Raw genomic sequence first — 87,414 nt, 5'->3', positions numbered from 1 at the left:
CATCAACACCGACCAGCTCAGCGACGCCCTCACCCGCCTCGACCGGGCCCGGAACCTCCGCGACGCCCTCGCCCCCCTCGCCCGCCTCATCACCGAGGCCGACGAGGAGGCCCGCGCCGCCGCCATCGCCGCCGCCCAAGCCGGCCTGTCCGAGCGGGCCATCGCCGCGAAGTTCGGCATCGCGCAGCCCACCGCGCACTCCTGGCTGGACGGCCGCACCGCCGCGCCGATGCCCGCCCCCACCATCGGCGAGCGGGCGTGGCTCCTCCACCAGACCGTCCGCGCGGTGGAGACGATCGTCCACCGGCTCGACGGCGAGGATCTGCCCTCACCGCCCTACGGTGGGGTTGTCTCCGCCCGTTCCCGCCTGACAGAGGCGCGCAAGGCGCTCAACACGGGCGCGTGGGCGCTCGGTGAGGCCGGCAGCATCCTGGAGCAAGCCGGGAAGTAGACCGTACGACGGAAGGGCCCGCAGGGACGTCCCTGCGGGCCCTTCCGTCGTACGCGCTACAGGCCGGGCTGGCCCTGCGCCTCCAGGCCCGGGAACGCGGCCGCAATGGCCGTCCAGAACGCCGTAGCCGCCTCGCTGGCGTCTGCGGGCAGCTCCCCCGGCCGGAGGGGTGCACTGCGGCGAGAAGCCGCCCGTCAGGGCTGCTGACCCGCAGCGAGGGTCCGCCCGGCACCGCGAGCTCCAGCAGCGGGCCCGGCGGGTCTGGACCGCATCGTCGGGCAGGCTCACGGGGTCTCCTTGGGGGGTCGCTGGTGCAGGTGGATGAACGGGCCGCGCACCCCTGCGCTGAAGTGCGCGGCGGCTTCGAGGGCGGCCTTCACCCGCCGGGCCGGGGGCTGCCCGACGGTGGCGTGGAGAGCGCCGAGGGCGATGTCCTGGCCGCAGCCGACGGCGGCGTACCCGTCGGCGGGCTCGCCGACCTGGAAGTCGCCGTACACCTGGAACAGGCGGCCAGCGGTGCCGACGAGGAACGTGCCGCCGAGTTCCCGGCCGGAGTCGAGGGTGAGCCAGCCGCCGTCGACGAGGGTCTTCCGTACGGCGTCGATGAACGTGGTGGCCATGTGCCGGTCCAGCGCGGCCGGGGCGGTGGGGAGCTTCGGTGGGGTGAGGGCGTAGCGGAGCAGCTGCCCCATGCGGAAGCTGTCGGTGAAGCCCATCAGGTACGGGCCGTTGCGGAACACCTTCGCGTCGGCGCGGACGCTGCTGGACCAGCCGGGGCCGACTCCGGCGGAGTCCCCGCCGATGTGGACGGCGCCGCGGTGGACGAGGCCGACGATCGCGGTCACGCGAGCATCCGGCCGGTGCGCGGGTCGTACGGGACGGGCACGATCACCGGCGGGGGCGGCGCCGGGTGGATGTGCAGTTGCATTGCCGGCTGGGTGAGGTTGGCGAGGGGGCCGCGGAGCCGGTCGATCGCGGTCAGCGCGGCCTGCACGGTATCGGCCGGGTCGCCGCTGTCGGGAACGGTGATGCCCCGGTCGGCGAGACCCACGCGGAGGCGCTCCAGCGCGCTGGTGGCGGTCATCGGACGTCCGGCCCGGTGCTGTCGGCGGCGGCCTGGGAAGCCGGGGCCGGATCGGGCTCGGTGGGCTCCAAGTCGGCCTGTTCGGGGCCGCGGCCGGCACCGTACGGGCGGAGCAGCAGGCCGCCCTTGACGACGTGCTCGTACGCCTCGGGGTCGCGGCGGCGCAGCCGGGACAGCTGCCGCTCGCCGGGCCGGTACCACTCCCAGGCGGGCTGGGTGGTGACTCCGGCGGGCCACGCCTCGGGGATCGGGTAGCCGAGGGAGAAGGCGGTGCCTTCGCAGCTGTCGGTGGCGCGGCAGGCCAGGGTGGACGGGGTGACTCCGGCGTCCACGTCGATGGTGACGGTGCAGCTCTGGCAGGCGGGGCACCGGTAGGCGTTGAGGCGGCCCTTGTAGAGGGCTGTCACACCGGCGGGCCGGGTGTCGAGCCGGTTGGCGCGGTGGTCGGTGAGGGCCTGCTGGAAGCGGGCCATGCGGCGGCGCAGGGCGCGGGAGTTAGACACGGCTGGTCTCCTGGTCGGCTGCAAGGTGGGCGGCGAGGTCGACGGGGTGGACGGTGCCGCCGGCGGCGAACACCGCGGCGGTGAGGGCCGGGGCCTGCACCCACCGGACGGGAGGCTCGGCCGGGGTGGGCCGGTCGAGCGGGTGAGGCCAGGTGACGGCGAGGTAGAGGCGTTTGCGGGCCAGGTCGGTGCAGGCCAGGCGGGCGAGGCCGGTGCGGCCGTGCGGGTCGGTGACGGTGAGGACGTCGCCGGGTAGCGGGATCGGCCCGGTGGGTAGGTCGGTGACGAGGTGCTGGCCGCTGGTGCGGGCGGGGTCGACCGGGATTTTCGGTGCGGGCATCGGATTACCCCTTCCCCTCGTGGTGAATGTCTGCTACACTTTGGGGTGTAAGCAGGTGAGGGCGAACGAAGGAGCCAGAGATGAAGATCAAGGTCGAGGGAAACCTCAAGCGGATCGCCCGGTTCACCCCGTCGGCCTTCGCCGAGTGCCGCGCCACGGCGAACCCCGACGAGCAGGTCGCCCTGGACCTCCTCCGCGCCAACCCCGACATGAGCGCCGGCCGCGCGCTGGCCGAGGCCACCCGGCGGCGCAACGCGGAGGCCAACGCCGACTGGCAGGCCACCGCCTGAGACAACCCCCGGGCCCGGGCAACCGGGCCCCAGGCGTGCCCGCCAGCCGCAAGGCTGAGCAGGCACGCCTTTCGCGTGTCCGCCCGAAGCACGATCACCGCTGACACCAGCACCAGCCGAGCTGCTCCGCGGTCGGCGAGTGGACGCCGAGGAGACGCCCGAGCCACCCAGCCCGCCAGGACCGCTTCACTGGCCGGCCGCCGAGGTGCGGGTGATGGCGCCGCCGAGAAGCCGGTACCGATCCGGGTAGGCACGGGCGGCCGCCTGGGCGAGGATCGCGTGCTGGAGGGCGTTGATCGGCGCGGCCAGCTCGGCGAGATCCTGCCCGGCCGACGCCGCGGTGCCGACGACGTGGCACAGCGTCTCCCACAGCTCAGCGGTGAGCCCCATCGCCTTGTGCTCCAGCTCGGTGAGCAGCTCCCCGCGCTGATAGGGGGTGCCGGGCAGCGCACCCGGGTAGGGCGGGGTGCAGTGCGCCGACTCGCCGCAGTAGACGCCGGCGGTGTGGTACTCGTCCGTCAAGGGCGCATCCCGAAGGACGGTGGGCTGCGCGTGGCCGCGCTCGCGGAGCAGCCGCTCGATCAGGTTCGCTGCGCCCTTCTGCAGGGTCGGGTGGGCGGCGCCGGTGCGCAGGCCGGCGATGACCTCACGCTCGCCCCAGGTTGCGCTGTCCGGGGAAGCGGTCGACTCGTCTCCGGCGTGGCTCATCGGGTCTCCAGGGGCTCGTACGGAACAGGACGGGCGGTGCGGGGCAGGTAGAGCGGGTGGCCGGGGTGGCCGCCCTTGGTGATGGCCAGCGCGGCCATCTGCACGCCCCGCTGCGCGGTGAGCGCGGCGACCTGCCGGTGGCGGTCGAGGTGGACGCCGTGGGCGCCCCACGCGGCGATCAGCGGCCCACCGTTGGCTGCGATCCGGGTGAGGCGCTGGCCGATCACCCGGTCGTTGTCCGGGCCGATCGGGTCCGCGTGGCCGTAGAGGGCGCGCGGGTCTGTGGACCGGAGAGCGAACGTGTTGATGACGACCAGGCCGCCGCAGGCCCAGGTGCGGGCGTAGCCGATGCAGCGGCGGATGGTGGGGTCGTCGGTGAGCGCGTCGGCCGTGCTGGGGTTGAGCATCAGGAACGTGGCCGGTGGGCGGCGACGGTCCCAGGTGCGGGTCAGCTCGTACCGGTAGGGGTGGCAGCCGGCGCACACCGTCGTTGGCCGGCCGGGGTGACGGCGGCACGGCTGGGCGGGCCCGAACACGGCGGTGGCCGTCTCCCCCAGGGCGGGAGTCTCCGCGTCGGTGACCAGCGCGCTCATGCTGCCGCCTCGAACGGCTGGCGCATGCCGCGCGCCCGGTAGCCGGTCCAGCCGCCGCAGCGGGGGCAGCGGACCTGCACGTCGCTCGGCTTGGCGTAGAGCTGCCCGCCGCACGGCTCCCCGTCGGGCTCCAGATCGTTGTCGCAGACGCCGACGTGCAGGGCGTACTCCCGCCACCGGTTGGTGTAGCGGTCCCAGTCGCCGACCACCACGGCGCCCGGGCCCTGCACGGTCACGTAGCGGGCACCGTTGCAGCAGGCGAGACGAAGCGCGAGGGACCGCGCGGACGGCCAGTCGAGGAGCGGCTCCCGCGTCTCGACCGCAGCGACAGTGCTGCTTCCCTGCCAGGACACGAACACGGTGAAGGAGCCCGCCGTCATGCCGTCACCTCGGCGGGCGCGTCAACCGCGGTGAGCCGGAATGTCAGCCGGGTACCGACGGCGCGGGCGTACCGCTGAGCCGGGGCGACCATCACCCCGTCGGCGCCTTGCTCCCACAGCTGCACGGCCTTGTCGCTGACACCCATCACCGCGGCGACATCTTCCTGCCGCAAACCGGCGTCGATACGGATCCGAACCAGGTCACGGACCAGCACCGCGCGGGTGAGTTCGTCGGCCGCGGCCGGGCTGGCCGGGCGCATCGCCGCGTACACCGCAGCGAGGGGGTCACCGTCGTCGGGCAGCGGAGCGGCGATCTCAACAGCCAGCCGCCGCCCGTACAGGCGCGCCAGGGCTTGGAGGGTCCGCAGCTGCCAGTTGTCGGCCCGCTCAACCCGCCACAGGGCGCCGTGAGGGCTCTTCCAGCCCATCCGGGCGGCGACGTCCCGGCCGGTCAGGCCGGCCTCCTCCCGCAGCCCGCGGATCCCGGCGATCAGGTCCCGGCGTGCCAGGGCATCGTCGGGGTGCAGGTCCCAGAACCGGGCCGCGTACGGGGCGCTCACCGGACACCGGCCAGCGGCTCGATGCGGGGCTCCAGCCAGCCGCCGCAGCCCCGCAGGTGCCGCTGCGCCGCGGCCAGGTCGAGGTTGTCCTCGATCCGCTCGGCCCGGTTGATCGTGTCCAGGCTGACACCGAGACGCTGCCCCAGCTGCTTCTGGGTGAGCCCGGCCGCTTCCCGGGCGCGCCGCATGTCGTTGACCAGACCGGCGCGGGCGTAAGCGTCGACCGTCTCCGGCGCGCCGATCGTCTTCGCCGCGTACATGACGGCCAGGGCGTCCGGCTCCAGCTCGAACGGCAGATGCAGCGTCCACGTGAACCGGTGGTCGAGCCACCGCGCCCACCGCTGAAGCGTTCCGACGGTCCAGTAGCCGCGCAGCTCCATCGACTGGATCGACGCCTTCGACCGGCCGCCCCGGGCCGCAGCCGCCTGCCGCGACAGGCCCAGGCTCGTACGGACGGCGAGCAGCTGCTCACCGACGCGCAGCCGCGCCGTGGTGTCGTCGGGATGCACGTCGGCCACGCGGCTGCCGCCGTAGCGGCGCACCGGCGCCGGGGCGGTCACGGCCGCGTCTCCGGGCCGCCGCTCACCGCAGGCGTGGACCACGGGTCGTCCGGGTCGAACCCGCCCGCCGGCCGCTGCTGCGCCGTCGGGGTACCCGAACCGCGGCCCATCTTCTGCACCTTCGCTGTGGCGTACCGCAGCGACGGCCCGATCTCGTCTACCTCCAGCTCGATGACGGTCCGCTTCCCGGACCCGTCCCGGGCTTCGTAGGACCGCTGCCGCAACCGGCCGGTCACGATCACCCGGGCGCCGCGCTGCAACGACTCGGCCAGGTGCTCCGCCGGCTGGTTCCACAGCACGCAGGCCATGAACAGCGGCTCGCCGTCCTTCCACTGCCCGGACGCCTTGTCCAGGTAGCGGGGCGTCGAGGCGACACGGAACTTCGCCACCGCCGCCCCACCAGGGGTGAACCGAAGCTCCGGGTCGTCCGTGAGGTTCCCGACGATCGTCAGGGTGGTGTCACCGGCCACGGCCGGCCTCCTTCCGAGGGGTCATCTCGATGCGGTACAGGTCGACCCCTGCGGCGGTGCGCACCCACGCCAGGTCCCACCCGGACGCCACGAAGTGCCGCCCATCAGCGACGGCGGCGTGCTCGTTGCGGTACTCGTTGCGGGTGCGGAACTCCAGACCGGCCTTCACCAGCACGAGGCGGTACGGCCGGCGACCGGTGGTCACCACGGGGTCTCCTTCACGCGGGCCGGTCGCTCACCGGCACGCAGGTCGATTCTACCGGCGGGAACCGGCACGAAGGCGACACCGACGGCCGCCAGGTCGGCGCGCCGACGCGGCGAAATCACGTCGCCGAGGACCGCCGCCGCCGGCTCGTCGTACAACGCGACCGCGGCGGCCAGCACACCGAGCGCCAGATGCCGCACCTGCGCCGCGTTGACGGCATCCAGCCGGTACACGGCGGCACCCCGATGCCAGGCCACCAGCGGCCCGCCCACATGCACGGCGAGCGCATCCCACACCGCCAGCTCCCGGGCAGCGGTCTCCTCGGCCTCGTGGAGCAACTGCAACTCGTAGGCGTCCATCAGGCCGCCGCCTCCTCTTCGTCGTCCACGATTTCGGCGTCCACCACGGCGGACGACAGCGCGGCCTGCACCCGGTCGGCGAGGCCGTTGATCCGCTCGGCGGACACCTGGATGGGGCCGCCACCAGCGCCGGTCACTTCGAGGGCCTTGCGGGACGCCCACCGGTCCGGGAACGCCCGGGACAGGAACTCCAGGGCGACCTTGCCGTTGGGGCCGGCGATCGTCTCCTCGGTCTCTGTGTCCCCGTTGCGCAGCACCCGGGTGACCCTCTTCGTCACGTAACCGCCGCTGGCGTCCTTGATCACCGCGCCGACCATCCGCTGCTCGGCCTCCGCACGCGCCCGCGTCAACGCCTCGCAGAACTCGCGCTTGGCCTTCGGTGCTCCGGGTGCTTCGCCGTCTTGGATCCAGCGGTAGACGGTGGCGGGGTGGACGCCTGCGGCCTTGGCGGCGGTGTCGAGGAAGTTGCCGAGGCGGACGGCTTTGATGATGCGGTCGGCGGTTTCGGGGGTGAGTTTGGATCGGCGGCCGACGGTGCGGGCGACGTGCCGGCCGGGCTGGTCGGTGACGGTCACGAGGTCACCTGCCTGTTCCGAGGGCGAGGAAGGCGCCGACGATGCATGTCCAGGTGGCGGCTCCGGCGAGGAGTGCCCAGAAGATGGGGCTGGCGCTGATGGAGACCACGCGGAGGTTGAGGGTGGTCCAGCGGGGGTTGAGGGTGCGCTGGGGGGCGTGGTTGCGGTGTCTGCCCACGCTCTCCTCCTGCTGGTCTGCGGGTGTTGCTGGACGGCCGGACGGTAGGTCGGGGTGGTGGCTTACGTCCCGGGGCGCGGGGTCAGCGGCTGATGGGCCGGCAGTCGTAGCCGTCGAGCTGGAGCTGGGTGTGGACGGCGGCTTGTTCGGCTTCGTCGGCGCAGATGACGAGGACGCCGTACTGGACGCCGGCGGCGGGGGTGGGGGCGTCGGCCTGGTCCTGCTGGTCGTCGTCCCCGTCGGTGGCGTCGTCGCTGTCACCGCTGCTGGCGGGGTCGGGGCCGTCGAGGAGCCGGTCGATTTCCTCGGGGGTCCAGCCGAGGCCGGTGTAGTCGTCCTGGTCGCCGAGGATGTCTACGAGGCCGTCGAGGTCCCAGCCGGCGAGTTCGCCCTGACGGTTGTGGGAGGCGAGGAAGCCTGCTGCCTCCACATCATTCGGGGAGGCCCAGCCGCGCTGTACGGGTGCGAGCCACTCGCCGCGCTCACCGACGACGATGCCCTTCGGTGGGGGCTCACCGGAGTCGCGGAGGCCGCGGAGGGTGTCACGGCGGCCGTGTCCGGCGACGAGGCGGCCGGTGCGCTCATCCAGGATCATCGCGTCGGCGTAGCCGAACCGGGCGATGGAGGCGCGCAGTTCGGGGATGTTGTGGCGGCGGGGGTTCCGGTGGGCGCCGGGCAGCTGGTCGATGTCCATCAGCTCGGTCCAGCGGCGGCCGGTGTCGGTGTGGCTCACCGGCGGCGGTTGCGTCGGCGCTGGCCGCGAATCTTGGCCTTGGCGGTGCGGGCGCGGGCGCGGCCGACGGCGCGGATGCCGGGCTGGGGTTGACCGCAGCGGCAGCCGGTGTGGCTGAGGGGGCCGGTGGTGGGGTCGCCGAGGCGGGCGACGAGGTCGGCCCACACGATCGCGTCGGCCTCATCGAGGAGTGCGTCGGCGGGGACCGGGAGGAGGAGGTCCGGGTCGGAGCGCAGGGTGGCGCCGGGGATCCGCAGCGGCAGCATCCGGGTGGGGCCGAGCAGGGCGTCTGTGGCGTCCGCGTCGGCCGGCGTCGGGGGGAACGTCGTCATGTCGGCGGACGGTAGGAGCCGCGCGGGGTTTACGTCCTGGCCAAGATCGTTGTGGTGCAAGGGGGGTCTCCCGGGGGGCGGGACCGGCCCGGGTCGCTCACCCGGGCCGGTCTGTGTGGATGGGATCAGCGGTGTCGCAGTCGCGCGAGCAGGGTGCCGCCGACCGCGAGGGTGAGGGACACGGCGGTCACGGCCGACTTCGGGCCGATGTCGTGCCACATGTCGGCGATGATCAGCCCGAGCGCGGTGGACCACAGCAGCGCGGGGATCGTGGGCAGGCGGAGCGGGCGCAGGATCGGCAGGAGCGTGGCGCCCACACCGGCTGCGGCGGCCGCCAGGATCGTGATGACGGCCGCCATCTCGTCGGGAGGCCCGAACTGCGGTGCCGGCGGCGGGAACACCACGGCGGCGGTCACGACGGCCGTGGAGACGACGATCAGGACCCACAGCAGCTCCCGCGCCAGGCCCTGCCACGGGAGGGTCGCGAGGTGCTGCAGGAGGGTGACGGGCCGCTCGTGGCCGGGCATCGGCACCGCGTTGATCACCTCGGCGGCGTGCGGGCCCACGACGTCGACCACCGCGTCGTACAGGTTGTCCAGCATCCGGCCCCGGGCTACCGGGTCGCGGGTGGCGGCCATCCGGGTGAGGACCGGCCCGGCGTGCGCTTCCAACCACGTGTCGGTGATGGTGCGGGGGCCGTTGATGGTGGCGGCGTATTCGACGTCGGCGAGCAGGTCCAGCAGCGTCGCGGCGTGCAGGTCCGCCTCGGCCATGTCCCGGCCGCCCTCGTCGGCGATCGGTGACGGGCCGAACGCCTCGGGCCGCAGCCGGCCCATCTGCTCGTGCAGGGCGGCCAGCTGGCTGAGTAGACCGGCGCGGACGAGGCCGGACATCGGGTGGTTCAGTTCGGCGTAGGTGCGGTACGCCTGCCGATCCAGGGCGGCGTGTGCCTGCCGCGGTCCGGCGGTGGTGGGGCGGACGGTCCGCCCCGTGAAGGCTGTCAAGATCCTCATTCGGGGTCTCCTTCCTGACGCCACCGGTGCGGCCCGGTCGCTCACCGGGCCGCACGGGGAAGGGTCAGGCCAGAGTCGGCCGGGGCCGCAGCCACTGCTTGCCGATGTACTTCGCGCCCATCTCCCCGGCCACGGGGGTCGGGTCGTCGCCGGGGGTGAACACCACGTCGGCGAAGTGGATGCCCTTGCGGTAGGTGGCGATCAGCGTCAGGCCGTCGAGGCCGCGGTGCGGGTTCGACTCCACGTCGAACTCCCAGTCGCCTTCGATCAGCGCCCGGGCGTCGGGGATGAACTGGTTGGGTGCGGGCTCACCGATGTAGCGGGCGGTCGGCTCCTCCGGGTCGCGCAGGTACAGGCAGCCGGCCGCGTCCTGGTACAGCTCCACCGTCGCCTTGTCGAGGTTCGACACCTGGTCGATCTCGGTGTAGAGCACCGACCGCATCGGCAGCATCCGGGGCATGCCGCCGGTGGTGGTCTCGATGACGGCGGTCGGGTCGCCGACCTTCGAGCGGGCCTCGATGACCTGCGCCTGGGTGGCGGGGTGCACGCGCAGCACCGCGCCGTCGACGTCGCGCAGGAAGAACGTGATCCGGTTGTCGTACGTGATGCCGAAAGGCATGGGGTCTCCTCGTTCGCGGGGATGCGTCTGGTTGTAGGGACAGGGACTGGTGGTTGTAGGGACAGGGACTGGTCCCGCCAGGGTGGCGGGAGCTGGTCAGCGCGGCTCGATGGCGGGCTGGCCGGTCTCGGCCGCCCAGTGCTCCAGGTGCGCGTCCATCTGCTCGCGGGAGGTCGGCTCGTCCGTGTACGGCGACCCGGCGCCGCACGAGCAGCCCCAGCCGCCGTCCGGGCGGACGGCCGTGTTGTGGCCGGAGCGGCCCGGGTCGCCCTCCGGGTACGCGGGGATCGACTCGACGCGGGCGCGGGCGCCGTCGTGGATGCCGTGGCCGCGCTCGGCGTTGTAGCGGCGGACGAACTCCTCGGCGTCCTGGACGCGGGCGAACACCGCGATCGGCTTGTCGTCCTCGTACTCGCCGGCGCACACGATCGGGAGAGTCAACACGGGGGTCTCCGTTTCCGGCGGGTCGCTCACCCGCACACCCATACTGTAGCAGTCCTTAACCGCCGTGGGAAGGTGCCGCGCTGGACACGTCACTACCGGCAGCGCGTCCTAGGACAGCAGGTCGGCCGCTCCCCCGAGCGGGGACGCTACCCGGGTCGCGGACTCATCATCCGGGCCATGACTGCTCTCTTCGACGCCAGCGGCGCGCGCATCCCCAAGTCGTCCTTCCCGGCCACCAACGTGCCGGACCCGCAGATCCGTGAGGTCACGGCCCCGGTCTACAAGCGAGTGCCGTACGGGCCGACCGACGTGGCCGTGGACGGCACCCAGCTGGTGCTGGCGTACCCGGCCGGCACCCGAATCCCTCAGTCCGAGATCGACGCCCACTACCCGGCGGCCACGGTGACGCAGGTGACCCCGGCGACGGGCCCGGCGGCCGGCGGCACGGTCGTCACCATCACCGGCACGAACCTGTCCGGGGTGTCGGGGGTGACGTTCGGCGGGACTGCCGGCACGAACCTCCAGGTGATCAGCCAGTCGCAGATCAAGGTGACCACTCCGGCGAAGGCGGCCGGGGCGGTGGCGGTCGTGGTGGCCGACGACGCCGGCAACGTGACCGTGGCCAACGGCTACACCTACGTGTAGGGCCAGCGCGGCGGCGGCCACTGACCCACCCCTCAGCACTGGTAGACGGCTCTGGAGAGCCGCCCTTCGCCGGGCGGCTCTCCAGGAGTGGTTGGTCAGGCGGTCTCGGTGTGGACCGGGGCGGTGCGGCGGGGGGCGAAGTAGCGGACCAGCACGCCGGCGGGGATGTCGTACGCCTTACGGGCGGCCCAGCGGGCGGTGCCGAGCGTGTCGCGGCCGTCGAAGACCCGGACCGGCCCGAAGACGGTGCCCTCCGCACCGAACGCGACCTCGCCGTTGTCGAACAGGACGCCCGGGGTGACGGTGATGGTGACGCGGCGGCCGGTGCTGTCGGCCGACCAGGTGACGTCCACGACGGGAGTGGCGGAGGCGATCTCGGCGGCGGCCTCAGGGCCGTGCTGGGCATTGAAGGCGACGGTGGCGTCGATGATGGCCTGGATGCCGGGGGTGATAGTCGTCGCAGTCATCGGGGGTCTCCTCCCGTTGGGGCGGGTCGCTCACCCGCCTACACCCCAAACTGTAGCGGCGATTAACTGGGTGCGCAAGAGGGGCGCGGCCGAATCTGGCCGCGCCCCTCTTGGGCCGATGCGGGCTACAGCCGCACCTGGAGGTAGACGGCGGACCCCTTGGTCACCCGGCGTCCTCGACGGCCTGGGCGAGCGCCGGGCTGAGCAGTTCCCCGAGGGGCACCCGCTCCTCGTCGGCCCGGGCGATCAGGGCGTGCCATGCGTCCGGGTCGTGGTTGTAGGCGCTCACCAGCGCGGCCACGACCGAGGTCATGTCGGTGCCACGGATGAGGACGCCGTACTTCAGCAGCCAGTGGTCTCCGCCCGGCAGGTAGACCTGGAGGGGCTTGGTGCTGTCGACGTAGCCCGGTGGGGGCTGCGGGATGCCCGGCGCCGGCGGAAGCGGCGCGGAGCGGGCGGGAGCGGCTGGCAAGCGGGGTGGGGCCGAAGCACGCCGGCGAGGTGCGGCCGGAGCAGCTGCGGCGGGCGCGGTCGCCTTCGCTTCGGTGGTCTCCGCGGCCGGGGTGGGCGCGGGCTCCGGATCGGGCTGCGGGTCGCGGGCGAACGGCGGCCGGCCGGCGGGGCGGGCCGCGGTCGCGGCGGTCACCTCGTCCAGAATGCTGCCTCCGCCCGGGGCGGAGATGGTGGGGCGCTGGGGCTTCGGCATCAGACTGCCTCCTCTCTCTGGATCAGGCCGCTGGCGAGCGAGGCGAAGTCGCCGGCGCACCGCCCGTTGGGCTCGTACAGGTTGATCGGGATGTGCGCCTCGGTGGCCTCGCGCATCCGCACGCTGTCGGCGATCGGCGCGACGAGGCTGTCCGGGTACTGGGCCCGGAACGAGTCGATGAGCTGCTGGTCGAACGCGGTGTAGCGGCCGGGTCCGATGGCTTTGGCGCGGCCGACGACGATCGCGCTGATCCGCAGGTCCGGGTTGATGCGCCGTCGGACGGTCTTGACCATCTCCAGCAACTCCTCCATGCCCACCACGTCAAGGCCGGACGCCTGCACGGGGACGATGAGGCCCTCGGCGGCGGCGACCGCGGCGACGGCCAGGACGTCGAGGGTGTGCGGGCTGTCGATGATGTCGACGTCGATGGGCGCCTCGCTGGTCGCGAGGGCCGAGCGGAGCACGAGTTCGCTGCCGGGCTCGCGGGTACGTTCGACCTCGCGGAGGGTGGTCCACGACGGGACGATGTAGAGGTTGTCGACGGCGGTTCGTGACGTTACATCGTCTATGGTCGATTTGTCCCTGAAGACGTCTACAAGCCCCTCCCCCACGTTGTCCTTCGGGGGCAGCCAGTAGGTAGCGCTGCCGGCCTGCGGGTCGGCGTCGATGATGCGCACGCGCTTCCCCTCGGCCGCGAGAGCGGCGGCGGTGTTGACCGTGGTGGTCGTCTTGGTGCTGCCGCCCTTCTCGTTGATCACGGCGAGGATCACGCGCTCCCCGCTCCTTCTGTGCGATCCGGCCACAAGATGAGTCCTCCTTGCGATGGGTGTGGGATACCTCCGCGCATTCTGGCAGCGCGACGCCCGAGGGGGCAGTAGGCGCGCGCCCTGACGGTCGGGCCAGTGGCGAAGTCCACCCGCAGAGGGGCAGCTCAGATGGCATAAGCGCCGATGTGCGTGATCACCCGACCCCTCACTGACCCGATAGGTAGACCGGCTACGGGTCTGCCCACCAGGCGGTCGATCCGCCGTCGGCTGAGACGTCGACCGGTTCGCCCGACGGGCGCCCGGGCGTAGGGGGTGGCGGGGGAGCCTCCACATCAGCCCGTCGTCATGAGCGCATGACGGCATGACGACCGTCATGAACGCATGACGGCGCGACGGCGGGGGAGCGGGGTTCACAGGCCGACGTTCACACTGGCTGTCACCCCGCCCGGCGGCCCTACACGTTAGGTGCGCGCATGCGCGCAGGCGCGCGCGATACCTGAGAACATGTGAACATGCAAGAGGGGCCGACCGGTCACACGGTCGGCCCCTCTGCGGGTTCCCTGCTCTACGCGGTGGCCACCGGGACCGGCGACTGCGCGTCCTTCGCAGGCCCTGCCGTCACCTCAACGGCGTCTAGAGCCAGCGCGCCGAGGATGTCGTCACCCGTCGGCTCGGCCACCTTCGGCTCGCGAGCCGGAGTCGGCGCGCTCTGCTCCGGCACGCGCGCCCGCGTCTCCGGGGGCAGCAGCGCGGCGACCTCACCGGGCAGGTTCGCGGGGCGGGCACGCGCGCCGGACGCGATCTCCTGGGCGATCCGCACGCGCCACGGCTCGCGAGCCTTCCGCCCGTTCGCCGCGTTGCGGTAGCCGATCCAACCCGCGACGGTCGACCCGTCCGGCTCGCTTCCGTTCTTCTCCACCCACGCCGTGTACTGCGCATATGCGGCTTCGGCGCGCGCTGAGATCTCCGCCCGGGCGGCACCCGAGCGCGCGCCAGCGGCGGCGGGCTCGGCCGAGTCGGTGGACCCGCCGGCCGTCTTGGCGCGGGCCGGTTTCGGACGCGGCGCGGGCCGCGCCGACGCGCCCGGAACCGGCTCGGTGGGCTCGGCGCGCGTGCCGGTCGTCGGCGCGCTGTCGTCGGCGCGCGTGCCGGTCGTCAGCGCGGGGTCGTCAGCGCGCGTGCCGGGTCCGGCGGGCTCGCTGTCGGCTCGCGCGCCGGGCGCGCTCGGCGCGTGGGCGTTGTCGCCCGCCACCGGAGAGGTGAGGCGTTCGATGTCGTGCACGAGACGGACCCGCCGCGCCACCTCCTCCACCATCGTCGGGGTCGCGACCAGACCGAGGCGACGCAGCCGGGCCGCGCGGAACGGCTTCCACAGCGGCCAGCCGTGGTGCAGCTTGTGGGCGGCGGTCGTCAGCCGGCGGATCTGCCGCTCCTCGTGGACGACGCTCAGGTCGGCGTCGGTGGGGTCGACCAGGCCGGCCCACACCAGGATGCGGCGCGGGGAAAGGCGGAACGCTCCGCTCTTGCGGACCGACTCCCCGGCCGCTGCGGCCCGCTTCACGACGTCCGGGGCGTAGGGGATCCACCAGACGACGGCGACGAGCAGCGGCAGAACGATCCGCAGCGCGAACTCGGCCGTGGTGGCGGCGGTCAGGGCGACGACGAAGCCCATCGGGACGGCCACGATCCACACGAGCCGGCCGGGCCAGCCGAGGTTCCCGTGCTTCTTGTGGTGGTCGTCGGCGTAGGCGGCGAGGGTGATCAGCACGGCGCTGGTGACGCCGGCCAGCACCCACGCCGCTACGCCCTTCGCGCCGCTGATGACGGCGAGGTGGTGGAGACCCTGCGCCTCCCACAGCAGCACGAGCGGGGTGGTGACGGCGCGGCCGACCTTGGCCAGGGAGCGGCGCCGCACCTGCCACCACAGCAGACCGATCAGTACGGCGGCCAGGGCGGCACCGGTTGGCACGATCATCGCGCCCACCTGGTCGAGGGCCGGCGCCCACTGCGCCGGGTCGAACTGGTCCACAGGGGTCTCCTCAGTGTCGGGGCTCGCTCAGCCGCTGATCTTCTGGCGCACGGAGTTGTCGGAGGCGTAGTCGAGGTGGCGGGCCAGCGCGCGCTTCGGCACGCGGTGAACGCGCACCAGGCGGAGCAGACGCGCGCCGAGGGTGCCGCGTAGCTCGGCGACGCGCGCCTCCAGCTGCTCGATCTCGTCCTTCGCGGCGCGTGCCGCGTCGAGGTCGGCGCGCGCGTCGGGGGGCAGGGTCTCCATGTCGGAGCACCGTACCGTCGGGCGCGCACTGGTGTGCGCGGTCGGGGCGGGGTGAGCGTGTCGCAGATGCATCGGCGCGCTCCTAGCGGGCGATGGCGCGCGCCGGGCGCGCGTTGGAGGTGAGGGGGTTCGCGCGCCGGGGCGCGCTGGCGGGGAGTTCCGGCGCGCGGCGGGGCGTGCCAGCGATCTGGGTGAGCGCGGCGGCGAGCTGATCGGCGACCACCTCGGCGCGTAGCGCGGCGCGGTGGTCGCTGGGCAGCGGCGCGGAGAGAGTCACGTCGAGCCGAACCCGCCGGCCGGGGATCTGGGTGAGGGTGGCGACGACGACGCCGAGGTCCGGAACGTGCCGGCGGATCGGCTCGCTGCGGTGCTCGCCGGACAGGCTGAGGGCTTGGCAACGGGGGACGTCGCACCACTCGGGGTGGGTCTTCGGCGGGCGGGTCCAGCGGCGGCCGGTGATGGTCACGCTACCTCCTGAAGCTGCCGGGCGGTACGGGTCGCGAGCGCCCACTCGCCGTCGCGGTCGGTGCGGCGCACGCGGGCGCCGGGTCGGGACACCTCCCGGCCGAGGGAGGTGGAGACGGTGCTGCGGGTCGCGTTGATGGCGGTGGCGATGACGGAGGTGGTGGCCGGGCCGTGCTCGGTGAGGAAGTCGACCGCCTTGTCCACGACCGTGCCGCGCGCCCTGGGCTGCGCCGCCGCGGCAGGCGCAGCGGCCGGGACGGGAGCCGGGGAAGGGGCAGGGGCCGGGTTGGCTGCCTGAACGGTGATGACCTCACGGGCCGGGGCCTCTACGGGCATCGTGGGTTCGGTGGCCCGGTTGTAGCCGGGGCGGACCGCCTTCGGTGCCAGCGGCGACCGCTTCCACTGCTCGTAGTAGTCGCGGCCCGCGCCGCGGGCGGTGATCTCGTCCAGCGCCGGGCGGCGGGCGGCTGCCGCCTCCGCGTGCTCGAAGTCGTCCTCGTCCGCGACCGACGGCGTGCGGGAGAACGTGGCGCGGGCGCTGCCGGGGGCGATGGACTCCAGCACGCAGGTGCCCTTGGTGTGCTCGTACGGCTGGCCCGGGGGGTGCAGCGGGATCTGGTCCGGTGACGGCATGTGCGCCGAGAGGATCATGCCCTTGCCGACGGGCTCGTTGTTCCGGAACGCGACGACGTTGCCCTTGGTGTTCTGCCGGATGGTGTCGTTGTTGCCCAGCTCGGGGATGGACGGCATCTGCACGCCGACGGCCAGGCAGCCGCCGACCTTGCCGTCGAGCTTGACGATCTCGGCGACGAGGGACCGGCTGTCGGGGTCGTAGCGGAACAGGACGGGAATCTCGTCGGCGGCGACCCACAGGATCGGCATGTACTCGCCGAGGCGCATGGGCTGCCCGTCGACCAGCACCATGATGTCCGGGTCGTAGCGGGCGATGCCGTGGCGGATCTTGCCCTTGCTGGTCTGGAACGGCAGCTCACCGAGGACCGCGGACCGGGCGAACAGGGCGTTGCGGAACGCCTCCAGCAGCTCGATGCACTGCTCCGGGTCGCGGGCGATGTAGTCGGCCTGGCCCTCCTTGCCAGCCCAGGCCGGGAAGGACTGGCCGCCCTGCGGGCACGCCGCCCACGGCACGACCAGGCCGGTGTCGGTGACCTGGGTGCAGGCGGTGGAGAAGCCCTTACTCTTCCCGGACCCCGAGTCGCCGGCGAACACCGAGTTGACGGTGCCGGCCTGCGGCACGTAGATCGCGAACCGGCCCCGCGCCCCGTCGGGGTAGGTGGTGAGGGCTACGGAGCCGTGCTCCAGGCCCTTCCAGCTGTCGTCGTAGTCGGTCTTCGCGTACGTCTTGTTGGCGTTGACCTTCATAACGCGGGCGGTGTCGAGACGCTCCGACGCCTCCGGCTCGACCACGAACTCACCGCGCGAGCACCGGTATGCGGAGCCGATGAACTCCTGAGCGGCGACGGCCTGGCCGGTGGTGAACAGGCCCGGCTCCCCGACGATCACGCCTTCCCACTCGATGTTGCCCTTGCCGGGCTTCACGTCGATCAGCTCGGTGCCGGCGAGCCTCCGGTTCGGGGCACCCAGCTTCTCCGCCCAGATGACCTGCTGCGGGGTCAGCGGCTTCGGGCGGCGTACCCGCCGGTCCCAGATCCACGGGCCGGCGGCGGCGATGGTGAGCGCGGCGTGGATGCCGGCGGTCCAGGTCAGCGGCAGGGTCCAGGTGGTGAGGATCAGGGACCAGACGGCGGCGGTGGTGAGGCACGCCCAGGCGTAGACCTGCTTCGCGCGGCGGAGCTTGCGGCTCTGCCTGCTGCGGCGGCGGATCCAGAGGGCGAGGTAGACGGCGGCGATCGCGGTGCCGGCGGTGACGGTCTGCCATGGCTTGTGGGTGCCGTGGAGCAGCACCGCGGCGATGGCCAGCCAGAGGGAGGCGTAGAGCGGGGCGAGCAGCTGCCGGTACCGCCAGCCGTAGCGCAGCGACAGCCGGATGACCCAGGTGATCGCGCGGACGAGGCCGCTGATGAGGGCGCCGAGCGCGCGCAGCGGCCACCACACGCGGCGGCGCGGCGCGGGTTGCTGCTGGGTCTTGCCGAACACGGCTTCCTCCTTCTTCGTGGGGGCGGCCCCGGGCCGGAGTGGTCCGGGGCCGCCGGGTTGATCAGTTGGTGCGGGTGGTGGTGTTCGGTCCGGCGCCGTACGTCTCGCGTTGGGCGAGGCCACCGGCGGCCTGGCCGCGTTCGCGGATGGACAGGTGCTGGTCGATCAGGCCGAGGATCGTGCTGGCGATGCCGCGGCTGGCGTCGGCGTGCTTAGCGCGGTCGGTGGCGGCCTGGGCGCGCTGCTGCGCGCGGTCGCGGAGACGACCGACGGCCGCGACACCGGCCCCGGTCGGGCCGAACAGCCGGATCATGTTGCCGTGGAAGCGGTCGAACCGGGCGAGGTCCTCGTCTGCGAGCTGGCGGGCGGCGCGGGCGTCCTCGACGTCCCGGGAGGCCGTCACCTGGAGGTCTCCGGCGTACCGCTTCGCGTCGGTGAGGTTCATCTGGATGCTCCTGTTCAGATGGCGTAGGCGTCGGTGACGGCCATGCCGCCGGCCTGGTCGACGGCGGCCTTGACCTGCCGGTGCGGGTCGACCTCGGAGAGGGCCTGCCGGGCGTCGGAGAGGGTGCCGTCGGCCGCGGCGATCCGGGCGGCGGCGGCGTTGACGCGGCCGTTCGTGTGGTCGGCGAGGTCGCGGACAGCGCCGATCACGTCATCGGGGAAGTTGTAGCCCTCCACCCAGTGCTTGAGATCGGTGTGCCACTTGGCTTCCTCCATGACCCGCTGGAGGTAGGACTGGGCGTCCTCCCGCTCGGCTTCCTGCTCGCGGATGATGCTGTCCAGCTCGGCGCGGACCTGCTCCAGGTTCCGCACGTCACCGCCGGTCGCGGTCTCGATCGGCACCGTGGTGCCCCCTTCGGTCGTCGTGGTGTTGTCGCTGGCCAGTCGCAGGTGGCGGCGGTTGGTCCGCTCCTGCTCGTCGGCTGTCTTGGCGTGCCGCTTGCACAGGTCGCCGACCTCGGTGGCCTCGTCGGTGCACCGCTCGCCCGGACCCTGACCGCCGATCGGGGGCGACACGTGCCGGCACTGGCTGGTCCGGGCGTTCTCGGCGGCGACCAGCGCGTCGTGGCGGGTGCAGTAGCCGTTGCCGAGCTGCTCGTCGCGCAGGTCGGTGCAGTTCGAGCGGCCGGTGTTGTAGCGGCACAGGCGGTGAGGTTCGTCGCGGGCGACCTTCTTGAGCTCCTCGGTGAGGGTCTGCTGCTTCTCGATGGTGTCGATGCAGGTCTGGCAGTACGGCTCGCCGGGGGCCTTCGGGTTGGTGCACTGCTGGGTGCTCGGCCACGGCAGCGGGAACCTCTGGCACGTGTCGTCCTGCTGCTCGGCCGGGGCGGCCGGCTTCGTTTCCGGTGCGGCTGTGGGCACCGGCTTGGCCTTGCGGTCGGCGGTGGTGTTGCAGTCGACGCACTTGTCTCCGGGCAGGAGGATGGTCTTGCAGTCGGGGCAGCGCTGCCAGCGGGAGTCGGTCTTCCAGTCGTACTGGCACAGCTCCCGCTTGCGGTTCTGGTGCTGCGCGGGCCAGCCCATCTTGGCGAGGTTGGCGCGGCAGTCGGCCTGCGGGCATAGGCCCGGTTCGTCCGTGCCCGCCTCCTTCTTGGTGCGCTGCTCGTACCACTTCCGGGCGGTCGCGGATCCGGTGGGCCAGCCCTCCTTCATGCCCTTGGCGAAGCCGCGCAGGTAGAGGAAACCGCCGACGGCGCCGGTGGCGATCGCGGCGCCCACCTTGACGCCTGCGGGGGCCGGTTCGGGGCTGGAGCCCTTCCACGCCTCGACGCGGCCCCGGTAGAAGCCGGCGACGGCGGCCTTGCCTTTCCCTCCGGCCTTATAGATCACGGTCGCGATGACGGCGATCCAGATCAGGCCGATCCACGTGATCTCCATCGTTACTTCTTTCCGGTGCCGGTGAAGGAGCCGACGATGCTGCCGACGAACTCGGTGATGCCCTTGACCAGCTGCTCCAGGCCGTCACCGAAGTCGCCGGTGGCGGACCGGACAGCGAGGGGGAGCAGCGCGGCGGCGGCGAGGGTGATCCAGTCGACCTGCTTGCGCCACATGTGCACGGCAACCACGAAGAAGGCCGCCAGGGCGATGAGGCCGGAGACCTTCGCGTCGAGCTTGTCCATGGTGAGCTTGTCGATCAGCTTGGTGATGGAACCGACCGCGCCGTCCGCCTGCTCGCCGGCCCAGGTGGTGATGAGGCCGGACACCCCGGTCATGACGAGGACTGTGGTGACGCGCGGCAGCATCCGGTTGCCGACCGTCCAGAGCAGAGTGGCGATGACGAGGCAGGCGAGGCCGGCCCCGGCGGACACCGCGTAGGTGGCCTCGGGCTTCATGGGGGGTCCTTACTGCGAGAGTGTCTGGATGTCGCGGAGCAGGTCGTCGAGACCGACGTGGACCTTCCGCCAGGCGGCGGCGCGCTGCGCCGGCCGGAGACGCATGACGGCCGCGCGCACCTGGTCGTAGCGCACGGCGGCCTGGGCGGCCGGGTCGTCGCCGGCCTCGGCCCACTTGCGTCTCCAGGTCGCGTCTTCGCGCTGTTCCCGGCGGCTCTTGCGGGTCGACTTGACCGGGCGGCCCGGCTTGCGGTTGAGGATGTTCACCGGGTCACCACCGTCGCGCCGGAGCGGGCGACGGTGACGGTGGCGATGACCATGCCGCCGCCGAGCCGGTGCACCCGCAGGGTCCACTTCGTCAGGTCGGTGTTGAGGGTGCCGGTCTTGGCCTTGACCATCGCCTCGAACTGGGCCCGGAGGGCGGCGTTGTCGGCGGGGTCGATGTTGGCCTCCACCTCGGCCCTGACGAAGAGGCCGCGGTGGAGGCGCAACGTGTACCGGTAGGGGCTCACGGGTCAGCGGGTGACCTTCGTGCGCCGGTCGCTGATGATCCCGGCGACGACGGCGATGAGCAGGGCGCCGACGGCGCCGGCGAACGCGCCGTCGGGGTTGCCGCCGGGGGTGTGGCGCTGCACGAGCGCCACGGCGAGCAGGGTCACCATCGCGCCGAAGGCGAGGATCGTGGCGACGCTGAACGGGTTGATGGTGCTGGTGGGGCGCTGGGTGCGCCCGGGCCCCGGCATGGTTGCCGGGGCCCGACCGATCTCGGGCATGGGGTCTCCTTCGCATGAACGCTTACGCATAGTTGCGCATTGGCGTGCGCAGTTAGCGTATGCGGATCCATGCGGGGAGGCAAGGCGCGAACCGGGTGGGTCGGCATGGACGTCGCGCAGATGGCGAAAAGCCCCCGACCTGGTGCAGGTCGGGGGCTTGGCTGCGCGGCCGAGTCAGGGCTTTCGCAGCAGGGTGGGGATGGTCGCGGCGACGGACATGGCGAGGATGACGCCTCCGGCCACCATCGGTGCTCGCAGGCCGGCACTGGCGGCGATGAGTCCACCGAGGACCGCGCCGGCCGGTGACGCGCTGTTGGCGACGGTGCGGAACCCGGCGATGACGCGGCCGAGCATGTCCGCCGGGACGAGCAGCTGCCGCAGTCCCGCGTTGACGGTGGTGATGAGCGTCTGCGACGCGCCGATGGCGGCGAGCAGCGGCGCCGCCACCCACGGGCTGTCGACCACGGCGATGACCGGCCAGGCGGCGGCGTGGGCGACCACGCCGATCAGCAGGGCCGGTTCGGCGCCGACGGCACGGGTGATCCGGTGGGCGAGTGGCCCGATGACCACGCCGCCGGCCGCGAGGGCCGCGACGAGCAGCCCGAACCCGGCGTCGGTGACCCGCAGTCCCTGCTCGGAGGTGGCGTAGAGGACGAACGTCGCCCAGGCCGCGTTGTAGGCGAGGTTCGCGGCGGCGGCGAGGAGCGCGAGCGTACGCAGCCGGCGGTGCCGGGCGAGCCACAGCAGCCCGTCCTTCACGGCCCGGCCGATCGGGGCGGTGTGGTCACCGGCGGCGCGTAGCCCTCGGGGGAGCCTGGTCAGCAGTGCGGCGCTCGCGGCGAAGCTGGCCGCGTCGACCGCGTACGGGACGACTCGGGCCGCGGTGAACGCGGCGGCGCCGACCGGCGGCCCGATCAGGCTCTTCCCGGCGGTGTCGAGAGAGAACATGCGGCCGTTGACGTGGTGCAGGGTGTCCGGGTCGCGGTGGGCCAGCTCGGCGACGGCGGCCTGGAGGGCGATGTCGTGGAACACCTGCCCGGTGACCACGACGGCGGCGATGACGGCCAGGATCCACACGGTGGCCACGTCCAGGGCGACCGCCGCGGCGAGCGCGGCGACGGCGACAGCGCGGGTGATGTCGGCCGTCAGGACGGTCGCCCGGTACGGCCACCGGTCGACCAGCGCGCCGGCGAACGGCGCGACGACCACCCACGGCAGGTAGCCGATGGCGGTGACGGCGGCGACGGCCGTGGGTGAGCGGGTGAGGGCGGCGGCGGTCAGCGGCACGGCGGCGAGGAACATGCCGTCGCCGACGCTGGAGACGCCGACGGAGGCGAGGATGGCCCGTAGACCGCGGCCGCCCGGCCGGGCGGTGTGCTCAGCCGGGCGGGGGTTCGTCACGGTCATCAGTCGTGGTAGCCGGACCGGATCGCGGCCACGAAGGTGTCCCACTCGCGCGGGTTGTAGAACTGGGTGCCGCCGTCGGGGTTCTTGCTGTCGCGGATGGCGCGCCATCCGGTCGGGTGCTTCGCCACGGTGACGCAGCTGCCCTCGTTGCTGCTGGTGTCGAACGGGCCGAACTCGTTCAGCGGCGGCGGGGTCTTGTCCGTGCGGTCCATCGAATCTCCTCTACGGTCGACGCCCCGCAGCGTGGTGCTACGAGGCGGTTGTGGCCATCTGCTCGATGAAGGTCAGGGACTCGGCCGGCGGAAGCGCGGCGGCCGTCATCCGGTCGAACACGGTGGCGAAGTCGCTGGTCTCCGTATCGCCGGCGAAGGTGATCTCGGCGGCGGCGGTCTCCACGATCACCAGCGGGTCGTCGTCGGGGAACGAGTGGAGCGTGAACCCGCTGGTGGGCAGCGCCGTCATCGGCGTGCCGGTGGGGATGACCTGCACGGTGATGGTGTCCACGTCGGCGGTGTCGAGGATGCTTTGCCACACGCCGGGGCGGGGGTCGACGTCGCCGGCGGGCCGCCACCGCAGTGCCGCTTCGGTGAGGACGGCGTGGTAGGTCGGCGCGCCGGGTGCCCGCATGCGGGTGACCCGCTCGACTCGGGCCTGCACGGCGGCGGTCACGTCCCGCTCGCCGTGCAGGTTCGCGGCGGTGATGCAGGCGCGGGCGTAGTCGGCGGTGTGGAACAGCCCGGGGACGACCAGCGGCTGGAAGTGGCGCACGAGGGTCGCCCGGCCGTCGAGATTGGTCAGTTCCAGCTGGCGCACTTCGAGGGAGCCCCGGTGGAGGTCCCGCAGGGTGGTGACGCCGTGCTCGATAGCCTCGGCCAGGGCGAGGGCCCGATCCCGCGTGGGCTGGTCGACGTAGCAGGCGTCCAGCCAAGCGGTGATGTCGGCGATCGGCGGCCACAGCTCGCCGCTCTCGATCCGCGAGACCTTGGACTGGCTGACACCGATCCGCTCGGCCAGCTGCTTGCCGGACAGGCCGCGGGTGCGTCGGGCCACGCGCAGCTGTGCCCCCAGGCGGAGCCGGAGAGCAGAGCGAAGCGGGTCCGACACGGGTTCTCCTCGGGTTGAGCTACCGGCAGGGTATGCGGGTTTATGCGGGACAGCAAGGAGGGCGCCAGCACTTCTGCTGGCGCCCTCCGCGCGTTTCAGCGGCCAGGCACCGGTTCGCTCACCCGGTCCCGTGGCCGTCCTCACGTTGTACGGCATCCGGCCGGCTACCGTCTTGGGGCAAGATCATCGGAGCCTCCGTCGGGCTTGCTGGCTGCTCTGCCGCATCGCCGCGTCGAGGGCGTTGTGGTCGACCATCAGGATCTGGCCGGGCAGACACGCCGGCGACTCGTGCACGTCGAACTGATCGCCCATGTCGTGCTCGGTGAGCAGCTGCCGTACCTCCGTCACCCGGCCGGGCTCGCAGTAGACGGTCCTCCGCTCGTCCTCGATGACCTGCGCCCAGAACCGCACCTCGGCCTCAGCGTCGCCGCCGGTCACCAGTCGAGGCCCGTCAGCTGGCGGCGGTCCGGACCGAGGAACGTGAAGGCGGTGGCCCGGTCCTGGAGCCGGGAGAACAGCCGGTCGCCGAGCATGGTCTCCAGGCCCGCGACCCGGGTGCCGTCGCGGCGCTCAACGTCGCGGGCCCGCAGGTTCGTGGTCACGATCGTGCGGAGCCGCGCGTTGAGCCGGTACTCGATCAGCTCCAGCAGCTCCCGCCGTACGAACTCCCGCGCCTCGATGTCCATCTCCGCGCCGAGGTCATCGAGGATGAGCAGCTCAGCGGTGCGCGCCCGGTCGCGGATCTCCCACACCGGGTGCTTCGAGCCCTCCGGGCGCAGCTCGGCGAGGTAGCCGTGCATCGTCCAGGACCGTACGAGGAGCTGCTTGGTGACGACCTCACCGGACCGCAGCCGAGTCGCGGCGCCGCGCCGGGCGGCTTCGGCGGCCGTCGCGTATGCGGCCTGGGTCTTCCCGGAGCCGGTCTTCCCGGCGAAGATCGCCGTCCGTGCGTCCGGGTCGGCCAGCCACGCGGCGATCGCGTCCGGGTGCTGGTCCGTGTCGAGGGACGCGAGTCCCACGTCGGCGGCCACCCGGTCGTCGGGCAGGCACGCCTGCAACGCCCGTTCCCGCATCGCGGATTGGTGGCGTAGCACCAGCTCGCTGGCCGGAACGTCGTCGTCGGTTCCCGTTACGGGGGCCGGGAGACCCGCCTCGCGGGCCTGCCGCGCGGCCTCGGCACGTTCCGCTGCGAGGGCGCCCACCTGGTCGCGTAGGTGCTCCGGGAGCGCGCCGAGGAGACCCTTCGCGAGCCAGCTGGCCTGCTGGGTGTCGGGGCGGCGCTGCCGGGCGATGGCCTTGCCGACCGAACCCGTCACTTCCTGCGTGGTCACCAGGCACCTCCCGCAGCAGCACCCGCGCCGACCGGGCGGACGTCCTCAGCCCAGGCGTCGTTGACCTGCATGACGCCGGGGGAGGGCCGACCGGCCACACCGGCCGGTGGGCGGGGTGCCCGTCCACGGATCCGAACGAGCGCCCGCTCCATCTGGGCCTTCGACGGGATGCCCTCGCCGAGGCCGTTGAGGGCGCGCTTGATCTCGTCCTCGGTGTAGTCGGCATCGAGGAACGGGCGGATCAGCGAGGCGAGCTGGTGCAGGGGCCGGCCGCCGACGACGGGCACGCCGAGGTTGGCCCGGTGGTCGATCCACTTCCGGGCGATGCCCATAGCGACGTCGTGGTTTGTCGGTTGCCGCTTCGGCTCGGCTGGGGTCCGGGGCGGCGGCACGGCGCCGTCGAGGGTCGGCTGAACGGCAGCAGACCGCTCGTCGCGCCGATCATCCGCAGGATGATCGGAATCTGTGTAACCCCTCTGGTGTAACTCCTCTTGTATAGGCGCCGGGTTTCCGGACTCTGCCGCTCCGGGCCCCGGGTTTCCGGACCCCGGGTTCCCGGAGCCCGGAAACCCGTCCCCGGGGGTGTCGGAATCCTCGGAGCCCGAAAACCCGTCTCCGGGGTCTTCCTCCTCGGCGGTGCTGTCCGCGTCCGGCCGCGGCGGCGGGGGGAACTCGTCGTCTAGCAGCGTGCCGTCGGGGTACTTCACCTTGAACGAGCCGTCCGGCTGCTCCACCAGAGGGACAGCCTTCCCGCCGAAGAACTCGGCCTGCGCCGCCCAGGACGCCACCGGCGTCTCCGACACAGCCGTGCCCATGACGAAGGTGCGGTCGAGCATCCGCCGCTTCTCCAGCCGGTAGTAGCCGGCCAGGGCCAGCTCGCGGAGCGCCGTACGGACGGCCTCCCTGCCCTCGCGGGCGGCTTCACGGCCGCGGAGGGTCTTGCCCTTGCCCTCGTTCGCGATCTGGATGGAGTTGACGTCCCAGCCCTCGGGCTTGTTCAGGAGCCAGGTGAGCACGCCCAGACTGCGGAACGGGACGGTGAAGTCGTCCACCGTGCTCGACGGCACCTGGACGAAGGGGTCGCGGCGACGCTTGCGCAGGCCACCGCGCGGGTTGTCGGAGGTCATGCCACACCGCCAGGGATCCGGGGGGAACTCATGAGCGGGGTGTCTACCGGCACCGCGACGTTAACGTCCTCGCCGATGTGACGAACCGCGGGACGGAGGTGTGTGCGAGTGGGCGACTCGTATGCCAAAATGGGCACACGAGTACGACCCAAGGGGTCACGCATGTGGCTCCTCGGTGATGTTGCGAGGGCCGCTTCTGGGTGTGGGATCCGGGAGGCGGCCTTTGCGGCTTTTTGGGTTGTGCTCTCGTCTCTAGGCCGCTGCCAGCTCCAAGGGGAGCGTCGGCGCGGGCGCTGCTGCCGGGTACGGCTCGGGGAGACCCGAGGCGCGTGCCGCGAGGTTGGCGACGTAATCGGAGAACGCGATGCCGAGTTCCTTGGCCTCGCGCTCGTACCGGTCGAGGTGCTCGTCCGGGAAGCGCACGGGGCGGCGCTTGCCGCCCTTCGGCGCTCGCCCAGGTTTGGTGCCAGCCATGCCACGGTTCTACTCCATTGCTGATTCAGATTCACGCACCCGGTCGGCGTGTCGTGATCCGAGGAGCCGGCGCGTGCCGGCTCACCCGTCACGCCGCCGCTTCGACCTGCATGCCAGCCTCGCGAGCCCGCCGCCGGGCCCGCTGCACTGACCGTTCGCTGACGCCCGCGACCCGCGCGATGCTGGCCGCGCTCGCATCACCGGCGGTCAGCTCCAGCACCTGCCCGTCCAGGCCGGACACCGGGCCCGGCCTGCGCTTCGGTAGCTGCACCTCCACGTTCGTTCCGGGCACCCGGATCGACGTCAGGCGGAACCGCTGCTTCTGGCTGAGCCCGCCCCAGACGCCGATCCGCTCGTCGGTGATCACGGCGTAGCTGAGGCACATCTCCTTGACCGGGCAGCCGTCACACAGCTTCGCTGCGGCCCGCCACGTCTGGCCCTTGCCCTCGGGGAAGAAGGCTTCCGGGTCGGTCTGGGCGCACACCGCTTCCTTGACCCAGCGGCCAGGGAGCCAGCCGGCCATGTTGGCCCACACCAGTACCCCGGCGCTGATCCACGGCCGCAGATCCTTGACCCTCACCGCTGCACCTCCGCTCCACTGTGCGGCAGGACGGTCGACGTGCGGCGATGGCCGGAAGGTCCAGGGCTGATCGGCCGACTGGTGGCTACGATGGCCAGCGAGAGATCCGTCAGGATCGGGTCAGGAACCTGACCCGGGAGAGGTTGAAGTAGAACCACAGGGGTCTCCGTTCGTGCGGCGGGTCGCTCACCCGCTGGTCTGCCCCCGACGTCGAGGGCTGGCCACCCAGTCAAGTAACTGAGTGGTGTGTATGTGTGACAGTACAAACGGTGCAACGTGACTCGCAAGGGGATGCGCGAGCCGGCACAGCCGCATCATGATCGGGTAGCCGGTTGGTACCCAAGCCCCGCGGAAGGCGGGCCCGTGACACATCAGCCCCAGATCAGCGACGGCGCCCGGCCTCGCCTCGTCATGTCGCAGGCGCTCCAGCTGACCGCCGAACTGGCGACCAGCCTCGTCCCGACGTACGCCGACCAGCACGCCGAGTTCGGCGAGCACCTCCAAGCGGCCCGCCGGCTGCGGCTCTGCGCCGAGCGGGTCATCGACGCGGCGATCGCCGTCGAGGCCGAGGCAGGGGCAACCGCTGCGGAGATCGCCGCCTGGCTCGCGCTGCCCGTAGAGCAGGTCGAGATGCGCCTGGCGAACCAACGTGCCCGCGCCGCAGCGATCGACCCGCCCAGCCTCGCCGAGGAGCTGGACGCCTGGTACGCCCGGGTGAGCGGACCAGACGCCCCCTCCAACGCCGTCTCAGCCGGTCTGGCCTAACCGCGCGGCTGCGCCCCGGCCGGCCAGCCAGCCTCGTCGTACGCCGCATCCGGGTTGCCCACCGTCTGGCCGGGCTCGACGTCCGCCTCGCTGTCACCAGCGTGCTCGGTCACCTCGTCCACCGGCGCGTCCGGCGAGTCGTTGTGCCGTACCCCGCCGTCAGCCGCGATGGCCTGCCGAGCGGTCGCCGACAGCGGCAACCACTTGCCCAGCTGCTTCCCGACCGTCTTGTGCGCCATCGCCTCGAAGCCATCACCAGCCACACCGCGGTCATCGAACCAGGGGCCCGACTTGATCCGGACGTAGCGGGCCCGGTGCGCCTTCATCGCATCCCGGTGCACCGGCCGGGTCAGCTGGTAGCCGCCCCCGTTGAGCAGCGCCCGAGCGTAGTAGAGCACCGGCGCACCCGGCTTGTCGTCCAGCAGCCACGGCTCGTGGACCAGCTCGTCACGGTCCTCGTGCCAGCTCAACCGGAAGGACGGCAGCTCCTTCTCGTACACCGTCCGGGCGACGATGCCACGCACCAGGCCCGACTGCATGGCCAGCTTGACCAGGCCCTTGTAGCCGAGCACGAACGTCGCCTCCCGGCGGCCCCGGTCGTTGTTCCAGAACGGCAGCACGTACGCCTGCCCGGTCGCCCCGCCGACTCGCAGGCCCAGCTGCGCGCAGGTCATCACCGCCCCGACGATCGTGCGGGGGTCGCACTCGTCCAGCCCCTTGACCGTCGACAGCGCAGTGACGGTATCGGTGATCAGCTGCACGCCGGTCGGCCCGCCGTCCGGAGCCGCCCGGTTGAACAGCTCCTCCCGCTGCCTCAGCGCCTCGACGGCACTGCCGTACCCGGACACCTGGACCGCGGCACGCTGGTCCGGCTGCGCGGGCATGACGGTGCCCTCGACGGCCGGGCCAGGCTGTCCGGCGGTCTGTCCGGCCCGGGCATCTTTCACTCGGTCTCGCAAGCTCATCTCTTCACCTCTCGCAACTCGACGTACTCGCAGGGGTTGACGGTGTAACCGGCGCGGGAACGGCGGGCGAGCCGGACCGCACGGCGCCCGCCGAGCCGTCCGTACTCGGCGCCCGCCTCCACCAGCTGCGCCTTGATCTCGTTCTCCACCTCGTCCAGCTCGACCTTCAGCGCCTTGCGCCGGGCCTTCAGATCCCGGCGGCGGGCGAGCAGGTCCGCGGTGTGCTCGGCCAGGTCGACTTCCTTGGCCTCGGTGATGCTCGCCAGCGCGGCGACGGCGAGCGCCTCCGACGTGGCCGCCCGCGCGTCGGCGGGCGGAGCGGTGTCCGGCCACAGGTGGTCGCGGCAGAACTGGGCGGCGGCCTCGCGCAGCTCGCCGATCAGGTCGTCGTCGCGGGCGACGTACTCCACGACCGGTTCGTCGCAGCCGTCGACCACGGCCACGACGTACCAGCCGAGCGCCCCGGTCACTCCCATGCACCACTGCGCCTGGGCCTGCGGATAGTCCGGCACGGAGCCACCCAGCCACAGCTTCACGTCCGGGGAATGGTCGTCCACCGTCTTGATCTCGACCCCGGCCGGCTCGCCGACGACGAACCGGTCCGGGTTGCACAGCATGTAACGGGCGAAGCCGTCCACCTCGAACAGCGGAACCGGATGCCGCCAGGTGCCGGTCACCCCGAGCTGCTTGCCGTGCAGCTCGGCGAACCAATCGGCTGCGACCGGCTCCAGCCGGTGCCCCCACGCCAGCCGTCCCTTCGCCGGTGTCGGCGGCAGCCGTCCGGACTTGTCCAGCCACAGCTTGTACGGCGTCGACCAGGGGGACAGGCTCAGCGCCGCGAGAGCATCACTCCCGCCGAGGCCCGTCAAGCGGATGGCGTGCCAGTCCGGCATCGGCGCGCCGTACGGCAGCACCTCCACGGCAGGGCCAGATGCCCACCACGGTCTGGAAGGCGGCGCGGGATCGGCCGGCGGTCCGGCACCCACACCATGATCATGGATGACAGCAGTCATCGTCAGGGGTCTCCTCGTCCGGCCCGTCGCTCACGGGCCAAGCGGAACGCGGCCAGGACCATAACGTCCTGACACCCCAAAGTGTAGCAGACATGGAGCAGGGCCGCGCACCATGTCCGCGGCCCTGCAAAACGGAAGGCCAACCCCGCGAGCTGAGATCGTCATCGCGGGAGCGAACCGCTCAGACCTCGCACGCCGTCACGGTGGAGACCCCGTTGCCCGAAGGGCTCAAAGGTGCCGCAGACGGACGTGTTTCCCACGCCAGTTGGCCTTTCCACCACCCATGCTACGGCACCCCCACCGACACAACTACGCTGATCGGACCTGCGACTTGCCGACGAAAGGACGTGCCCGGGTTGAGCGACCCCAGGCGCCTCGCCGAGATCGCCGCCGCCGACGACCGCGGATTCCTCATGGAGCTGCTGCGGCACCTGGACCGGCCCACCCCCGACACGATCGCCATGTTCCGCGGTGATGTGCTCCGCCGCCGTACCCGCGCCGCCGTCGGCGAGCTGCTGAAGATGGCCGACCAGCACGACCGCAAGGGCGCCCCCGAGCAGACCCGCGCGAAGTGGAGAGCAGTCCGGACCGCCGCCCGCGCCGAGCGAGAAGCCCTCCAGGCCCTCCCACCAGAGGGCGCCGGACCCCGCCGGCGAGCGCTGGAACGCCTCGGCCAGGAACACCCGGACGAGCTGAAGGCACTGCGTGCCGGCCCGGTCGCCAAGAACGCACGCCGCAGCCTCCTCGAACAGATCGCCGCGCGTCACCCCGTCCGCATGATCGAGCTGCTGCGGGAGGAGCGGACGCGCGGCGAGTCCAGCGGCGATCAGGACGCCAGGTCGTAGTCCTGGCGCCGGCTGGTCTTCTCCTCCACCACCGGGGCGACCTTCGAGAAGATGGTCTTGTAGGCGGCGTGCGACGCGACCGCCACGACGGCGACCACCTGGAGCACGGTCTGGCCGTCACTGATCGAACCGTCGGCGAGGCAGCCGACGACGCCCAGCGCGACGGCGACCGCGATGGCCACCGCCTGCCGGGTCGACTTCGACCACTGCGGCTGGTTGACGATCGAGACGAGCAGCGGGTTGATGACGCCGAGCAGCAGCGCCCACGACGGGGTGTCGAGCACCCAAGCGAAGAGAGTGGTGTCCATGCCCGCCACGATCGGCCCCGCGAGGGGTTAGCGTCCCGTGGCAGCTACTCGCCGTCGTGGGCGCACAAGGTCACCTGCCGTGTTCCGCCGGTGGTGAGCACCATCGCCTCCTGCGGGTGGTAGCCGTCCGGGCAGGCCGGACCGTCCTCACCGGCCGGTCCAGACGGGCCCGGCGGGCCGGGCGGCCCCGAGGGGCCCGCCGGGCCTTCCGGACCGCGCGCCCCCGCCGGACCCGACGGTCCGGCAGGCCCCGCCGCGCCGGCGGCACCGACCCGGCCAGCACCATCCGCGCCATCCGCGCCGTCATCCCCGGCCGGGCCAGACGGGCCCGGCTCACCCGGCCACCCACGCGGACCAGGCGGGCCGCTCGGACCGGCCTGCCCGTCGGCGCCCGCCGGCCCTGGATCGCCGCGCAGCTGCTCGGGGTCCTCCACGCACGTCATGCCAGCCTGCCGCACCTGGTCGCACAGCTGCTGCGCCACCGACACCGCCGTAGTGGCACGTCGCTCCGCCGTCTCCGTGCGTACCGTCGCGGCCCGCAGCGCCCAGCCCATCATCACCCCGGTCAGCGCGATCAGAGCTGCCAGGGCGATCGCCCGGCTCCGCGGCCACCGCCGCAGCGTCGTCGCCTGCTCGCCGTGCCTCATGCCGCCGCTCCGTTCAGCCTGGCCACCTCTTGCTCAAGGTGGGTGATCCGGTTGGTCTGCTTGGTGACCTGCTCGGTCAGTGCCTCGACCTTGCGGCCCAGCTCGGCCACCGAGTCCTCCGCCTTGCGCCGCAGATCCCGTTCCCGGTCCAGCTCCGCCTGCGTCTCGGCGTGGTCCCGCACTTCCTGCTTGTACCGCTCGTCGGCGGCCACCAGCTGCCCGCGGTCGTGGCCGATCATCCTGGCGAGGATGATCACAGCGGTGCCGAAGGTGCCGAACGCGCCCAAGCCGGGGATCAGCGTCTCCAGCTGTGACGTGTCCACGATCCCCCCGTTACCCCCGCAACCCGGACCGCGCCACCGTAGGGCCGTTCCGTCCCTTGCGTCCTCACGGACCGTATGGCGGGCCGGCACCCCGCATAATCGCCCGGTGGCAACCAACCCTCCGACCCGGCCCGGGCGGTCCTGGCACGGCGTGACCGCGGCCGTGTTGGCCGCCGGCGCCGTCGCGCTCGTGGCCGTCGCTCCCGAACCGGTGCGGGCGACCGCCCGCCCGACCACCGTCCTGCTGATCGCGCAGCCCACCGTCAGCGCCGCGGCCGCCATCCACCGCGCTGACGGCAGCACCGTCACCCCGGCGCCCATCGGCCGGGAGATCCAGCTGAGCGGCCGTCCAGTCGGGGTGCAGGTGTTCCTCCGAGCGCCCGAGGGTGGAGTCGAGGTGTCCCAGCCGGGTGTGGACCTGCCGCTCCGCGCGACCGCCGCGTACTGCGCGATCGTCATCGACGGCGAGGTGGTCGACCAGTCCGGGCCGTCGTCGGTCGCGTCGTGCCAGTGGGACGGCTAGCCGGCGGCGCGCCGCTCCAGCTCCACCACCCGCTCGGCCAGCTTGGCGAGCTGCCGGTCCTGATCCCGCACCAGCAGCATCAACGCGGCCGTGAACCGGTCGTACTGGACGCCGTCCGGCTCGCCGTGGAGGTAGGTCACCAGCTCCCCCAAGCCCAGCTGGTCAACCTCCTCGGCGACGAACCCCGCGTACCAGCGCGCATCGTCGCCGCGTTCCTCGACCTCACCGCGGTCGCGGAACCGGACCGGCCGCAGCGACCGCAGCGCGTCCAGGCTGAGCTCCAGATCCTCGACGTCGGTCTTGTACCTGATGGATGACGTCGACCGGCTGATCTTGTGGGTTCCGGAGTCGATGAAGCAGTTCGCGGCCGACGTCGTAGTGGCGTTCGTCCGCAGCCGCAGGGAACCGATGAACGCACTGCCGGCGCGCGGACCGAGGATCACCTCGCCGTTGCCGGGAGTGTCCAGCCACCACCGGTTGTTCGACCCGCCCGCGCCGGCGTTGTCCACGTAGATCGAGTAGCCCTCGTTGAACGTGATTGCCTTCGACGCCGCCGAGTGCGGCAGGGACAGCTCCAGCCCTCCGGACGGCGTGAACCGGTAGACCGAGATGGCAGTGATCGGGTCGGTCCAGCAGGAAATCTGCCACGCGAAGTCGGTGTCCTCCGCGACCATGCTGGTGCCGGCGGCGCCGAGGGTGCCGGCCGGGCCTCGGATCGTGAACCGACGGTTGGAGCCGGTGCCGATCTGGTTGGCCTGGATGACCGGCTCGTCCCAGCCCCGGCCGAGCAGGTCCCACTTGATGGAGGCGACCGCGCCGCCCTCGTACGCGGTCTCGCCCATCTCGACCCGGGGCGCGGCCGACCGGGTGAAGAACGTGCCGCCGGTGATGACCTTGCCGGTGATGGCGTTCGCGGACAGCTTGTCCGCGGTGATCGCACCGTCGGCGATGCTGACCGCGCTGATCGCCCCGGCCGGGATGACATCAACCGCTACCAGGTCCACCTCGGCGGTGCCGTTGCCCGCCACGGCGTTGAGGTTCAGCACCGGCCGCAGGTAGCGGGTGCCGGTGACGGCGGCGCCCGGGTTGTTCGGGTCCGGGCGGGCCGTACTCGTGCCGGTGGTGGCGGTGCCGCGCAGGTAACCGGTGAACTCCTGCCACCCGGCCCCGGCCACCAGGACCGCGTTCGCGGCGGCGACGTAGTGGGCGTTCGTCGGCCCGGGCGTCGCGGTGCCGGTGACGTCCACGTACGTCGCGCCGTCGGCCATCACCGCGGCGAACCCGGCGGACACCTTGGACGCGGTGGTGTCACCGGTCGGAGCGACGGTCTGCCGGACCCGGATCTTGATGCGGTACAGGGCGGTCGGGTCGAACGGGATCACCGGCGTCCGGACCAGCCCGGTCACCGCTCCGCCGGCCCGGAACACCGTCCCGCCGGTCACCGAGTCCACCACCTGCTGCACGGTCAGCGTCCCCGCGACGCCGGCCGCCGCCCAGTCGGCCAGGTCACCACACGCGTCGACCACCCGGGCGGCGATCGCGCCCTGGCTGCCGACGGTCAGCTTGTCGGTGCTGATCGACCCGGCTTCGATCTTCCCGGCGGTGACCGCGTTCGCGGCGATCTTGTCCGAGGTGACCGACCCGGCTTCGATCTTGTCGGCGGTGACCGCGTTCGCCGTCAGCTTCGGCGTGCTGATCGCGTCGTCGGAGATGTCCGTCTCGGTGATTGTGCCTGCCGGCAGGTTCAGATCCTGCGCGACGACGACACCGCCGTTGACGCCGGCCACCGCGTACGTGCCGTCGCCCTGGTCGCCGATCACCAGCACCGGGTTGCCCTCGGCGTCGGAGACGGTCAGCTGTCCGGCCTCGATGGAGGAGTGCCCCAGCTGCGAACCCCGCTCCAAGGCGGCAAGCCTGGCCTCCGTCTCCGATAGCCGCTTCGCCAGCTGCGTGATCGCCTGATCGGCCGCCGTCGTCATGCCACGCTCCCGTACGTGTACCGGTCGGCGCGCTGGAGCGCCAGCTTCGCCCGGTGCTCACCGATCAGCGACCAGCCGATCACCCGCGACCACAGCGGCACGTCACCCAGCCACGGCACCCGGGCCTGCACGAGGATGTCGTCGCCGACAGCCCATGACCCGATCCGGGCGTTCGGGTGGTCGACCACCTCGATCTCGGTGATCTCGACCAGGCCCCGCCGGCGGATCAGCTCGTCCCGGCAGATCATGTCCAGCCGAGACCCGGAGGTGACCGCCTTGTTCGACACCACCGCCACCCGGCGTAGCCGCCCGTCGATGATCGGCAGGCGGGTGTGCACCAGCGTTCGGCCCTCCCCGGCGCCGAGCCCGAACACCTCGTTGGCGTAGTCATCGCCGTCGACCTGCACCGGCACGGCGGACACCACGTTGTCGCCCTGCACGAACGCCAGGTCGTCGCGGCGGCGACCGAGCCGCGGGTACCCGAGCCGGATCCGGTGCACGATGCTGCCCCCGGCACCCCAGGCGACGTCTTCCGCCCAGTCGAACGGCGTCTGGTTCGCCAGCTGCTCGAACTCGCCCCCGCAGTCCTTCGCGTCCCACCACGCCAGCAGGTACGGCTCGGCCGGCTGCGCAGCCACCGTGCGGGTCTGCGTACCGTCGTGCTTGACGAGGGTGCCCTCCCGGTGCGACGTCGCCGAACTGGTGCCGTAGCCGCGTTCCAGGCCGGTCAGCTTCGTGCCGGTCCGGCCGGTCACCCGCATCGTCTCCGCGCCCACCGTGATCAGGTACGGGGGTGCCAGCTGGTCGTACAGGCCCATCGCGGCGAGGGTGAGACTGCTGTCGTTGGAGTCGATGCCGGTCTTCAGCTTCGCCGACGCTGACGGCTCGACCGAGGACGCGGGCACCGCGTCCTTCCGCACCCACTTCCCGCCCAGGAACACCTCCTCGAAGGCGGCCACGCCCGGCTTCCCGAGCCGGGCCGGGCTCTTCGTGCCGTCGAGCACCACACCCAGATCGCCGTTCGGAAAGGACTGAAGGTGCGCCCAGATCTCCCGCGCCGCGTCCAACGGGTCGACGCCGACGCGGGAGTATTCGCCGAGGTAGGGGATGCCGCGCGGGTAGGCGGACACACCAGCAGCCTCGATGCTCCACTGCGAGCCGGAAAACCGGGACGACACGATGATGCCGCCCCACCGCAGATGCCCGTCCGCCTCGGCGAACAGCTCGGTTCCCCACTCCTCCAGCAGCAGCCGCCCGTCAGGAGCGCGCAGCTGCCCTATGTCCGGGTCGATGCTGCCGCGCAGCGACCCGGAGCGGCGCAGCCCCCACGTCAGCTCATCCCGGTGCAACGGCAGATCCCAGTCGAGGATCTCCCCGGTGACCGCGCGGCGTGCGATGTACCGCCACGTCACGCTGGCTTCTCCACGAACTCGTAGTCGATGGTGATGATCGACTGATAGTCCGCCTGGAAGGTGCCAGAGCCACCGGAGCGGACCCCGGCAGCGGCGAGGGTGCGGGTGGTGCCGCGGTGCGCGGCCGGGATCGCGTGCTCACCGGCCACCGAGTAGTAGCCGCGGCCGGCGACCGTCTCCACCAGGATGCCGTTCTCCGACGAGTAGTCGCTGCCGTTGTAGACGGTCTTCAGACCAGCGACCGTCGGGGTGCTGGCGCCGGGAATGTGCTCGATGCCCTGCAAGGTGATGTTGACCCGCACGTGGGTCGCCCAGGCCGGCACCTCCACGCTGATCTGCGACGCCGCCGGCCACACCCCGTACGCGGTGCCGGAGATGTTGTTGTCGCCCCCCGGGAACTTCACCACGAGGTCTCGCTCGCGGCGCGGATTCGCGATCCGCCGCAGGTCCGCGATCATCGCCTGGGTGACGGTGGCCGTGGACGGGGGAATGTCCACCCGCGCCAGCGCGATCCCGGAGAACCCGAGGCCCAGGTCGGTGAGCCGCCTCGTGGTCGGCGGGACGCCGGGGATGACGACGGTGTTGATGTACGGGCCGACCGCCGGGTCGGCCGGGTCGGACCACGGCTCCCCAGCGAGCCACGGGTCTTCCACCCTGGCGATCACCAGGTCGGACCGGCCCGCGCCGGCGCCGGTCGCTGCGATGCCCGCCGTGTCCTGGGTGGCGCATCGGCCCGCGTACGCCTGGTGCAGTTGCCCGGCCGCTCGGCAGAGGATCGAGCAGGCGCCCGGGTCGACGGTCACGCCCGCGCCGGGCACGGCCAGGGCCTTGACCTTCAGGTCGTCGGGCCCGACGACGCCTTCGTTGCCGCGGAAGGCGACGAAGGCGAGCATCCGGGCTACCTCGGCGGAGTGCTGCGCCCCACCGCCCACCATCCACGGCACGCCGTCCCAGCCCACTGTGCCTCCTACAGCCCGCCGTACGTCTTTTGCCAGGCGAATTGCATCTGAGCGGTGCCGCTAACGTCCTGGCCCCGCATCACCACCTCGTACGTGCCGGGTGGCACGGCAGCGTCGGCCAGACGCACGCCAGTCCGGGTGAGCGCACCACCGAACGACGCGCCGTCGCCGCGCAGCACGCTGCGCCGCCACGGCCGGGTGTCGATCGTCAGGTGCTGGCCGGCCAGGATCGTTACGTTCAGGGCCATCGTCCACAAGCCCGTGACCTGCACGACCGGGTTGGTCAGCGGCGCCGACACGGCCCGCAGCGTAATGACCGGCCACGCCGGCAACTCGCCGCCCACCACGATGCCGCCCGGCGCGGCGCCCGTCGGCACGGTCGTCAGCGGGGTTATCAGCGGCGACACCAAGCCCCCGGACGGCGGCGGCACCAGCGACACCGTTTCCTGCTCGAGCACCGGGTCGTACCAGCAGTCGTCCACGGCGGCGAAGTCACACACCACGGGAATCACGCCCTGCCGTGGCTGCTTCGCGGCGGGCGCGAAGCGGCGGGGCCGCCCGTACGCCACCCGGGGCCGCCCGGCGATCACCGTGGACAGCTCGGCGACCATGCCCGGCACGGAGCGCACCGCGTCGGCCCGCCACGCCAACGCCAGATCCGTCTGCCGCTGCCGGACCGCCAGCTCGCTGTCGCCCAGCACGAGCAACTCGAAGGTGATCGTCTGCCCGCCCCGGAAGTCCTGGCCGAAGAGCCGGCCGTCGCCGCGCGGTCTGGGCGCGTCGTCGGTGAGCAGTTCCACCGCCCCGATCTGCGGTTCCGTGGCGAGCATGATCCCGGAGGCGTACGGCCCCCACGTCAGCGACCGGCCCGGGTAGGTCAGGGTCCACTCGTCAGGTGCCTGCAACGACTCCACCTCTCCGGATCACCCGCAGCCGGAACATCAGCTCCTCCAGCTGGTCGTTGAAGCTGCCCTCACTGCCCTGGAACGTGACCTGCCCGATCAGCGGCGACGGGCCCGCCGCACCGTCGCCGGCCGGGACGCCGGCCATCGGCGTGACCGGGTTGCCCGCGCTCGCCCCGTCGGTGACGGCCGCGGCGAGCCGCTCGGCTGCCTTCACCGCGGTGGGGGCGTTCTTGTCGAGGCCCACCGTGTAGCCAGCCACCAGCTGACGGGCGATCGCCATGAACACCCGGCTCGGGCTCTTGATGCCGAGGGCGTCTTTCGCGCCGCGGATGCCGGAGTTGATCACGCCCTTGATCGCGCCGACGGCCGCGCCGGCCATCGACTTCACACCGTCGATCAGGCCCCGGATCAGGTCCTTCCCGGCGCCGACCAGCATGGATCCGAGGTCGCCGAGCTTGCCCGGGATGCCCTTGACGGTGGAGACGGTGTTCGACACCCCGTTGGACACGGCGCTCTTCACGGCCGACCACATCGCCGAGAACGCGCCAGTCACCCGCGACTTCGCGTCCGACGCCGCGGCCGACAGCCGGCCCGGCAGTTGCAGCGCGAACGTGACCACCGCGGCGACCCCGGCGGAGAACAGCGCCCGTGCGCGCGCCCACAGATCGGTGACGATCGCGGCTACCCGGCCCGGCAGCAGCTGGAACCAGGTGATCACGGCGGACACCGCGTTGCCGACGAGCACGCCCAGCGCGGTCGCGGCAGCCATCACCCGGCCCGGCAGGTCGATGAAGAACTTGATGATCGACCCGATGCCGAAGCCCACCCAGTAGGCCGCCTGGGTGAGCAGGAACATGAAGAACGAGGCGAGCTGGCCGGGCAGGGCGGACAGGAACGCCATGATCTGGCCCGGCAGCGCCGCGAACCACGAGCCGATGCCGGAGATCCAGCCGGGCAGTGTGACGGTGAAGAACTGGCCGATGGACGATCCGGCGCCCCGTACCGCCTGCCACGCCTGGGAGAGGAAGCCGCCCACGGCGAGCGCGGCCCCGAGGAGCACCTTCCCGAACGCCTGGGTGGCGTTCAGCGCGGTGGTGAGCCAGCCGGCCAGCATCGAGATCGGCTTGGAGAGCCCGAACAGCCAGACGGCGAGCTTGACCGCGATCAAGCCCATCTGCACCAGGTACGGCACGAGGGGGATCGCGGCGACGAGCAGCTGCGTCATCGCCAGGGCTAGTTGGAGGCCGGCTTCCACCAGTTCGGGAAGCTGCGGGGCGAGCGCCAGCAGCGCCTCCAGCAGCGCCCCGGACAGCGCCTTGGCGATCTTGATGACGGCGGGCACCAGCTGCCCGGTGAGCAGCGCCTGAAGCTCCGGCAGGTGCTCCAGCAGTTGGGAGGCGATGACCTGGGCGAGCTGCACGATCACCGGGACCAGCGGCATGAACGCCTTGGCGATCGCCAGCCCGGCGGTCGTGGCCGGGCCCAGGCCGCCGGAGACGAGCTGCTGAAGGACCGGCAGGAGGGTCGTGGCGAGCTGGACGCCCATCCGTGCCCAGACGCCGAGTAGCGGCCCGGCCTGGCGGGCCACGACGGACAGGACGCCGGCGGCGATCGTGAGGACGTTGGCCAGCTGCGCGCCGATCAGTGGCAGCAGCGGCGCGACGGCCTTGGCTACGTCCGACAGTGCCCGGCCGACCGGCGCGGCGGCTGGCGCGAGCAGCCGCAGACCGTCGGCGAGGGCGTTGACCAGCACGGTCAGCCCTGGCGACACCGCGACCGCCAAATCACCGACGATCTTGGCGAGGGGACCGAGCCCGCCGACCACGGCGGTGAGAACCGGCGCCAAGGCGGATCCGACCTGCGACAGGGCGGTGAACACGGCGATCAGGGCCTGCTGGCCCTCCGCGCTGTTGGCGGCCTTGTTCAGGGTGTCGAGGGCCTGCTTGACGAGCGTGAACGCGCCGCCGCCGGTGGCCTCGTTCGCGGCGGCGAACACCCCGCGCAGGATCCCGATGACGTCCCGGCCCATCTGGGCCAGGTCGCCGAGCATCGACAGTCCGTCGGAGATCCACTGGTGCAGCCGGCCGTCCGACGCCGCCGCGCTGATCTTGTCGGCGAACGTGGTCGCCCACTCAGCCAGCCCCGACGTGAGACCGGGCAGGAACGCGCTGCCGACCTGGCCGATCTGAAGCAGCGCCTGACCGATCGGGCCGAGCGCACCGAACAGGTCCCACGCCGCCTGCCCAGTGTTGGCGAGCAGGCCCGCCAGAGCCGACGACGACGCGGCGTTGTCCAGCCAGGTGAGCGACTGACGGAGCCCACCGTTGATGTTCGTGGCGATGTCGCCGAGGCCGGTCTTCAGGGACGGCAGGTACCGGTCGGCCAGATCCCGCACCGCGCCGTTGAGGCCGCGGAAGAACTTCTCCTGCACGTCGAGGCGCAGGCCGTTGAGAGCTGGCGCCATCCGGGCCAGCTCCTGCACGAACGAGCGGGCGTTCGGCGACAGCTTCGCCAGCGCCTCGTTCAGTTTCTCCTGCTCAGCGGCGGTCAGCTTCCCGCCGGCAGCGAGCTTGGAGTAGGCGGAGAACGTCTCCGAGATGGCGTCGTTGACGCCCGACAAGGCCAGCTTGAAGGTGGCGAGGATGCCGACGCTCGCGCCGATGATGGCGGGCAGCAGGCCCGCCGACTGCGCGGCGGTCGCCGCCGCAGCGGCGAACCCGAGAAGGTTCGTGGCGGCCGACGCCGCCCCGGCCGCCACCACGGCCAGACCGACGCCCTTGGCGATCGTCACCCCGAACGACAGCGCGCTGGCTGCGGCCTTCTTCAGCCCGGCCTGGAAGCCTCGGGTGTCGACGTTGAGCTGGACCCGCTGGTGCTTCAGCCCTTCGATCGCGCGGCGGGCCGGCTTCGTGTCGGCGTCGACCCGCACCTTCGCGGCGGCCTTGTCGCCGGCTTCCTTGACCGCCCGGCGCAGCTCGGTGGCCGGGATCCGCACGCCGATCTTCGCGAGGGCCTTGGCCTTCTCGGCGGCCTCCTTGACCGCGCGCCGGAAGTCCGCGACGGGGATCCGCACGCCGATCTTCGCGGTGACCTTGCTCTTCTCGGCGGCCTCCTTGACCGCCGTCCGCAGCTCGGTCCGCAGACCGGTCGTCTTGACCTTGACCTGCACCTTCGCCGTGACCTTCGCCGCCGCGGCGTTGACACGGCGGCGAAGGTCCGTCACGAACCCGCGTAGGTCCGCTACGACCGAGAGGTCGAGCTGGCCGGCGTCCTCACCGCGCCCCGGCTGCGTCACCGTCCCTGACCACCCTCACTCTGCCGGCAGCGGCCATTGCCTTGGCCATCTGCGCGATACCGACCGAGCCGGGGGGAGGCGTGGATTTCTTACCTGGTCGAGGGAGGCGGAGCGGTTCCTTGCGGCGGTGGTCCGACGACAGCACCGACAGCTCCTCCAGCAGCAGCGCGAGCAGCTCGTTGTGCTCGTTCCACGGCGCTTCGCCGGGCCGTCGGCGGATGGCAGCGTCCGGGGGCAGGCTGCGGATCAGCGCCCGGACGCGGCGTACGCCGATCAGCTCCGGGTGCCACGCCGGGAGCCAGATCCGCCGCGCGTCGTACCCGCGGGCTTCGAGGTCGGCTTCGAGGTCGTCCCACCGGTGTCGGCAGAGGGCGACAAGCCCAACGCTTCCCCCAGGCTCACCCCGTACTCGCCGAACGCGGCGCGGCCGAGCCGGAAGTAGTCACCGAGGCCGGGCCGGCCGGCGAGCCACTGCGCCCACTGCTCCTCGCCGAGCAGCTCGGAGAACGCCCGCCGGATGGCCCGGAGGGTGGTCGACAGCAGGGCAGGGTTGCGGGCCAGGATCGGCAGCAGCTTCATCGGGTCGAAGTCGACCCTCTCGGTGTCGCCGTCGCCGATGAGTTCGATCAGCAGGGCGAGCAGGTCGTCCAGCTCACCCTCGAACAGCGGGTCGAGCACCGACGCCGGGAACTCCGGCGGCAGCGTCCACTCCCGCCGGTTGAGCAAGACGACGATCGGCTCCCCGGCCCCTTCGCGGGCCGGGGCGTTGACGTCGAGGTCGATCACACGGGCCACAGGGGGGCCGCCTCTCTCGGTAGGGAAGGGATCGCAGGTCAGGGGGTGGGCTCCGGGTCGAACGCCGCGTCGTTGGTGACCATGTACCAGGCGTCCGTGGAGTCCCCGCCCAAGATCGACAGGCGGAGCGGCAGTTTCGCCTCGGGGTTCTTGTTGAGCTCCAGCTCCACCTCGGACTCGTTGAACACCCGGGCGGCGATGAACCGGTACTTCTTGGCCCCGTCGATCACGTCGAGGATCGCGGCCAACTCGTCCCGGTTGCCGAAGCTCGGCGGCACGAACTTGTACAGGTTCGGGGTGCCGCTGATGGCGGTGATGTTGCCGCCGCCGTACACGGCCTTGAAGTTCGCGCCGTTCCATTGGAGCAGGTCGACGTCCATGCCGGCCGCGTCCGAGGTCTGGAGGATCTTCACCGGGTAGTTCGACTGGTGCGCGAACACCCGCTCGAATTCCGGCGACACCCGGAACCGGCACGACTCCGGGTTGGTCAGGCCGACGTTGAAGAACCCGCTCCCGGGCGCGGACAGGTCCGCCGGCAGAGTGGAGCCGACCACACCGAGGTAGAGGGCGATGGTCTTGGCCTGGACAAGCTGGTTGGGCTGCGTCATCTCACGCCTCGCGGTGCTGGTCGATCAGGACGACCGCACGCTAGGGCCGGGCGACAGTTAACGTCCCAGGCCGGTCAGCCGTTGTCCGGGTGAGCGACGATCCGGACGGTATGCGCCCAGCACAGCTGCCCCGTCGCCGGGTCCGGCTGGAGGCGCCCGGAACCCACCGTGTACGCGTCCGTGACCACCGGCCGGCCCGGCACGTGCGGGCGGCCCGCCGCCCGCACCAGGTGGTGCACCGCCAGGTACAGCAGCCGGCGCAGCGCCGCCGAACCGGGCCGCCCGTCGGGGCCCGCCCAGGCCAGCAACACGACCTCGCCAGTCACCGACCACACCAGCCGGCCGTCCTCACCGCCAGGGGAGGGCCGGACCTGAAGATGCGGATACGGGCCCTCGTTCAGCCCGGACACATGTTCGGCGCCGCCGGAGCCGTACTCGGCGAGCATCTCGGTGGCCGAGGTCAGCTCGGCGAGCGCGATGGCCACCGGGTCGACGTCGACCACCGGCTCGATCACGGCCGCGTGTCGCTGTCCGGCTCTTCCAGGCGGGCGTACCCCGCCCAGACCCACGACTGCGCCACGTCGACCGGCACGGTCAGCTTGTCGCCCGGCTTGTAGCTCTTGCCGTCGTAGTCGTGGAAGTGCGACAGGACCACCTTGACGCCCGTCTCGGCGGCCTGCTGCGTCTCGGTCGGGGTCTCCTCGGCGGGTGCCGGGTTACTGCGTGCCATCGCTGCCTCCAGGTGCTCGACGGCCCGCACGATAGGCGGCCAGAGCCGGTAGCGTCCCGGGCCGCCCGTCTACTTGGCGCGCAGCCGGCGAGCCACCTCGGACACAGCCCGGCCCATGAAGCGGGCCGCCTCGTCCTTGTCGGTGCCGAACTCGGACTCCACCACCCGGTGGCCGTGGCAGGTGACCGTTCCCTCCACCCGTGAGCCGGACACCCGGACCGGGTGGGCGTGGATGTTCCGGGCGATGCCATCCGGGTCCTTCACCGCCTGGCAGCGGCAGTTCTCCGTCAGCCCCGGAGTGCCCTCCCGGTCGCGGGGCTCCCGCAGCTGCTGGTGCGGGCCGGCGCCGTAGTGGTGCTGGTCGTACTCCGGGGACTGGAGCACGAACCGCAGGTTGTCGGGCTGCTCCTGGCCGTGGGCCTCCCGGTGCTCGGGCCGGACCACCGCGTCACCCTTGGACACCCACGTCTTCGTCGGCGGGGCGTTGCGCTGCGCCGCGTCGGCCAGGTCATCGGTGATGCGCTGCACGCGGGGCGCGATCAGCCGCGCGATCGCCTCCTCCAAGCCCGGACGGGGCCGGTACCGGGTCACGTCACGCTCCTCACCGGGTAGCCCCGGTCGACGTCCGGCGGGTCCTGCACCGCGGTCACCGCCACGTAGTCCACGTCCGAGTGCCCGGCGACCTGATGGCGCAGGGGAGTGCCGGTCACCACCCACCGCCGGTCGTCGGCGACCCGGGTGATGACGTCCCCGGCCGCGACCGGCCAGAGTGCAGGGTCGAGGCGCAGCGACCAGGATCCGTCGACCTGCCGCGTCGCCGCCCCGTCGGCCGGGCCGACCGGCGTCGGCGGCGGTCCGGGCATGGGGGTGCCGTGCGCGTCGCGAGGTTGCGGGTGGACTTCCTGGAGGAGCAGGTACAAGCCGTCCGCGAGCAGCACCGCCACAGTCACCACCTCCGCCTGCATGGTGCCGGGCGAGGTGGAGTTGCGTCCTGGAGGCGAGCCTCCAAAAGCGACTTTTTTGCCGCTACGAATGTCACCTTCTTCGCACAGCCGTTCGATGCGAAAGGCTGATTTTTCAGGCACTTTCCGTGCTCAATGCGCCCTTCGCTCCGCATATGTCCACGTAGACGCCCTCATTGGTGACCCTCTGTGTTCCGAACACTACGCGCACAAGGTTGCGGAGGATGACCATGCGCGGCATAGGGTGTACCCCGATCCACAGCGGCGGACCTCTGGTCTGCGTCACGGTCTACGCTATGGGTCGCACCACGCTGATCCGTCTCGCCTTGCTGTCCCCCGGGGGGCAAGGACGCTCCCGAACCACCAGGAGTGCGACGGAGAGGACTGTGGTGGGAACACCCAACCGCCGGCGATGCTGCCGGCACTGCAAAACAGCTCGGCGGAAGGCCACCGATCGGTGGCGGAACGCCGAGCGAGCGGCGAACCTCCTCGCGAGGATCGCCGTGATCGTCGAAGCGGCGCACCAGGTCGCTCGCGACGCCGGGCTGATGTGACCGGTCACGGTCATCGACGCCCGAAACGGGTGTGACCCCACCTAAACGGCAGGGTCACGATTCCGTGCGGTTAGGGCAAGCGGATCCCCGCTGGGTGGCCGCCCAGTGGAACAAGGGTCCGCTTGTTCCTATTTACGGGCCATGTTACGGCCCGGTATCGCCCTCGCAGGTTACTCCAGAGTTCTGGATGAGCCTGACAGGAGCGAAGTGTGGCACAGCGTTCGTTGTGGCGAAAGCCCCGGGGGCGGCGCAAGTTGCCCCGGTCAAGATTCTCACAGCGCCGAGGTGAGCAGCTTGCTGAGCAGGAGAAACGGCCTTCACCTGCGCAAAGGCGTGTCCTAGGACGGACTAAACGGCACGCGGTGTGTCACACGCCCGAGGCGCCTACCCGCCGGTAGTTTGTTGGGCGGTGAGCCCGGCCTGGAACGTCCGGACCCACCACCAACACCCCACTAGGGGAAACGACCCCCCCGGATCGTGAGCGCACAGTATCGACCGTCCTGACGTAGCGTCCCTCGCCAAGATCACAGCGCTACAGCCAGGGCAAACCATCACCGGGAATGGTCTCGGCGCGATCCGACCGCTGCCACGCCAGCCCATCGGCGGACCGCCAGAAGTCGAGCGACGTCAGCGGCGGCACGCCCGCCGTCGGCGCCGCACTAGCCCCCGGGATCGGCTCGTACGACACGGACTGTCCCTCGGCGCTGACCGACCTCACCTCGCGCCCGGCGGACCCGGAGAGCCGACGTACCGCTGGGTGAACCTGCGCCGCCGCTGTCACCCACTCCCGGATCGCCGCGTACTGCGGCTCCCGGCCGTCGAGGCCCGTCTCGTACACGACGGTGAAAAACCCGGTCTCCCACCCGGTCGGGTCGGTCTCCGGCGTCACCGACACGATCCGGGCGGGCGGGTGCTCCAGCGGCCATCCGGAGTCGAGCGGCCGGACCCCGCGCTGCGTGAGCTGCACCGGCACCACCATGCGCCGCAGGTAGCCCTCGGCCGCCGCGGTGGCGGCCCGGATCGCCGCTTCCACCGCGAACTGCACCTGTTCCTCGGTGGGGTCGAGCCCGGCCAGCCGGGCCACCTGGTCGACGGGCACGATCAGCGGGGGAAGCGGCGCCGTCACCGATCAGCCCTCGGTTGCAGGGGCGGCGGCGCGGGCCAGCGCGATCGCCTCCAGCGCGGTCGCCCGGTTGACCTCCGTGCCTTTCGGGAACGCCAGCGACATCAGCTCGGTCCGGGAGTTGCCGCGCCGGATCAGGGCGTTCGCGCGGACCTTCGCCACCACGATCGTGCCGACCCCGGACATGTCGAACAGGTCGTCGGGGTCGATCGGGTTGCCGGCGTCGTCCACATAGCCCAGGAAGGCGTCCGCGTCGGCGGGCGCCACCGGGGCCGGTGCGACCAGCGGTGCCGCGGGAGCGGTGTTCGGGCTCGCCGGCGGGGCGAGCGGAGCGGCGGCTGGTTGAGGCGCGGCGGCCGGGGCCTGCGCGGTCGGCGGTGCCTGCTCGGTCGGCGGTGCCAGCGGTGCGGATGGCTCCGGCGTGCTGCTCGGGGCCTGCGCGGCGGCCGGGGCCTGCGTGCTGGTCGAGGGCTGCTCGGCCGGCTGAGCGGCGCCCTCCGCCTGGCCGCTTGGCTCGGCGGTCTCCTTGGGCGCGGTCGGCGCGGCCGGCGCGGTGGCCTTCCTGGCGGTGCTGCGGCTCATCAGGATCTCCTGCTGACGGGTGACGGATCGTCCCGCACCGTACGGCCGCAACCGGCTAACGTCCCCGGCTAGAACACCACGTCCTCTGGCGTGGGGCCGGGCGGCGGCACCGAGGGAGGGTCGCCGGTGATCGTCAGCGGCCCGGGTACGACGTGCAGCACCACCAGGTACTGCCACACGGGGTCCGTGGCGCTCAGCGGCGCGTACGCCGGCCCGGTTGGGGTGATCGGCACCGCCCGCCCCTCGAACGCGGTCAGGTCCGCGAACGTCGCGTCGTCGCAGTCCAGCTGCCCGTTCTCGCCGAGCGCCGCCCACCGGCCGTCTCGGCCTTCCACACGCCAGGTCACCGGCTCCTCCGCTTCCTCTTCGGCTTCGTGGTCTCGGTACGGGCGAGGGTAGCCAGCACACCCAGGGTGAAGTGCTGCAACTCGTCGTCGCCGAAGCGCGGGTTCCGGCCGAAGGTGTCCTGCAACCCGACCTGGAACACCTCCCACGGCCGAGCGCCCGGGTCGGGGTCCTGCACGAACGGCCGACCGTTGACGCGCCCGATCTGCTCGTACGACTTGCCCGCGTACGGGTTGCGCCAGTCGTCCGGGAAGGCCACCTCCCGCTCGTCGTAGCCGCTGTGCCGCACGATGTCCTTCAGCCGGGCCAGTGGCTCCAGGCTGCTGCCGCGCATGGACCGGCGCCGCACGAACGTGAACTCGAGTTCCTGCAACCCGGGCACCATCATCTCCATGCGGTGGCCCATCTCGTGGACGTTCACCTCGTGCGTGTAGTCCCGGAACGCGCCGATGTAGACGTCCTGGTCGCGTGCTGTGACCGGCATGGCCAGCAAGGACGAGTCGTGGCCCCGTCCACCCGCGTGGAAGGCCCGCTGGCTGGACGCGATCCGCAGCTCGGCCTTGGCCGACAGACTCAGCCAGTCGTCGGGGAAGTACGCCTCCGCCTCCCGCAGCCGCGCCTCCCAGTCTGGACGGGCGGCCTCAGCGCCATACACGCGGCGGCTGCTCTCTCCAGCCGGGGCGGCCTTATGCCGCACACCGCCGAACGGCCTCACCGAGGCGAGCAGCTGCTTCAGTAGCTCATGCTCCCGGCGGGTCTGTGCCTTCTGCGCCGCGTTCCGCCGGGCCATCAGGTCGTGCCGGCCCGGGTCCTGGGCGGCGAACGCCTTCCGGATCGCCTCGGGGCCCAGCTCCCCGTCGAGCTTCCGTTGCAGGTCGTTGTACTCCTTGTCGCGGCGCTTCGCGTCGAGGAAGTCGTCGTGCAGCGCCTTCCCGGCCTCCAGCACCTGGTCGAGGGCCTTGTGGTACTCCTCGGGCGGCAGCACCCGGCCCACCGGGTCCTTCGGGTAGACCATCTCGACCTGCGCCGCAAGCATGTTGCCGAGACCACGGTTGGAGGGCTTCGCCAGCTCCTCCGGGTTTTCGGCGATGCCACGCATCCAGGCCAGCTGGGACTCCGCCATAGCCACGTCGCGGATCTCGTCGGCGAGCCGGTCGTTGGCGATCTGCTCCCGCTTCGACTTCGGGGTGCGCTTGCGCCGGAACTCGTCGGCCAGCTCGGCGCGCCGCTTCGCGAGAGTGTCCCGGACGGCGGCCAGCTCCGCTTCGAGCTCAGCGACCCGCCGGTCGACGGCCCGCTCTGCCGGGCGGATCTCCTTGCGCACCGCGGACCGCCACCCGGCCTCGTCTGCGGGCAGCGCCTGACGTGCCCGCTGCGCCGCCTCCCACGCCCGAGTGGACGCGACGTGGTTGCGGGCGGACGGCCGGCGGGGCCGTTTCGGGCCGCCCGGCTTCGGGATGAACCGGCCGGTGCGCGGGTCACGAGGGTGGTCCTCGGCTCGCCACAGCTTCACCGCGTAGCGGGCGTAGCCGAGCGGTGTGAGTAGGGGTGCCACCACCTGGTAGCGGGCCCGCGTCGACAGCATGGTGCTCCTCACCGAGGCAGGGGACAGGGCTGGTACGAGGCGGGGCCGCAGGAGAACGTCCTGCGGCCCCGCCCTCACGTGCCTCGTCAGCCGACGTGCAGGGTGCCCTGCACGAACGCCTCCGGCCGGTCCACGGTCAGACCGACCCGCTCGTGGCCCTTCAGGGTCACGCCGTCGCGCTCGAACAGGTCCTGGTTCTCCGTCGACACGTCGACCTGGACGCTGCGCCGGTCGAACAGCTGCGCGCCCAGCCCGAACGCACCGAGCAGGTACCGGCCCTCCGGCATCGCGGTGGTCGCGACGACCGGCAGCCGCCACACCCGCTCCTCGGCGCCGACGGCGATGGAGGTGACCAGGGTCAGGCGACCGTTGTCGTCGGTCTCCAGCTCCATGTCCTCCCAGTCCAGCGGGTTGATGATGATCCCGGTGGGGGCCATCTCGGCCAGCTGGACGCGGGTGATCGCCCGCCGCAGCGTGACGGTCTTCTTCTCCGACGGGTTGCCGGAGTTCAGCGGCTGGTTGTAGGTCTGCACGCCGGTCGTGTTGAGGATGCCGCGGATGTTGGCACCCTGACCGTTACCGAAGAGGATCTGGTCGTCCTCCTCCAGCCGCACGCCCTCGATCAGCTGCCGGTTGATCAGGCCGCGCATGCGCGGCTCGTCGTCCAGGGTCTGCTGGTGGGCGTACATGACGTGGCTGATGGTGGCCAGCGGGTACGTGACCACCTCCAGCGTGAGCTTGCTGCGGGGCGCGCGACCGAACACGTCGGTGTCGCCACCGGTCGGGGCGCTGGTGCCGTCGGCGGCGGTACGCTCCCGCACCGCGGCGGCGTTGTTCACGAAACCGGTCTGCCGGATGCCGTAGAGGATCGCGGCGGTGGTCTCGTCCGGCGGGAACAGGTTCCGCACGTGCATCAGGCGGGGCAGCTTCTCCACCAGGGGCCGCTGCTGGTGGTTGCCGAGGGCCTGCACGCCGGTCAGGTTGCCGGCCATCGCGGAGAAGACGTCCTTCGCGCCGATCTCCCCGGCGTCGACGCCCTTGCGGAACATGCTCTCGCCGTCGACCTCGAAGGTCATGCGACCCCGGTAGCCGCGGCCCTTGTACTCGGCCCACGACTCCGAGGCGAGGAACTGCTCGCCGAGGCTCTGCCCGCCGTTCATCGCGTGGTGGGCGGCGCTCGCGGCGCCGGCGACCGACCCGCCTTCGGGGGCGTCGAGCCACTCCCGCAGGCCCGCGTTGCTGGCCTTGGCGTCGATCAGCGCCTTCAGCGTCTTCGCCTCTTCGGTGGCCGCGAGGTACGCCTTGGCCTGGTCACCGTGGAGGCTGACCTTGCCGTCCTTCACCTCGAACGCGCCGGTCATGGCGTCGATCTCGGCGGTCTTCTCCTTCAGCGCGTTCTTGAGACCGGTGATCTCGTCGCGCACCTTCGTGCTGGTGGTCATGGTGGTCTCCCAGATGGGCACGGATTCGTTGTCGTGCCCGGGCGGGAGGCGTCGCGTCGGCCCGGCCACCGCCGGGAACGCCCGCAGGCCGATCGCCCGTGGCTGCCCGGAAACGTAGAGGCGGGCCGGGGTTAACGTCCCCGGCCCGCCCGTTACCCGTTCGGTCAGTCGCGCAGCGCCGCCAGGTCAGCCTGCATCTGCTCGAAGTCGAGCACCATGCTGTCGTCCGGCTCGCCGGTCTTCTCCTCCACCTGGCCGCCGGTCTTCTCACCCGGCTCGCCGTCGGGGTCGAGCACCGCGCCCAGGTCCACGCCCGCCTCGGTGAGCGCGTCCAGCAGCTGCCCGACCGACGCGGCGAGCCGCTCCGACCCATCACCGGCAACCTGGGCGCCCTTCACCCCGGCCGCGTCGGCGGCCACCGCCAGGGACAACTGCGCGGTCGCGTCGGCCAGCAGCTCGGCGACCGACGCGACGGTCGCCTCCGCCACCTCCGGCACGTCGCCGGACTTGGTGGCCGGCACCACCTGGGCGACCAGCTGCACCCGCAGCATCTCCCCGAAGCTGATCGTCCCGTCCTCGCCGACGGTGTAGGGGATCTGCCAGGTCTGCGTCTCCCCGTCGTCGCGGGGCGACCGGTTGACGACCACGTGGTCGTCCCAGGTACCCACGACGTACACCCACCACTCCGGCTGCCCGTGCTGATCCCTCGGCCCGGCCAGTGCCTGCCGGGCGGCCTCCCGCAGCGCGTCCCGCCGCTCCTCGTACGAGCCGGGAAGCACGTCCCTGACCTTGGTTTCCAGCGTCACCGAAGCGCCCTTCTCGCCGGTGTCACCGGCGGTCTCCTCGTCGCCCACCTCGTCGGTGAGCGCATCGTCGTCCACCGCCAGCTCCAGGTCCCCATCGAGCTCCGGGTACACCTCGGCGGTCTTCTTCCCTCGCTGCGCGGCCGACCACTTGCGGCGCCGCTCCCGCTCGGCGTCCCGCGCGGAGTCGAACGCCTCCTGCCACTGGCGGCGCCGTTCCCGCTCCGCCGCCTGGAGTTCCTTCTTCGTCTCGCCGGTCGCGGCCTCGACCGTCCGGTCGGCGTCCGCGCGCCGTATGCGCTCGGCGGCCCGCTCCCGGTCGAACGCGGCCTGCACCTTGTCCCGCCGGGCCGCCTCGGCGTCGCGTTCCTTCTTCCGCGCCGCCCCGTCGCCCGACCCGGAGCTGCCCGAACCACCGCTGCCCTCGACGAGCGCGCGGTCGCCGCCGAGGACCCGCTTCAGCCAGTCCGGGCCGAGCTTGGCGTTCGGGTCGCCGCCCGGCCCGGCCGGGGCCGCGCCGCCGGACCCGCCGGCCGTCCACTGGCCGGAGGCGTCGCGGGGCTGCGACGGGTCGAACTTGGCCTCCAGCTCGTCCGGCTGGTCCAAGGCGGCACCGAACCCGCCGCCCGTCGCGTCCTTCACGCCGAGGGTGGACGTCTGGGTGTTCGCGCCGTGCAGCACATCGGACCACTCGAAGAAGTCGACCTTCGCCATCACCCGCGCGCCGTCGCCCTTGCGGCGGGTGACGTGGCCCGGCACCGCCCGGTAGCCGATCGACCACTGGCCCTCGTCCGCGTAGAACTTCGCGTTCGAGTAGCCCTCCTTGCCGTCCTTCGTGTCCAGGTTGTACTGGCCCTTGATGTACAGCGCCCCGGCTTCCTTCGGCCACGGGGAGCCGTCCGGCAGGGTCTTCGGCAGCCGGGAGTCACCCGGCAGCCACTCCTCCTGGACGAGGGTCTTCGCGGCCATCCGAGCCCAGTCGTGGTGCCGGACACCCTTGCTCTTGCGCCTGGCGAGCGTGTCGGCGTACGCGCCGGGGGTGATGATGTCGCCCTGGTCGTCCTTGATGCCGGTGATCGACACCAGGCACTCCACGATGCCGTGCTCGTCGTCGTGGTCGAGCAGCACACCGGACGCGCCGGCGGCCTTGTACTCCAGCTGCGGCGGCGGAGCCGACAGGTCGAGGTCGGCGGTGCCGGCAGATGCTCCCATGAGCGTGCCTCCAGATGGGCGGGCAGAGTCTGCCCGGCATGGTCGCTCCGCCGCCGGGTTAGCGTCCCGCTCGTGTGGCCCGCTTGGCGCTGAGGGTCAGCCGACACCGGCAGCCGATCGTCTCCTCCAGCGGGCCGTCCGGGTCGCGCGGGTACCGCAGCTGCGCCTTGCCCACGGAGAACGTCTTGCCGACCGGTCGGGCTTGCCCGTTGGCGTTGCGGTGGGTGGTCCGGACGGCGCTGTCACGGCGGTCCCGCCACGTCGCGGTCACCTCCAGCCCGAGCGCGGCAGCAGCCCGCGCCGCGGCGTACATGCCGCCGGTGACAGCCGTGCGGACGGCGTGACCGGCGACGCTCTTCGCCCAGCTGAGCAGCGACCCGGCGTCGACCCGGGCGGTGAGCTGCTCCATGGTCTCTCCGGCGGCCTCCCCGGCGGCGAGGGACGCGGCGAGCTTGAGGCCGGCCGCGCGGGCGGCGTCAGCGGCGGCTGTGACCGCTGCGGTGGCCACGGCCGCCGCTTCCCGGCCTGCGGCGGCCGTGCCTGCCGACGGACCGGCGAGCAGCCCCACCGCGGTGACGGCGGCGCCCGTAGCTGCGGCCGCGATCAGCGGGCTCAAGGCATCCTCGGTGTCCTGCGCCCACACGTCGGGGTCGACGGCCGCCGTGGTGTCGAGGGCCTTCAGCCCGACCCGCCGGTCCACCTCCATATCGGGGTCGGCCGTCCAGTGCCGGGTGCCCTTGCGGGCCTTCGGGGACCGCAGCCGCGCCGACGTCCGCGCCGCCCATCGGGCCGTCAGAGCCGTCAGTGCCGCGGTCACCGCGGCCTCGGCTGCCTCGCCGCCCACCTGCTCGCTGCTCACCGTGCGGGCTGGCGCGGCGGCGGCCTTCAGCCCGTACCGGGCTACCCCGAGGGCGGTTTTGCCGGCCGGTTCGCCGGCTGGCTTCTCACGGTCGGCGGCGTCGCGTGGCTTCCTGCCGGCAGGTGGCTTCGTCTCGCTGTCCGGCTTCTCGTCCGGCTTCTTCCCGGTGGGGGGCTTGTCGCCGGGCTGCTCCTCGTCGCCGCCGTCGGCCGCAGGGGCCATCTGGGCGGCCATCTCCTCGCGGCGCTTCTCGGCCTCCTCGACGTCCTCCGGTGTCTGCGGGATCTGTGCCTTCCCGGTGTTGGGCAGCCACAGCGCCCGGGTCTCGGGCGTGGAGTGCACCTCGTAGCCGGCCAGCTCCGCGTACGACTCGATGGTGCGGAGGCCCTGCTGCACCTCCAGCCGGGCCTCCTCGCGGACGGCCCGCTGAGGTAGCCGCAGCGCTTCGACACCGGACAGGTCGAACTCCGGTTCGAGGTCGCGCTCGTCCAACGGGTCGACCATCTCCGCTGCGATCAGCTCCAGCGGCGGCGGCATGGTCTCGGTCCAGAAGTTGTACTTGTCCTGCGCGGCGTTGTCGAACGTCGAGCCCTTGGAGATGCCGAGCAGGCTCTCGGGTACACCGATGCCGCCGAGGATCTCCTCCCGCGCGTTGCGGGTCAGCTGCTCGTACAGCATGTCCTTCGGCCGGGCCGACAGGTCGGCGTAGCTCACCTGGTCGGAGTTGACGATGGTGACCTTGCCGGCGTCGACCGGACCCCGACCGAAGCGGCGCTCCAGCTTCGTGGTGTCCTCGCCGTTGAGGCCGCCCTTGATGCCGACGATCGCGCGTACGTGCCCGTCGTTGAGCATCCAGTGCACGTTGATCTGCCGGGCCAGGTCGTCCATCTCGACGGACGCGCCGAGCGCCGACATCACCGTGTCCGCCCGGAACGGGTCCAGCGGGTGCGGCTCGCGGATCCACCACACCCGGTCGAACGGCACGGTCCGGACCGAGCCGTCGGGCATCTTCGTCTCGAAGTGGGAGATCAGCCGGTCACCGGCCACGACCCGCCCACTCTTCGCGCTCTCGGTGGGCACCGGCACGGTGCGGCCTGGGGGCAGCAGGTCCAGGCGGATGATGTCCCCGCCACGGGAACGGGTGAACTCCACGAACGCGCCACGCGGCGAGTACATGACCTGGATGAACAGGCGCCGCTTGAACGCGCGGCCCTTCTCCAACGGGTTGGTCTGAGCGTGCGGCTGGAGCAGCCGGACCACGGGGTGGTCGTCCACGTACTCGTCGGTCCCGGCGACCTTGTACCGGAACGGCAGCCGGGAGAAGTGCCCGGCCATCAGGGAGGTGCCCCGCCACAGCCAGACGGTCCGCTCATACGCCTGGTAGACGGCCCGCTCGACGTCCCACTTCTGCTGGCGGCGTTTCCCGCCGAGCCAGTCGGGCATCTGCCCGCTGTCGGTGGACCACCGGATCGTATCGACCGTCTTGGTCTCCACGTCGTCGGCGCGGCGGCCGAGGCGGAGGCTGGGGAACAGCGGCACCCGGTTACTCCCTACCCAGCAGGAAACCGACTCCGGCGGTGAGGCCGCCGGCCAGCGCGGCACCGGCGAGCGGATGCCAGCCGAACGCGGCGACCACTGCGGCAGCCGCGACGGTCAGGACCCCGGCGGCGAGCAGGACGGCGCCGGTGATGTCGCGGGCGCGGCGGCTGGTCAGAAGTCGGCGGCTCACGGCCGGGACGGTAGGCCCACCGAAGGGCTAGCGTCCCCCGGGCGCGTGGTCAGGCGACCGCCATCGCGGGCATGGGAGGCCGGCCGTAGTTGTGGGGCTCCTCGTGCAGGTGCTCGCAGGCGTCCCAGGGCATCAGGTGAGTGGGGCACTTGCGCTTGCGGCGCCCGTCCGGGCCGCCGCGCAGGTGAGCGGTGCCGACGGTCGCGGCCGAGCATGTCTGTCCGCGCACTGCGTCGTACCAGCCCTGGCACTGAGCGCACCGCAGGTCGAGCACATCTACCCTGACCCCCGCGGTCAGGACGATGTACCCGTCTTCGAGGGCCTGTTCGGCGGACTCGGGTTCGATGGTGACGTTTGCTGCCGCGTACCACTGGTGTTCGGGGCTGAAGACCGCTGCTGGCAAGGGGGTGACCTCCAAGCACGAGGGGAGGGATCTGCTTGTTTCGGCGACATCTGGGGCAGGGTTGCGGCCCGCCGTCCTCCCCGGCTCGCGTAGCGAAGTATGTCGATGACCAGCGAAAACCGGTCGATGTCGCTGGCTGCTGTGATGCCCGAGCATACGGTGATCACCCGCCCCCGCGTCAACTACAGTGAACGAATCTAGCGCCAGGCCGTCCGGTTGACTTGACTGGCCGGATGGCCGAGGGAAGCATGGTGGAAATGTCGACCCCCCCGCGGCAGACCTTCGCCGAACTCCTCGAACATCTCTTCGTCACCCATCCGAACCCAGCAACCCGGCGCCGCTACAGCGACGCCGAGGTCGCCATAGCCGTCGGAATCTCCAAGACCGCCGTCTGGGCGTTACGCACCGGCCAGTCGAGCAACCCCACCCTGGAGACCATCTACGGCTTGGCCCGCTTCTTCGGTGTGACGCCCGGCTACTTCTTCGGTGAGCACGACACCATCGACCCCGAGCTGCGTGCCGCGATGGCCGACGCCGGCGTGCGGCACATCGCCGCCCGCGCGGCCGGCCTCACCGAGCAGAGCCAGCAGATGGTCCTGAACGTCCTCGAACAGGTCCGCCGACTCGAACACCGAGGTGAATAGTGGCAGTCAACACCCGATCGGGGCTAAAGTCCCGTTAACGGGATCGACCACGCTGGCACTCATCGGCGGGAATTTCATCCCTGAGTGAAGATCCTTGCCAGAAAGCCCTCCCTCATGCAGCGTGGTGGACCCCCACCGGTACTGGATCCACCGGAGCGCCCCGCCCCATGCCGATCAACCAGCTCCGCCGACAGATCACCCCCCTCGTGGACCGGTTCTCACCACCGGCCCCCTGGGACATCGCCCGCTACGTCGAGACGATCAGCGCCCGACGCGGACGACCCATCCAGCTGCTGCCGACCGACACCGCCGGCGGCGTCTGCGGCCTATGGGTCGCCACCGACCAGGCCGACTACATCGCCTACGAGCGCGGCACCTCCGGCCCCCACCGCGACTTGATCATCCTGCACGAGCTGGGACACATCCTGTTCGGCCACGACGGCCGCACCCTCGCCCACACCGGCTCCCGCTCCCGCTACCCGGACATCCAGGAACAACAGGCCGAGGTGTTCGCCACCGAGGTGCTCCAGCGAGCCGGCCAGAAACGCCCAGCCCCGCCGTCGCGGCAGGCCGTGGCCATCCTCGCTACCTTCAACGCGATAGGACCCGCCCGTGCCGCCCACACTGCTGATCCTGCTGCTGTGCGCCGCCACCGCGTACGTGGCTTGGGCGCCGCTGCGCAGTACACCTGAGCCGCCCCGCCGGTCACCGGCCCGCCAAGCACTCATCCTCGGCATGGCGTTCCTCACCATCGGCGTGTGGGCCGGCTACCAGGCAGACGACGCTCTCAACAGGCTCACCGGCTGGACCGGCACCTCCGAACTCAGCCAGCACCTCGCCATCATCGCCTCGCTGACCGCCCTGGAAGTCATGCTGCTGCACTGGCATCTGCCGCCGGAAGCGGCCCGGAGCGAAAGCCAGTGGCGCTACATCCTCGCCCTCGGCGTCGCGGTTGGCATGGTCGGCTTGTTCCTGCTCGGCGGCCCCGACGCCCGCCCCGCGACCGAGGGCGCCTACTACCGGGCGACGCCAACCGTCGCGATCCACGAGAGCGTGTACGCGCTGCTCCTCGCCGCCGCCACAACAGACCTGGCCGTACAGTCCGGCATCTACCGCCGTTGGCTGCGTGACTACCCGTACAGCTGGTGGGGCCTGACGGCGTTCGCGGTCGCGGGCTGGCTGGCCCTTCCCTTCGCGCTGCTGTCCGGTATCGACGCCGCCGCCGAAGGACTCGGCCTGTTCGAGGTGAGCTCGCAGCTGCTCGCCGCCACCGAGTCCCTGATCCTCACTGCCTGCGCCCTGTTCGCCGTCGGCGCGGTCCTCCCCACCGCCGGACCGAGGATCGCCGCCGGCGTCCGTCGCGTCCGCCGCGCCCGAGCCGCCCAAAAACTACGGCCCCTGTGGCAGGCCGTCCTCGACGGAAACCCCGGCTTGGCCCTCGACCGGCCCCGAGGAGCCGACTCCGCAGGCGAGGTGCTGCGCACCCTCATCTCCGGCGACGACTGGCGGGTCTACCGCCGCGTCATCGAGGTCCGCGACGGCTACCTGGAACTGCGGCCCTGGCTCGACCAGGACGTCATGAACCTCGCCCTGTTCAAATGCCAGCAGGCCGGGCTGACCGGCCACGACCTGCACGCCGCCGTCGAGGCAGCCGTCATCGCCGCCGCGCTGCGCGCCAAGGACCGCGCTGACCAGCCCCGCGAGGGCACCCACGTCGACCCGGGCGGCGCCGACATGTCGGGGGAGATCCGCTGGCTCGCCCGGGTGTCCCAGCACCTCCGCCACCCCGTCGTACGGGAGGTGCTGCACGAACTGGACCTGCGGCGCGAGTCCGAACGTAGCTGGGTGGACCAGCAGCTGGACAAGCTCGGCATCAAGCGATGAGCCGGGCCCGGTGCACCGCCGGCTCGTACACGGCCAGGCAGCACGCCTCCGCCCGGTCCGGTGACCGGACGCCCCGCTTCCGCATGCTGTCCTTCGACTCGACCACCGTGTTGCCCTGCGAGTCGGTGGAGTAGCGCGGCGCCGACATCTGCGACACGGTGCGGTCGTCCACCCGCAGCCGCACGATCGGATCCCCATCACCGGCCGCCGCAGCCAGTAGGCCCCGCATGGCCAGCCACATCTCGTCGCGCTTGCGCGCCGGCCGCAGCGTCGCGGTGTCAGCGTCCCGGTTCGGAGACTCCCGCACGTCGACCGGAACGATGTCGGCCTGGTGCTTGCCCTCCCGGCCCCACGCCTCCAGCAGCCCGAACACACCCCAGCCGACGCCGATGATGTCGACCTTCACCCGCACCCGCGCCGGCGTACCCAGCGCCCGCGCCAGGTCGGTGGCCCGTTTGATCTGCTCCAGCACCATTCCCGCGACCGCCACGCTGTCGGTGTTCGCCTGCCCGGCACTGGTCTTCTCGATCGTGATCAGGTCGCCGACGCAGCGGGTGATGGCCAGCTCGTCACCGCCGTCCGCCGCTACGTCCACGCCGAGGCGTACCCACGCGCCGCGCTGCACCCGATGCTGCGCGGTCTCCGCCCGCAGGCCCAGGTCGCACAGCCGCACGACGTCCGGACCGTCGGCGGGTTCGTCGGCGCGCACCGCGGCGTCGACCCACGACCACGGGATCAGCGTGTTCGGCCCACCCCTCGGGAACTGCGCGCGGACCTTGGCGATCACGAACCGGGAGTCGTCGCCGTGGTCGGCGATCGCGTTGGCCACCCACCGCTGGTCGACCAGGTGCGTGGCCAGGGGATGGGGCGGGGTGGCCGGCGGGCACGACCGGCACGTCGCGGTCGCCTCGCCCGTGAAGTTCGGGGTGCCGTACGCATCGAGGGGGATGACGCTGGTCCGGTCGTCGGACGCACACAGCCGCTCGAACCACGACCCTTCCTCGTCGGTGGGCGGGTTCCCGATGCACACCATCGCCGCGTTCGAGCCGGTCAGCAGACCCCGCATGTTCTGGCCGATGGTCTGGGAGATACCGCCGGCCTCGTCCACGACCAGCAGCAGGTTCGGCGCGTGGATACCCTGCACCGCGTCCTCGGCGTGCGGGGCCGCCGCGATGCCGTACGCCACCACGTACTCCTGCCCGGCGACGGTAGGCACCTTCCACTGCGTCGTGTCCACGGACCCGAACAAGTCCGCGCGTTTGGTGACGCCCCGGATCTCCGGCCAGATCTGCCGGGCCACCTGCCGCCACCGCGGCGCAATCGTCACCACCACGGCGGTGCCCGGCGGGTACACCGCCCCGAAGTAGGTGGCGGCCAGCGCCATCGAGCGCGTCTTCCCGGATCCGAAGCACGAGGGGACTGCCGTCACCTGGTTGCGGACCATCGACCGCAGGATCTTCCGCTGCCCCGACCACAGGGCCTCACCGAGCACCTGCGTCGCGAAGCCCACCGGGTCGCCCTGCCACACCGCGTACGGGGTGCCCAGCTCTACCGCCGACGCCGCCAACAGCGCCACCAGATCGTCCCGGTCCAGCGCGGCGAGCACCCGCCGCCGAGCCGGCACGGGCGCGGCCATCAGGTCGGTGAGCATCCGCGCCGCGGCCGTGGACCGGACAGCCCGGCGGCCTGCGGCTACCCGGGCGGCGCCGGCGACGTCGAACACATCGTCACCCGGGGGAGAGGCACACCGGGGCGCGCGGCAGCAGCGACCCCCGTCGTGGACATGCCGAAGATCGTGCAGCCCGGCGGGGTCTTACGTCCGGATGCCGTCCGGGCCGCAGTGCTGGCAGCTGCAAGGCAGGCCGAGACGCGCTCGCCGCTCACGGTGGCGCCGCGCGAGGGCCGCCACCCGCGCCGGGTCGCCCGGGTCGCAGCCGGCCCGCGCCAGGTAGGCCCGCGCCGCCGGCTCCCACCAGTCGTAGTCCTCCAGCCCGGGAAGCCGTGCCCACAGCTCAAGCTCCCCGAGCCAGCCGTTGCAGCTGCTACACAGCAGGCCCCGAACGCATCTGCCGCAGGTCTTGTGATGGTCCTGGCAACATGCGTGGTCATGGTCGATGTAGAGCGGTGCCGGGCCGTCGCCCCGGAAGTTGGCCCTTCGGCAGATGCCGCACTGCCCGTCCTGAGTGGCGCGGAGCCGCCGGTAGTCGGCTGCGGTGAGGCGATGCCGACCCAGCGCGCGAACCGGAAGAGCCGTGCAGCACACGTCCCGCCACTGAGGTACGGCGACGTGGACCAGGCCGCCCCGGCCGTACGTAAGTGCCATGACGTGAGTGTGCCGGTGGGCCGGACGGCAACTCCGCCCAGCCCACCGGCAACCTGCTGCGTCAGCCCACCCAGTCCGCCATCTCCGGGATCGGCCGGTAGCCGACCTCCCGGCTGTCGGTGTCGACCCGGGCGATCACCCCGGATCGGGCCAGCGCGGCGAGGTGCCCGCTGACGGTGGACCGGTCGAGCACGATCAGCGCGGCGACGTCCCCGGCGGCGGTGTGCCGGTAGCCGTCGGGGTGCCGCAGCATCAGGTCGGCGTGCTGGTGCACCGCCAGGTACACCAGCTGCCGGGTGGGCTTCAAGTTGGTGCTGCCGGCGAGCACGACGAACGCGCCGGCCGTGAAGGTACGCAGCCGGCGGGCCAACTGCTGGTGCACCTCGGGGGAGAAGGGCATGGGGTCTCCGATCGCTGGTGGCGCCGGGTCGCTCACCCGGCGCCGGGTCTACTGGGACGTCGCCGACTCGCGGCTCTGCCCGGCTGCCTGCCAGCGCTCGGCCAGGCGGATGACCTGCCTGCCGGTGAGGTGCGGCGCGTACCCGACCCACGCCACGTTCGACGGCTTCGGGGGAATGGCGGTCAGCTTGTTGACGGTGCAGCACCAGAGGGTGCAGCCGTCGACCGGGCGAGTGGCCACGGGGGTCTCCTGTTCTGCGCGGGTCGCTCACCCGCACACCCCGAAGTGTAGCAAGCCTACAGTGTGTTGTCGATTGTCTGCGTCGTAGGGTAGGAATACGGCGGCCTTGGGTCTTCACCTGCCCGCGGGTGGGCGGCCGTCCGATCCCCTCAAGAACCCCGGGAGCCAGCGTGACCGATTCCGAGGAGCGCCGTATCAGGCTCTTGGAATGGCTCTACGAGCACGACGGTGCCTCCATGCCGTCGATGTACGAGTTCCTCGGCGAGGTTCCTGACGAGAAGACCGAAGAGTTGTGGCGCGGCACTCTCCGCAGGCTGTTCAAGGATGGCCTGATCATGCTGGGCGAGACGTACGAGATCGCGCATACCTCCGCTGACCTCACAGACGCAGGGCGAGCCAATGTGGAGGAACGCCGTCATCGCCAAGCCGCCGAGCGAGAGATGCAAGCGCGTCGGCGCGCAGATCCTGCACTCCGCCGCGCCGCGGCAAGCAACGGACTGCTGCGCTGGGCTTACGACCAGGATCCCGACGGCGGCAAGTGGCTGTACGTCGACCAGTTCCTGTCGAGCGGGCACGCCGTCTTCGAGGGGGAGAGCCTCCCCGAGAGCGTGGTTCGGCGCGCCGCACTCAACCTTCAGGAGAACGGTCTGGTTCGCGGCGACAGCGGCGTGGCCGAGATCGAGGGGCCGATCACCCTGCAGATCACGTCGGCCGGCCAAGACTGCATCGAATCCGGAGGCGACGTGGCTGACTACCTGCGGCGACGCAACGATCGCGCTGCCAACATCACCAACTTCCACGGGCCGGTGTCCGGCAACGTCAGCTGGGACAGCACCCATGTCACCCAGACGGCCACCACGACCGGCGTGGCTGGCGACGAACTTGCCGTACTGGTTCGCGCCATCGCTGAGGCCATCCCCGTGCTCGATTTGTCCGAGGAGCAGCAGGCGGCGGTGCGGCGCAACGTGGACGTCATCGAGGGCGAGCTGGAGCAGCCGGAGCCTGACCAGCACACCGTCAAAAATCTGATGCGCCGCACGCTCGACGTCATCGAAGGCTCGACCACCAGCGCGCTCGGGATCTTGCTCACCGGGTACGCCAAGGAGTTGATGAGAAGCGCCGGCGTTCCGATCGGGTAGGGCGTTCCCTGCCTCGCAGTACCGCGCATAATTCCGATTATGTCCGCGCGTCGGAGGGGATTCGCCGACCGCCGACCGTAGGCTCGACGGCATGACGACCCCCGACGCGGTGAGCGACCGCGACCTGGAGACCCAGCCGATCCCACTGCCGAGCGCCCCCGCGCCCGCCAGCCCTCCGCAACTGAGCCTCGCCAACGCACTGCGGGACACGACCGCCAACCTCTCCGCGTACATCGAGCAGCGCGCCCATGAGATCGCCGCGCCCCGGATCGCCAAGATCGAGCAGGAAGCCGCCGCGCGGGTCGCCGCGGCCGAGAGCGAGCGCGATGTCAACGCCCGCCGGTTCAATGACGTCGAGGTGGAGTTCCGCCGCCAGTACAAGGCCCTGGAGACTCGCCGCGACGAGTTGGCCTGGGCCGCTCGATACCTGCCCGCCGGACTGCGGGGCTTCGTCCTCGGCGATGACACGCGGCGACACGTCTACCCGCAGCCCCGAGAGTCGTTCGCCGCCGCCGTCGACCAGGCCGCCGCCGGGCTCGGCCTCACCCCGTACGCCGAGGAGAGCCAGTGACCACGACCGACACGTCCCGCCCTCGCTGGCGAGGCCCGAAGACCCACAAGATCACATGGGTGGTCGACCGGCCCATCGACGCCCGCCCCGACAGCCCCTGGACGTGCTCCTGCGGCAAGGTCGGCGACGGGACCGACCTGCCCGCCCAGCAGCACCTCGCCACCGCGTCAGCATCGGCCTTCAAGCGGCTGGAGCACCACCAGGCGTACGCCATCCTGGGCATCAGTGCGTCCGGCGACGACAAGACCGCGATCGAGGTCCTGTTCATGCACCCGGCCTGGCCCCAACTCCGCCGGTACGTTGCCACCGGGTACGACCACTGGGGCATGCTCACCGCCGAGGTGCGCTGGAACGACGTTGCCGTGGCGCTCGACGCCGGCGACATCACCGGCGAGGACGAAGACCTGCTCGTGCTCCGGTTCGCCGCCTCCGTCGTCGGCGCCGGTTCGGTGAACGTCGGCCGGCTCTCCCGAATCACCTTCGACCAGCACCGGAACCGTCGCATCCGCAGCGCGATCGACGCTATCTTCCCGCCAGCGGAGGAGAGCGAGTGACCGACCTGGCTCGGTTCACCACCACGGCGGTCGTGGCCGGCGAGCAGGACGCCCTGCGGGACTTCACCGAGCGGTGGCTGACCAACCGGCGGCTGTCCGAGCACACCCGGGCCGCGTACCGCCGCGACGTCGGCCTCTGGGCCGCCTGGTGCGCGGAGCGCGGACTGAACCCGCTGCAGGCGACGTTCCTCGACGTCAACGCGTGGGGCCGCCACCTGGAGCAGCCAGACCCGCGCACCGGGAAGCCCGCCTCCCCCGCCACGGTCGCCCGCCGACTCTCGGCCGTGTCCAGCTGGTACGACTTCCTCGCGAAGCTCGGCGCGGTGGCCACCAACCCGGCCGCCGTCGCTGATCGGCCCCGCGTCGACCGGGACCACTCCCCCACGATCGGGTTCACCGCTACCGACGCCACCGCGATGCTCACCGCAGCCGCCCGGGGCGACCGGTGGATCGGCTCAGCCGGCCCGGCGGTCGCCTCCATGCTGGTAGACCTCGGCATCCGGGTGTCCGAACTGTGCGCCCTCGACGTCGAGCACCTCGGCCACCGCGAAGGCCACCGCACCGTCGACCTGCTCGCCATGAAGGGCGGGAAGCGGCGCACCCGGTCCATGCCGCCCGCCGTGGCCAAGGTGGTCGACGCGTACCTCGAGTTCCGGGCCGGCCGGGAGCAGATGCCGGTCGAGCAGCTGCACGGGCCGCTGTTCCTCAACGCCAAGGGCCAGCGGATCGGCCGGCACGAGGTGTACCGGTTCGTGCGCCGGCTGGCCAAGGCCGCGGGCATGGCCGGCTGGGAGAAGATCAGCCCGCACTCGTTCCGGCACGCCTGGAACACCATCGCCCGGGAGCGGGGCGCTGATCTGGAAGACCGCCAGCACGCCCTCGGTCACGCCGACCCGCGTACGACCCAGCGGTACGACCGGAACCGCGGCGCCCTCGACCGCGACCCGTCGTGGCTGGTGGCCGCCGCAACGTCGGGCAGCTGACCGTCGCAGAACGAGCCGGCACCCGGGAACGGGTGCCGGCTCGCGGTGTCAGCGGAGGGCTTCAGGCTGGCTGAGGGCCTTCACAGCCTCGGCCAGCGACTGCGCCGACGACTGCTGCTCGGTCAGCGCCCTGCGGAGCAGCGCCGCCGCCCTGCCGCGCCCAGCAGCGTCAGTGGCATCGGCCAGCTCCCCGATGCTGTTCCCCAGAGCAATCGCTGTGGCCCGGATCAGCGCGAGCAGCACGTCGGGATGGTCGACTTGAACGTCACCTCGGAGGCACGCGGCCAACTCGAACGCCGACTCGCGCATCTGCATCGCAGGGCCGGCGTACCCCGGGACCGGTTCTGGCATAGGTCTATCGTGCCAGCGGCCAGCCGCCGGTGCCCGCCCGACGATCAGACGTTGAAGCCACGGCCCTTCAGGTACGCGACCAAGCGGTCGTACGAGCGTCGGGCCTCGCCCAGGAATCGACGCGCACCGCGCAGCAACTCTCGCTGGAATCGTTCGTCGGCGGGTCGTCCCGTCGAGTCCGGCATGGAAAGCAGCTGATAGCCGATCAAGCCGGACGCGGCCATAGCTGCTTGTCCGGCCGCCTTCAGTGGCAGCACCTCGGCGCCGTCATCCATCGTGGTGTCACGCAGCTGGAACGCCATCACGCGGAGCCGCGCGTCCATCAGGCGAGCGGCGCCCAGGCCATCGTTGTCAAGCTGACGGGCGTACCCCTCGGCGAACTGCTCGATCTCGTGTACGTCGCTGGCGTGGTCGTGCAGCCCGGCCTCCACGGAGGCGGTCAGCTGTCCGAGCAGAGCAGGCAGGTCGTCCGGGGTGGGATCGTCCAGCATGACCGTCGGCGTGCCGAGCGCAGCGAGGGCCTGAAGCACACGGTCGGCCGTGAGGGGGCCGCCGTGGCGAGTCGTCGTCATCGGGTTAGTTCGTCCTTTCGCGGTACGAAGGGTTCGGCGAGCACCGGAACGTCCGGATACAGCCGCTGGTAGGCGGCGCGGTGTTCGGCGACGTGGGCGCGGCCGGCGTCGGTGAGGCACACCAGCGCGACGTTGGCTGGCAGGTTGAGATGCACGCCAGGACGACGGCCCGTCTGAACGTCGAGGACCTCGACCAAGGCGCCACCCGGATACGCCTTCAACCTGTTCACCACGGCCGTCGACCGGGCGGTCTTCTTCACGTGCGGCAGCGTCATCCCCGGCGGGATCGCTGCCACCTCAGCTGGCATCTCAACGCGCTCTCCCGGCGACACCCACCGGTTGTAGCTGTCGTACTCCTGGATGATCCGCCGCAGTAGTGGGCACCGGCCGCCGGACTCCAGTCCGGCCAGCTCGGCCAGAACCCGCCAGTCCGGCTCCCGGACCAGGTGCTTCGGCCGGCGCGTCGGCGAGTGATCGGCCAGGCCGGTGTGCGCGCCGTCGACCGGCTCCGGATCGGCGGCCTTGACGTCGGGGTGCAGTTCCCGGTAACAGGCGTGGTGCAGGTCGTAGTGCCGGCGCCCGGCCGGGGTGATCCGTACCCACCAGTCCCCGCGACCGCCCGGGTGGAACTCCTCGATGTACGGCCCGTCGCGCTGGTCGTCGCGAAGCTTCTGCAGTGCCCGCCACGTCGGGGTGCGCTCAGACAGCGGGATTTCGCGCGGTTGCAGACCCATCGTCATGCCGTCCTCGCCAGCCCGGTACAGCTTGGCCAGGGACTCCCACAACCACTCGGAGAGCAGACCGGCCGGCTTCTTCGCTGGCGCGGCGGCGGCCGGAAGCCCCGCGCGGGCGGCTGCCCGGCCGGGTGTGGTGAGGGTGACGTACACGCACTTCACCACCATGATGCCCAGGTCCGCCCAGCCGTGCTCGGTCTTGACCAGGCCGCGCCGTCGCAGAGCCGCGAGCGTCGCCCCGGCACCGGAATCGTGCTCGCCGGCGGCCCGGAGAACGTCCTGGACGGTGGTGTACCCGAACAGCGTCCGGGGCAGCTCCAGGGAGAACCGCAGCTTCCGCCACTCTGCCGCCGGCGGAACCTCGATCCGGGCGAGCCGCTTCCCGGCGATCTCCTTCTCCCGCTCCTGGTCGGCGTTGTAGATCGCCGTCAGGTACGTGCGCTGCCGGTCGTTCAGACCCGCCCACGCGGCAGCGGCTTTACCGGTCACCGCGCCGGCCGCTTCCTCGCGATCGTGCTTCGATCCCGGACCAGCTGATGGGTGAGGAACCCGTACCCGATCACCAGGGAGGCCGCCGCGGTGGCCCAGGGCAGCCACAGTGGAGACGGGCCGGGCAGCAGCTGCACGACGGCGCCGGCCGCTGACACGGCGGTGATGGCGGCGACCATGGCCACGGCGGCCCGGGTCACTCGGCCGCGGCGGCGCAGGTGCACGACCGCGCCGGTGAGGAGGATCCCGGGGGCGAGCCCCATGACCGCGATGGCGAAGCCGAACCCGTCCATGATCACTGCTCGGACTCCCGCCGCGCCGCCTCCGCCAGCTGGGCGTGCGTGGCCTTGATCTGCTGGACCAGCCCGTGCATGGTGGGGTCCACCGGCGTACCCGTGGTCAACCCGGTCGGGTCGACGCTGGCCGGCGGGTAGGCGAGTCCGCAGCCAGCGCACCCGAGGACCACCGGGTCGGTCTCCTGTGGGCTGGCGATCCGCCAGGCGCAGAGGACGTCGTGGATGACGCGGGGCACGATCCGGAGCCGGTAGCCATCCACCTCGTCGTGGCGGAGCACGGGCAGGCGCGTCGTGCCGGCGGCGATCGAGTCGGCCAGGGCGCGCAGTTCAGCGGAGGCGGTCGCGGGGTCGATGGGCTTCATCAGTAGTCATCCCCCATGCGCCGCTTGTAGGCGGCGACGGCGGCGCGGAGCCGTTCACACGTCTCGGCGTGCCCGCTCTCCTGGTCCTCGGGGTGCGGGTCGTACGGGCCGTGGTCCTTGATGCCTTGGCCGCAGGCACCGCAGTCGTAGTAGACGTTCTGGTCGCTGAAGCTGTAGCCGAGGGCGTACTCGAACGCGGCCACGGCCAGGTCGTAGTCGCCACGCTGCTCGGGCAGATCCAGCACCTTGCCGATTTCCGCCCAGGTCGCGCCGGCGCCGCGCGCCTTCGTGATGGCGCTGTGAACCTGCTGGTCGGCGCGACCACGCAGCCAGACGGCCGCCTCCAGCCGGGTCAGCGGCCGGACCGTAGGTTCGGTGGTCTTCGCGCCTACGAAGATCGGCGCGTTGGCGACGTGGGCCGGATCCTCCAGCATCAAGGCAACCCGGTGCACCGCGTTGTGCGCGGCGCTCATCATCTCGCTCTGCGCATTCTGCCGGCGTTCCTGCGCCGCCGGGTCCTCGTGCTTTCGCATCGGGGTCTCCTTCTGTTCGCTCTCGGTGAGGATAGGCCGCCGGGCCGACACAGGGTCGGCCCGGCGGGCGCGGGTCAGGGTTGTGGGCGGGCGACGGCGGCCCACAGGTCGCCTTCTTCGCGGCGGATGATCAGCCGGTGGTTGAGGTACACATCCCAGCCGAAGTTGGTCATCGTGTACTCGCGTCCACGGCCGTGGTCAACGAGGCCACCCTCGGCGAGGATGCCCTTGTCGCGGAGGGCGTGGATGGTCTGCCGGTAGGCGGCGTCGCCGTGGAAGTGGCCGGTCGATGTGGTGATCTTGCCGCCGTTGCAGGCGGCCCGCTCGATCTCCTCGGCCTGGTTCTCGGACAGCCGTACGCCTCTCGGCGTGGCTGGCTTCGTGGCCTTGGTGGGGATGGGCTTGGCGGCGGCTTCGGCCTCGGCGAGCAGGTCGGCGGGCGCGGTCCACGGTTCGCGGCTGTAGAGCACGACAAGTCCGCCGTACCGGTGGCGCTGTTCGGTGGTCCAGTCAGCGGTCCGGTCCCTGCGTGCCTTGTGGGTGGCGACCTGGGCGTAGTGCCCGCCGCCGGTGGACACGCACGAACCGAACTTGACCTTGCATTTGGGGCAGGGCACTGCCTGGTCGGCCATCCAGTAGGCGCGTGATCGCTGGTAGTCGGTCAGCTCGACGGCCGTCATCAGGGTCTCCGTCCCGTGCGGGTCGCTCACCCGCACACCCCAAAGTGTAGCAGAACTATGCCGGTAGGGGGTGCCCGCCGCCGGGCCGACATCGAAGCCGACCCGGCGGCGCGGGGTCAGCGGTCCAGCAGGGTCAGGTTCATGGCCGTAAGCCACTGCTCCAGCAGGGGCACAACGTCTGCGCCGGGCAGCTCGCGGTGCTCGGCCTTCACAGCGGCCAGTTGCTCGCGGAGAAGCAGGATGGCCTGGCCTTCCCGGGTGGTCGGGTCAGGCGTCCACCGCCGGTCCAAGGGCTGCCGGTCACGGATCGCTGCCTGCTCGGCGTACGCGGCGTGCTGCTTCGCCAGATCCTTCAGCAGCTCGGCGAGTTTGACGTTCAGCAGGTCGACCTGGTTGGCGTGCATGCGCATCCGTTCGGGGGCGAGGTGCCACCGGTGGAGCGCGATCAGCTCCTGGTGGTCGTCGCGGCCGAGCCAATGCCGGACCAGCGCGTGGACGATCTGCCCGGTGTAGCGGCGGGTGCCGTCGGGCACGCTGCGGATGCCGCTGTCCCGCTGGAGGGACAGCCAGCCGTACGGGCTGGCCGGGTTGATGGTGGCCGGGCTGAAGCGGGACGCGCCGTACAGCGTGACGCGGTTGACGACGGGCCGGTCGGGCAACTGCTCGTAGCGGACCCAGCGGTGTTCGCCCTCGACGCGGCCGAAGGTTACCTGCACCCTGTCGTGGCCGTCGTAGATGTGTGCGTAGGGGTCAGGTTCGATGGTGAACGCGCCGATGCCGTGGACCTGGTAGACGCAGCGGCCGTACTGATCGGGTGTGGCGGTGAAGGTGATCGACCGGCGGGCGGTCAGCTGGATGGTGGTGCTGTCCAAGAGGGGTCTCCCGAAGGTGGCCCGGGGGCGGGGTCGCTCTCCCCGCCCCCGGTGGGTGGTCAGCGGTCGGTGGTGCGGGCCTCGGCCAGCGCGCGGCGGGCGTCAGCGCCGCGCACGGCGGCCTTACGCATCATCGTGAGCAGCCACGCCGCGCCGACGCTCTCGTGCACGATGTAGCCTGCGCCCATCGCGATGCCGGTCTGCACGGCCAGGGGCATCGTGTCGGAGGACAGGAGCACGATGTCGCCGCAGTGCTCGGCGTTCGGCAGCGCCGAGGTGAGCACGGTGGCAACCATGTCGGAGGCCACGACGACCAGCGGCGCGGACATCCACCCGTCGGCGGCGGACCCGCTGGTGTCAGCGGTGGCCACGGCCGCGCCGGTGTGCTCGGCGTAGACGGCGAACTCCTGCTTGCGCCGGTCGTCGCCGGTGAGGAGGAGAACGTCGGGGAGTTCCATAGGGGTCTCCAATCGATCGGCGGGTCGCTCACCCGCTTACACCCCAAAGTGTAGCACATATTCGCCTATAGATGCAGGTCAGGGGCCGGGTTACTACCCAGCCCCTGCTGCCCCGCTCCCCCGGTCAGGCCGCGTCGCGGATCTGCACCACCCGCTCGTCGGTGAGCCGCGCCAACCGCGCCAGCTCCGCCGGACCCATGCTCGCCGACAGCTCCCGGATCGCCCCGTCCCGCGCCCGCGTCAGCGCGGCCCGCAGCGCGGCGAGCCTGCGCACCTCACCGGCGCGCTCCGCCACCAGCTCCGGGTCGGCCTCCGAACGGGGCGCCGACGCCTGGTGCGGGTAGATGTCCCGCACGGCGGCGCCGGCCAGCTGCGCGGCCTGCCGGTTCGACCAGCCGGCGTGCTTCGTCAACGCCGCGGCGGCACGGTTGCGGGCCTCCACCGCGTCGGCGTACGCCCGGTTCGTGGTCTCCAGCTGACCGGCGGCGGCCTCCAGGCGCGCGATCGGCACGTCGGGCAGGTCCAGCACCACGTCCGCGTCCGGGCTCGCGGCCACGGCCGGCTCGTTGGCGAGCGCGCGGGCCTGCTTGTAGAGCGCCCACAGCTCGCGCACGTCGACCTGCGCGATTTTGAACGCCTCCTCGGCGCGTCCGGCGCTCACCCGCCGCGGCGGGGTGACCTTCTCGATGGCCTCGCGCACCTGGGCGACCTTGTTGGGTCGGCCGTGGATCTCGGTGCACAGCTGGGTCCAGGACCAGCCGTGGTGGAAGTGCAGAGCGGCGGCGTGCCGGTCGCGGACACCGAGGGCCTTGCGGTGCTCGGCGCGCAGCTCACCGGCGAGGATCCGGCCGGTGATCGCGCGGTCCGGTCCGGCCCGCTCGGCCGCTTCGGCGAGCCGTGCTCGGTACGTGTGAATGGCGGGGTTCATGGGGGTCTCCAAGTTCGCGGGGCGCCGGGGGTGGCTGTGTTCAGGTGTTGCCAGGTCAACGGCGGGGCGGGGCGGGGCACATGACCACCCACCCCACCCCTTACCGTATCAGAGGTTAACGGGGGTTCGGTTGGTCGGCGTGCAGTTCGGGCACGACCGGCGGGCGGCGCCGACCACCTTGATCTCCGGGATCGTGCTGGCCGGCCGCGACGGCTTCGCGTGCATCCGGGGCGGCCCGTCGGCCAGCTCGGTGAGCAGCTGCGCGGCTTCGCGTGCAGCAGTCGCGATGGCGTCCATGAGGTCTCCGTTCGTCCGGAACGGGTCGCTCACCCGCTCACACCCCTCAATGTAGCGGTCATTAACGCGGGAGGGCAAGCGCGCCGGCCAGATTGCGCCCGCCGCGCCCGCCGCTCCACCGCCGCTACCAGAACAGCCTGGTGATGATGTCCACCGCCGTCACGATGGCCCTGATCAGCGTCAGCATCCAATCCGCGCCGGGACGCTGACGCCTGCCTGGTCGCCGCCGCCGGCTACTTCTATTTGACTTGGCCATGAGTGCCTCCTTGGTGAGTGGGCACGCTTCTCGCGCCTCTTACTCACGTATCGGCACTCACGAAGCCGGAATACAGCATGGGTGACGCATGATCTGCGTCACCCATGCCGGGAACGGGCCGGGCCCGCCGGAGCGGTCAGAACAGCGCGCCCACCGGGACGGCCACCGGCTCGGCCGTGGTGGTCGACGGGTAGAGGAACGACCGCATGTCGGCCAGCAGCTCGGCCTCCCACCGCTCGTCGGCCTCCCGGTCCGCCTCCGGGGTGAGCGCGTCCATGACCCGCTGAAGGATCGCCTCCAGGTAGAGGCCACGGGCGGCGCAGTCGTCGGCGGCCACGAACCGGAGCATGTCGGTGATGGTGGCGCGGGCCTCGTCGGCGCTGTGGTTGAGGCGGGCGCGGACCGGGGCGAGCACCTCGCGGGCCTCGCGGCCCCAGCCCTGCATGACGGAGCTGGCGAGGCCGTCGTTGAGGATCTCGGCGGCCCGGGCGAACATCGTGTCGGTGATCATGGGGTCTCCCTCAGTTGAGCGGGTCGCTCACCCGCTTACACCCCAAAGTGTAGCACAGATTAGATACTGCGGCACTGGTGGGCCGCCCCTGACGCAGACGGGCTCGGGCGTGCGGGGCCGGTTCGCCCGCTCCATGAGGACCCGGCGGTGGCACACGTCCCGCTCCCCCGGCTCGGGCAGCGGGCAGTAGCAGGCCAGGTCCCGGCCGACCAGCTGGTGCAGGTGTGCGAGCAGGACCACCCGGGTCCGCTCCTGCGGCGGCTTCGGCACGCCGAGCCCGCAGTCCAGCCACGCGGCGAACATCTCCACCGCCGCCTCTCGGGCGGTCTCGGGAACGGCGATGCCGCACGCCACGACGTCCGCGGCGGTGAACGGGTTCCCGAACCGGCTGGGCCGGGTCACGATCACCGCGCCGTCCGGCTTCCGCCAGCCCTTGCGGCGGAACCGCTGGATCGGCTCAGGCATCGCTGCTCCCCTCGGGTCGCCGGCAGCCGTCGCAGCGGGAGCCGGGCAGGGCGTTGATGGGCCGGTAGCAGCCGGCGCAGGCCACCAGCTCGTAACCGGCCGGTCGGGACGCGGCCGGCGCGGCCGGCGCCGGGAGGTCCGGGGCGGGTCGGCCTTCCCGGGCGGCGGCGAGGGCCTCCCGGACGAGGGCGCCGCCCCGGGTGGCCCTCTGGCGGGCTTCGTCGGGGGTGCGCGGCTCGCGGATGGCCAGTTCCCGCTCCCACGGTCGGTGCCTCACCGGACGGCCGCCAGCAGCGACGGGTACTCCTCGATGACCTCGCCGTCCAGCTCGTTGCGGTGGCGCGGACCGCGCTGGAAGGTCCAGGACTCCCGGGTGTCGCCGCAGAACCTCAGCGTCCAGGCGGGGTCGTTCAGGACCAGCTGGGTCGGCGCGGGATGCCAGTCGCCCCACTGCTTGAAGAAGAACTTCGTGCCGGCGCTGTTCCGGCACTGGTCGCGAAGCGAGCGCGCCCAGTCGGGGTGCATCGGCCGACAGCCGGGGCCGGTTTCGCCGCCGACGACGACCCAGTGCAGGCCGAGCTGGTCGCGGACGTGCCGCTCGGTGAAGGAGGTGTAGCCCATGCTGCCGTCGGGCAGCGCGAGGCGACCGATGTTGTTCCAGGCGTGGATGTACCGGCCGGTGTGCCGGTCGGCGGGAGAGCCGGCCGGGCGCATGCTCGGGTGGGTCGTCCACTCCTGTCCGAAGGCGGGCGCACCGTTGTCGTGGGCGTTCTGCAGCCAGCGGCGCGGGCTCCTGCCGATGCTCTCCGACCAGAACGACTCGATCTGCTGGCGGGCGTCGGCCGGCACCCAGTCCGGCCAGGTCCACTCGTGCCAGGTGGCCGGGGCATCGGCCGAGTCGGCCGGGGTGCGGGGTGCCATCCAGGCGGTCAGGTCGACCGGGCCAAGGAGCGGTTCGGCGGAGATCCAGCGGACGGCCGCCGGGGTGTCCAGCAGCGCCGGGATGCGCAGGTTGGCGGTGGCCTGGTCCTCGACGCTGACCCCGATCCACACGTTCGGCAGCGGCGGCATCGGCTCGCCATCTGGCCGGTCCGTGATCAGCTTGATCGCGGCATCGATCCGCTCGGCCGGCACCCGCCTGTCTTCGGCCGGCGGCTCGGCGAAGGTCCGGACCCAGTCCCACACCAGCCGGGCGAACTCGGCCGACCGCAGGACCGACCGCATCCGGCCGTGCCGCTTGGTGAGCAGCTGGTAATGGTGCTGCGGGGTCAGCGCCATGACGGCGAACGCCTCGGCGATCACGCCGATCGGCACGTCAGCGTGGAACAGGTCGCTCATGGAGTTGACGAAGATCCGGCGCGGCTTCCGCCACGTCAGCGGCTTGTGGAGCCGGTCCTCGACCACCCGGACCTGCCCGGTCCAGTCGAGCCGGCCGGTCTCGTTCCGCTCGACCAGCCCGGCGTACGCGGCGGCGATCTTCGGGTTCGGGTTGCTCTTGCGGATGTTCGCCGTGGTGATGGCGTAGCAGCCGTCGCAGCCCTTGGTGACGCGCTCGCAGCCGAGGAGGAAGTTCCACGTCTCGTCGGTCCAGCCGATGTTACTGCTCACGCGATGCTCCTTGGGGGAAGGTGATGTGGAAGCCGTGCCCGAGCGGGCACGGGCGGACGGTGGGTGCCGCGCCGGTCGCGGCGGCGATCGACGCGGCGACCTGGACGGCGATGGACTCGCTGCCGAACCGGGCGACGCCGCGGCAGGGGCCGCAGCGGCGGGGCCGCTGGTGGCGGCGGGCGGTCCGGAGGCGGGGGCGGCAGCAGCCGGACAGGCCAGCACGGCAGCGGCGGCACCGGCCGACGAGGACGGTGTGAGCCACGGGTTTCTCCGATCGGTCAGGTGGCGCACGGGCAGAGGACAACGCGGGCGGGTTTGCCGCCTTCGGTGGTTCCGGTCCACACACGCCAGCCGGCGGCCCGGGCGGACTCCTCGCTGGAGCGCCGCCGGGCGCCGCATTGCTGGCAGGTCAGTCGCCGTCGTGGGGCGGCGGGCGGTGGACGGAACAGGGCTGGGGTGTGCACACCCCTCAGCCGGGCTGCTGCTGGTGGCGCTTGCCGTAGAGCCGGGCGTGCATGTCTTCGGTCCACCGGTGCGGGGGCAGCCAGTTGTAGAGCGGGGTGAGGTCACCTCCGGCGACGCGGGCGGCGTCGTCCAGGGCGAGGGCCTGAAGGTTGAGGTTGTCGGCGATGACCGGGTGGTCGCCCTTGATGCCCCGGGCCAGTTCGCGGCGGCCGTCGGCGGCGGCGCGGAACGTCTCGGCGAGGACGGCGGTACCGGTGACCTCGGTGAGCAGCTGCATGCCGGCGTCGAGGGTCTCGCGCGCGGTGGCGGCCTCGGGGCTGGTCGGGTCGAGCCACACGATGGCGGTGGGCTGGGTGCCGCCGTGGGAGTGGATGTGCTCGGCGTCGGCGACGGTCCGCCACACGACGGTGGACGGCCGGTCGGACAGCCACTGCACGAGGGCGCGGCCTCCGGGGAGGGTGGCGCCGTAGGCGACGGTCCCGGTGCCGGACATGCCGGTCGGGTCGGCGTCGCGGCGCAGCGCGAACAGGCGGTCGATCATGACGCTCCGATCAGGTCTGGGAGACGACGACGCAGGGCGGTCATCGCGGCCGAGGCTTTCCCACCAGCCCGCCAGCACCGCAGTCCCTGCCACTGCCGACGGGGGCTCCACCAGCGGCGGCGATGACCGCCCTGCGCGTGACAGCGGGCCCGCTGGTACGGGCGCGCTGTTGGAGGTCCAGGTCCGCCGCTCGGGCGGTGGTGGTGTGGCTCACCGGGGCCTCCTCGCGGTGCCGGGTCGCTCACCCGATACCGATGTATGCGATTCTATGCGACACCCCAAGGTGTGGCAAGCCTTCGGGCCGGGTGCCTTGACGGTGACCCCGTCCGGCCGCCCGCCGGGACGCAGCGGGCAGCCGGTGGGCGGGCAGTGCGCACAGACCTCCGCCTTGCCCGCCCCGACGTGTTCCATCAGCCGTTGACCAGCCGCGCCCAGGTCTTCGACCCGACCACACCGTCCACGGTGAGGCTCTTGGCCTTCTGGAACGCGCGCACCGCGGCGGTGGTCTTCGACCCGAAGTCCCGGTCGACGGCGACGTTCCAGCCGGCCGCGACGAGCAGCGCCTGCGCCAGCGCGACCGCGAACCCGCTGTCGCCCTGCCGGACGGTCGCCTGACCGGCGAGGGCCTTCGCCCACGTCTGGTCACCGACGATCCCGTCGACCGTGATCCGCTTGCGGGCCTGGAAGGACCGGACCGCCGCGTAGGTACGCGCCCCGAAGTCGCCGTCCACCTTCAACTGGTAGCCGTGCGCGACCAGGGCGCCCTGAAGCCGGCCGACCGCCGCGCCCTTCGAGCCCTTGCGCAGCGTCGGACGGCCGGAGGTCGACGGCTTCGGCGCGGGCGGCTTCGGCTTCGCCGGCGCGGGCGGCTTACCGGTGCGGTACCGCTCGTAGTCGGCGAGGATCGTGCTGTCGGCGTACTCGCTGCCCGGATCGAACGACAGGTGCAGGTGCACGTCGCCGCTGTAGGACGGCTTCCAACCGGTCTTCTGGTTGTAGTGCCGGTTGTTGATGTTCCAATACTTGACGTGCGGGTACGCGCCGGCCTTCAGCCGTCCGAGGAACCACGTCTCGAACTTCTGCGGCTCGGGCACCCGGCCGTCGATGGCGTACACCCAGCCCGACTTCGGGTAGACGGTCTTCCCGCCGATCACCGTGCTGTGGGAGCTGCGGGAGGTGTGGTCACCGGTGTTCTTCTTGTTCCAGTGCGCCGCGTTGCCCACCACGCCGAGGCACACGTACCCGTCGTCGGCCGACGCGGTGTAGAACTGCCACTCGTCCACGACCGGGCCGATCGGCCGCCAGCTGCGGGTCGTCTTGTAGTACGTGTCGTAGACCGTCCCGCCGGTCAGCGCGCCCATCAGGCGTCGCCTCCGTCGGCCGGCTCGTCGCCCTCGCCCTCGTCGCTGTCGTCGGCCGGGCACTCCGGCATCAGCTCGGCGGCGGCGTCGAGCGCCTCGTCGGTCTTCTCCCAGGGCTCGATGTCCGGCGCCTGGGCGGTGTCTTCGGTGATCGGGTCGGCGTCCATGCCCGGCACCATCACCCCGGCTGGCGGTTAACGTCCCGGCCCTAGATCAGCCGGTGGTGGACACCGATCCGACCTCCACGAGCAGGCCGATCATGGAGGACAGCGTGGCGGGGCTGGTGCTCGCGGTGTCACCGCCGTAGACGGTGCCGGCGGTCGCGTCACGGTGGCCGAGGGCCATCCGCAGGTTCGCGCTGCTGGTGTTGCGGCTGGTGCCGTGGTCGACGGGCTTCGTCCAGCCAGCGGCGAGGTTCAGCGCGGTGGGCGGGGTGCCGGAGCCGATCCGGGAGTGCACGTTCGCGAGGATCACCGACCCGGCGAGCGCGGCGGTCAGGGCAGGCAGGGCCAGGGAGCCGGCGTTCGCCGCGGTCGAGTTGGCGACCTGGCGGATACGGTCCGCTCCGCGCAGCACGATCAGCTCCCATCCGGCAGTGATCGCTCCGGACGGGGTGAGCGGCGGCGGGGTGTCACCGGCCTGCAAAACACGCGACCACAGGTAGAGGCGGGAGTTGCTGCCCTGGTCGAGTGGGGACACCGCCGGGTGTGGTGTCCAGTCCGGGAAGGGCGCGGACAGGGTGAGCGCGGTCGCGGACCCGTGCCCGAACAGCAGCGCGAAGTCCCCAGCCGCCCACCCGTCGGGGAACGCCAGGTCGAACGGGGTGTTGCGGGTGCCGCCGCCGGTGTTCCCGGAGGTGGGTGTGCCGACGACCGTGACCTGCGTGGCCGGCGGCCCGAACGGCACCGACGCGCCGGCGGCGTTGCGGTACCGGCCGCTGGTTGCTGCCACGACCAGGCCGCCTGGGGTGCGGTAGCGGAGACTCATGACGGCTGGATCCAGATGTCGCCGGGGTTGACGGTCGGGTCGCTGCTGCCGCCGATGTAGATGACCGCGCCGGTGACGGCCTGGTACTCGGTGCCGTTCCACAGCCGTACGGTGGGCCGGCTGCCGAGGCCGGGCACGGTCGGCGCGGCGGCGGTACCGGCGAGGTCCCCGGCGAGCTGCACGATGCCGCGCGTGCCGGTGGTGGCGTCGGGGAGCCGGGCCACGGCGAGGGTGCCGGAGCCGATGTCGGAGGCGGGGTGGGAGTGCGATGCGGCCGCCGCGCCCGCTTCGGCCGGGCTGTGTGTGTGGCTGGCGGGCGCGGCCCCGGCCTCGGCCGGGCTGTGCGTGTGGCTCGCTGCCGCCGCGCCGACCTGCGCGGCGGTGTGGCTGTGCGCGGCGGCTGCCGCACCGACCTCAGCCGCGGTGTGCCCGTGGCCTGCGGCGGCGGCCCCGACCTGCGCGGCCGTGTGAGTGTGTCCGGCCGTCGCGGCCCCGATCTCAGCCGGCGTGTGCGTGTGGTCGGTCGCTGCGGCGCCGACGTCAGCGGCTGCGAGAACGACCACGCCGGTGCGGCCGTTCACGGACAGCACCGCGTCCGCCGGGGTGGGCAGCTGCTTCCAGCTGGCCAGCGCCGACGGCGGGTCGGCGGCGAGGATCAGCGCGCCCGGCAGGTCGGTGCGGATCGCGACGTCGCCGCGCTGTGCGGCCAGGGCCAGCATCTCCGCCTCGCTGGCGACGGTGAACACGTCGGTGATCGCGAGGGCGGGCAACTGGCTGGTGGGCAGCACTCCGCCGACGAGCGGGCCGGCAGGGCCGCCTTCGACTCCGACGGTGGAGGTGGGCACGTAGCCGGGGTGGGAGTGGACGTCTTCGGCCTTCGTGGCGAGGGCCTCGGCGACTTCGGTCTCGGTGGGGTACCGGTCGTCGTGGTCGTGGACGGCAGGCGCGGCGCCGACGTCCGCCGCGGTGATCGCGGGTAGCTGGCTGGCGGTGAGCTGGCCGGACCCGTCGAGGGTGGCCACCCCACCGGCGGTGCCCTTCTCCACGACCGGCACGTACGGGTGCGCGTGGGTGGGGGCCTTCCCTGCGAGGGCGGCGTCTACCTCCACCTCGGTGTAGTAGCGGTCGTCGTGCTGGTGCACGGACGGGGCCGCGCCGACGTCGGCGGCGGTGAGCGCGGGCAGCTGCGCGGCCAGCAACCGTCCGGACCCGTCGAGCGGTGCGACACCGCCTGCCACGCCGACCGCGCTGGTCGGCACGTACGGGTGGGCGTGGTCGGCCGGGGCTCGGCTGGCGAGCGCCACGTCCACCTCGGACTCGGTGTAGTAGCGGTCGTCGTGGCTGTGCACGGCCGGGGCGGCTCCGACCTGCCCGGCGGTGATGGGCGGGAGCTGCGCGGCCGGGAGCCGACCGGACCCGTCGAGGGACGCGACCCCGCCGGCCTGGCCGCGCGCCGACTTCGCCAGGTACCGGTCGGACAGGTCGACGGCGCCGGTGAGGCCGTCCACGGAGTCGACGGCCCCGCCGCCGCCCGGTCCCCCACCACCGGCGGGGAGGTGCTTGGCGGGGACCAGGCCGTCCGGGCCGAGCGGGGCGACGCCGTCGGGCTGGCCGACCTGCGCGGCGAGGACGTACGAAACCGTGCCGCGGGACGGTGTGGCCGGGGCGAGGTCGGCCAGGTTGACGGTGGCCGGGCCGGGCGGCAGGTGGATGTCGTAGGTGCGCGGCTGCGCGCCGGTGATCCGCTCGACTACCCACCAGGTCACTCCGGCAGGGCTGACGGCCGGGCTGGCGACGGACGGCAGCTCCACCTGGAGTTGCCCGTCGACCAGCTCGGCGTCCACCTTCTTGGGGATGAGCACGAGGTCGTCGGCGGGCACCTGCACGGTGTCGCGGAGGCGGAAGGTGACGGTGCCGGCCGCGGGCGTGCCGCCCTGGTCGTCGGCCAGCTTGTAGGTGGCGTTGACGGTGACGGGGGCGAGGTTCGGCGGGTACGACACGAGGGGCATGGTGGCCGCTCGGCCGGGTTAGCGTCCCTGCTCACCGCCCGCTGGCGGGTCGGCAGTCGACGTCGAGGGCCGGTGGAGGGCACCTATTCGACTTCTGCGCTATTCGTCGATCTTGGCATTCTCGGTGGCATGCAGCCGGCACTACTAGGTATCGCCGGCCATGAGCTGCCGAAGGTGCCACCGGTAACCCATCTTCTTGATCACTACGCCTCCCACATCCGTCCGAGCCGGTCCTGCAAGGCGCGTTGCAGCAGCTGATTGCGGTACTCGTTGGACACACCGGTGTAGATCGCCGTGGTGCTGGCGAACTTGTGCCCCACCTGGTCCTGCACGAACTTGACCGGGTAGTCGAACTCGACCAGATGGGTGACGTAGGAGTGACGCAGGCAGTGCGGGTCGAGCGCCGGGTCCAACCCGGCCGCCTTCTTCGCGGCGACGAACGCCTCGTTGACCAACCGCGTGGACACCCGCCCCCGACGCTCGGTCACCCACAGCGCCGGATGTTTCCCCGGTCCCAGAGCCGGGCGGACCTCATGCAACCAGTGCTTCACCACCGGCACCATCCAGTCCATCTCTGGCACCAGCAGCACGGTGCGGCGCCGCGGTGGACCGCCCCGCGATGCCTTGCCGTAGCGCACCATGACCATCCCGCACCGGCCGAACTGCGGCGCTTTCGGATTCGATCGCACGTCAACGAGATCAAGCATCGCCACCTCGCGTCGGCGCAGCCCGAAGGCGTACGTCAGCTTCAGCATCGCCGCGTCCCTCAGCGCGGACAACGCGCCCTTCACCCCTCGCGCTCTGATCTGCTCCGCCCGTCCGTCGGCGGCGTCGAACAATGCCTGCAACTCGTCGTAGGTCAGCGGTCGCCGGCTCGGGTCGCCCTCGTAGTCCTCGACATGGATCACCGAGTTGTCCTGGTGAAAAACCTGCTGTGGTGCCATGCCGAACCGGTCGACGCACAACGAGGCCCAGCCGTACCGTGCATCAAGCAGGTACTCACAGAACATCCGCAGGTCAACCTCGTACGCGCGAGCCGTCGACAGTGCCAATGGCCTGTCGCCGCCGCGTAGATGAGCGATGAACGCTTCTCCCTCGGCCGGCGTCCACTGCCACGGATACAGCCCCGAGAACTCCGCCAGCCGCCGCGTCAACCGCAACCGCTGCGTCACCGTCGCCTCAGCCAAGAAGCGACTGCGTTGCTGTGTCGCCCACCCCCGCAGCATCTCCTCGAACACCACGGGCGCCGGGTCCAGATGCACGACGTTGGGCGCCAGCACGAGGCTCGCCGAGCCAGGGTCATCACGCCGCACTCCGACGTTGTATCAGGTGCATCATTCTTGCAGCTACCTGACGCGCCCTGAACACGCCGAGAAACACCTCGACGTCATGCGCGCAGAGAGCCCCGTTCACCTGGGATTCTTCTCAGACCGCCGACCGCACCAATGTTGCATCTAATGCAATTCCGCGCACTTGGGCGGGTCGTGGGAGACGTCGCCGCAGCCGGGCCACCGGCAGGCCAGGATGAGGTGTCCGCCGCACGGGCAGGTCGTCCAGCCGCGGGCGGCGCGGGTAGCGGATCCGCCGTCGTAGGGGTGGCCGTTCGGGCAGGCGGCGGGCGGGTCACCGGCCAGTTCGCGGACGGTGCGGTGCTGGTGCCGGGTGATGTCGGGGTTTGCGCGCGCCCAGGCCACCAGCTGGCGTAGCTCGGCGACGGTGTCGACGCGGCGGGCGGAGAGTCGGTCGCCGGGCAGGCCGGGCCGCCATCGGACCTCGATCTCCCAGCGTCGTACCCACTCGGACACGCCCTGACCTTATCGAACAGGCGTTCGATTAAGCCTAGTTGACGGGTGTACGCGGAGCACTACGCTCAGCGAGTGAGTCTCGATGACGCGATCAACGCGATCCACCGCCAGAACGAGTACCAAGAACGCGAGGCGGCGAAGAAGCGGCAGCAGCTGCGCGAGGAAGACGAACAGGTCCGCCAGCTGTGCCTGGAGGCGGTCGAACGGCTGGCCGGGCTCGGCAACGAGGAGTTCGTGCGCGTCGAGCCGAAGCGCAGGATGCTCTGGCCGCCGTACCGCGACCCGCAGGGCAACCGGTACGCCGTGGTCTCCCGCCGCCGCTGCTGGATGATCGTGGACATCAGCGGAATCCGCGAGTCGGACCGGGAGGCCCGCGGCCCGATCCGGAAGTCGCCGGTCCTGCTGCTCAGCGACGGCACGCTGGGCCGGTTCTGGCCGGAGCCGCTCGGTCTGCGGGCGACGTCCTGGGATGAGGAGCGAGCGGTCGAGTACGTGTCGTCCGTCGACCTGGACCCGGCCGGGCGGGACAACTTCACGATCGGCAGCTACAACTCGAACTTCGTGATGCTGGTCAAGGACCGGCTCGCTCATGCCGTTGTCGCCTACCAGCGGCGGGCACGCGGGTGATCGTCAGCGTCTAGAACGCGATGATCGGACCGCCGCCGGCGAGCCCGGCGTACAGGCCGGGCTGGCCGGTGAGCACGTAGCCCTCGTTGTCGACGGCGGCGAGGAGCGCGGCTGCGGCGTCGAGGCGACCTACCGTGTCGTAGACGACCGCCAGGGCCCGCCAGCTGGACGGGTCGACGGTGAGCACCACGGCGGCGGGGTGGTTGACGAGCAGGTCGAGCCGGTCACCGTCGGCGGCGGCGCGGGATGCTTCGGCCAGGCACATCACCGGCACCCCGAAGCAGCAGTCCTCGTCGGCCAGCTCGGCGATCACCTCGCCGACGTGGATCGACTCGCGGCAGAACGCGAGGATCGCGGAGGCGTCGAGGATGATCCGGATCGGGCGGTCGTTCACGCGGCGCGGGCGGGGAGGCCGATCTGGGCGCGCAGTTCGTCACGCAGCTCGGTGGTCCACCGCTGGTCGGCCGCGCGGAGCCGCTCCCGGGCGCGGGCCTTGCCCTCCGGGGTGACGACGATGCCGGCGGCGGCGAGGACGTCCTCGCTGCGGGTGCCGGTCTCGGGGCTCTGGTTGGCCATGTCCGCAGGATACCCCCGTACGGGCGGGTAGTCACCCACGACGCGGAGCGGCCCCGCACCCGGGCAGGTTGCGGGGCCGCTGGTAGCGGTGGGTCAGGTGGTGCAGAACGCGATCACCCAGTCGGGCAGCGGCTCGGGTTCCGGGGTGAGGTGCTTGGCCGCGTGGACGCCGGTGAGGGCCTGGCCGAGCGCCCGGTCCAGGTCGGGCCAGGACACCCAGTCGGAGTCGATGTCGCCGAGGACCCGGCCGGCGGCGACGGCCAGGCGGACCTGTCGGGCGGCCTCGGTCAGGTGCTGGGCGGCCTCGACGCGGGCCTCGTGGACCCGGACCGCGTGGTCGAGCTCGGCGGTGTGGGCCGGGCAGAGCGGGCTGCCGTCGGCGTTCGGCTGGCCGCAGGGCCCGGCCGCGTCCGGGTTCGGGGCGGGGCAGGTCCGGACGGTGGCGGGGGCGGTCATGCGGGCTGCCCGGCGTCGATCCGGGCGGCGATGGCGCCGCCGTGCTCGCGGATCAGCTCGTCCAGGTCGGCGACGATCGCCGGCCAGATGTGCTGCTCCCACAGGGCCACGTACGTGATGGTCGGTTCGAGGGGCATGCCCGCCTGGGCCAGCGCGGAGCCTTCGGCGTCGGTGAGCTGCCGGAAGAACTCCCGGTACGGCTCCGGCGTGGTGGTGATGGCCTTGGCCCAGAGGCCGGTGTCGGCCGGAGCGGCGGTGAGCCGGCGGGCGAGGTCGCGCATCTGGGTCGCGGCGCGTGTGTAGGCGGTGGCGGTGCCGTCGTGGTGGGCGGCGCCGCTGGCCGAGCCGGCGTCGCGGTGACGCTTCGCGGTCTTGCCCTCGTGCAGGGCGTACAGCTCGAACTGCTCGGCGATCGCCGTGCACACCGTGGCCGCGAGGGCTGCGGGGTGCAGCGGGGCGTCCACGGCGGCGCGGATCCGCGCGCCGAGGTCGGTCGTGGGCTGCTGCTGCATGGATGGGTCTCCACTTCCGGGCCGGTCGCTCACCGGCCCACGGGTTGCAGGGTAGGCCACCGCGTCCAGCGCGGCGACCGGCCCGGCCGTCACCGCGTTGCGGCGGCCGGGGCGTAGCGGGCGCGGTACTCGCGCGGGTCGTACACGTCGTAGCCGAGGTCGACACCGCCGAACTCGTGCCGCCACCACAGCCCGTCAGCGAGGCGGGTAGCGCCGGTGCAGGTGACCGGCCGGGCGGGCCGGTAGTCGGCGAGCGCGGCGGCGACCAGCGACGTGTCCCGGTCGACGGTGACGCGGCGGGGCAGGTAGATGACGACGCCTTTGCCGTGCAGGAGGCCGGTGGGGCTGGTGGCGGCCTTCATGCCGAGACCGGCGGCCCACACGATCGGGAACACGGCGGCCAGGGCGGCGCGTACGTCGGCGAGGGTCGCGGCGGGCGCGTAGAGCTTGTGCCCGGACCACGAGTCGGGCATGAGCAGCTGCTTCCACGCCGGGGTGGGCACGCGGCCGTCGTCGGCGATGCGGTGCCAGCGGGCGATCGCGTCGACCGCGTTGGTCGCGACGACGGCGCGTTCGAGGGCGGTGAGGTCGGCGGGGTCACCGAAGCGGGCAGGGCCGGCGATGTCGTCGGGCAGCTCGGTGCCCTGGATCTCCCACCAGTCGGGGGCGGCCGGCGCGGGGTGGATGGCTGGCGGGGCGACGGTCGTGGTGGTCACGGGGGTCTCCATCCTGCGGGTCGCTCGCCCGCTGGCCGGGGTGGATCAGATCAGGTGGAGCACGTTAAGGACGACGGACGGTGTGGCGGCGATGAACGCCTTCACCCGGTCCGGGCCGATCGCGGCCATCAGGACAGCGGCGGCGCCGAACGTGGCGGCGAGGGTGGCGTAGAAGCTGCGCGGCATGGGGGTCCTCCGGTCTCTGGCGGGTCGCTCACCCGCACACCCCAAAGTGTAGCGCAGGTTAGGCGCTCCGCATAGCAAGCTCGGCGTCCAACTCGTCCACCAGCTGCTGCGCGGAAAGGTCAACCCGCAGTCTGTGGCCGATCCGGCCCTCCAGCGCGGCCACTTCGCGGGCCTTCGCCGGCCACAGCCGTGTGGCCTTGCGGAGGTCGCACGGCGAGGCGAGCACGCAGAACGCGCAGGACGCCCGGGTAAGGCCGTGGTCGTACACCGGGTGGTACGGCACCCCGGACGCCTTGATCCGGTCCCACACCTGCTCGTCGGTCCAGGAGTGGATCGGCAGCCACCGCCACACGTGCCGGGTCGTCAGCGACGTGGCTCCGTGGTCCAACTCGAACGGCTTCAGCTTCTGCCGGCCGCAGGACTCGGCGCCGCGCATGCCCATGACGTTGAGGACCCTGACCGGCCGGCCGAGCGACTTTGGGCCTCCCAGCTCGTCCACCAGCTTGGTGATGAGTGCACGCACGGGCGCTCGCTTCTGGTCGGACGTGCAGTACCTGGCGGCCGAGGAGGGGAACATGCCGCGCTCCTCGATCTGCTCCAGCAGGCCCTGCCGCTTGCCGTCCTTGGTGCGGCGGCTGACGACGATGAACCGGACGCCGTACGCCGCAGCGTGCCGGCCAGCCAGGTCGGCGGTCCCCTTCCAGTCCTTGGCCAGGGGGATGGTCTCGTCCCACTCGCTGTCGCGGAGGTCTGCGTGCACGGCCACCACGCGGTCGAGGATGCCGAGTCGGCGCGCCTCCGTGGCCACCACGTCGAGGATGGCCTGGGAGTCCTTCCCGCCGCTGATGTTGACGATGATCCAGTCGAACCAGGCGAGGTCGTCCGCGAGTTGTGGGGGCAGCGGCAGCGCTTCGAGCGCGACGCGTCGCAGGATCGCCCGGATGTGCGCCTTGGTGAGGTGCGGGGCGTAGCTGGCCCAGTCGTCGTTCGTCAGGGCTGGCGGGATGTCCGCCAGGCGCTTGGTGGTGCAGCAGGGCCGGTCGCAGCCGTCAACGGTGGCGCGGGCCATTGGGTCTCCGATCGTCGTGCGGATCGCTCATCCGCAGGGGTATGACGATGGCCGGGCCGCGCAGGGCGGCCCGGCCGGGGTGGTCAGGGGCAGTCGCAGTCGCCGACGGGCAGGTCCCGGCAGGTCGGGCAGAGAGGCTCGACGGTGTACGCGCCGGGCCGGTTGGTGGCGTCGGCGTTGTCGGCGGCGGCCAGCTCGGCGAGGGTCGGGTCGTCGTGGGTCTCGACCAGGCGGTCGCCGTCGAACACGCCGTACTGCTGGGTGGGCTCGGCGAGGCTGATGGGCCTGCGGATCAGGGTGAGGGCGGTGCGGCGGGCCTCGCGGGTGAGGATGTCCCGGGCCAGGGTGCGCAGCTGCCGCTCGGCGATGATGCGACGCGCGGCGGCTTCGTCGGCCTCGGCGACCGGGCGGGGGGCGGGCCGGTCGGCGGCGGGCTGGATGCGGGTCTGCTGCACGGGGTCTCCCTCGTTCGGGAGCGGGTCGCTCACCCGCTCACACCCCAAAGTGTAGCACAGTTTAGAGGTTGGGTCAGTGCCAGCCGATCAGGTGATTCCACTGGCCGCCGTACCACAGCGCGGCGTCGCGCTGCTCCGGCGTGATGGTCTTCTGGTTGGACTCGGGCGCCAGGGTGAACCGCTTGTCGACCTTCGCGGCGTGACGGATCGCGGCGTGGATCTCCTCGATGGTGAGGTCGAGGGCCTCGGCGACGGTCCGGATGTTCATCCAGGAGCCGGCGCCGTACTGGTGGGCATGCAGGTCGTATGCGCGGCGGATCTGGCTGATCGCCCACTCGGCGGTGCGCTCCATGATGGCCTCCGTTCGTTCCGGCGGGTCGCCCACCCACCTACACCCCGGAGTGTAGCAAACATTAACTCACGGGGGGAAGCCCCCGACGCGATGCCCGCGCACGTACTCGGCAGCCTGGGCGGCGGTCGCGTCGCCGACCGCGTTGCCCTGGCCGACGAGGGCACCACCCGGCCGGAAACCCGGCCGGGGCTCCCCCGACGGCGCGTCGGCCGTCCACCACGCCCGCAGCCGGCGCCCGGAGCGGGTCGCGGCGGACAGCTCCACCACCTCACGGTGGACGTCGCCGCACCGCAGCGGCCCGGTCGTGGTGATCCGGCAGTCCCAGCCGGCGTCGTGCACGGCGTCGACCAGCAGGTGGTAGGAGCGGGGCAGCCTCGGCGCGATCTCAGGCTTGTCGAGTACGCCCATCACTGCCTCCTCGCCGTCCGTTGCGACACGGTTACCGAATGGAGAAAGGGTGAAGGATAAGACAGGTTTCCGTCTGCCGCACTGCGCGGGCCGGGGCACTCACAACCCCGGCCCCGCGTCAGCTGCTCTGCCAGTAGGACGGCAGAGCACCCTCGGGCTGCGGGAACTCGCGTACGCGCCGCTGCGCCTCCAGCATCACCGCCACCGCGTCGGTGTACTGGCGCATCTGCTTCAGCTGCTTCGGGTCGCGCAGCGCGGCCACGGCGGCCTCGGCGGTGGGGAACTGGGCCTCCAGCCAGCCGCCGGTGTCGCTGACGCTCCAGGCGCTGCCGTCCTCGCGGGCGCGGCTGACGACGCCGTACGCCTGGCTGCTCCACTCGCTGCGCCCGGGGATCTCGATGACGGCGAACCGCAGCTGCTGAACCCCGTCGCCGTCGGTGCGGTAGTCGCAGGCGGCCGCGGTGTCGCCGATGGTGCTCAGGGTGTAGCCGGAGCTGGCGGCGATGTCCCGGAGGGTGGTCGAGATCAGCTGGCGGTCGGGCGTGACGGCGGGCTTCTTGCGCTGGACGGTCTTCGGCAACGGGGTCTCCTGTGGGCCGTGGGCGGGTCGCTCTCCCGCCCGGGTGGTCAGGCTGTGGTGGCGGCGTGCGCGCCGGCGTCGATCGCGGCGGTGCTGATGCCGCGCTCGACGGCACCGAACAGCACGTCGGCCTGGCCGAGGTGCGCGGCGAGGGTGGCCGGGTCGGTGGTGGCGGCGTCCTGGTCGCTCCAGGTGGTGCCGGGGATCCGGGCGACGAGGACGATGGTCACGGTGTCGGAGCGGTCAGGCAGGGCCTCCACGGGTGCCTCCGGTGGGTGGGAGGGCCGACGCTGGGTCGGCCCTCCGGGGGTGGTCAGAACGGGATGTCGTCGGTGGTGTTCTTGCTGGCGAGGATGCCGAAGGGGTCGGCCATCGCGGCCTGGTAGCCGACGCTGGTCCGGGCCAGCTTCTCCCGCACCTGCTGTGCGCTCTCGGGGGTTGCGAGGGGCTCGGGGGTGCGTACGGTGAAGGTGTAGGTCCGGACGATGCGGGCGGCCTCGTTCATCGGGGGTCTCCTGTTCTGCGCGGGTCGCTCACCCGCACACCCCGAAGCGTAGCATAGTTTCGCCAGGTCTGCGCGACAGTCCCGTTCACGGGATGTAAGTGCATAACGAGCGAGGTGGCGAGAGGGCACGCGCATAAGTCCCGGTTTTCGCGATCTGTCGAAACGGGGCCATCCGTCGCACAGGCCATCATCGACCGTCGCTTGGTTGCACCCCCACGCATGACGCGCCTTCACTGCTCCTAGCTGGGAACATCCGCCATCCCCAACGCCCGCCGGGAGCAACCGCTCCCGATTGGACAGCCTGGGGGCCGGAGTACCCACGAGGTGCGGGGAGGCGATACCGTCTCTCCTCGCACCTCCTCCGGCTGCGCCTGCCGGAATCCGACGCACGCGCGGAAGGAGGTGATGATGGTGGACGCGAGTCAGGACGGTCATGCCCCCGACCGGAAGACAGCCCGGTTGTACGCCTGGGCGGCTCTTCTCGGTGCGGTGGCCACACTGGTGAGCGCCCTGGCTGGATGCTTCCCCACCTGACGGGCTAGCCCGTCAGGTGGGGTGCACCGGCCGGACCGGCCGCATAAGCGTTCGGGTCGTGATGGCGGCCGGTCCCCCTCAGCTGGACCGCGAGAAGCTGCCCAGGGTGACGTGGCGACTCTAGTAGGAACGCCTCTGCTTGGGTACACGCATTCCGTCACACCGCAATTCGGACTGGCCCCGCGCCACTGGCCATTCATCTGATCGGTCAACGAATCTCCCTGCTCAGACGACCCGCCATGAGCACATGACGCCATGAGCGCATGACGTCATGTCGACGCTCTCAGATGGCGAACGGCCCTCTATCGCGAGTTAGCAGATGCCGATAGGCTGCCAATCGGCATCTGTGCCGCGCAGCGATCGGAGACCCCATGACCACCGACACCATCAACACCGACCAGCTCAGCGACGCCCTCACCCGCCTCGACCGGGCCCGGAACCTCCGCGACGCCCTCGCCCCCCTCGCCCGCCTCATCACCG

119 protein-coding genes are annotated in these 87,414 nt (G+C 71.9%); 14 read left to right on the top strand and 105 right to left on the bottom strand.

The genetic code is table 11. From position 1 onward, the window contains the following. Nucleotides 1-451 (top strand): helix-turn-helix domain-containing protein (locus FB454_RS35110; RefSeq protein ID WP_222433947.1); only part of this gene is annotated, 451 nt, incomplete at its 5' end. 284 nt (nucleotides 452-735) lie between these two features. Here the strand turns inward: FB454_RS35110 and FB454_RS30310 are convergent. Genes FB454_RS30310 through FB454_RS30295 form a run of 4 tightly spaced genes read right to left on the bottom strand, consistent with a single transcriptional unit; the run spans nucleotide 736 to nucleotide 2,378 of the window. Continuing rightward, entirely contained in the window at nucleotides 736-1,296 is a 561-nt protein-coding gene (locus FB454_RS30310; RefSeq protein WP_145755501.1) for a hypothetical protein, read from the bottom strand. Beyond that, nucleotides 1,293-1,535, bottom strand: a complete 243-nt coding sequence (locus FB454_RS30305; RefSeq protein WP_145755500.1) for a hypothetical protein — start codon at nucleotides 1,533-1,535, stop codon at nucleotides 1,293-1,295. The genes FB454_RS30310 and FB454_RS30305 overlap by 4 nt, the downstream gene beginning before the upstream one ends. Then, complete coding sequence (locus FB454_RS30300) at nucleotides 1,532-2,038, bottom strand: hypothetical protein (protein ID WP_145755499.1); 507 nt, start codon at nucleotides 2,036-2,038, stop codon at nucleotides 1,532-1,534. The genes FB454_RS30305 and FB454_RS30300 overlap by 4 nt, the downstream gene beginning before the upstream one ends. Continuing rightward, nucleotides 2,031-2,378 carry a hypothetical protein gene (locus FB454_RS30295; RefSeq protein WP_145755498.1) on the bottom strand — a complete coding sequence of 116 codons (348 nt, stop codon included), beginning with the start codon at nucleotides 2,376-2,378 and terminating at the stop codon, nucleotides 2,031-2,033. The genes FB454_RS30300 and FB454_RS30295 overlap by 8 nt, the downstream gene beginning before the upstream one ends. Nucleotides 2,379-2,458: 80 nt before the next feature. On the opposite strand from FB454_RS30295, the gene FB454_RS30290 reads away from it, so the two are divergent. Then, nucleotides 2,459-2,668, top strand: coding sequence for a hypothetical protein (locus tag FB454_RS30290; protein ID WP_145755497.1), 210 nt, complete (start codon nucleotides 2,459-2,461; stop codon nucleotides 2,666-2,668). Between the two features lie 186 nt (nucleotides 2,669-2,854). Here the strand turns inward: FB454_RS30290 and FB454_RS30285 are convergent, their stop codons facing one another. From FB454_RS30285 to FB454_RS30220, 15 genes are all read right to left on the bottom strand, one after another. Next, entirely contained in the window at nucleotides 2,855-3,376 is a 522-nt protein-coding gene (locus FB454_RS30285) for a hypothetical protein (RefSeq protein ID WP_145755496.1), read from the bottom strand. Next, nucleotides 3,373-3,969, bottom strand: a complete 597-nt coding sequence (locus tag FB454_RS30280; RefSeq protein ID WP_145755495.1) for a DUF1643 domain-containing protein — start codon at nucleotides 3,967-3,969, stop codon at nucleotides 3,373-3,375. The genes FB454_RS30285 and FB454_RS30280 overlap by 4 nt, the downstream gene beginning before the upstream one ends. After that, nucleotides 3,966-4,349: a hypothetical protein gene (locus FB454_RS30275; protein WP_145755494.1), complete on the bottom strand. Its 384-nt coding sequence runs from the start codon at nucleotides 4,347-4,349 to the stop codon at nucleotides 3,966-3,968. The genes FB454_RS30280 and FB454_RS30275 overlap by 4 nt, the downstream gene beginning before the upstream one ends. Beyond that, nucleotides 4,346-4,909, bottom strand: coding sequence for a helix-turn-helix transcriptional regulator (locus FB454_RS30270; RefSeq protein WP_145755493.1), 564 nt, complete (start codon nucleotides 4,907-4,909; stop codon nucleotides 4,346-4,348). The genes FB454_RS30275 and FB454_RS30270 overlap by 4 nt, the downstream gene beginning before the upstream one ends. After that, nucleotides 4,906-5,469 carry a helix-turn-helix domain-containing protein gene (locus FB454_RS35555; RefSeq protein WP_316250340.1) on the bottom strand — a complete coding sequence of 188 codons (564 nt, stop codon included), beginning with the start codon at nucleotides 5,467-5,469 and terminating at the stop codon, nucleotides 4,906-4,908. Before FB454_RS35555 ends, FB454_RS30270 begins: the two co-directional genes overlap by 4 nt. Beyond that, nucleotides 5,466-5,939 carry a single-stranded DNA-binding protein gene (locus FB454_RS30260; RefSeq protein WP_145755492.1) on the bottom strand — a complete coding sequence of 158 codons (474 nt, stop codon included), beginning with the start codon at nucleotides 5,937-5,939 and terminating at the stop codon, nucleotides 5,466-5,468. The genes FB454_RS35555 and FB454_RS30260 overlap by 4 nt, the downstream gene beginning before the upstream one ends. Continuing rightward, complete coding sequence (locus FB454_RS30255; protein WP_145755491.1) at nucleotides 5,929-6,147, bottom strand: hypothetical protein; 219 nt, start codon at nucleotides 6,145-6,147, stop codon at nucleotides 5,929-5,931. Before FB454_RS30255 ends, FB454_RS30260 begins: the two co-directional genes overlap by 11 nt. Beyond that, nucleotides 6,141-6,503, bottom strand: a complete 363-nt coding sequence (locus FB454_RS30250) for a hypothetical protein (RefSeq protein WP_145823988.1) — start codon at nucleotides 6,501-6,503, stop codon at nucleotides 6,141-6,143. The genes FB454_RS30255 and FB454_RS30250 overlap by 7 nt, the downstream gene beginning before the upstream one ends. After that, a complete protein-coding gene (locus FB454_RS30245) occupies nucleotides 6,503-7,078 on the bottom strand; it encodes a helix-turn-helix domain-containing protein (RefSeq protein ID WP_145755489.1) in 576 nt (191 codons plus the stop codon). The genes FB454_RS30250 and FB454_RS30245 overlap by 1 nt, the downstream gene beginning before the upstream one ends. A gap of 4 nt (nucleotides 7,079-7,082) precedes the next feature. Next, a complete protein-coding gene (locus tag FB454_RS35105) occupies nucleotides 7,083-7,256 on the bottom strand; it encodes a hypothetical protein (RefSeq protein WP_186461693.1) in 174 nt (57 codons plus the stop codon). 82 nt (nucleotides 7,257-7,338) lie between these two features. Next, complete coding sequence (locus FB454_RS30240) at nucleotides 7,339-7,989, bottom strand: ParB N-terminal domain-containing protein (RefSeq protein WP_145755486.1); 651 nt, start codon at nucleotides 7,987-7,989, stop codon at nucleotides 7,339-7,341. Next, nucleotides 7,986-8,321, bottom strand: a complete 336-nt coding sequence (locus tag FB454_RS30235; protein WP_145823987.1) for a hypothetical protein — start codon at nucleotides 8,319-8,321, stop codon at nucleotides 7,986-7,988. The genes FB454_RS30240 and FB454_RS30235 overlap by 4 nt, the downstream gene beginning before the upstream one ends. A 125-nt stretch (nucleotides 8,322-8,446) precedes the next feature. Continuing rightward, entirely contained in the window at nucleotides 8,447-9,334 is an 888-nt protein-coding gene (locus tag FB454_RS30230) for a hypothetical protein (RefSeq protein ID WP_145755484.1), read from the bottom strand. Between the two features lie 64 nt (nucleotides 9,335-9,398). Next, nucleotides 9,399-9,953, bottom strand: coding sequence for a hypothetical protein (locus tag FB454_RS30225; RefSeq protein WP_145823986.1), 555 nt, complete (start codon nucleotides 9,951-9,953; stop codon nucleotides 9,399-9,401). Between the two features lie 96 nt (nucleotides 9,954-10,049). Next, the gene (locus FB454_RS30220) at nucleotides 10,050-10,397 is read right to left on the bottom strand and encodes a hypothetical protein (RefSeq protein ID WP_145755482.1); all 348 of its coding nucleotides are present in this window, start codon (nucleotides 10,395-10,397) and stop codon (nucleotides 10,050-10,052) included. A gap of 177 nt (nucleotides 10,398-10,574) precedes the next feature. Here FB454_RS30220 and FB454_RS30215 point away from each other — a divergent pair, with 177 nt between their 5' ends. After that, the gene (locus FB454_RS30215; protein WP_145755481.1) at nucleotides 10,575-11,042 is read left to right on the top strand and encodes an IPT/TIG domain-containing protein; all 468 of its coding nucleotides are present in this window, start codon (nucleotides 10,575-10,577) and stop codon (nucleotides 11,040-11,042) included. A 95-nt stretch (nucleotides 11,043-11,137) separates the two neighbouring features. On the opposite strand, the gene FB454_RS30210 is transcribed toward FB454_RS30215, so the two are convergent. The 21 genes from FB454_RS30210 to FB454_RS30110 form a co-directional block, all read right to left on the bottom strand. Further along, complete coding sequence (locus tag FB454_RS30210) at nucleotides 11,138-11,509, bottom strand: hypothetical protein (protein ID WP_145755480.1); 372 nt, start codon at nucleotides 11,507-11,509, stop codon at nucleotides 11,138-11,140. Nucleotides 11,510-11,672: 163 nt separating this feature from the next. Further along, on the bottom strand, nucleotides 11,673-12,215 hold the full coding sequence (locus FB454_RS30205) for a hypothetical protein (protein ID WP_145755479.1): 543 nt from the start codon (nucleotides 12,213-12,215) through the stop codon (nucleotides 11,673-11,675). Next, nucleotides 12,215-12,985, bottom strand: coding sequence for a ParA family protein (locus tag FB454_RS30200; protein ID WP_186461692.1), 771 nt, complete (start codon nucleotides 12,983-12,985; stop codon nucleotides 12,215-12,217). The genes FB454_RS30205 and FB454_RS30200 overlap by 1 nt, the downstream gene beginning before the upstream one ends. A 562-nt stretch (nucleotides 12,986-13,547) precedes the next feature. Continuing rightward, the gene (locus FB454_RS30195) at nucleotides 13,548-15,011 is read right to left on the bottom strand and encodes a hypothetical protein (protein WP_145823985.1); all 1,464 of its coding nucleotides are present in this window, start codon (nucleotides 15,009-15,011) and stop codon (nucleotides 13,548-13,550) included. A 27-nt stretch (nucleotides 15,012-15,038) separates the two neighbouring features. Beyond that, nucleotides 15,039-15,257, bottom strand: coding sequence for a hypothetical protein (locus FB454_RS30190; RefSeq protein ID WP_145823984.1), 219 nt, complete (start codon nucleotides 15,255-15,257; stop codon nucleotides 15,039-15,041). An 82-nt stretch (nucleotides 15,258-15,339) separates the two neighbouring features. Next, entirely contained in the window at nucleotides 15,340-15,723 is a 384-nt protein-coding gene (locus FB454_RS30185; RefSeq protein WP_145823983.1) for a hypothetical protein, read from the bottom strand. Further along, the gene (locus FB454_RS30180; protein WP_145755474.1) at nucleotides 15,720-17,837 is read right to left on the bottom strand and encodes a hypothetical protein; all 2,118 of its coding nucleotides are present in this window, start codon (nucleotides 17,835-17,837) and stop codon (nucleotides 15,720-15,722) included. Before FB454_RS30180 ends, FB454_RS30185 begins: the two co-directional genes overlap by 4 nt. 61 nt (nucleotides 17,838-17,898) lie before the next feature. Next, complete coding sequence (locus tag FB454_RS30175; protein WP_145755473.1) at nucleotides 17,899-18,282, bottom strand: hypothetical protein; 384 nt, start codon at nucleotides 18,280-18,282, stop codon at nucleotides 17,899-17,901. Between the two features lie 14 nt (nucleotides 18,283-18,296). Next, nucleotides 18,297-19,718 carry a hypothetical protein gene (locus tag FB454_RS30170; protein ID WP_145755472.1) on the bottom strand — a complete coding sequence of 474 codons (1,422 nt, stop codon included), beginning with the start codon at nucleotides 19,716-19,718 and terminating at the stop codon, nucleotides 18,297-18,299. Nucleotides 19,719-19,720: 2 nt separating this feature from the next. After that, nucleotides 19,721-20,173, bottom strand: coding sequence for a hypothetical protein (locus tag FB454_RS30165; protein ID WP_145755471.1), 453 nt, complete (start codon nucleotides 20,171-20,173; stop codon nucleotides 19,721-19,723). Nucleotides 20,174-20,182: 9 nt separating this feature from the next. Next, nucleotides 20,183-20,440 carry a hypothetical protein gene (locus FB454_RS30160; RefSeq protein ID WP_145755470.1) on the bottom strand — a complete coding sequence of 86 codons (258 nt, stop codon included), beginning with the start codon at nucleotides 20,438-20,440 and terminating at the stop codon, nucleotides 20,183-20,185. After that, nucleotides 20,437-20,685, bottom strand: a complete 249-nt coding sequence (locus FB454_RS30155) for a hypothetical protein (protein ID WP_145755469.1) — start codon at nucleotides 20,683-20,685, stop codon at nucleotides 20,437-20,439. Before FB454_RS30155 ends, FB454_RS30160 begins: the two co-directional genes overlap by 4 nt. Nucleotides 20,686-20,688: 3 nt before the next feature. Continuing rightward, on the bottom strand, nucleotides 20,689-20,946 hold the full coding sequence (locus tag FB454_RS30150; RefSeq protein WP_145755468.1) for a hypothetical protein: 258 nt from the start codon (nucleotides 20,944-20,946) through the stop codon (nucleotides 20,689-20,691). A 174-nt stretch (nucleotides 20,947-21,120) separates the two neighbouring features. Next, entirely contained in the window at nucleotides 21,121-22,353 is a 1,233-nt protein-coding gene (locus FB454_RS30145; protein ID WP_186461691.1) for an MFS transporter, read from the bottom strand. Continuing rightward, nucleotides 22,353-22,565, bottom strand: coding sequence for a DUF397 domain-containing protein (locus tag FB454_RS30140; protein WP_145755466.1), 213 nt, complete (start codon nucleotides 22,563-22,565; stop codon nucleotides 22,353-22,355). The genes FB454_RS30145 and FB454_RS30140 overlap by 1 nt, the downstream gene beginning before the upstream one ends. Before the next feature lie 37 nt (nucleotides 22,566-22,602). Further along, nucleotides 22,603-23,613, bottom strand: a complete 1,011-nt coding sequence (locus FB454_RS30135; RefSeq protein WP_145755465.1) for a helix-turn-helix domain-containing protein — start codon at nucleotides 23,611-23,613, stop codon at nucleotides 22,603-22,605. Between the two features lie 27 nt (nucleotides 23,614-23,640). Continuing rightward, on the bottom strand, nucleotides 23,641-23,895 hold the full coding sequence (locus FB454_RS30130) for a hypothetical protein (RefSeq protein ID WP_145755464.1): 255 nt from the start codon (nucleotides 23,893-23,895) through the stop codon (nucleotides 23,641-23,643). Then, nucleotides 23,892-24,788, bottom strand: a complete 897-nt coding sequence (locus FB454_RS30125) for a P-loop NTPase family protein (RefSeq protein WP_145755463.1) — start codon at nucleotides 24,786-24,788, stop codon at nucleotides 23,892-23,894. Before FB454_RS30125 ends, FB454_RS30130 begins: the two co-directional genes overlap by 4 nt. Continuing rightward, nucleotides 24,785-25,840, bottom strand: coding sequence for a hypothetical protein (locus FB454_RS30120; RefSeq protein WP_145755462.1), 1,056 nt, complete (start codon nucleotides 25,838-25,840; stop codon nucleotides 24,785-24,787). Before FB454_RS30120 ends, FB454_RS30125 begins: the two co-directional genes overlap by 4 nt. A 327-nt stretch (nucleotides 25,841-26,167) precedes the next feature. Next, nucleotides 26,168-26,389 (bottom strand): hypothetical protein, encoded by a 222-nt coding sequence (locus FB454_RS30115; RefSeq protein WP_145755461.1) that lies wholly within the window; start codon nucleotides 26,387-26,389, stop codon nucleotides 26,168-26,170. Nucleotides 26,390-26,477: 88 nt separating this feature from the next. Beyond that, nucleotides 26,478-26,969 (bottom strand): WhiB family transcriptional regulator, encoded by a 492-nt coding sequence (locus FB454_RS30110; protein WP_455768827.1) that lies wholly within the window; start codon nucleotides 26,967-26,969, stop codon nucleotides 26,478-26,480. 363 nt (nucleotides 26,970-27,332) lie between these two features. Between FB454_RS30110 and FB454_RS30105 the strand changes: the two genes are divergently transcribed. Further along, nucleotides 27,333-27,734, top strand: coding sequence for a hypothetical protein (locus FB454_RS30105; protein ID WP_145823982.1), 402 nt, complete (start codon nucleotides 27,333-27,335; stop codon nucleotides 27,732-27,734). Here the strand turns inward: FB454_RS30105 and FB454_RS30100 are convergent. Continuing rightward, the gene (locus tag FB454_RS30100) at nucleotides 27,731-28,699 is read right to left on the bottom strand and encodes a recombinase RecT (RefSeq protein ID WP_145823981.1); all 969 of its coding nucleotides are present in this window, start codon (nucleotides 28,697-28,699) and stop codon (nucleotides 27,731-27,733) included. The two genes, FB454_RS30105 and FB454_RS30100, sit on opposite strands and share 4 nt — an antisense overlap. After that, nucleotides 28,696-29,619 (bottom strand): lambda-exonuclease family protein, encoded by a 924-nt coding sequence (locus tag FB454_RS30095; RefSeq protein ID WP_186461689.1) that lies wholly within the window; start codon nucleotides 29,617-29,619, stop codon nucleotides 28,696-28,698. The genes FB454_RS30100 and FB454_RS30095 overlap by 4 nt, the downstream gene beginning before the upstream one ends. A 449-nt stretch (nucleotides 29,620-30,068) precedes the next feature. On the opposite strand from FB454_RS30095, the gene FB454_RS30090 reads away from it, so the two are divergent. Continuing rightward, nucleotides 30,069-30,557, top strand: coding sequence for a hypothetical protein (locus FB454_RS30090; protein ID WP_145823979.1), 489 nt, complete (start codon nucleotides 30,069-30,071; stop codon nucleotides 30,555-30,557). Here the strand turns inward: FB454_RS30090 and FB454_RS30085 are convergent. From FB454_RS30085 to FB454_RS30075, 3 genes are read right to left on the bottom strand one after another with little or no spacing between them, the layout of a single operon-like run. Further along, on the bottom strand, nucleotides 30,539-30,865 hold the full coding sequence (locus FB454_RS30085) for a hypothetical protein (RefSeq protein ID WP_145755456.1): 327 nt from the start codon (nucleotides 30,863-30,865) through the stop codon (nucleotides 30,539-30,541). The two genes, FB454_RS30090 and FB454_RS30085, sit on opposite strands and share 19 nt — an antisense overlap. 44 nt (nucleotides 30,866-30,909) lie before the next feature. Continuing rightward, nucleotides 30,910-31,512: a hypothetical protein gene (locus FB454_RS30080; protein ID WP_145823978.1), complete on the bottom strand. Its 603-nt coding sequence runs from the start codon at nucleotides 31,510-31,512 to the stop codon at nucleotides 30,910-30,912. Next, nucleotides 31,509-31,835, bottom strand: a complete 327-nt coding sequence (locus FB454_RS30075; RefSeq protein WP_145823977.1) for a hypothetical protein — start codon at nucleotides 31,833-31,835, stop codon at nucleotides 31,509-31,511. The genes FB454_RS30080 and FB454_RS30075 overlap by 4 nt, the downstream gene beginning before the upstream one ends. 106 nt (nucleotides 31,836-31,941) lie before the next feature. Between FB454_RS30075 and FB454_RS30070 the strand changes: the two genes are divergently transcribed. Continuing rightward, a complete protein-coding gene (locus tag FB454_RS30070) occupies nucleotides 31,942-32,358 on the top strand; it encodes a hypothetical protein (RefSeq protein ID WP_145823976.1) in 417 nt (138 codons plus the stop codon). On the opposite strand, the gene FB454_RS30065 is transcribed toward FB454_RS30070, so the two are convergent. From FB454_RS30065 to FB454_RS29970, 20 genes are all read right to left on the bottom strand, one after another. Continuing rightward, complete coding sequence (locus tag FB454_RS30065; RefSeq protein ID WP_145823975.1) at nucleotides 32,355-34,337, bottom strand: tail fiber domain-containing protein; 1,983 nt, start codon at nucleotides 34,335-34,337, stop codon at nucleotides 32,355-32,357. The two genes, FB454_RS30070 and FB454_RS30065, sit on opposite strands and share 4 nt — an antisense overlap. After that, entirely contained in the window at nucleotides 34,334-35,749 is a 1,416-nt protein-coding gene (locus FB454_RS30060) for a hypothetical protein (RefSeq protein ID WP_145823974.1), read from the bottom strand. Before FB454_RS30060 ends, FB454_RS30065 begins: the two co-directional genes overlap by 4 nt. Then, nucleotides 35,746-36,708: a hypothetical protein gene (locus FB454_RS30055; RefSeq protein WP_145823973.1), complete on the bottom strand. Its 963-nt coding sequence runs from the start codon at nucleotides 36,706-36,708 to the stop codon at nucleotides 35,746-35,748. Before FB454_RS30055 ends, FB454_RS30060 begins: the two co-directional genes overlap by 4 nt. Before the next feature lie 8 nt (nucleotides 36,709-36,716). Continuing rightward, the gene (locus tag FB454_RS30050; RefSeq protein ID WP_145823972.1) at nucleotides 36,717-37,613 is read right to left on the bottom strand and encodes a hypothetical protein; all 897 of its coding nucleotides are present in this window, start codon (nucleotides 37,611-37,613) and stop codon (nucleotides 36,717-36,719) included. After that, a complete protein-coding gene (locus tag FB454_RS30045) occupies nucleotides 37,600-40,908 on the bottom strand; it encodes a phage tail protein (protein ID WP_145823971.1) in 3,309 nt (1,102 codons plus the stop codon). Before FB454_RS30045 ends, FB454_RS30050 begins: the two co-directional genes overlap by 14 nt. A gap of 273 nt (nucleotides 40,909-41,181) precedes the next feature. Further along, nucleotides 41,182-41,703 (bottom strand): hypothetical protein, encoded by a 522-nt coding sequence (locus FB454_RS30040; protein WP_145823970.1) that lies wholly within the window; start codon nucleotides 41,701-41,703, stop codon nucleotides 41,182-41,184. 38 nt (nucleotides 41,704-41,741) lie between these two features. Next, nucleotides 41,742-42,311, bottom strand: coding sequence for a phage tail tube protein (locus tag FB454_RS30035; protein ID WP_145823969.1), 570 nt, complete (start codon nucleotides 42,309-42,311; stop codon nucleotides 41,742-41,744). A 74-nt stretch (nucleotides 42,312-42,385) separates the two neighbouring features. Beyond that, nucleotides 42,386-42,826, bottom strand: coding sequence for a hypothetical protein (locus FB454_RS30030; protein WP_145823968.1), 441 nt, complete (start codon nucleotides 42,824-42,826; stop codon nucleotides 42,386-42,388). Continuing rightward, entirely contained in the window at nucleotides 42,823-43,041 is a 219-nt protein-coding gene (locus FB454_RS30025) for a DUF7210 family protein (protein WP_145755444.1), read from the bottom strand. The genes FB454_RS30030 and FB454_RS30025 overlap by 4 nt, the downstream gene beginning before the upstream one ends. Nucleotides 43,042-43,110: 69 nt before the next feature. Beyond that, nucleotides 43,111-43,632: a structural protein gene (locus FB454_RS30020; protein WP_145823967.1), complete on the bottom strand. Its 522-nt coding sequence runs from the start codon at nucleotides 43,630-43,632 to the stop codon at nucleotides 43,111-43,113. Further along, nucleotides 43,629-44,006, bottom strand: a complete 378-nt coding sequence (locus FB454_RS30015) for a hypothetical protein (protein ID WP_222433946.1) — start codon at nucleotides 44,004-44,006, stop codon at nucleotides 43,629-43,631. Before FB454_RS30015 ends, FB454_RS30020 begins: the two co-directional genes overlap by 4 nt. Before the next feature lie 1,083 nt (nucleotides 44,007-45,089). Next, complete coding sequence (locus tag FB454_RS30010; RefSeq protein WP_145823966.1) at nucleotides 45,090-45,683, bottom strand: hypothetical protein; 594 nt, start codon at nucleotides 45,681-45,683, stop codon at nucleotides 45,090-45,092. 3 nt (nucleotides 45,684-45,686) lie between these two features. Next, entirely contained in the window at nucleotides 45,687-46,262 is a 576-nt protein-coding gene (locus tag FB454_RS30005; protein ID WP_145823965.1) for a hypothetical protein, read from the bottom strand. A gap of 68 nt (nucleotides 46,263-46,330) precedes the next feature. Next, nucleotides 46,331-46,609, bottom strand: a complete 279-nt coding sequence (locus tag FB454_RS30000) for a hypothetical protein (protein WP_145755441.1) — start codon at nucleotides 46,607-46,609, stop codon at nucleotides 46,331-46,333. Next, nucleotides 46,606-48,204 carry a flagellar biosynthesis protein FlhF gene (locus FB454_RS29995; RefSeq protein ID WP_145823964.1) on the bottom strand — a complete coding sequence of 533 codons (1,599 nt, stop codon included), beginning with the start codon at nucleotides 48,202-48,204 and terminating at the stop codon, nucleotides 46,606-46,608. The genes FB454_RS30000 and FB454_RS29995 overlap by 4 nt, the downstream gene beginning before the upstream one ends. A gap of 74 nt (nucleotides 48,205-48,278) precedes the next feature. Then, nucleotides 48,279-49,634, bottom strand: coding sequence for a phage major capsid protein (locus FB454_RS29990; protein WP_145823963.1), 1,356 nt, complete (start codon nucleotides 49,632-49,634; stop codon nucleotides 48,279-48,281). A 164-nt stretch (nucleotides 49,635-49,798) separates the two neighbouring features. Then, on the bottom strand, nucleotides 49,799-51,649 hold the full coding sequence (locus FB454_RS29985; protein WP_145823962.1) for an HK97 family phage prohead protease: 1,851 nt from the start codon (nucleotides 51,647-51,649) through the stop codon (nucleotides 49,799-49,801). A gap of 58 nt (nucleotides 51,650-51,707) precedes the next feature. Continuing rightward, nucleotides 51,708-54,047: a phage portal protein gene (locus FB454_RS29980; RefSeq protein WP_145755437.1), complete on the bottom strand. Its 2,340-nt coding sequence runs from the start codon at nucleotides 54,045-54,047 to the stop codon at nucleotides 51,708-51,710. Between the two features lie 4 nt (nucleotides 54,048-54,051). Then, nucleotides 54,052-54,237: a hypothetical protein gene (locus FB454_RS29975; protein ID WP_145755436.1), complete on the bottom strand. Its 186-nt coding sequence runs from the start codon at nucleotides 54,235-54,237 to the stop codon at nucleotides 54,052-54,054. 49 nt (nucleotides 54,238-54,286) lie between these two features. After that, a complete protein-coding gene (locus FB454_RS29970; protein ID WP_145755435.1) occupies nucleotides 54,287-54,640 on the bottom strand; it encodes a hypothetical protein in 354 nt (117 codons plus the stop codon). Between the two features lie 233 nt (nucleotides 54,641-54,873). On the opposite strand from FB454_RS29970, the gene FB454_RS29965 reads away from it, so the two are divergent. The 3 genes from FB454_RS29965 to FB454_RS29955 all read left to right on the top strand — a co-directional run bounded on the left by FB454_RS29965 (nucleotide 54,874) and on the right by FB454_RS29955 (nucleotide 57,168). After that, the gene (locus tag FB454_RS29965; RefSeq protein WP_145755434.1) at nucleotides 54,874-55,284 is read left to right on the top strand and encodes a helix-turn-helix domain-containing protein; all 411 of its coding nucleotides are present in this window, start codon (nucleotides 54,874-54,876) and stop codon (nucleotides 55,282-55,284) included. A gap of 167 nt (nucleotides 55,285-55,451) precedes the next feature. Next, complete coding sequence (locus tag FB454_RS29960) at nucleotides 55,452-55,976, top strand: ImmA/IrrE family metallo-endopeptidase (protein WP_145755433.1); 525 nt, start codon at nucleotides 55,452-55,454, stop codon at nucleotides 55,974-55,976. Then, nucleotides 55,897-57,168, top strand: coding sequence for an MAB_1171c family putative transporter (locus tag FB454_RS29955; protein WP_145823961.1), 1,272 nt, complete (start codon nucleotides 55,897-55,899; stop codon nucleotides 57,166-57,168). Before FB454_RS29960 ends, FB454_RS29955 begins: the two co-directional genes overlap by 80 nt. Here the strand turns inward: FB454_RS29955 and FB454_RS29950 are convergent. From FB454_RS29950 to FB454_RS29935, 4 genes are all read right to left on the bottom strand, one after another. Beyond that, a complete protein-coding gene (locus tag FB454_RS29950) occupies nucleotides 57,158-58,891 on the bottom strand; it encodes a hypothetical protein (protein ID WP_145823960.1) in 1,734 nt (577 codons plus the stop codon). The two genes, FB454_RS29955 and FB454_RS29950, sit on opposite strands and share 11 nt — an antisense overlap. 90 nt (nucleotides 58,892-58,981) lie before the next feature. Beyond that, nucleotides 58,982-59,491, bottom strand: a complete 510-nt coding sequence (locus FB454_RS29945; RefSeq protein ID WP_145823959.1) for an endonuclease domain-containing protein — start codon at nucleotides 59,489-59,491, stop codon at nucleotides 58,982-58,984. Nucleotides 59,492-59,552: 61 nt separating this feature from the next. Then, nucleotides 59,553-59,891, bottom strand: coding sequence for a helix-turn-helix domain-containing protein (locus FB454_RS29940; RefSeq protein WP_145823958.1), 339 nt, complete (start codon nucleotides 59,889-59,891; stop codon nucleotides 59,553-59,555). Nucleotides 59,892-59,939: 48 nt separating this feature from the next. Beyond that, entirely contained in the window at nucleotides 59,940-60,131 is a 192-nt protein-coding gene (locus tag FB454_RS29935) for a hypothetical protein (RefSeq protein ID WP_145823957.1), read from the bottom strand. A gap of 170 nt (nucleotides 60,132-60,301) precedes the next feature. Between FB454_RS29935 and FB454_RS29930 the strand changes: the two genes are divergently transcribed. The 4 genes from FB454_RS29930 to FB454_RS29920 all read left to right on the top strand — a co-directional run bounded on the left by FB454_RS29930 (nucleotide 60,302) and on the right by FB454_RS29920 (nucleotide 63,378). Beyond that, nucleotides 60,302-61,270 (top strand): hypothetical protein, encoded by a 969-nt coding sequence (locus FB454_RS29930; RefSeq protein ID WP_145823956.1) that lies wholly within the window; start codon nucleotides 60,302-60,304, stop codon nucleotides 61,268-61,270. Nucleotides 61,271-61,361: 91 nt separating this feature from the next. Then, complete coding sequence (locus FB454_RS29925; protein WP_145755555.1) at nucleotides 61,362-61,841, top strand: hypothetical protein; 480 nt, start codon at nucleotides 61,362-61,364, stop codon at nucleotides 61,839-61,841. Beyond that, nucleotides 61,838-62,395: a hypothetical protein gene (locus tag FB454_RS35550; protein WP_262420599.1), complete on the top strand. Its 558-nt coding sequence runs from the start codon at nucleotides 61,838-61,840 to the stop codon at nucleotides 62,393-62,395. The genes FB454_RS29925 and FB454_RS35550 overlap by 4 nt, the downstream gene beginning before the upstream one ends. Next, nucleotides 62,392-63,378: a tyrosine-type recombinase/integrase gene (locus FB454_RS29920; RefSeq protein ID WP_316250239.1), complete on the top strand. Its 987-nt coding sequence runs from the start codon at nucleotides 62,392-62,394 to the stop codon at nucleotides 63,376-63,378. Before FB454_RS35550 ends, FB454_RS29920 begins: the two co-directional genes overlap by 4 nt. Before the next feature lie 48 nt (nucleotides 63,379-63,426). On the opposite strand, the gene FB454_RS29915 is transcribed toward FB454_RS29920, so the two are convergent. From FB454_RS29915 to FB454_RS29810, 23 genes are all read right to left on the bottom strand, one after another. After that, nucleotides 63,427-63,621 (bottom strand): hypothetical protein, encoded by a 195-nt coding sequence (locus tag FB454_RS29915; RefSeq protein WP_145755553.1) that lies wholly within the window; start codon nucleotides 63,619-63,621, stop codon nucleotides 63,427-63,429. A gap of 152 nt (nucleotides 63,622-63,773) precedes the next feature. Then, nucleotides 63,774-64,301: a hypothetical protein gene (locus tag FB454_RS29910; protein WP_145755552.1), complete on the bottom strand. Its 528-nt coding sequence runs from the start codon at nucleotides 64,299-64,301 to the stop codon at nucleotides 63,774-63,776. Further along, nucleotides 64,298-65,524, bottom strand: coding sequence for a hypothetical protein (locus tag FB454_RS29905; RefSeq protein WP_145755551.1), 1,227 nt, complete (start codon nucleotides 65,522-65,524; stop codon nucleotides 64,298-64,300). The genes FB454_RS29910 and FB454_RS29905 overlap by 4 nt, the downstream gene beginning before the upstream one ends. Continuing rightward, the gene (locus tag FB454_RS29900) at nucleotides 65,521-65,817 is read right to left on the bottom strand and encodes a hypothetical protein (protein WP_145755550.1); all 297 of its coding nucleotides are present in this window, start codon (nucleotides 65,815-65,817) and stop codon (nucleotides 65,521-65,523) included. Before FB454_RS29900 ends, FB454_RS29905 begins: the two co-directional genes overlap by 4 nt. A gap of 2 nt (nucleotides 65,818-65,819) precedes the next feature. Beyond that, nucleotides 65,820-66,182 carry a hypothetical protein gene (locus FB454_RS29895; protein ID WP_145823953.1) on the bottom strand — a complete coding sequence of 121 codons (363 nt, stop codon included), beginning with the start codon at nucleotides 66,180-66,182 and terminating at the stop codon, nucleotides 65,820-65,822. Beyond that, nucleotides 66,182-66,715, bottom strand: a complete 534-nt coding sequence (locus FB454_RS29890) for a hypothetical protein (RefSeq protein ID WP_145823952.1) — start codon at nucleotides 66,713-66,715, stop codon at nucleotides 66,182-66,184. Before FB454_RS29890 ends, FB454_RS29895 begins: the two co-directional genes overlap by 1 nt. Nucleotides 66,716-66,789: 74 nt before the next feature. Further along, nucleotides 66,790-67,425, bottom strand: a complete 636-nt coding sequence (locus FB454_RS29885; RefSeq protein ID WP_145823951.1) for a hypothetical protein — start codon at nucleotides 67,423-67,425, stop codon at nucleotides 66,790-66,792. Between the two features lie 86 nt (nucleotides 67,426-67,511). After that, the gene (locus FB454_RS29880) at nucleotides 67,512-68,267 is read right to left on the bottom strand and encodes a hypothetical protein (RefSeq protein ID WP_145823950.1); all 756 of its coding nucleotides are present in this window, start codon (nucleotides 68,265-68,267) and stop codon (nucleotides 67,512-67,514) included. 59 nt (nucleotides 68,268-68,326) lie between these two features. Continuing rightward, nucleotides 68,327-68,725, bottom strand: a complete 399-nt coding sequence (locus FB454_RS29875; RefSeq protein WP_145823949.1) for a hypothetical protein — start codon at nucleotides 68,723-68,725, stop codon at nucleotides 68,327-68,329. 124 nt (nucleotides 68,726-68,849) lie between these two features. Further along, the gene (locus tag FB454_RS29870) at nucleotides 68,850-69,653 is read right to left on the bottom strand and encodes a hypothetical protein (protein ID WP_145823948.1); all 804 of its coding nucleotides are present in this window, start codon (nucleotides 69,651-69,653) and stop codon (nucleotides 68,850-68,852) included. Nucleotides 69,654-69,761: 108 nt separating this feature from the next. Further along, the gene (locus FB454_RS29865; protein ID WP_145823947.1) at nucleotides 69,762-69,950 is read right to left on the bottom strand and encodes a hypothetical protein; all 189 of its coding nucleotides are present in this window, start codon (nucleotides 69,948-69,950) and stop codon (nucleotides 69,762-69,764) included. A 392-nt stretch (nucleotides 69,951-70,342) separates the two neighbouring features. Next, the gene (locus tag FB454_RS29860; protein WP_145823946.1) at nucleotides 70,343-70,717 is read right to left on the bottom strand and encodes a hypothetical protein; all 375 of its coding nucleotides are present in this window, start codon (nucleotides 70,715-70,717) and stop codon (nucleotides 70,343-70,345) included. 27 nt (nucleotides 70,718-70,744) lie between these two features. Next, entirely contained in the window at nucleotides 70,745-71,182 is a 438-nt protein-coding gene (locus FB454_RS29855) for a DUF4326 domain-containing protein (RefSeq protein ID WP_145823945.1), read from the bottom strand. Then, nucleotides 71,175-71,459 (bottom strand): hypothetical protein, encoded by a 285-nt coding sequence (locus tag FB454_RS29850; RefSeq protein WP_145823944.1) that lies wholly within the window; start codon nucleotides 71,457-71,459, stop codon nucleotides 71,175-71,177. The genes FB454_RS29855 and FB454_RS29850 overlap by 8 nt, the downstream gene beginning before the upstream one ends. Further along, complete coding sequence (locus tag FB454_RS29845; protein WP_186461686.1) at nucleotides 71,456-72,790, bottom strand: DUF5131 family protein; 1,335 nt, start codon at nucleotides 72,788-72,790, stop codon at nucleotides 71,456-71,458. Before FB454_RS29845 ends, FB454_RS29850 begins: the two co-directional genes overlap by 4 nt. Further along, the gene (locus tag FB454_RS35100; RefSeq protein WP_186461685.1) at nucleotides 72,780-73,052 is read right to left on the bottom strand and encodes a hypothetical protein; all 273 of its coding nucleotides are present in this window, start codon (nucleotides 73,050-73,052) and stop codon (nucleotides 72,780-72,782) included. Before FB454_RS35100 ends, FB454_RS29845 begins: the two co-directional genes overlap by 11 nt. Before the next feature lie 207 nt (nucleotides 73,053-73,259). Next, nucleotides 73,260-73,796: a hypothetical protein gene (locus tag FB454_RS35095; protein WP_186461684.1), complete on the bottom strand. Its 537-nt coding sequence runs from the start codon at nucleotides 73,794-73,796 to the stop codon at nucleotides 73,260-73,262. 410 nt (nucleotides 73,797-74,206) lie between these two features. After that, nucleotides 74,207-75,157 carry a peptidoglycan-binding domain-containing protein gene (locus tag FB454_RS29835; RefSeq protein WP_145823942.1) on the bottom strand — a complete coding sequence of 317 codons (951 nt, stop codon included), beginning with the start codon at nucleotides 75,155-75,157 and terminating at the stop codon, nucleotides 74,207-74,209. Continuing rightward, nucleotides 75,157-75,324 carry a hypothetical protein gene (locus FB454_RS35090; RefSeq protein WP_186461683.1) on the bottom strand — a complete coding sequence of 56 codons (168 nt, stop codon included), beginning with the start codon at nucleotides 75,322-75,324 and terminating at the stop codon, nucleotides 75,157-75,159. The genes FB454_RS29835 and FB454_RS35090 overlap by 1 nt, the downstream gene beginning before the upstream one ends. A 46-nt stretch (nucleotides 75,325-75,370) precedes the next feature. Further along, nucleotides 75,371-76,144 carry a hypothetical protein gene (locus tag FB454_RS29830; protein ID WP_145823941.1) on the bottom strand — a complete coding sequence of 258 codons (774 nt, stop codon included), beginning with the start codon at nucleotides 76,142-76,144 and terminating at the stop codon, nucleotides 75,371-75,373. Next, on the bottom strand, nucleotides 76,141-78,144 hold the full coding sequence (locus FB454_RS29825) for a hypothetical protein (RefSeq protein ID WP_186461682.1): 2,004 nt from the start codon (nucleotides 78,142-78,144) through the stop codon (nucleotides 76,141-76,143). Before FB454_RS29825 ends, FB454_RS29830 begins: the two co-directional genes overlap by 4 nt. A 212-nt stretch (nucleotides 78,145-78,356) precedes the next feature. Then, on the bottom strand, nucleotides 78,357-79,466 hold the full coding sequence (locus FB454_RS29815) for a tyrosine-type recombinase/integrase (protein ID WP_225319481.1): 1,110 nt from the start codon (nucleotides 79,464-79,466) through the stop codon (nucleotides 78,357-78,359). 141 nt (nucleotides 79,467-79,607) lie between these two features. Further along, a complete protein-coding gene (locus FB454_RS29810) occupies nucleotides 79,608-79,958 on the bottom strand; it encodes a hypothetical protein (protein ID WP_145823938.1) in 351 nt (116 codons plus the stop codon). Between the two features lie 72 nt (nucleotides 79,959-80,030). Here FB454_RS29810 and FB454_RS29805 point away from each other — a divergent pair, with 72 nt between their 5' ends. Then, the gene (locus FB454_RS29805) at nucleotides 80,031-80,585 is read left to right on the top strand and encodes a hypothetical protein (RefSeq protein ID WP_145823937.1); all 555 of its coding nucleotides are present in this window, start codon (nucleotides 80,031-80,033) and stop codon (nucleotides 80,583-80,585) included. 10 nt (nucleotides 80,586-80,595) lie between these two features. Here the strand turns inward: FB454_RS29805 and FB454_RS29800 are convergent, their stop codons facing one another. From FB454_RS29800 to FB454_RS29745, 13 genes are all read right to left on the bottom strand, one after another. Beyond that, nucleotides 80,596-80,979 (bottom strand): hypothetical protein, encoded by a 384-nt coding sequence (locus tag FB454_RS29800; RefSeq protein WP_145823936.1) that lies wholly within the window; start codon nucleotides 80,977-80,979, stop codon nucleotides 80,596-80,598. Next, a complete protein-coding gene (locus FB454_RS29795) occupies nucleotides 80,976-81,161 on the bottom strand; it encodes a hypothetical protein (RefSeq protein WP_145823935.1) in 186 nt (61 codons plus the stop codon). Before FB454_RS29795 ends, FB454_RS29800 begins: the two co-directional genes overlap by 4 nt. Nucleotides 81,162-81,254: 93 nt before the next feature. Then, entirely contained in the window at nucleotides 81,255-81,617 is a 363-nt protein-coding gene (locus FB454_RS29790) for a hypothetical protein (RefSeq protein WP_145823934.1), read from the bottom strand. Then, complete coding sequence (locus tag FB454_RS29785) at nucleotides 81,614-82,129, bottom strand: hypothetical protein (protein ID WP_145823933.1); 516 nt, start codon at nucleotides 82,127-82,129, stop codon at nucleotides 81,614-81,616. Before FB454_RS29785 ends, FB454_RS29790 begins: the two co-directional genes overlap by 4 nt. An 89-nt stretch (nucleotides 82,130-82,218) precedes the next feature. Then, entirely contained in the window at nucleotides 82,219-82,845 is a 627-nt protein-coding gene (locus FB454_RS29780; RefSeq protein WP_145823932.1) for a hypothetical protein, read from the bottom strand. Nucleotides 82,846-82,890: 45 nt separating this feature from the next. Further along, nucleotides 82,891-83,031 (bottom strand): hypothetical protein, encoded by a 141-nt coding sequence (locus FB454_RS35085; protein WP_186461681.1) that lies wholly within the window; start codon nucleotides 83,029-83,031, stop codon nucleotides 82,891-82,893. Nucleotides 83,032-83,089: 58 nt separating this feature from the next. Further along, nucleotides 83,090-84,100 carry a phosphoadenosine phosphosulfate reductase domain-containing protein gene (locus tag FB454_RS29775; protein WP_145823931.1) on the bottom strand — a complete coding sequence of 337 codons (1,011 nt, stop codon included), beginning with the start codon at nucleotides 84,098-84,100 and terminating at the stop codon, nucleotides 83,090-83,092. Between the two features lie 83 nt (nucleotides 84,101-84,183). After that, complete coding sequence (locus FB454_RS29770; RefSeq protein WP_145823930.1) at nucleotides 84,184-84,555, bottom strand: hypothetical protein; 372 nt, start codon at nucleotides 84,553-84,555, stop codon at nucleotides 84,184-84,186. A gap of 73 nt (nucleotides 84,556-84,628) precedes the next feature. Next, nucleotides 84,629-84,907 carry a hypothetical protein gene (locus tag FB454_RS29765; protein WP_145755507.1) on the bottom strand — a complete coding sequence of 93 codons (279 nt, stop codon included), beginning with the start codon at nucleotides 84,905-84,907 and terminating at the stop codon, nucleotides 84,629-84,631. Between the two features lie 66 nt (nucleotides 84,908-84,973). Then, nucleotides 84,974-85,315, bottom strand: coding sequence for a hypothetical protein (locus FB454_RS29760; RefSeq protein ID WP_145755506.1), 342 nt, complete (start codon nucleotides 85,313-85,315; stop codon nucleotides 84,974-84,976). 118 nt (nucleotides 85,316-85,433) lie between these two features. Then, nucleotides 85,434-85,895, bottom strand: coding sequence for a hypothetical protein (locus FB454_RS29755; protein ID WP_145755505.1), 462 nt, complete (start codon nucleotides 85,893-85,895; stop codon nucleotides 85,434-85,436). A gap of 47 nt (nucleotides 85,896-85,942) precedes the next feature. Then, nucleotides 85,943-86,155 carry a hypothetical protein gene (locus FB454_RS29750; RefSeq protein WP_145755504.1) on the bottom strand — a complete coding sequence of 71 codons (213 nt, stop codon included), beginning with the start codon at nucleotides 86,153-86,155 and terminating at the stop codon, nucleotides 85,943-85,945. Between the two features lie 53 nt (nucleotides 86,156-86,208). After that, nucleotides 86,209-86,400 carry a hypothetical protein gene (locus FB454_RS29745; protein WP_145755503.1) on the bottom strand — a complete coding sequence of 64 codons (192 nt, stop codon included), beginning with the start codon at nucleotides 86,398-86,400 and terminating at the stop codon, nucleotides 86,209-86,211. Between the last annotated feature and the right edge of the window lie 1,014 nt (nucleotides 86,401-87,414).

The sequence above is a fragment of the Micromonospora sp. CNZ297 genome (assembly GCF_007827625.1).
This window is presented reverse-complemented; position numbering and strand designations above follow the sequence as displayed.

Excerpts from the sequence above, each read along its gene's own strand:
- FB454_RS29910 (WP_145755552.1), bottom strand. The coding sequence starts at position 64,301 with ATGACGACGACTCGCCACGGCGGCCCCCTCACGGCCGACCGTGTGCTT.
- FB454_RS30235 (WP_145823987.1), bottom strand. The coding sequence starts at position 8,321 with ATGACGACGTTCCCCCCGACGCCGGCCGACGCGGACGCCACAGACGCC.
- FB454_RS35085 (WP_186461681.1), bottom strand. The coding sequence starts at position 83,031 with ATGCCGCGCAGCTTCTACGCCACCCTCGCCGCCACGTTCGGCGCCGCC.
- FB454_RS30025 (WP_145755444.1), bottom strand. The coding sequence starts at position 43,041 with ATGGCACGCAGTAACCCGGCACCCGCCGAGGAGACCCCGACCGAGACG.
- FB454_RS30210 (WP_145755480.1), bottom strand. The coding sequence starts at position 11,509 with ATGACTGCGACGACTATCACCCCCGGCATCCAGGCCATCATCGACGCC.
- FB454_RS29965 (WP_145755434.1), top strand. The coding sequence starts at position 54,874 with ATGGCCGAGGGAAGCATGGTGGAAATGTCGACCCCCCCGCGGCAGACC.
- FB454_RS29745 (WP_145755503.1), bottom strand. The coding sequence starts at position 86,400 with ATGAACGAGGCCGCCCGCATCGTCCGGACCTACACCTTCACCGTACGC.
- FB454_RS29795 (WP_145823935.1), bottom strand. The coding sequence starts at position 81,161 with ATGGCCAACCAGAGCCCCGAGACCGGCACCCGCAGCGAGGACGTCCTC.
- FB454_RS29990 (WP_145823963.1), bottom strand. The coding sequence starts at position 49,634 with ATGACCACCAGCACGAAGGTGCGCGACGAGATCACCGGTCTCAAGAAC.
- FB454_RS30135 (WP_145755465.1), bottom strand. The coding sequence starts at position 23,613 with ATGCCGTACAACGTGAGGACGGCCACGGGACCGGGTGAGCGAACCGGT.
- FB454_RS29870 (WP_145823948.1), bottom strand. The coding sequence starts at position 69,653 with ATGAACCCCGCCATTCACACGTACCGAGCACGGCTCGCCGAAGCGGCC.
- FB454_RS30250 (WP_145823988.1), bottom strand. The coding sequence starts at position 6,503 with ATGGACGCCTACGAGTTGCAGTTGCTCCACGAGGCCGAGGAGACCGCT.
- FB454_RS30015 (WP_222433946.1), bottom strand. The coding sequence starts at position 44,006 with ATGCAGGCGGAGGTGGTGACTGTGGCGGTGCTGCTCGCGGACGGCTTG.
- FB454_RS29785 (WP_145823933.1), bottom strand. The coding sequence starts at position 82,129 with ATGCAGCAGCAGCCCACGACCGACCTCGGCGCGCGGATCCGCGCCGCC.
- FB454_RS30065 (WP_145823975.1), bottom strand. The coding sequence starts at position 34,337 with ATGACGACGGCGGCCGATCAGGCGATCACGCAGCTGGCGAAGCGGCTA.
- FB454_RS30295 (WP_145755498.1), bottom strand. The coding sequence starts at position 2,378 with ATGCCCGCACCGAAAATCCCGGTCGACCCCGCCCGCACCAGCGGCCAG.
- FB454_RS29865 (WP_145823947.1), bottom strand. The coding sequence starts at position 69,950 with ATGGACGCCATCGCGACTGCTGCACGCGAAGCCGCGCAGCTGCTCACC.
- FB454_RS29765 (WP_145755507.1), bottom strand. The coding sequence starts at position 84,907 with ATGGAGCGCACCGCCGAGTGGGCGATCAGCCAGATCCGCCGCGCATAC.
- FB454_RS29790 (WP_145823934.1), bottom strand. The coding sequence starts at position 81,617 with ATGACCGCCCCCGCCACCGTCCGGACCTGCCCCGCCCCGAACCCGGAC.
- FB454_RS29900 (WP_145755550.1), bottom strand. The coding sequence starts at position 65,817 with ATGGACGGGTTCGGCTTCGCCATCGCGGTCATGGGGCTCGCCCCCGGG.
- FB454_RS30305 (WP_145755500.1), bottom strand. The coding sequence starts at position 1,535 with ATGACCGCCACCAGCGCGCTGGAGCGCCTCCGCGTGGGTCTCGCCGAC.
- FB454_RS30005 (WP_145823965.1), bottom strand. The coding sequence starts at position 46,262 with ATGAGCCGCAGCACCGCCAGGAAGGCCACCGCGCCGGCCGCGCCGACC.
- FB454_RS30085 (WP_145755456.1), bottom strand. The coding sequence starts at position 30,865 with ATGGACACCACTCTCTTCGCTTGGGTGCTCGACACCCCGTCGTGGGCG.
- FB454_RS29860 (WP_145823946.1), bottom strand. The coding sequence starts at position 70,717 with ATGATCACCGACACGATGTTCGCCCGGGCCGCCGAGATCCTCAACGAC.
- FB454_RS30080 (WP_145823978.1), bottom strand. The coding sequence starts at position 31,512 with ATGAGGCACGGCGAGCAGGCGACGACGCTGCGGCGGTGGCCGCGGAGC.
- FB454_RS29925 (WP_145755555.1), top strand. The coding sequence starts at position 61,362 with ATGACGACCCCCGACGCGGTGAGCGACCGCGACCTGGAGACCCAGCCG.
- FB454_RS29960 (WP_145755433.1), top strand. The coding sequence starts at position 55,452 with ATGCCGATCAACCAGCTCCGCCGACAGATCACCCCCCTCGTGGACCGG.
- FB454_RS30100 (WP_145823981.1), bottom strand. The coding sequence starts at position 28,699 with ATGAGCTTGCGAGACCGAGTGAAAGATGCCCGGGCCGGACAGACCGCC.
- FB454_RS30190 (WP_145823984.1), bottom strand. The coding sequence starts at position 15,257 with ATGGAGACCCTGCCCCCCGACGCGCGCGCCGACCTCGACGCGGCACGC.
- FB454_RS30280 (WP_145755495.1), bottom strand. The coding sequence starts at position 3,969 with ATGAGCGCGCTGGTCACCGACGCGGAGACTCCCGCCCTGGGGGAGACG.
- FB454_RS30205 (WP_145755479.1), bottom strand. The coding sequence starts at position 12,215 with ATGCCGAAGCCCCAGCGCCCCACCATCTCCGCCCCGGGCGGAGGCAGC.
- FB454_RS29895 (WP_145823953.1), bottom strand. The coding sequence starts at position 66,182 with ATGAAGCCCATCGACCCCGCGACCGCCTCCGCTGAACTGCGCGCCCTG.
- FB454_RS30115 (WP_145755461.1), bottom strand. The coding sequence starts at position 26,389 with ATGGCTGGCACCAAACCTGGGCGAGCGCCGAAGGGCGGCAAGCGCCGC.
- FB454_RS29855 (WP_145823945.1), bottom strand. The coding sequence starts at position 71,182 with ATGCCTGAGCCGATCCAGCGGTTCCGCCGCAAGGGCTGGCGGAAGCCG.
- FB454_RS29830 (WP_145823941.1), bottom strand. The coding sequence starts at position 76,144 with ATGAGTCTCCGCTACCGCACCCCAGGCGGCCTGGTCGTGGCAGCAACC.
- FB454_RS29760 (WP_145755506.1), bottom strand. The coding sequence starts at position 85,315 with ATGGGCGTACTCGACAAGCCTGAGATCGCGCCGAGGCTGCCCCGCTCC.
- FB454_RS29775 (WP_145823931.1), bottom strand. The coding sequence starts at position 84,100 with ATGGCCCGCGCCACCGTTGACGGCTGCGACCGGCCCTGCTGCACCACC.
- FB454_RS29940 (WP_145823958.1), bottom strand. The coding sequence starts at position 59,891 with ATGCCCTTCTCCCCCGAGGTGCACCAGCAGTTGGCCCGCCGGCTGCGT.
- FB454_RS29890 (WP_145823952.1), bottom strand. The coding sequence starts at position 66,715 with ATGCGAAAGCACGAGGACCCGGCGGCGCAGGAACGCCGGCAGAATGCG.
- FB454_RS35090 (WP_186461683.1), bottom strand. The coding sequence starts at position 75,324 with ATGGACGCCGACCCGATCACCGAAGACACCGCCCAGGCGCCGGACATC.
- FB454_RS29945 (WP_145823959.1), bottom strand. The coding sequence starts at position 59,491 with ATGGCACTTACGTACGGCCGGGGCGGCCTGGTCCACGTCGCCGTACCT.
- FB454_RS30225 (WP_145823986.1), bottom strand. The coding sequence starts at position 9,953 with ATGCCTTTCGGCATCACGTACGACAACCGGATCACGTTCTTCCTGCGC.
- FB454_RS29875 (WP_145823949.1), bottom strand. The coding sequence starts at position 68,725 with ATGGAACTCCCCGACGTTCTCCTCCTCACCGGCGACGACCGGCGCAAG.
- FB454_RS30230 (WP_145755484.1), bottom strand. The coding sequence starts at position 9,334 with ATGAGGATCTTGACAGCCTTCACGGGGCGGACCGTCCGCCCCACCACC.
- FB454_RS30140 (WP_145755466.1), bottom strand. The coding sequence starts at position 22,565 with ATGGACCGCACGGACAAGACCCCGCCGCCGCTGAACGAGTTCGGCCCG.
- FB454_RS30285 (WP_145755496.1), bottom strand. The coding sequence starts at position 3,376 with ATGAGCCACGCCGGAGACGAGTCGACCGCTTCCCCGGACAGCGCAACC.
- FB454_RS30215 (WP_145755481.1), top strand. The coding sequence starts at position 10,575 with ATGACTGCTCTCTTCGACGCCAGCGGCGCGCGCATCCCCAAGTCGTCC.
- FB454_RS30165 (WP_145755471.1), bottom strand. The coding sequence starts at position 20,173 with ATGAAGCCCGAGGCCACCTACGCGGTGTCCGCCGGGGCCGGCCTCGCC.
- FB454_RS30175 (WP_145755473.1), bottom strand. The coding sequence starts at position 18,282 with ATGAACCTCACCGACGCGAAGCGGTACGCCGGAGACCTCCAGGTGACG.
- FB454_RS29985 (WP_145823962.1), bottom strand. The coding sequence starts at position 51,649 with ATGGGAGCATCTGCCGGCACCGCCGACCTCGACCTGTCGGCTCCGCCG.
- FB454_RS30275 (WP_145755494.1), bottom strand. The coding sequence starts at position 4,349 with ATGACGGCGGGCTCCTTCACCGTGTTCGTGTCCTGGCAGGGAAGCAGC.
- FB454_RS30145 (WP_186461691.1), bottom strand. The coding sequence starts at position 22,353 with ATGACCGTGACGAACCCCCGCCCGGCTGAGCACACCGCCCGGCCGGGC.
- FB454_RS29835 (WP_145823942.1), bottom strand. The coding sequence starts at position 75,157 with ATGGGCGCGCTGACCGGCGGGACGGTCTACGACACGTACTACAAGACG.
- FB454_RS30150 (WP_145755468.1), bottom strand. The coding sequence starts at position 20,946 with ATGCCCGAGATCGGTCGGGCCCCGGCAACCATGCCGGGGCCCGGGCGC.
- FB454_RS30035 (WP_145823969.1), bottom strand. The coding sequence starts at position 42,311 with ATGACGCAGCCCAACCAGCTTGTCCAGGCCAAGACCATCGCCCTCTAC.
- FB454_RS35095 (WP_186461684.1), bottom strand. The coding sequence starts at position 73,796 with ATGATCGACCGCCTGTTCGCGCTGCGCCGCGACGCCGACCCGACCGGC.
- FB454_RS30290 (WP_145755497.1), top strand. The coding sequence starts at position 2,459 with ATGAAGATCAAGGTCGAGGGAAACCTCAAGCGGATCGCCCGGTTCACC.
- FB454_RS30170 (WP_145755472.1), bottom strand. The coding sequence starts at position 19,718 with ATGGAGATCACGTGGATCGGCCTGATCTGGATCGCCGTCATCGCGACC.